This is a genomic window from Mucilaginibacter aurantiaciroseus (assembly GCF_024055595.1).
GTDB classification, from domain to species: domain Bacteria; phylum Bacteroidota; class Bacteroidia; order Sphingobacteriales; family Sphingobacteriaceae; genus Mucilaginibacter; species Mucilaginibacter aurantiaciroseus.
In genome coordinates this window covers 1,612,850-1,726,970 of record NZ_JAMXOF010000001.1, presented here as the reverse complement: position 1 = coordinate 1,726,970, position 114,121 = coordinate 1,612,850, and the positions used below count along the sequence as shown (strand labels likewise).

121 protein-coding genes and 2 pseudogenes (1 of these 123 only partly in view) are annotated in these 114,121 nt (G+C 43.3%); 67 read left to right on the top strand and 56 right to left on the bottom strand.

Annotated features, from left to right (window positions below; all coding sequences use genetic code 11):
* Positions 1–21: 21 nt before the first annotated feature.
* From NAF17_RS07925 to NAF17_RS07905, 5 genes are all read right to left on the bottom strand, one after another.
* Positions 22–1,158, bottom strand: a complete 1,137-nt coding sequence (locus NAF17_RS07925; protein WP_252757445.1) for an efflux RND transporter periplasmic adaptor subunit — start codon at positions 1,156–1,158, stop codon at positions 22–24.
* 300 nt (positions 1,159–1,458) lie between these two features.
* Positions 1,459–2,076 (bottom strand): TetR/AcrR family transcriptional regulator, encoded by a 618-nt coding sequence (locus tag NAF17_RS07920; RefSeq protein WP_252757444.1) that lies wholly within the window; start codon positions 2,074–2,076, stop codon positions 1,459–1,461.
* 106 nt (positions 2,077–2,182) lie between these two features.
* On the bottom strand, positions 2,183–2,659 hold the full coding sequence (locus tag NAF17_RS07915; RefSeq protein WP_252757443.1) for a MarR family winged helix-turn-helix transcriptional regulator: 477 nt from the start codon (positions 2,657–2,659) through the stop codon (positions 2,183–2,185).
* A 47-nt stretch (positions 2,660–2,706) separates the two neighbouring features.
* Entirely contained in the window at positions 2,707–5,280 is a 2,574-nt protein-coding gene (locus NAF17_RS07910; protein WP_252757442.1) for a DUF5686 and carboxypeptidase-like regulatory domain-containing protein, read from the bottom strand.
* The gene (locus tag NAF17_RS07905; RefSeq protein WP_252757441.1) at positions 5,280–5,591 is read right to left on the bottom strand and encodes a hypothetical protein; all 312 of its coding nucleotides are present in this window, start codon (positions 5,589–5,591) and stop codon (positions 5,280–5,282) included. The genes NAF17_RS07910 and NAF17_RS07905 overlap by 1 nt, the downstream gene beginning before the upstream one ends.
* Positions 5,592–5,756: 165 nt before the next feature.
* Here NAF17_RS07905 and NAF17_RS07900 point away from each other — a divergent pair, with 165 nt between their 5' ends.
* From NAF17_RS07900 to NAF17_RS07880, 5 genes are all read left to right on the top strand, one after another.
* Positions 5,757–5,993 (top strand): hypothetical protein, encoded by a 237-nt coding sequence (locus NAF17_RS07900; protein WP_252757440.1) that lies wholly within the window; start codon positions 5,757–5,759, stop codon positions 5,991–5,993.
* A 3-nt stretch (positions 5,994–5,996) separates the two neighbouring features.
* Positions 5,997–6,173, top strand: coding sequence for a TonB-dependent receptor plug domain-containing protein (locus tag NAF17_RS07895; protein ID WP_252757439.1), 177 nt, complete (start codon positions 5,997–5,999; stop codon positions 6,171–6,173).
* 18 nt (positions 6,174–6,191) lie between these two features.
* On the top strand, positions 6,192–6,377 hold the full coding sequence (locus NAF17_RS07890) for a hypothetical protein (RefSeq protein ID WP_252757438.1): 186 nt from the start codon (positions 6,192–6,194) through the stop codon (positions 6,375–6,377).
* Positions 6,378–7,131: 754 nt separating this feature from the next.
* On the top strand, positions 7,132–9,561 hold the full coding sequence (locus NAF17_RS07885) for a PAS domain-containing protein (RefSeq protein ID WP_252757437.1): 2,430 nt from the start codon (positions 7,132–7,134) through the stop codon (positions 9,559–9,561).
* Between the two features lie 79 nt (positions 9,562–9,640).
* Positions 9,641–10,897, top strand: coding sequence for a sensor histidine kinase (locus NAF17_RS07880; RefSeq protein WP_252757436.1), 1,257 nt, complete (start codon positions 9,641–9,643; stop codon positions 10,895–10,897).
* Here NAF17_RS07880 and NAF17_RS07875 read toward each other — a convergent pair.
* Positions 10,875–11,753: an alpha/beta fold hydrolase gene (locus NAF17_RS07875; protein ID WP_252757435.1), complete on the bottom strand. Its 879-nt coding sequence runs from the start codon at positions 11,751–11,753 to the stop codon at positions 10,875–10,877. The genes NAF17_RS07880 and NAF17_RS07875 overlap by 23 nt on opposite strands.
* 83 nt (positions 11,754–11,836) lie before the next feature.
* A complete protein-coding gene (locus NAF17_RS07870) occupies positions 11,837–12,061 on the bottom strand; it encodes a hypothetical protein (protein ID WP_252757434.1) in 225 nt (74 codons plus the stop codon).
* Between the two features lie 35 nt (positions 12,062–12,096).
* Here NAF17_RS07870 and NAF17_RS07865 point away from each other — a divergent pair, with 35 nt between their 5' ends.
* From NAF17_RS07865 to NAF17_RS07850, 4 genes are all read left to right on the top strand, one after another.
* Positions 12,097–12,732: an alpha-ketoglutarate-dependent dioxygenase AlkB family protein gene (locus NAF17_RS07865; protein ID WP_252757433.1), complete on the top strand. Its 636-nt coding sequence runs from the start codon at positions 12,097–12,099 to the stop codon at positions 12,730–12,732.
* 293 nt (positions 12,733–13,025) lie between these two features.
* The gene (locus NAF17_RS07860) at positions 13,026–13,496 is read left to right on the top strand and encodes a DUF4920 domain-containing protein (RefSeq protein ID WP_252757432.1); all 471 of its coding nucleotides are present in this window, start codon (positions 13,026–13,028) and stop codon (positions 13,494–13,496) included.
* Between the two features lie 118 nt (positions 13,497–13,614).
* The gene (locus tag NAF17_RS07855) at positions 13,615–14,274 is read left to right on the top strand and encodes a bifunctional 4-hydroxy-2-oxoglutarate aldolase/2-dehydro-3-deoxy-phosphogluconate aldolase (RefSeq protein ID WP_252757431.1); all 660 of its coding nucleotides are present in this window, start codon (positions 13,615–13,617) and stop codon (positions 14,272–14,274) included.
* Between the two features lie 20 nt (positions 14,275–14,294).
* Positions 14,295–14,522, top strand: a complete 228-nt coding sequence (locus NAF17_RS07850; protein WP_252757430.1) for a VF530 family protein — start codon at positions 14,295–14,297, stop codon at positions 14,520–14,522.
* 177 nt (positions 14,523–14,699) lie between these two features.
* Here the strand turns inward: NAF17_RS07850 and NAF17_RS07845 are convergent, their stop codons facing one another.
* Positions 14,700–16,019: a DEAD/DEAH box helicase gene (locus NAF17_RS07845; protein ID WP_252757429.1), complete on the bottom strand. Its 1,320-nt coding sequence runs from the start codon at positions 16,017–16,019 to the stop codon at positions 14,700–14,702.
* A gap of 334 nt (positions 16,020–16,353) precedes the next feature.
* Here NAF17_RS07845 and NAF17_RS07840 point away from each other — a divergent pair, with 334 nt between their 5' ends.
* Positions 16,354–16,626: a DUF2961 domain-containing protein gene (locus tag NAF17_RS07840; protein ID WP_252757428.1), complete on the top strand. Its 273-nt coding sequence runs from the start codon at positions 16,354–16,356 to the stop codon at positions 16,624–16,626.
* A gap of 42 nt (positions 16,627–16,668) precedes the next feature.
* The gene (gene fucP / locus NAF17_RS07835) at positions 16,669–17,946 is read left to right on the top strand and encodes an L-fucose:H+ symporter permease (RefSeq protein ID WP_252757427.1); all 1,278 of its coding nucleotides are present in this window, start codon (positions 16,669–16,671) and stop codon (positions 17,944–17,946) included.
* A 144-nt stretch (positions 17,947–18,090) separates the two neighbouring features.
* Here the strand turns inward: fucP and NAF17_RS07830 are convergent, their stop codons facing one another.
* Genes NAF17_RS07830 through NAF17_RS07820 form a run of 3 tightly spaced genes read right to left on the bottom strand, consistent with a single transcriptional unit; the run spans position 18,091 to position 22,026 of the window.
* The gene (locus NAF17_RS07830; RefSeq protein ID WP_252757426.1) at positions 18,091–18,768 is read right to left on the bottom strand and encodes an arylesterase; all 678 of its coding nucleotides are present in this window, start codon (positions 18,766–18,768) and stop codon (positions 18,091–18,093) included.
* A gap of 8 nt (positions 18,769–18,776) precedes the next feature.
* Positions 18,777–21,359: an ABC transporter permease gene (locus tag NAF17_RS07825; RefSeq protein ID WP_252757425.1), complete on the bottom strand. Its 2,583-nt coding sequence runs from the start codon at positions 21,357–21,359 to the stop codon at positions 18,777–18,779.
* Complete coding sequence (locus tag NAF17_RS07820) at positions 21,337–22,026, bottom strand: ABC transporter ATP-binding protein (RefSeq protein ID WP_252757424.1); 690 nt, start codon at positions 22,024–22,026, stop codon at positions 21,337–21,339. Before NAF17_RS07820 ends, NAF17_RS07825 begins: the two co-directional genes overlap by 23 nt.
* A gap of 148 nt (positions 22,027–22,174) precedes the next feature.
* Here NAF17_RS07820 and NAF17_RS07815 point away from each other — a divergent pair, with 148 nt between their 5' ends.
* The 4 genes and pseudogenes from NAF17_RS07815 to NAF17_RS07795 all read left to right on the top strand — a co-directional run bounded on the left by NAF17_RS07815 (position 22,175) and on the right by NAF17_RS07795 (position 27,240).
* Positions 22,175–22,879 carry an NUDIX hydrolase gene (locus NAF17_RS07815; protein ID WP_252757423.1) on the top strand — a complete coding sequence of 235 codons (705 nt, stop codon included), beginning with the start codon at positions 22,175–22,177 and terminating at the stop codon, positions 22,877–22,879.
* Positions 22,880–23,011: 132 nt separating this feature from the next.
* Positions 23,012–25,741, top strand: a complete 2,730-nt coding sequence (locus tag NAF17_RS07810; RefSeq protein ID WP_252757422.1) for a gliding motility-associated C-terminal domain-containing protein — start codon at positions 23,012–23,014, stop codon at positions 25,739–25,741.
* A complete protein-coding gene (locus NAF17_RS07805) occupies positions 25,741–26,757 on the top strand; it encodes a PorP/SprF family type IX secretion system membrane protein (RefSeq protein WP_252757421.1) in 1,017 nt (338 codons plus the stop codon). Before NAF17_RS07810 ends, NAF17_RS07805 begins: the two co-directional genes overlap by 1 nt.
* A 191-nt stretch (positions 26,758–26,948) precedes the next feature.
* Positions 26,949–27,240 (top strand): annotated as a pseudogene (locus tag NAF17_RS07795) (four helix bundle protein).
* A gap of 1 nt (position 27,241) precedes the next feature.
* On the opposite strand, the gene rpoN reads toward NAF17_RS07795, so the two are convergent.
* Positions 27,242–28,714 carry an RNA polymerase factor sigma-54 gene (gene rpoN / locus NAF17_RS07790; RefSeq protein ID WP_252757419.1) on the bottom strand — a complete coding sequence of 491 codons (1,473 nt, stop codon included), beginning with the start codon at positions 28,712–28,714 and terminating at the stop codon, positions 27,242–27,244.
* A gap of 155 nt (positions 28,715–28,869) precedes the next feature.
* Here rpoN and mscL point away from each other — a divergent pair, with 155 nt between their 5' ends.
* Together mscL and NAF17_RS07780 are read left to right on the top strand one after the other, a co-directional pair.
* On the top strand, positions 28,870–29,259 hold the full coding sequence (gene mscL / locus NAF17_RS07785; protein ID WP_252757418.1) for a large conductance mechanosensitive channel protein MscL: 390 nt from the start codon (positions 28,870–28,872) through the stop codon (positions 29,257–29,259).
* A 29-nt stretch (positions 29,260–29,288) separates the two neighbouring features.
* Positions 29,289–29,630 carry an MmcQ/YjbR family DNA-binding protein gene (locus tag NAF17_RS07780; protein WP_252757417.1) on the top strand — a complete coding sequence of 114 codons (342 nt, stop codon included), beginning with the start codon at positions 29,289–29,291 and terminating at the stop codon, positions 29,628–29,630.
* Positions 29,631–30,086: 456 nt separating this feature from the next.
* Here NAF17_RS07780 and NAF17_RS07775 read toward each other — a convergent pair whose 3' ends face one another.
* On the bottom strand, positions 30,087–30,980 hold the full coding sequence (locus tag NAF17_RS07775) for a ChaN family lipoprotein (protein ID WP_252757416.1): 894 nt from the start codon (positions 30,978–30,980) through the stop codon (positions 30,087–30,089).
* 123 nt (positions 30,981–31,103) lie between these two features.
* Between NAF17_RS07775 and rpmH the strand changes: the two genes are divergently transcribed.
* The 4 genes from rpmH to tsaB all read left to right on the top strand — a co-directional run bounded on the left by rpmH (position 31,104) and on the right by tsaB (position 32,729).
* The gene (gene rpmH / locus NAF17_RS07770; protein WP_252757415.1) at positions 31,104–31,262 is read left to right on the top strand and encodes a 50S ribosomal protein L34; all 159 of its coding nucleotides are present in this window, start codon (positions 31,104–31,106) and stop codon (positions 31,260–31,262) included.
* Between the two features lie 73 nt (positions 31,263–31,335).
* Positions 31,336–31,719: a ribonuclease P protein component gene (locus NAF17_RS07765; RefSeq protein WP_252757414.1), complete on the top strand. Its 384-nt coding sequence runs from the start codon at positions 31,336–31,338 to the stop codon at positions 31,717–31,719.
* A complete protein-coding gene (gene yidD / locus NAF17_RS07760) occupies positions 31,716–31,961 on the top strand; it encodes a membrane protein insertion efficiency factor YidD (RefSeq protein WP_252757413.1) in 246 nt (81 codons plus the stop codon). The genes NAF17_RS07765 and yidD overlap by 4 nt, the downstream gene beginning before the upstream one ends.
* An 84-nt stretch (positions 31,962–32,045) precedes the next feature.
* Complete coding sequence (tsaB, locus tag NAF17_RS07755) at positions 32,046–32,729, top strand: tRNA (adenosine(37)-N6)-threonylcarbamoyltransferase complex dimerization subunit type 1 TsaB (RefSeq protein WP_252757412.1); 684 nt, start codon at positions 32,046–32,048, stop codon at positions 32,727–32,729.
* Here tsaB and NAF17_RS07750 read toward each other — a convergent pair.
* Both NAF17_RS07750 and NAF17_RS07745 read right to left on the bottom strand, forming a co-directional pair.
* Complete coding sequence (locus NAF17_RS07750) at positions 32,726–34,174, bottom strand: DUF5723 family protein (protein WP_252757411.1); 1,449 nt, start codon at positions 34,172–34,174, stop codon at positions 32,726–32,728. The genes tsaB and NAF17_RS07750 overlap by 4 nt on opposite strands.
* Positions 34,175–34,279: 105 nt before the next feature.
* Entirely contained in the window at positions 34,280–35,878 is a 1,599-nt protein-coding gene (locus NAF17_RS07745; RefSeq protein WP_252757410.1) for a hypothetical protein, read from the bottom strand.
* Positions 35,879–36,235: 357 nt separating this feature from the next.
* On the opposite strand from NAF17_RS07745, the gene NAF17_RS07740 reads away from it, so the two are divergent.
* The 8 genes from NAF17_RS07740 to NAF17_RS07705 all read left to right on the top strand — a co-directional run bounded on the left by NAF17_RS07740 (position 36,236) and on the right by NAF17_RS07705 (position 44,848).
* Positions 36,236–36,622, top strand: coding sequence for a DUF423 domain-containing protein (locus tag NAF17_RS07740; protein WP_252757409.1), 387 nt, complete (start codon positions 36,236–36,238; stop codon positions 36,620–36,622).
* 6 nt (positions 36,623–36,628) lie between these two features.
* A complete protein-coding gene (priA, locus tag NAF17_RS07735; protein WP_252757408.1) occupies positions 36,629–39,118 on the top strand; it encodes a replication restart helicase PriA in 2,490 nt (829 codons plus the stop codon).
* A gap of 601 nt (positions 39,119–39,719) precedes the next feature.
* Complete coding sequence (locus tag NAF17_RS07730; protein WP_252757407.1) at positions 39,720–41,087, top strand: hypothetical protein; 1,368 nt, start codon at positions 39,720–39,722, stop codon at positions 41,085–41,087.
* A 19-nt stretch (positions 41,088–41,106) separates the two neighbouring features.
* The gene (locus tag NAF17_RS07725; RefSeq protein WP_252757406.1) at positions 41,107–41,628 is read left to right on the top strand and encodes a hypothetical protein; all 522 of its coding nucleotides are present in this window, start codon (positions 41,107–41,109) and stop codon (positions 41,626–41,628) included.
* Between the two features lie 10 nt (positions 41,629–41,638).
* Entirely contained in the window at positions 41,639–42,121 is a 483-nt protein-coding gene (locus NAF17_RS07720; protein ID WP_252757405.1) for a hypothetical protein, read from the top strand.
* Positions 42,122–42,139: 18 nt separating this feature from the next.
* Entirely contained in the window at positions 42,140–43,099 is a 960-nt protein-coding gene (locus NAF17_RS07715) for a DUF6175 family protein (RefSeq protein WP_252757404.1), read from the top strand.
* Between the two features lie 18 nt (positions 43,100–43,117).
* Positions 43,118–44,068, top strand: a complete 951-nt coding sequence (locus NAF17_RS07710) for a hypothetical protein (protein ID WP_252757403.1) — start codon at positions 43,118–43,120, stop codon at positions 44,066–44,068.
* Between the two features lie 123 nt (positions 44,069–44,191).
* Positions 44,192–44,848 (top strand): protein-L-isoaspartate(D-aspartate) O-methyltransferase, encoded by a 657-nt coding sequence (locus NAF17_RS07705; protein ID WP_252757402.1) that lies wholly within the window; start codon positions 44,192–44,194, stop codon positions 44,846–44,848.
* A 68-nt stretch (positions 44,849–44,916) separates the two neighbouring features.
* On the opposite strand, the gene NAF17_RS07700 is transcribed toward NAF17_RS07705, so the two are convergent.
* From NAF17_RS07700 to NAF17_RS07685, 4 genes are all read right to left on the bottom strand, one after another.
* Entirely contained in the window at positions 44,917–45,327 is a 411-nt protein-coding gene (locus tag NAF17_RS07700; RefSeq protein ID WP_252757401.1) for an ester cyclase, read from the bottom strand.
* Between the two features lie 121 nt (positions 45,328–45,448).
* A complete protein-coding gene (gene smpB / locus NAF17_RS07695; RefSeq protein ID WP_252757400.1) occupies positions 45,449–45,898 on the bottom strand; it encodes an SsrA-binding protein SmpB in 450 nt (149 codons plus the stop codon).
* Positions 45,899–45,990: 92 nt separating this feature from the next.
* Positions 45,991–47,895 (bottom strand): Nramp family divalent metal transporter, encoded by a 1,905-nt coding sequence (locus NAF17_RS07690; RefSeq protein WP_252757399.1) that lies wholly within the window; start codon positions 47,893–47,895, stop codon positions 45,991–45,993.
* Positions 47,892–48,542: a metal-dependent transcriptional regulator gene (locus NAF17_RS07685; protein ID WP_252757398.1), complete on the bottom strand. Its 651-nt coding sequence runs from the start codon at positions 48,540–48,542 to the stop codon at positions 47,892–47,894. The genes NAF17_RS07690 and NAF17_RS07685 overlap by 4 nt, the downstream gene beginning before the upstream one ends.
* Before the next feature lie 129 nt (positions 48,543–48,671).
* Between NAF17_RS07685 and NAF17_RS07680 the strand changes: the two genes are divergently transcribed.
* Positions 48,672–49,142, top strand: coding sequence for an Lrp/AsnC family transcriptional regulator (locus NAF17_RS07680; protein WP_121247950.1), 471 nt, complete (start codon positions 48,672–48,674; stop codon positions 49,140–49,142).
* A 260-nt stretch (positions 49,143–49,402) separates the two neighbouring features.
* Positions 49,403–49,582 (top strand): annotated as a pseudogene (locus NAF17_RS18280) (DUF2306 domain-containing protein); the annotation flags it as partial.
* A gap of 53 nt (positions 49,583–49,635) precedes the next feature.
* On the opposite strand, the gene ung reads toward NAF17_RS18280, so the two are convergent.
* Positions 49,636–50,316 carry a uracil-DNA glycosylase gene (ung, locus tag NAF17_RS07675; protein ID WP_252757397.1) on the bottom strand — a complete coding sequence of 227 codons (681 nt, stop codon included), beginning with the start codon at positions 50,314–50,316 and terminating at the stop codon, positions 49,636–49,638.
* A 75-nt stretch (positions 50,317–50,391) separates the two neighbouring features.
* On the opposite strand from ung, the gene NAF17_RS07670 reads away from it, so the two are divergent.
* On the top strand, positions 50,392–50,946 hold the full coding sequence (locus tag NAF17_RS07670; RefSeq protein ID WP_252757396.1) for a DUF2892 domain-containing protein: 555 nt from the start codon (positions 50,392–50,394) through the stop codon (positions 50,944–50,946).
* 19 nt (positions 50,947–50,965) lie between these two features.
* On the opposite strand, the gene NAF17_RS07665 is transcribed toward NAF17_RS07670, so the two are convergent.
* Both NAF17_RS07665 and lysS read right to left on the bottom strand, forming a co-directional pair.
* Positions 50,966–51,205: a hypothetical protein gene (locus tag NAF17_RS07665; protein WP_252757395.1), complete on the bottom strand. Its 240-nt coding sequence runs from the start codon at positions 51,203–51,205 to the stop codon at positions 50,966–50,968.
* A gap of 275 nt (positions 51,206–51,480) precedes the next feature.
* Positions 51,481–53,202: a lysine--tRNA ligase gene (gene lysS / locus NAF17_RS07660; RefSeq protein ID WP_252757394.1), complete on the bottom strand. Its 1,722-nt coding sequence runs from the start codon at positions 53,200–53,202 to the stop codon at positions 51,481–51,483.
* Between the two features lie 217 nt (positions 53,203–53,419).
* On the opposite strand from lysS, the gene NAF17_RS07655 reads away from it, so the two are divergent.
* From NAF17_RS07655 to NAF17_RS07645, 3 genes are all read left to right on the top strand, one after another.
* Entirely contained in the window at positions 53,420–54,103 is a 684-nt protein-coding gene (locus tag NAF17_RS07655) for an HAD family hydrolase (protein ID WP_252757393.1), read from the top strand.
* Positions 54,104–54,109: 6 nt separating this feature from the next.
* A complete protein-coding gene (locus tag NAF17_RS07650) occupies positions 54,110–54,730 on the top strand; it encodes a chloramphenicol acetyltransferase (RefSeq protein ID WP_252757392.1) in 621 nt (206 codons plus the stop codon).
* 81 nt (positions 54,731–54,811) lie between these two features.
* Positions 54,812–55,822 (top strand): Kelch repeat-containing protein, encoded by a 1,011-nt coding sequence (locus NAF17_RS07645; protein ID WP_252757391.1) that lies wholly within the window; start codon positions 54,812–54,814, stop codon positions 55,820–55,822.
* A gap of 303 nt (positions 55,823–56,125) precedes the next feature.
* On the opposite strand, the gene NAF17_RS07640 is transcribed toward NAF17_RS07645, so the two are convergent.
* From NAF17_RS07640 to NAF17_RS07620, 5 genes are all read right to left on the bottom strand, one after another.
* Positions 56,126–58,039 carry an AMP-dependent synthetase/ligase gene (locus NAF17_RS07640; protein ID WP_252757390.1) on the bottom strand — a complete coding sequence of 638 codons (1,914 nt, stop codon included), beginning with the start codon at positions 58,037–58,039 and terminating at the stop codon, positions 56,126–56,128.
* Positions 58,040–58,463: 424 nt separating this feature from the next.
* Positions 58,464–58,916, bottom strand: coding sequence for a flavodoxin family protein (locus NAF17_RS07635; protein WP_252757389.1), 453 nt, complete (start codon positions 58,914–58,916; stop codon positions 58,464–58,466).
* Between the two features lie 133 nt (positions 58,917–59,049).
* Positions 59,050–59,376 (bottom strand): HesB/IscA family protein, encoded by a 327-nt coding sequence (locus NAF17_RS07630; RefSeq protein ID WP_252757388.1) that lies wholly within the window; start codon positions 59,374–59,376, stop codon positions 59,050–59,052.
* Between the two features lie 80 nt (positions 59,377–59,456).
* Positions 59,457–59,870: a Fe-S cluster assembly scaffold IscU gene (gene iscU, locus NAF17_RS07625; protein WP_128533183.1), complete on the bottom strand. Its 414-nt coding sequence runs from the start codon at positions 59,868–59,870 to the stop codon at positions 59,457–59,459.
* 125 nt (positions 59,871–59,995) lie between these two features.
* Positions 59,996–61,207, bottom strand: coding sequence for an IscS subfamily cysteine desulfurase (locus NAF17_RS07620; protein WP_252757387.1), 1,212 nt, complete (start codon positions 61,205–61,207; stop codon positions 59,996–59,998).
* A 223-nt stretch (positions 61,208–61,430) separates the two neighbouring features.
* On the opposite strand from NAF17_RS07620, the gene mce reads away from it, so the two are divergent.
* The 10 genes from mce (at position 61,431) to NAF17_RS07570 (ending at position 70,404) form a co-directional block, all read left to right on the top strand.
* Entirely contained in the window at positions 61,431–61,874 is a 444-nt protein-coding gene (mce, locus tag NAF17_RS07615) for a methylmalonyl-CoA epimerase (RefSeq protein ID WP_252757386.1), read from the top strand.
* Positions 61,871–62,323, top strand: a complete 453-nt coding sequence (locus NAF17_RS07610; RefSeq protein WP_252757385.1) for a hypothetical protein — start codon at positions 61,871–61,873, stop codon at positions 62,321–62,323. The genes mce and NAF17_RS07610 overlap by 4 nt, the downstream gene beginning before the upstream one ends.
* A gap of 151 nt (positions 62,324–62,474) precedes the next feature.
* Entirely contained in the window at positions 62,475–63,872 is a 1,398-nt protein-coding gene (locus NAF17_RS07605; RefSeq protein ID WP_252757384.1) for a right-handed parallel beta-helix repeat-containing protein, read from the top strand.
* A gap of 168 nt (positions 63,873–64,040) precedes the next feature.
* Positions 64,041–64,286 carry a type B 50S ribosomal protein L31 gene (locus NAF17_RS07600; RefSeq protein WP_252757383.1) on the top strand — a complete coding sequence of 82 codons (246 nt, stop codon included), beginning with the start codon at positions 64,041–64,043 and terminating at the stop codon, positions 64,284–64,286.
* A 64-nt stretch (positions 64,287–64,350) separates the two neighbouring features.
* Positions 64,351–65,532, top strand: coding sequence for a putative sugar nucleotidyl transferase (locus tag NAF17_RS07595; RefSeq protein WP_252757382.1), 1,182 nt, complete (start codon positions 64,351–64,353; stop codon positions 65,530–65,532).
* A gap of 96 nt (positions 65,533–65,628) precedes the next feature.
* Positions 65,629–66,393 (top strand): triose-phosphate isomerase, encoded by a 765-nt coding sequence (gene tpiA / locus NAF17_RS07590; protein ID WP_252757381.1) that lies wholly within the window; start codon positions 65,629–65,631, stop codon positions 66,391–66,393.
* A 92-nt stretch (positions 66,394–66,485) separates the two neighbouring features.
* Positions 66,486–67,322: a 50S ribosomal protein L11 methyltransferase gene (prmA, locus tag NAF17_RS07585; RefSeq protein ID WP_252757380.1), complete on the top strand. Its 837-nt coding sequence runs from the start codon at positions 66,486–66,488 to the stop codon at positions 67,320–67,322.
* A 366-nt stretch (positions 67,323–67,688) separates the two neighbouring features.
* A complete protein-coding gene (locus NAF17_RS07580; protein ID WP_252757379.1) occupies positions 67,689–68,543 on the top strand; it encodes a universal stress protein in 855 nt (284 codons plus the stop codon).
* A gap of 81 nt (positions 68,544–68,624) precedes the next feature.
* Positions 68,625–69,980, top strand: a complete 1,356-nt coding sequence (locus NAF17_RS07575; RefSeq protein ID WP_252757378.1) for a UDP-N-acetylmuramate--L-alanine ligase — start codon at positions 68,625–68,627, stop codon at positions 69,978–69,980.
* A 79-nt stretch (positions 69,981–70,059) separates the two neighbouring features.
* Complete coding sequence (locus NAF17_RS07570) at positions 70,060–70,404, top strand: helix-turn-helix domain-containing protein (RefSeq protein ID WP_252757377.1); 345 nt, start codon at positions 70,060–70,062, stop codon at positions 70,402–70,404.
* Positions 70,405–70,432: 28 nt separating this feature from the next.
* On the opposite strand, the gene NAF17_RS07565 is transcribed toward NAF17_RS07570, so the two are convergent.
* From NAF17_RS07565 to NAF17_RS07545, 5 genes are all read right to left on the bottom strand, one after another.
* The gene (locus tag NAF17_RS07565) at positions 70,433–71,563 is read right to left on the bottom strand and encodes a GNAT family N-acetyltransferase (protein WP_252757376.1); all 1,131 of its coding nucleotides are present in this window, start codon (positions 71,561–71,563) and stop codon (positions 70,433–70,435) included.
* Between the two features lie 92 nt (positions 71,564–71,655).
* Positions 71,656–71,859: a hypothetical protein gene (locus NAF17_RS07560; protein WP_252757375.1), complete on the bottom strand. Its 204-nt coding sequence runs from the start codon at positions 71,857–71,859 to the stop codon at positions 71,656–71,658.
* A gap of 134 nt (positions 71,860–71,993) precedes the next feature.
* Positions 71,994–72,554, bottom strand: a complete 561-nt coding sequence (scpB, locus tag NAF17_RS07555; RefSeq protein WP_252757374.1) for an SMC-Scp complex subunit ScpB — start codon at positions 72,552–72,554, stop codon at positions 71,994–71,996.
* A gap of 247 nt (positions 72,555–72,801) precedes the next feature.
* Positions 72,802–73,926 (bottom strand): cyclic dehypoxanthinyl futalosine synthase, encoded by a 1,125-nt coding sequence (mqnC, locus tag NAF17_RS07550; RefSeq protein ID WP_252757373.1) that lies wholly within the window; start codon positions 73,924–73,926, stop codon positions 72,802–72,804.
* Positions 73,927–74,016: 90 nt separating this feature from the next.
* Complete coding sequence (locus tag NAF17_RS07545) at positions 74,017–75,522, bottom strand: ATP-binding cassette domain-containing protein (RefSeq protein ID WP_252757372.1); 1,506 nt, start codon at positions 75,520–75,522, stop codon at positions 74,017–74,019.
* Between the two features lie 227 nt (positions 75,523–75,749).
* Between NAF17_RS07545 and NAF17_RS07540 the strand changes: the two genes are divergently transcribed.
* Both NAF17_RS07540 and NAF17_RS07535 read left to right on the top strand, forming a co-directional pair.
* Entirely contained in the window at positions 75,750–75,887 is a 138-nt protein-coding gene (locus tag NAF17_RS07540; protein WP_252757371.1) for a hypothetical protein, read from the top strand.
* A 61-nt stretch (positions 75,888–75,948) separates the two neighbouring features.
* Positions 75,949–76,113, top strand: coding sequence for a hypothetical protein (locus tag NAF17_RS07535; RefSeq protein WP_252757370.1), 165 nt, complete (start codon positions 75,949–75,951; stop codon positions 76,111–76,113).
* An 86-nt stretch (positions 76,114–76,199) separates the two neighbouring features.
* On the opposite strand, the gene NAF17_RS07530 is transcribed toward NAF17_RS07535, so the two are convergent.
* The 4 genes from NAF17_RS07530 to NAF17_RS07515 form a co-directional block, all read right to left on the bottom strand.
* Positions 76,200–76,637, bottom strand: coding sequence for a hypothetical protein (locus NAF17_RS07530; RefSeq protein WP_252757369.1), 438 nt, complete (start codon positions 76,635–76,637; stop codon positions 76,200–76,202).
* A 115-nt stretch (positions 76,638–76,752) separates the two neighbouring features.
* Complete coding sequence (locus NAF17_RS07525) at positions 76,753–76,962, bottom strand: hypothetical protein (RefSeq protein ID WP_252757368.1); 210 nt, start codon at positions 76,960–76,962, stop codon at positions 76,753–76,755.
* Positions 76,963–77,127: 165 nt separating this feature from the next.
* Entirely contained in the window at positions 77,128–77,316 is a 189-nt protein-coding gene (locus tag NAF17_RS07520) for a hypothetical protein (RefSeq protein ID WP_252757367.1), read from the bottom strand.
* A complete protein-coding gene (locus NAF17_RS07515) occupies positions 77,313–77,591 on the bottom strand; it encodes a hypothetical protein (protein ID WP_252757366.1) in 279 nt (92 codons plus the stop codon). Before NAF17_RS07515 ends, NAF17_RS07520 begins: the two co-directional genes overlap by 4 nt.
* Positions 77,592–77,954: 363 nt before the next feature.
* On the opposite strand from NAF17_RS07515, the gene NAF17_RS07510 reads away from it, so the two are divergent.
* Together NAF17_RS07510 and NAF17_RS07505 are read left to right on the top strand one after the other, a co-directional pair.
* Entirely contained in the window at positions 77,955–78,497 is a 543-nt protein-coding gene (locus NAF17_RS07510; RefSeq protein ID WP_256474472.1) for an RNA polymerase sigma factor, read from the top strand.
* A gap of 20 nt (positions 78,498–78,517) precedes the next feature.
* Positions 78,518–79,618, top strand: coding sequence for a S1C family serine protease (locus tag NAF17_RS07505; protein ID WP_252757364.1), 1,101 nt, complete (start codon positions 78,518–78,520; stop codon positions 79,616–79,618).
* 275 nt (positions 79,619–79,893) lie between these two features.
* On the opposite strand, the gene NAF17_RS07500 is transcribed toward NAF17_RS07505, so the two are convergent.
* From NAF17_RS07500 to pdxH, 3 genes are all read right to left on the bottom strand, one after another.
* Positions 79,894–81,120, bottom strand: a complete 1,227-nt coding sequence (locus tag NAF17_RS07500; RefSeq protein ID WP_252757363.1) for an NADH-quinone oxidoreductase subunit D — start codon at positions 81,118–81,120, stop codon at positions 79,894–79,896.
* Positions 81,121–81,236: 116 nt separating this feature from the next.
* A complete protein-coding gene (locus tag NAF17_RS07495; protein ID WP_252757362.1) occupies positions 81,237–81,734 on the bottom strand; it encodes an NADH-quinone oxidoreductase subunit C in 498 nt (165 codons plus the stop codon).
* On the bottom strand, positions 81,731–82,378 hold the full coding sequence (gene pdxH / locus NAF17_RS07490) for a pyridoxamine 5'-phosphate oxidase (RefSeq protein ID WP_252757361.1): 648 nt from the start codon (positions 82,376–82,378) through the stop codon (positions 81,731–81,733). Before pdxH ends, NAF17_RS07495 begins: the two co-directional genes overlap by 4 nt.
* Before the next feature lie 110 nt (positions 82,379–82,488).
* On the opposite strand from pdxH, the gene NAF17_RS07485 reads away from it, so the two are divergent.
* Positions 82,489–83,052 carry a YqgE/AlgH family protein gene (locus NAF17_RS07485; protein WP_252757360.1) on the top strand — a complete coding sequence of 188 codons (564 nt, stop codon included), beginning with the start codon at positions 82,489–82,491 and terminating at the stop codon, positions 83,050–83,052.
* A gap of 71 nt (positions 83,053–83,123) precedes the next feature.
* Here the strand turns inward: NAF17_RS07485 and tatA are convergent, their stop codons facing one another.
* The 3 genes from tatA to NAF17_RS07470 form a co-directional block, all read right to left on the bottom strand.
* Entirely contained in the window at positions 83,124–83,279 is a 156-nt protein-coding gene (gene tatA, locus NAF17_RS07480) for a twin-arginine translocase TatA/TatE family subunit (protein WP_252757359.1), read from the bottom strand.
* A 75-nt stretch (positions 83,280–83,354) separates the two neighbouring features.
* Positions 83,355–83,849 carry a 5-(carboxyamino)imidazole ribonucleotide mutase gene (purE, locus tag NAF17_RS07475; RefSeq protein WP_252757358.1) on the bottom strand — a complete coding sequence of 165 codons (495 nt, stop codon included), beginning with the start codon at positions 83,847–83,849 and terminating at the stop codon, positions 83,355–83,357.
* A gap of 169 nt (positions 83,850–84,018) precedes the next feature.
* Positions 84,019–85,158, bottom strand: coding sequence for a 5-(carboxyamino)imidazole ribonucleotide synthase (locus NAF17_RS07470; RefSeq protein WP_252757357.1), 1,140 nt, complete (start codon positions 85,156–85,158; stop codon positions 84,019–84,021).
* 193 nt (positions 85,159–85,351) lie between these two features.
* Here NAF17_RS07470 and NAF17_RS07465 point away from each other — a divergent pair, with 193 nt between their 5' ends.
* On the top strand, positions 85,352–86,809 hold the full coding sequence (locus NAF17_RS07465; RefSeq protein WP_252757356.1) for an NADP-dependent isocitrate dehydrogenase: 1,458 nt from the start codon (positions 85,352–85,354) through the stop codon (positions 86,807–86,809).
* Positions 86,810–86,876: 67 nt separating this feature from the next.
* On the opposite strand, the gene NAF17_RS07460 is transcribed toward NAF17_RS07465, so the two are convergent.
* From NAF17_RS07460 to NAF17_RS07445, 4 genes are all read right to left on the bottom strand, one after another.
* Positions 86,877–87,959: an AI-2E family transporter gene (locus NAF17_RS07460; RefSeq protein ID WP_252757355.1), complete on the bottom strand. Its 1,083-nt coding sequence runs from the start codon at positions 87,957–87,959 to the stop codon at positions 86,877–86,879.
* A gap of 76 nt (positions 87,960–88,035) precedes the next feature.
* Positions 88,036–88,740, bottom strand: coding sequence for a hypothetical protein (locus NAF17_RS07455; RefSeq protein WP_252757354.1), 705 nt, complete (start codon positions 88,738–88,740; stop codon positions 88,036–88,038).
* The gene (locus NAF17_RS07450) at positions 88,730–89,377 is read right to left on the bottom strand and encodes a hypothetical protein (RefSeq protein WP_252757353.1); all 648 of its coding nucleotides are present in this window, start codon (positions 89,375–89,377) and stop codon (positions 88,730–88,732) included. Before NAF17_RS07450 ends, NAF17_RS07455 begins: the two co-directional genes overlap by 11 nt.
* Positions 89,378–89,380: 3 nt before the next feature.
* A complete protein-coding gene (locus NAF17_RS07445) occupies positions 89,381–90,034 on the bottom strand; it encodes a hypothetical protein (protein WP_252757352.1) in 654 nt (217 codons plus the stop codon).
* Positions 90,035–90,077: 43 nt separating this feature from the next.
* On the opposite strand from NAF17_RS07445, the gene NAF17_RS07440 reads away from it, so the two are divergent.
* From NAF17_RS07440 to NAF17_RS07430, 3 genes are all read left to right on the top strand, one after another.
* Positions 90,078–91,091 (top strand): threonine aldolase family protein, encoded by a 1,014-nt coding sequence (locus tag NAF17_RS07440; RefSeq protein ID WP_256474439.1) that lies wholly within the window; start codon positions 90,078–90,080, stop codon positions 91,089–91,091.
* A gap of 115 nt (positions 91,092–91,206) precedes the next feature.
* Positions 91,207–92,298: a DNA topoisomerase IB gene (locus NAF17_RS07435; RefSeq protein WP_252757351.1), complete on the top strand. Its 1,092-nt coding sequence runs from the start codon at positions 91,207–91,209 to the stop codon at positions 92,296–92,298.
* Between the two features lie 202 nt (positions 92,299–92,500).
* Entirely contained in the window at positions 92,501–92,644 is a 144-nt protein-coding gene (locus NAF17_RS07430; protein WP_252757350.1) for a hypothetical protein, read from the top strand.
* A 125-nt stretch (positions 92,645–92,769) separates the two neighbouring features.
* Here the strand turns inward: NAF17_RS07430 and NAF17_RS07425 are convergent, their stop codons facing one another.
* Both NAF17_RS07425 and NAF17_RS07420 read right to left on the bottom strand, forming a co-directional pair.
* Positions 92,770–92,934: a hypothetical protein gene (locus tag NAF17_RS07425; protein ID WP_252757349.1), complete on the bottom strand. Its 165-nt coding sequence runs from the start codon at positions 92,932–92,934 to the stop codon at positions 92,770–92,772.
* 156 nt (positions 92,935–93,090) lie between these two features.
* A complete protein-coding gene (locus tag NAF17_RS07420) occupies positions 93,091–93,243 on the bottom strand; it encodes a hypothetical protein (protein WP_252757348.1) in 153 nt (50 codons plus the stop codon).
* Positions 93,244–93,463: 220 nt separating this feature from the next.
* Here NAF17_RS07420 and NAF17_RS07415 point away from each other — a divergent pair, with 220 nt between their 5' ends.
* Both NAF17_RS07415 and NAF17_RS07410 read left to right on the top strand, forming a co-directional pair.
* The gene (locus tag NAF17_RS07415) at positions 93,464–94,309 is read left to right on the top strand and encodes an SDR family oxidoreductase (RefSeq protein ID WP_252757347.1); all 846 of its coding nucleotides are present in this window, start codon (positions 93,464–93,466) and stop codon (positions 94,307–94,309) included.
* Positions 94,310–94,389: 80 nt separating this feature from the next.
* Positions 94,390–94,917 (top strand): c-type cytochrome, encoded by a 528-nt coding sequence (locus NAF17_RS07410; protein WP_252757346.1) that lies wholly within the window; start codon positions 94,390–94,392, stop codon positions 94,915–94,917.
* Positions 94,918–95,602: 685 nt separating this feature from the next.
* Here NAF17_RS07410 and NAF17_RS07405 read toward each other — a convergent pair.
* Positions 95,603–96,817, bottom strand: a complete 1,215-nt coding sequence (locus NAF17_RS07405; protein ID WP_252757345.1) for a BaiN/RdsA family NAD(P)/FAD-dependent oxidoreductase — start codon at positions 96,815–96,817, stop codon at positions 95,603–95,605.
* Between NAF17_RS07405 and NAF17_RS07400 the strand changes: the two genes are divergently transcribed.
* The 3 genes from NAF17_RS07400 (at position 96,816) to accC (ending at position 99,794) form a co-directional block, all read left to right on the top strand.
* Complete coding sequence (locus NAF17_RS07400; RefSeq protein WP_252757344.1) at positions 96,816–97,421, top strand: NADH-quinone oxidoreductase subunit A; 606 nt, start codon at positions 96,816–96,818, stop codon at positions 97,419–97,421. The genes NAF17_RS07405 and NAF17_RS07400 overlap by 2 nt on opposite strands.
* Complete coding sequence (locus tag NAF17_RS07395) at positions 97,411–97,905, top strand: NADH-quinone oxidoreductase subunit B (RefSeq protein WP_252757343.1); 495 nt, start codon at positions 97,411–97,413, stop codon at positions 97,903–97,905. Before NAF17_RS07400 ends, NAF17_RS07395 begins: the two co-directional genes overlap by 11 nt.
* A gap of 407 nt (positions 97,906–98,312) precedes the next feature.
* Positions 98,313–99,794 (top strand): acetyl-CoA carboxylase biotin carboxylase subunit, encoded by a 1,482-nt coding sequence (gene accC, locus NAF17_RS07390; RefSeq protein ID WP_252757342.1) that lies wholly within the window; start codon positions 98,313–98,315, stop codon positions 99,792–99,794.
* A gap of 36 nt (positions 99,795–99,830) precedes the next feature.
* On the opposite strand, the gene NAF17_RS07385 is transcribed toward accC, so the two are convergent.
* Positions 99,831–100,292, bottom strand: coding sequence for an NUDIX hydrolase (locus tag NAF17_RS07385; RefSeq protein WP_252757341.1), 462 nt, complete (start codon positions 100,290–100,292; stop codon positions 99,831–99,833).
* 89 nt (positions 100,293–100,381) lie between these two features.
* Between NAF17_RS07385 and NAF17_RS07380 the strand changes: the two genes are divergently transcribed.
* The 3 genes from NAF17_RS07380 (at position 100,382) to NAF17_RS07375 (ending at position 101,851) form a co-directional block, all read left to right on the top strand.
* Positions 100,382–100,879 (top strand): SRPBCC family protein, encoded by a 498-nt coding sequence (locus NAF17_RS07380; RefSeq protein WP_252757340.1) that lies wholly within the window; start codon positions 100,382–100,384, stop codon positions 100,877–100,879.
* A 154-nt stretch (positions 100,880–101,033) separates the two neighbouring features.
* Positions 101,034–101,159 (top strand): hypothetical protein, encoded by a 126-nt coding sequence (locus NAF17_RS18085; protein WP_256474438.1) that lies wholly within the window; start codon positions 101,034–101,036, stop codon positions 101,157–101,159.
* A 107-nt stretch (positions 101,160–101,266) separates the two neighbouring features.
* A complete protein-coding gene (locus tag NAF17_RS07375) occupies positions 101,267–101,851 on the top strand; it encodes a riboflavin synthase (RefSeq protein ID WP_252757339.1) in 585 nt (194 codons plus the stop codon).
* A gap of 74 nt (positions 101,852–101,925) precedes the next feature.
* Here NAF17_RS07375 and NAF17_RS07370 read toward each other — a convergent pair whose 3' ends face one another.
* A complete protein-coding gene (locus tag NAF17_RS07370) occupies positions 101,926–103,074 on the bottom strand; it encodes a tetratricopeptide repeat protein (RefSeq protein WP_252757338.1) in 1,149 nt (382 codons plus the stop codon).
* Between the two features lie 94 nt (positions 103,075–103,168).
* On the opposite strand from NAF17_RS07370, the gene NAF17_RS07365 reads away from it, so the two are divergent.
* Positions 103,169–103,459, top strand: a complete 291-nt coding sequence (locus NAF17_RS07365) for a hypothetical protein (protein ID WP_252757337.1) — start codon at positions 103,169–103,171, stop codon at positions 103,457–103,459.
* Positions 103,460–103,520: 61 nt separating this feature from the next.
* On the opposite strand, the gene NAF17_RS07360 is transcribed toward NAF17_RS07365, so the two are convergent.
* Both NAF17_RS07360 and hscA read right to left on the bottom strand, forming a co-directional pair.
* Positions 103,521–104,507 carry a hypothetical protein gene (locus NAF17_RS07360; RefSeq protein WP_252757336.1) on the bottom strand — a complete coding sequence of 329 codons (987 nt, stop codon included), beginning with the start codon at positions 104,505–104,507 and terminating at the stop codon, positions 103,521–103,523.
* 167 nt (positions 104,508–104,674) lie between these two features.
* Positions 104,675–106,531, bottom strand: a complete 1,857-nt coding sequence (hscA, locus tag NAF17_RS07355; protein WP_252757335.1) for a Fe-S protein assembly chaperone HscA — start codon at positions 106,529–106,531, stop codon at positions 104,675–104,677.
* Between the two features lie 190 nt (positions 106,532–106,721).
* On the opposite strand from hscA, the gene NAF17_RS07350 reads away from it, so the two are divergent.
* Complete coding sequence (locus NAF17_RS07350) at positions 106,722–109,538, top strand: TolB family protein (RefSeq protein ID WP_252757334.1); 2,817 nt, start codon at positions 106,722–106,724, stop codon at positions 109,536–109,538.
* A gap of 174 nt (positions 109,539–109,712) precedes the next feature.
* Here the strand turns inward: NAF17_RS07350 and NAF17_RS07345 are convergent, their stop codons facing one another.
* The 3 genes from NAF17_RS07345 to NAF17_RS07335 form a co-directional block, all read right to left on the bottom strand.
* A complete protein-coding gene (locus NAF17_RS07345) occupies positions 109,713–110,474 on the bottom strand; it encodes a copper homeostasis protein CutC (protein ID WP_252757333.1) in 762 nt (253 codons plus the stop codon).
* 66 nt (positions 110,475–110,540) lie between these two features.
* Entirely contained in the window at positions 110,541–111,566 is a 1,026-nt protein-coding gene (locus NAF17_RS07340; protein ID WP_252757332.1) for a glycosylasparaginase, read from the bottom strand.
* Between the two features lie 159 nt (positions 111,567–111,725).
* Positions 111,726–112,166 (bottom strand): putative signal transducing protein, encoded by a 441-nt coding sequence (locus tag NAF17_RS07335; protein ID WP_252757331.1) that lies wholly within the window; start codon positions 112,164–112,166, stop codon positions 111,726–111,728.
* Positions 112,167–112,217: 51 nt separating this feature from the next.
* Between NAF17_RS07335 and NAF17_RS07330 the strand changes: the two genes are divergently transcribed.
* From NAF17_RS07330 to NAF17_RS07320, 3 genes are all read left to right on the top strand, one after another.
* On the top strand, positions 112,218–113,177 hold the full coding sequence (locus NAF17_RS07330) for a helix-turn-helix transcriptional regulator (protein ID WP_252757330.1): 960 nt from the start codon (positions 112,218–112,220) through the stop codon (positions 113,175–113,177).
* Positions 113,178–113,346: 169 nt separating this feature from the next.
* Positions 113,347–113,772, top strand: a complete 426-nt coding sequence (locus NAF17_RS07325) for an SRPBCC family protein (protein WP_252757329.1) — start codon at positions 113,347–113,349, stop codon at positions 113,770–113,772.
* 17 nt (positions 113,773–113,789) lie between these two features.
* Positions 113,790–114,121, top strand: partial view of a GyrI-like domain-containing protein gene (locus tag NAF17_RS07320; protein ID WP_252757328.1) — the 5' portion only. It continues 130 nt past the right edge of the window; the window shows 332 of its 462 coding nt (coding positions 1–332); its start codon is at positions 113,790–113,792; the stop codon falls past the right edge of the window.

The window sequence follows — 114,121 nt, the reverse complement described above, 5'->3', positions numbered from 1 at the left end:
ATTCTTGTGTCTATTCTCAGATTAATTTTTAGCTACAGCTGATGCTTTAACTACAGATTTTTGCGGGGCTATAACCATACCTTCCTGTAATTTGTCGATACCGCTTAGTACGATCTGGTCGCCGGCTTTAACGCCATCTTTAACCAGGTAGTTCTCGCCGCTTGTACCTTCAATGGTGATAGGTAATTTTTTAACCTTATTACTATCTGCCAAGGCAAAAACAAAAATCTTGTCCTGCATTTCGATAGTAGCTGATTGCGGTATTATCAACGTATTTGGATGCGGAAGGCTTAAGCGAATTTTACCGGTATTGCCCGAGCGTAATAAGCCCTGCGGATTAGCAAAGGTTGCCCTTAAGGTGATAGCGCCGGTAGTTTTATCAAACTGGCCGTTAATCACATCTATTTTACCTGCTTTAGTATATTCGCTGCCGTCGGCTAATAATAATGCTACTGATGGTAAGTGTTTAAGCTTATCACCTATGGTGTTGCCTGCGTATTGTTCTTTAAAGCTTACAAAATCTTTTTCGCCAAGGGCGAAGTAAACGTGTACCTCGTGCACGTCAGATAATTGTGTTAAGGCTTCAACATCCTGGGGGGTAACTAAACTGCCTTGTTTTTTTAACAGGCGGCCTATGTAACCACTAACCGGTGCTTTTATTAAGGTGTAACCTAAGTTGATCTGCGCGGTTGCCACATTGGCCATAGCCGATTCGATATTGGCTTTTGCTACCTGGAAAGTTGCTTTAGCCGCTTTTAACTGGTAGTCTGATACTACTTTGTTGGCAACAAGCGGGGTTAATTTGTCAACTTCTATCAGCGCGTTGCCTTGTGCTGCTTCTGCGGCGTGTAAACTTGCTAACGCGTTGTTTAATGCTGCGCGGTATGGCTGCTCGTTTATTTTAAATATCGGCTGGCCCGTGTTTACAAAAGCGCCTTCGTCAATAAATACTTTATCTAATGAACCGCTTACCTGCGGGCGAACTTCTACATTCACGGTACCTTCTATAGATGCAGGGTATTCCTGGTAAGTGGTTTGGTTACCTGTTGTTACTGCTGCTACCGGTAATGCCGGTGGGGGTGGTGCCTGTGGCGCCTGCTGCTTTGGCCCGCAACTAAATATGGAGATGGCGATGATCGCTGCTAAGATGATTTTCATGATGATTAATTTTGATGGTGAGTTAATAGGAGTGAGTGCAGCCCTTATGCTGTTAATATATATTGTTTTGGTTGTTTTTGTTGTATTGTGCATGCTTGTAAGTATTGTTGTAATCGATAATATATTGAGGTTTTGTAGCTGATTATCACCATAGCTAACGACAACAATTAGAGGTAATTAACATTGGTAAATTATTTAACACTGTTAAATAATGGAATGCATAAGGGACTATAGTTTTCATGAGCTATGAATTTTAACGATTAATGAACTTTTAGAAATGCCGGTATTTACGATCAGTACTTAGATGTGTTGCAAATTAGGGGTGATGGAAATTATTATGCCTGTGATGGCATCCCTTAATACTTGCCTGTTTATTTTATCAGAGTCGCCGCGGTTTAACAGGTTGATAGAAACCAACCCGTGTACAACCGACCAAAAAGTATAGTACTTGGTACAAATAACTTCCGATTCCATATCCTGTATATTCATCAATTCGCCAATAGAGGCAGAAATGATGTTCCACGGTAATTTGGCTTCAGGTAATTTGTTTACCATTTCGCAGGCGCAGGTAGTTGTGATGCCAAACATACCCTGGTAAAGCTCTTTGTTAGCAAAAGCGAAATTCCAGTAGGTTAACCACATTACTTCCAGCTGATTGGCCGGCGAGGTGTATTTATCTTTTGCTTCCTGTAATTGCTTTGCCAGCTTTAAATAACCCTGGCGGTTAAGTTCTAAAAGTATTGCTTCTTTGTTGGCAAAGTACTCATATATCATAGGGGCGGTATATTCAATAACCTCCGCTATTTTACGCATACTCAATGCCTGCCATCCTTCTGCTTTAACAATTTGCAAAGCGGCCTCCAGTATGTTTACCCTGGTTTCCTCTTTCAATCGTAAAATCCTATCCTTGCTGGCCATTGTATTTAGTACTATTAGATTATTTAACAGTGTTAAGCAAATGTACAACGGTAAATAATAAACCGTTTCATCCTAATGTCATTTGCTCAATATAATTTAAACTATTTTATGATTTTTGCCCGGTGCAGTTATTTTCTTCATGAAACTTTACAAGTTTCAGCATCACTTCAATAGCAATTTCGTAATTTTTGGTTCCTGCAACTTTTTTGTACTCATTCTCCAGGTCGGCAACCTGGCTTTTAAGGTTGTAATAAAAAGCTTCGCCTTCTGTTGTAAAGTATAACATTACTACACGGGCATCGTCGGCACTTTTCTCGCTGCGTACCATGTTAATGGCCTCCAGTTCTTTCACTATTTTACTGGTGGCCTGCTTGCTAACATTCATTTTAGCAGCCAGCTCGTTGTTAGATATCCCGGTTTTGCCTATACTCATAAACAACGGCAAATGCGCGCTGTTAAAGCCAGGCTGGTCTATTCTGCAAAGTTTTTTGCTCATCCACTCATCCAAAAGGCGCTTAAGCAGGTACACCAGCTTTGGGGCAACCTTTTTGGTTTCTTCGGTCAATACACAAGTTTTTGCCATAATAGTATCAATAACAATTCAATGTAAACCAAGTTTACGAATATATATTAAAAATCGAATTTCACAAAAAACCTTACACCGTACTCAGGCGCGCCCGGGTTGTTCAGGTAAGTAAATCTCTTTACAAAATCTACACGTAGCAATTTAAAAATGTTACCAACACCAATGCTACCTTCAACATAAGGGGTGCTGCCTAAGGCATAAGTGCCCGCGACACCGTTTAATCCTCCGGGGAAACGTAGTAATGACGGGTCGTTATTCGGGTTATTCTCGGTACGTACACCGCCCCAAAGGCTTTTTACGTCTATTATCTCTCGCAGTTTCAGTTTCTTTAAGAATGGGATGCGGTTAAACAAAAAGCCATTAAAGTTATGGTCAATAGCGATGCTGGCGTAGTGGTCGCTCACAAACTCCTGGAAGTTCATTAAGTTATACGATTGCAACTGGAACGCATACGTCTGGTTGGCGTGGTGGATATCCAATAATGGAAAAGGCACTTTGCCAAACACCATCCCACCCTCGGTACTAACATCGGTAAAACCTAATTGCGAAAGGTAAAAACGTTTGTTGATGTTACCCATCACATTCTGGTAATTGTATTCGCCGCCAAATACACCTTTAATACCCTGTGTATAGTTAAGGGTGAAGACAGGGTACTTGTCTGGTATTGGGGTGCGGTATAGTTTACCCTGGTAAAATTTCTCGTGCGGTGCCCAGCGGATTTGTGCCGAAAGTTCGGTGGTTTGGATCAGGTTAACGTTGTTTAAAGCGCCGCTTGGCAATATGTTTTGATATTGTAAAGCACCTGCAGGGGTTTGGTTCCATTTTTTGAAACCTAACGTGTACGACAAGTGGTTGGTAAACTCGTGCACATAATCAAACCTCAGGATGTCGTTATACAACCATATGTCATTCGCACCACGTTTAAATGATAGCAGGAAGTTGCTTTCCTGTACAAACTGCAGTTCCTGGCCCGGTATTTTGGTATCGTGCTGGAAACTTGCTCTGACGTAGTTTTGCGGGAACGAATAGATGGATTTATTATTAAGCGAGTACGTGCTGCTTAAAAAGTATTTAAATTTTTCATCGCGTACACCGTAAGCTCCGTAAGTTTCAAAGTAAACACGTTTGCTAAGGGTAGGGGTGGTGCGGCCGCCTAAACGAACACGGAAACCTTCTACCGGGTTAAAGCTATAAAATGTGTTGGCAGGGCCAACTTCAAACGCGCCATAGTTTTTATAACCGGCTAAAACCAGTGTAGCAATATCCATTGTTTTTTTGAACGATGGGATGGTTTGCAAACTATCGATATTTTTATAGATGCTTGCAGACGCCGCGTCCAAACTATCGGGGCGGGTCATTTGCCAGTAGGTATCGTCTTTATCTTCGGCATTAAGGGCTATAACCTGTGCAGGGCCTTTGTAGATTTCGTCGGTACGGGCATTGTTAATTACAAAGTTGTTAACGCTAACCAAACGCTCGCCGTAAATACCAGTACCTTTATTTTTGTTGATCCCAAACTCGATTTTTAGGTCGCTTTGGTTAAGGTGATAACGGCCGTCGTTGTTTTTCTCGAACGAGAGGTCGGCCTGCATTTGCCTTACAAAGTTAAGGTTGATGTTTTTGTTGACAGTTAAATGCGCGTTCTGAACGGCATAGTTGCCATCCATGGTAATGTAAATCTTGCCTTCAAATAAAAGGTTGTTGGTGTTGCGCGGAGTAAAACTTAACTCGATAAGGTTTGGCTGTACATCCTTAAGCGTATCGGTAATAAAGAATTTATAAAACTCTGGCGAACTGTTAGATATAGGGCTTAACAACTGGTTGCTTAACAGCGATACGTTGTTATCATAAATGTTAATATCCTGGTACATACGGTTAAAGTATGCGGTAAGGCCCTGATTATCTACAAAGTTTTCGTCGTATTTTACCTGCTTGTTGGCAGTTACAATCTGTTTTTTAGCATATGGAGCCTTGCGGAAATAATTATCAGATGTTTTTTCTTCCTGGTACATTGGCAGCAAAGTTTTGCCACCAATCGCAGTTGAATCCTGTTTGCGGAACAGGAACTGGTAATTTTTAAAGATTTTTTTACTGCGAAATTTATCGCTCAGGTTACTTAACGAGAAATTCATACGCTCGTACTGTTTGTACTCGGCATAATTATAATTCTCCACCTGGTTTTGTGCTTTATGGGCAATTACCTGGCGAATCAGCTCAACAGCAGGGTTGTTTTTGTTGGTGTATTTTTTCTTTTTGCCCGATTTGATCACCACTTCGCTTAACGAGTGGTTGTCTTCGGTTAATGCGATGTTGATGGTTTGGTATTGGCCCGGGGAAATAGTACGTGTTACCGAACGGTAGCCCACAAATGATACCCGGATCTGGTTGATGCCGGCATCGTTAGTGGAAATACTATAGTGGCCCTGGCCGTTTGTGCCCGCTGCGCCTTGTGTTGTACCGGCAAATGTTACCGTTACGTAACTCATAGGCTGCTTTGTTTTGGCATCTGTTACCACACCGCGCACAATGGTTTGTGCATAAAGCGCCGTAACCGTCGAAAGCAGTACTAACAGCAGCACCGCGATTTTATTTATGATTTGAGTAAAAAGTGTTTTCATTAAATGTGAATTACGGTTTGGTTGATGTTTTGTTGTTTGGCAGGTTTATCCACTATTTTGCGAAGTGCTTTAACGGTTGATGTTGCATAGTTGCGAACAGTAAGCGTTAAAAACTCCATATTGATATCGGCACCTAAAAAGTTTTGTTTAAACCCTTCACCCAAAGCACTGATGATGTACTCGCTTGCAGACATGTCTTTTTTGCTGCCTAAAGTTGAGGCAGATACGGTATTTTGTGAAGCAGCGCTATGGTTTGTGTTTCTTTTGAAATGAGCGCTTAAATTTTGCTGAGGTAGTGTTAACGTTTTCATGGTAATCCTTAATAACACAACAAAGGTAAACCAAGTTGACGATATTAGTCAACCAAATTTACTATTTAACTTTTTGATGACAAAAGTCAGGGATGTGGATAGTTGTATGACAGTCAGGATTATTTTACCATCAATTTAACTTTCCCAATTAATAAGCAAGAGTCGATGCTGGTTTTGTTGCAAGCCGAAGAAAACGAATTAAACGAGGTAACAGTTTCTGCCACTCGCAGCCGCCGCACCATTGCCAATATTCCCACAAGGGTTGAGGTGATCTCCGGCGAGGAGCTGGATGAGAAAAGTAATATGAAACCCGGCGATATCCGCATGGTACTTGCCGAAAGCACGGGTATCCAAACCCAGCAAACATCGGCTACCAGTGGTAAATCCAGTATCCGCATTTAGGGGTTGGATGGTAAATACACGCAGATCATCCGCAATGGCTTTCCGGGTGGCCTGGGCTTGTTGCAGGTTGCCCCATTGAATTTGAAACAGGTAGAGGTGATCAAAGGGTCTTCATCAACTCTGTATGGTGGCGGGGCTATTGCAGGTCTGGTTAACCTGGTATCTAAAATACCAACATAAGAACGACAATTAAACTTATTGCTAAACGGTACATCGGCTTTAGGGTTAGATGCCAGCATTTTTTACGTGCAAAAGTTTAAAAAGATTGGCGCTAAGGTGTATGCGGGCTATAATCATGGTACGGCTTACGATCCGTCAGATCTTGATTTAACGGCTATCCCCAAGTACAATCGCTATACGCTTAATCCCAAACTTTTATTTTAATGATAAATCCACGCTTACTGCCGGCATCAACGCCACGGTAGAGAACCGCATAGGGGGCGATCTGCATTATATTGAGGATGATAATGACCCCCGCACATTCCTACTTCGAAGAAAATAAAACCGGCCGCTAAAGTATCCAGGCCGAATTAGTGCATAAGCTTAGCACATCAAAGATACCCGCCAGACTAAGTTTAATGCTATTTATACAGGCAGCATCAGCAATCCGGTGTTTAGGGATATTTGTGCGCCGCTGGATGGCTTTGTGGTTAATGGCGGTATAAAGCTGAAAACTTAAATTTTTTAAGGCGAAACAATGTTTAAACTTCTATAGTTTGTAATTTATTCAAATTTTCAGATAGCCGTAAGTTTACCCTAAAAATGAGGTAAAATATGTGCCAAACTCGCTCGAAATCTATTTGATAGCAGCCAAAGAAGACAACATGGCCAAATATCTGTAAAGGATAATGGCCCGGGGATAAATACTCAGAGCCGATCATTCAGGTATCCAGTACTCCGGCCTTGGGCTAAACATCTGTTCAGAAATTGTGCGCAAGCATAAGGGCAAATAGGCGCCCAAAGCGAATTAGGCAAGTAGAGTGCCTTTTGATTTACTGTAATACTTTAATTATATAAAACTTATAGCTCCATATAAATATATGACATACATTTGTTAAAATTTTTGTTCCATATTTTTCAATGTTATCAGTTCCTTAAAAATATTAATACGTTAAACATTTTTACGCCACTATAATTAATGACTACTTATCCGAGCCAATTTAGCTGCCAGCAACTGCTGGAGATATTGACCCAGGCAAAAACCGCAACCGCTATACACAGTACCGATGAAATGATCATCGAGACCGCTAACGATGCTATGATTGCCATTTGGGGTAAAGACAGAACTGTAATAGGCAAACCCCTTGAAGATGCCCTGCCAGAATTAAAAGGTCAGCCATTTTTAGGTTTATTGCAAAGCGTGTTACACACAGGTAAAACGATTTCAGGGAGCGAAACCCGCGCCGATCTTGTAGTGAACGGCGTGTTACAACCCTTTTACTTCGATTTTGAATATAAAGCCATTACCAATGCGGCAGGCGCAACAATATGTGTGTTAAATACAGCAATTAATGTTACCGACCGTTACCTGAGCAGCCAGCGCGAAATGCAACTGGAGGTTGACTTGCAGGCCGCAAATGAAGAATTGGCGTCAACTAACGAAGAACTTGCCGCATCAAACGAAGAATTAGGCGCATCAAACGAGGAGCTGGCTTCAACCATTGAAGAATTGACGGTTACCAATGAGGAACTGGCAGAATCGCAGGAGATACTGCAAACCATGAATTATACCCTGGCCGAGAGCGAATCGAGGTTTAGAAGTATGATAAAGCAGGCACCTGTAGGTATTTGCATTATCCGCGCCGGCGATCTGATGATACAGGAGGTAAATGATGCCTACCTGGAACTGGTAGGCAGGCATCGTAGTGCTATGGAAAACCGCACCATTTGGGAGGCAGTACCGGAGTCTGCATCAACTTATGCCCCTATTATGAACGAGGTGATAAGTACAGACATAGCATTCCATGCAAACGAACACGAATTTACCTTTAATCGTAACGGTATAACTGAGCAAGTTTTTATAAATTTTGTTTACGAACCCTTTACCTATGCCGAAGGCTTTATGAAAGCAATTATGGTAATTGCCTTTGAAGTTACTGACCAGGTTTTAGCACGCCAAAAAATAGAGCAAAGCCAAAACAGGCTTAACAGCATGGTAATGACCGTACCAATAGGTATGACTGTGTTACGCGGGCGCGATTTAGTGATAGAGGTTGCAAACGACCCGATGTACGAGATATGGAGCCGTACGCCCTACCAAACTATTGGTAAAAAGTTGATGGATGTTTTTCCCGAACTTATTGATCAGCCCTTCCCCCAATTATTGCAAAATGTATTTAATACAGGCGAACGTTTAGCCATCCCTGAAATAGATATAAGAATAGCAACACCAATGGGTGAAGTAAATTATGTAATTGATTTTGCCTATGACCCGTTGTTTGATCTTGAAGGAAATGTTGAAGCCGTATTAACAACGGTATCAAATATAACCGAGCAGGTAAAGGCTCGTGAAGAATTGCAAAAGGCGAGGGATACCCTAAAACAAGCTATTGAATCGGCAGAGATGGGGACATGGTCGGTAATGTTAAGTACCGATGCCCTTACAGTATCTGAACAGGGTAAGAAAATGCACGGTTTGGCATATAATGCTAAATTAACACTTAAGGATATCTTAAAGCTTATTACTCCTGCTTATGTTGATAAGGTTAAAAATGCGATACAGCAGTCGATAGAAACAAACCAGAGTTTTGATGTAGAGTATATCATCAATCCGGCAGATGGAAGCAAGCCAAGGTGGCTAAAATCAACCGGTAAGGCTTATTATGATGACGACAATAAGCCCAAAAGTGTTGCTGGTATCATGATAGATATTACCGAAAGCAAGGCTTACGACCAGCAAAAGGATGATTTTATAAGCATTGCCAGTCACGAACTTAAAACCCCGGTTACCAGCCTTAAAGCTGCCCTGCAGTTGATGGACAGGATGAAAGAAAAGGATAGCCTTTCACCCCAAATGATGGCAAAGCTGATAGAGCAAAGTAACCGTAGTATGGATAAGATAAGCAACCTCATTGAAGACCTGCTTAACCTTAGCCGAATGAACGAAGGGCAGTTGAGTCTGGAGAAGTCGACTTTCACGATAGCTGACCTGCTGAACCAATGCTGCAACCATGTGCGTGTTGCCGGCAAGCACGAACTGATAACCCGGGGCGATGAAAAATTAAAAGTAAACGCTGATGAACACCGTATTGACCAGGTGATCGTTAACATGGTAAACAACGCGGTTAAGTACGCGCCAAACTCAAAACTAATTATACTTGCTACAGAGAAACAAGGTAAAATGGCTAAAATATCTGTAAAAGATACTGGCCCGGGCATAGCCCCAGAAAAACTTTCTCGCCTGTTTGAGCGTTACTACCGTACCGATGCATCGGGCTACCAAAACTCCGGTTTGGGGTTAGGCCTTTACATTAGTGCCGAAATTGTACGCAAACACGGAGGCGAAATAGGGGTAGATAGTGAGCTGGGTAAAGGCAGCACATTTTGGTTTACATTACCTTTAAAATAGCAAAAAGTTGTAGGATATGACCGTCAAAATATCGTTAGGGTATTTTTAATGTTTATTTTTACCATCTAACTAAGAGCTATTGAATAACCCATCCTATCCGGTCCCTGAGAACGAAAGTGAGCGTTTAGCTTCCTTAGCGTCTTATAATATACTTGATACCACTCTCGAAGTAGACTTTGAGGAGCTTACCATACTTGCATCAGAAATTTGCCAGACACCAATTGCGCTTATTAGCTTAATTGACGACAGGCGCCAGTGGTTTAAATCAAAATATGGTATTAAAGTAAGCGAAAGCCCTAAAGAGTTCGCTTTTTGCGCGCATACTATCGTCAATAAAAATGAGGTAATGGTAGTGCCTGATGCGCGAGAAGATAGTCGTTTTGCCACTAACCCGTTGGTTACCGGCGATGAAAAAATTGTTTTTTATGCAGGTGTTCCATTGCTTAACGAGGATGGGCACGCGCTTGGATCGTTGTGCGTTATTGACCACGAACCAAAAAAACTTACTGAGAAGCAATTAAATGCCTTACGGGTACTTGCCAAGCAGGTTTTAAACCAAATGGAACTGCGCCGTAAAATAGCCAGGCTGCAAAAAAGTAACGACGATCTGCTGGAGGCAAATATGTTTATACAAAAGTTTGCTTCTACTGCTGCGCACGATATAAAAAACCCGCTAAGCAGCATATTGCTTACATCGCAGGCACTGCAAATGCGCCTGCAAAACACCGGCGATCATAAAAGCCGCAGCCTTGCAGGGCTAACCATCAACGCGTCAAAACGTTTGTTGGCACTGGTTGATAACATGCTGGATTACTCTACACAGCCATCCAGTTTATTATCAAACCAGGAAACTTTAAACCTCAATGTGCTTTTAAAGAATGTAATTGAATTAGTAGATGTCCCGGCCAGCATCACTATAAATATGCCCCGTAACAATCATGAATTGGTATGTTCATCAGTTGGGTTAGAACAGATCTTCTTAAACCTGCTTACCAATGCTGTTAGGTATAACGATAAAGAAAAAGGTATTGTAAACATACTTTTTAAAGAGGATGGAGATAGCTATCACTTTAAAGTTACTGACAACGGTATGGGCATCGCCGAGAAAAACCTGGCTAAGATCTTCGAAAAAGAGGTAACGCTTAACACCTTAGATCGCTTTAATAAAAAGGGTAAAGGCCTTGGCTTATACACGGTTAAACTATTGGTAGAAAAACTTGATGGTATCATCCACGCGGAATCCCGCATAGGTGATGGCGCGGTGTTTGTGTTTTCCATCAAAAAGAATATTTTGGTTGATATGGGCGATACCGTTAGTATCTCAAATCGGCAATGACTTCGTCCAATAGCTTATTAAACTCTTCTGATTTCTCCACCATCGGGAAGTGCCCGGTATCGTGTACGATCAATAATTTATAAGGGATCTTCTTTGCTATCAGGCCTGTAGTATCAGTTGGCTGGTAATCGCTGTTGATGAGGTACAACTTCTTTTTAGCTTTTAAAAGCGCCGCTACATCATTAAAGTCATCCCGTTCCTGTGTGGCGATAGCAACGGTAGAATCGGTGTGTGCAACATCATTCAAGATTCTTTCTTTTATGGCTTTGCTGGTGGTTTTATAAAACAAACCCTGGTTAAACCATTCGAAGGCTACGGCTTTAAAATTTTTCTTCATGGCAGCGATGGCCTTAGCATATTCTTGCTTATCCTTTACGCTATCTGCTGATGCGATGCCTACCGATTTAAAATTGTCCACCCCAACCAGCGCTATCACATTCCCGGGCGCGTCAATTGCGCCTTGCAACACGATGCTGCCGGCCATAGAATGGCCAATTAGTATCACATTTTTAAGGCTGAGTTGGCTAATTGCGTTTTTAATATCCTGGCCGTAGGCAGCAGTATTCCATTTGGCCCTGTTTTTATCAGATTTACCAAAGCCCGGCAAGTCTATAGTAACAACCCGGTATCTCTTGCCAAAGTAAGCTACCTGATTGGCCCAATAAGTTTTATTAATGGCCCAGCCGTGCACAAACAGGAGTGTAGTATCACCTTTACCGGTATCGGTATAATCTATCCTGACATTATTACTTATCAGGCTAACTTTTGAAGTTAGGTTTAATTTCTTTTGAGGCGAATTGCAGGCAAAAATAAAAGACCACAGTAATGCTACCAGTAAAAAGCGTAATGTTTTCATAGTGTAGGTGTTAAGTAATACAACGTTAAAGCAAAAAAATATTAATGACTAATTTACTTCTACCGTTTAACTTATTTTAACAATTAATCCCACACAATGTACCATTTGCTCTCGTTGTTTTTGATGTAACTAAGGCTGTCGCTCATTTGGTAAACGTTGCGGCCCTCTGTGGCATTGTAATAATTCTTACGTTCATAGATCCTCATGCCGCCATTTTCTTGTTGTAGAAACACCAGCAGGGCGTTCATAGACGGGTCTATCTCGTGCAGCCACCGGGTTTCGCCCTTTTTTACAAATGCTGAACTCATAATTTAATTATTTTTAATTAATTGTGACACTTTCCATGCCGAAAACTTGTTATTTGGTGGAGATGGAACAGCTAAATATTTTTGATGGGGGAGGGCAGGCCCCCAAACTTCCTGCGGAATTAATGGATTATCGCCCAAACTGCTTCACTCGCGAGGAAAGTATCCACCTGATGCAGGCGTTAAAAACCACCATCCAGTGGAAACAGGAAACCATTCAAATGTATGGCAAGCTGCTAAATATACCCCGGCTTACCGCATGGTATGGCGATAATAATAAAACTTATGCCTACAGCGGTAAAAAGTATGATCCCTATCAATGGACACCAGAACTGCTGTTCATCAAACAACGGGTTGACGAAGCCACCGGAATAACGTTTAACAGCGTTCTGCTGAACGATTACCGCAACGGCAATGATTCTGTAGCCTGGCATGCCGATGATGAGCCTGAGCTAGGATTAAACCCTGTAATAGCCTCGGTAAGCTTTGGGCAGGTCCGCCGGTTTGATCTAAGGCATAAACAGGACCATAAGTTGAAGTATTCGGTAGAGTTGGAAAACGGCTCCCTACTCATCATGAAGGGCGATCTGCAACACAACTGGGAACACCAGGTGCCAAAATCTTCCAAAGCTTTTAGGGAGCGGATCAATTTAACTTTTAGGGTGATCAGTTAATTTTTTTTCAATTTGTATGGGCAACGATAGCGAAGGATTTGTTCTGCATCATGGTCTTTAATAAATTAGAAAATCATCCACCTGACAAAATTACATTGGTCAAATTAACATTAAAACCTTGTTTAACTATTAAGAAATATATATACTTATCTATTTTATAATCAAACATTAATGTGGTTTATATGAACTTAATATTCAATCAACTTAACTTCTTTAAACCCATTTAAAATGGTTAGAGGCAAATTGAAATAAAGTGTTATTTTTGTAAAGAGAGACATCATAAAAGCCTTTATATGAAGAAATTTATCCTGTTAGCAATGTGCCTTGGCTTTAGCGCTAATACATTTGCACAAAGCACTATTAAGTTAGCCGATGCCGGCGTAACTTACGGGAAAACAGTTACAGCAGATAACGCAGTGAGCACCGAAGCGCTGAACACCCTGAGCAGCGATAGCGTGTACAATGGAAAGATCACCGGTACCGTAATTGAAGTTTGCAAAAAAAAAGGCTGCTTTATGAAATTACAGCAAGCTAACGGCACACCCATTATGGTGCAGTTTACAGATTACGCTTACTTTATGCCACAAAACATTGTAGGCAAAATTGTAGTGGTAGAGGGTAAAGCCAAAGTGAAAGAAACTTCTGTTGAGCGCTTAAAACACTATGCCGCCGATGCCGGAAAAACCAAAGAAGAAATAGCCATGATCAACACTACTAAGAAAGTCATTTCTATTATGGCTGATGGTGTTTTGGTAGTGAAATAGTATCACACACATTTCAATATTCCAAAGCCTGTAAGAAATTACAGGCTTTTTGGTTTACGGTCTATAATTTATAATTTCAGCCAACGCAACTAAGCGTACCTGCCCAAGGCGACAAAGCATGAGTAAAAAAGAAAAAGTATTGGATACCATTTTATCACAAGGCATGTTGCCCTTGTTTTTTTATGAGGATGCCGACGTAAGCTTTGAGATCATTCGCGCTATGTACAACGCAGGTGTTAGGGTAATAGAATATACCAACCGGGGTAAAGAGGCCCTAAGCAACCTTTATAACATTAAACAAAGGGTATCTAAAGAAATGTCCGACCTGTACCTGGGTATCGGTACCATTAAAACCGGGTTGGAGGCAGAGGCTTTTGTAGATGCCGGTGCAGATTTCATCGTGTCGCCCATCGTAGATAGCGAGGTTGCTATGGTAGCCAACAACTACGATCTGCTTTACATCCCCGGGTGTATGACTCCTTCCGAGATCCATGTGGCGCAGCAATACCACGCAAAGCTTATCAAGATCTTCCCGGCTAATATCCTTGGTCCGGCGTTTATTGCTTCCATCAGGGATTTGTTCCCGGGACAGTTGTTTATACCGACAGGCGGTGTAGAGATTGAAGCAGGTAATATTGCCGGGTGGTTTCGTTCCGGGGTATGCGCGGTAGGGATGGGCAGTAAGCTTATTAGCCGTAATGTATTGGATAAGAGGCTTTACAGCCAGTTATATAATGATACGCTTAAAGCATTGGAATTGGTTCAGCTTAGTAAATAATAAATTATCTTTACGGCCATATGGAGCAACAATCAAAAGACCCGCTGCACGGCAAAACATTAGAGGCTATCCTGAAAGCTTTAGTAGCACACCTGGGCTGGGCCGAAATGGGTTACCGCATCCGCATCAACTGTTTTTTGGATAACCCCAGCGTAAACTCCAGCCTCAAATTCCTCCGCAAAACGCCATGGGCACGTGCTAAAGTTGAGGATTTATATATCGAGTTTTACAAGGAAATAGAGAGGTAGACTACTTTATTATTTAACACAAAAAGCAGCATTTTTTTCGCTTTTTAAACGCCTTTTTTCGCCTGTAAAACGGCAATAAATGTGCATAATATTTCTCTTTGACAATACTTTATCGTACTTCACTGACATAATCCTGTCACTCGTGCCCATCCCGCAAAAAAGCGGAATTTAAAAACACTACCCGTGCTTTTTCTTCATGTTCATTTTGGCCTTGGTGCCCGAGCTGTAGTTGTATGTTTTGGAGTTCTCCGGTTTCTTCTCGTGGAAGGCTTCGCCGGGTACATATTGGTTGGGGTCTGTTTTAGTATGCTTTTTAGTTTTATCTTTTTCTTCTTCCTTTTGCTTGCGGTCTTTCTCCATTACTAAATCTTCGGGCAGGTCGGCTTTTTGCATTTTTTGGCCGGTGGTCTGCTCAATTTTGCGCACCTGGTCAAGTTCCAGGTCGGTAGCAAAGGTTAAAGCTAAGGTTTCATCCGCGGCATCAATATCATGGTTTTCAATATGCTGTATATAAATCTCTTTTTCGGCTGGCAGGTCCAGGTGAATGATGAACGGTATACCCGTAACATCAATGTGCTCCGTGCCTTCATTTGCCACAATCAGCACCCGCAGACTGCTATCTGCTTTAAATTCCGCAATATCGTTCACCTTGTTATACTCAAACGACATAGGGTTTATGGTAGTAACCGAGGTACGGAGGCGGTTATGCAGGCTCTTGTAAATAGTTTCGGCAGTAAGGCGGGTATTGGTGAACACAACCGTTTTGGTGAACATTTCCTCGTCATACAAAAATAGGTTCAGCAGGTTTACCTTGGTGCCAAAGTTGGGTACATGGTAAAGGATCTGCGGATGCACGGGCAACAACTCCTCGGGCATTTCTTCCACCTCAATAGTCGCGGGTTGCAGCATGAACGGTGCTATCATTTTCTCTAGTTTGGCGTGCATTACCTCGGTAAATACCAGGCGCTGCGCGCGGCCAATACTGTTAGCCAGTTCTACAACAGGGAGTTGCAAGCCTTTCTTAACTATCAACTGCGCATCATCCACTGCAAAGAAATCAACCTTGTTCAGGTTCAATCCAAGCTTTAGGTAGATAGCACGTGCCCTGTCGGGAGTGGCAACCACAATGTCAGATCCATCTGCAAGGTCGTCCATATTCTGCTCCGTAGTTTGTCCGGGGTGCAGGCTCACAATACGGATGGTTTTGTTTCTGTTCAGCCTGTCGAACTGGGCCAGTATTTCAAACACCTTTTCCTGGTCGGGAGCAAGCACAAGCGCTTTAGGCACGCCATCGGCGCTGTGTTTAAATCGGTTCAGCGTAGCCAACACAAGCACGGTAGTTTTACCGCATCCCTCGGGGCCAATAGCAACCACATCCTGCCCGCCAATAATGCGGTTAAGCGTTTTTAACTGTATTTCTTTAGGGTTATTAAACCCAGCTTCTGTTACCGATTTTATTAATTGCTTATTTAGCTTAAATTTCTCTGCCCACGCCATTTCAAAAAATATAAAGAGTGCAAAGATACCAAAACCATCCCGCTTTTAAGAAACCGGGTAATTATCCGTAAATCGGCTTGGCTAATCTTTCATAATATTGTGCTCAGTATGCCGGCTATTTGGTCTCACCCGGTCTTCGCTTCGCCCACCCACCCTCTTTGCGAAGCAGAGAGGGTCGCGCACGAAGTGTAGCGGGGTGAGTAAACTAAAAAGCGGTAAATATTGCTAATCACCACATCACAAACCTCAAAGATCTTAATTAGAAAACCATCAGAGTTAAATGGTATCATAAATGGATATTTACTACATTAGTTTATTAAACCTGCTCTAATTTATGAAAAAGCTTTTACTGTTGGCAGTGGTGCTATGCGCCATTACCCACGCACAACAAAAATTTAACGGACTGGACGCCGGCATGGGCAACATCTACCGCACATCAGACGCGGTTAGCCGCTCCATTAGTCCCGAAAATTTTAACGGCGAAGGTGCTATACAACATATATGGATGACGCCTACCGGCAACTGGCGCAACTCCATTATCCGCTTTTATTGGGATGATGAGGCTACACCTTCGGTAGAATCGCCGCTAAGAATGAGCTGGAAGTAAATTAAAAGATATATATTCAGCTCACCAATTTAACACCTTACAATGTCAAAAGATAAAAGTTTAGTTGCTGTTGCCCTTATAACCTCCCTGTTTTTTATCTGGGGATTTGCCCTTAATCTTAATCCCATCCTTATCCCGCACTTAAAAAAAGCCTGCCAGCTAACAGATTTTCAATCTTCGCTGATAGACTCCGCATCCTACGTTGCATATTTTTTGCTGCCTATCCCGGCGGCGCAGTTCATGAAAAAGTATGGCTATAAAGGCGGCATTATTTTGGGGTTATTGCTATTTTCGGTAGGGGCAATGTTGTTTTACCCGGCAGCCGCGGTGCGCAACTACGCGTTCTTTTTAGGGGCTTTGTTTGTGGTATTCTCCGGGATGGCGTTTTTAGAAACCGCCGCCAACCCGCTCATTACCTTAATTGGCGACCCAAAAAGCTCTACCATCCGCATCAACCTGGCGCAAACCTTTAATGGAATGGCCGCCGCCTTTGCGCCGTACATAGGCGGCACGTTCATTTTATCGGGCACGGTATTAACGGCCGCGCAGGAGAAAGCCATGCCACCGGCAGAACTGGAATCTTACTTAAACAACGAAGCTTCATCTGTTCAGTTGCCATTCGTTATCATCAGCATCTTAGTGTTATTAGTTGCCATATTGGTTTGGCGTACCACGTTCCCGGTTCTTAAAGAGGAATCGCCGGAGGTAAACGCCATCGAAAACAAACCCTTGTTTGGCAGGATAGCAGCCCTTACCAAGAACAAGCATTTAATGTCGGGCGTGTTAGCCGAGTTCTTTTACGTAGGCGGGCAAGCCTGTGTAACCAGCTTCTTTATCCGCTATAGCGAACATGTGGCCGGCTTTGGCGAGCATCGCGCAGCAACATTGTTAAGCATCGCCTTGTTGCTGTTTATGCTGGGCAGGTTATCGGGCACGGCATTAATGCTGGTATTTAACCCGGTAAAGCTTTTGGTAACTTATGCCATTATCAATATTGGACTTATTGCGGCAGCGGTAACCTTACATGGCGCGGGTGTTGTTTATGTGCTGATGGCGGTGCTGTTTTTTATGTCTATCATGTTCCCAACCATATTTTCGTTAACCATAAAAGACTTAGGCCCACAAACAAAGCTGGGTTCATCTTTAGTAATTATGGGGATAGTAGGCGGCGCGGTATTGCCCCCAATAATGGGCCGCATCTCTGATGCCTCAAACATCCAGTTCGCTTACATCGTACCCGGTATTTGTTTCGTCATGATCCTTTGGTTCGCGCTGCGGAATTTAAAGCTGAAGACGGTAGAAATGGGAACCGGGCATTAAAATAAAAAAGCGTCATTGCGATGAGCGATAGCGACGTGGCAATGGTCGATAAACTTGTCTGCGGCTCTGTAAGTAGGGGATTGCCGCGCTACGCTCGCAATGACGCGGGAAGAGAGGGGCGCCGTTATTAATAAGGATTATATCCTATAACACCCCCTTCATCACTTCCCAAACATTATTGGCCAATATCTTAGCACCTGCAGCAGTAGGGTGAATGCCATCCTTTTGATTTAGGCTGCGTACACCGCCAACGCCCTGCAGCAGGAAGGGTACCAGCGTCATGTTGTTTTTGGTAGCCAGCTTGGGGAACATTTCTTTAAAATCTTTCACGTAGGTGGCGCCCATATTTGGCGGTACCTGCATGCCCAGCATTACCAGTTTGGCTTTTGGGTATATTGTTTTAACACGGTCAATAATGGTTTGCAGGTTTTTTTCGGTTTCCGTTACCGGGATTCCGCGCAGGCCGTCGTTGGCGCCAAGCTCAAGCACAAATACGTCAATGTGTTGTTTTAGGATCCAGTCGATGCGGCCCTTGCCACCGGCAGATGTTTCGCCGCTGAGGCCGCCGTTGATGATGGTGTAAGGTAGCTTTGCCAAATCTATTTTGGTTTGCAAAACACTTGGGTAGGCTTCGGATGGGTCATCAAGGCCGTAGCCCGCGGTTAAGCTATCGCCAAATACCAAAATGTTTTTGGTTGATGCACTGGCGGCTATTTTGGTAGTATCGGTGGGTGTGGTTTCGGTTGATGCAGGTTTGCTGCCACAGCCCGCAATGGTGATGGTTAGCGCAAGGGCAGAAGCTATTTTGAGTTTATTTAGCATAATTATTTTTATGAGTTTGACCGCAAAATTTCCAGCGGCGGTTTCTTTAAAATACCGCGACTGTTTAGCAGGCCTATAATAACCGTTAACAAGGTAATGATTAAAAAGAGGGCTATCACCGGTAAAAAGTTAACGGCGTAAGGCATATCAAAGGTGTATTTAGCCAAGAGCCAGCTGCCGCCAATGGCGATAACAATACCCGTTAGGGCAGATAATGCGCCAAGGAACAGGTATTCTAAAGCTGTTATCGCAAGGATCTGTTTACGGCTGCCACCAAGGGTGCGCAGTAAAACACTCTCCTGGATGCGCTGGTATTTGCTGATACGGACAGACGAGATTAATACGATAATACCCGTAATAATGCTAAACCCACTCATGAATTTGATAACATAGCCAATTTTGCCAAGCAATTCATCCAGCACGTTTAAGATCAAGCCAAGGTCGATAATAGAAACGTTGGGAAACTGCTTCACTACTGCCTGCTGGTATTTGGCAGATACGATATTGTTTGGCACATGGGTAAGCAACACGTGAATCTGCGGTGCATTCTCCAAAACCCCGGTTGGGAATACTACCTGGAAGTTTGTGGAAACTTTGTTCCAGTTTACCTTGCGGATGCTGCTGATGTAGGTATTCATCATTACGCCCTGAACATTAAAAACCAGTTTATCGCCAACCTTGGCATTAATGCGCTGCGCGAAACGTTCTTCGGCAGAAACCGGGATGTCTTTGCCGGGTTGGGCTTTGCCAGCCCATTTGCCGCTGGTTATTTTTTCTGAATAGGTGATGGAATCGCGATAAGTAACGCGGTATTCGTAGGTATAGGCCCGTTCGGCAATGCGCAGGGTGCTGTCCTTTTTGGCGTCAGCGGCGGTTTTGCCGTTCACTTTTTCCAGTCGCATGGTGATGATAGGCACCTGTGATAAAACCGGCAAGCCTTGTTTCCGGGTAAGATCGGCAACGGCTTTTTGCTGCGCGGTTTGGATATCAAACAAGATCATGTTTGACTGGTTATCACCCGCTGAAAGGGTTACCTGGCCGATAAGTAATTGCTGGATGAGGAACAGCGTAGCGATAAATGCCGTGCTTAAACCGATGGAAACCGTTAAAATGATGGTTTGATTATTTGGACGATACAAATTGGCAAAGCCCTGCCGCCAAATATAACTCCAACTGCTCATCACCAAAACCCTTGTAAACCGGATGAGCAGCCAGGCAATGGCCGTAAGTATTAAAAATGCCACTGCAATACCGATGGTAAAGAATGCCGCGCTCATCCAGTTGCCAATTTGCAGGTAGGCGAACGAGGTGATGAACAGCACCACCAAAATATAAACCAACCAGCGCAACGGATCGCGGATGGTGGTGGTATCATCAAATGAAAGCCTTAATGTGTTTAGCGGTGAGATATTGCGGATAGAGATTAGCGGCAGCAAGGCGAACAGGATGGAGATAATGAGCCCCAACAAAATGCCCTGCCCGATAGCCAGCCAGGAAATACCTACCGATATGGTGATTGGCAGGAAATCTTTTAACACCAGTGGCAGCAGATGCTGAATGGCTGTACCTAAAATAGCCCCGGCCACAGAGCCTATTAGCCCAATGCCTGTTATTTGGATGAGGTAGATCAAAAATGCCTCCGAAGCTTTTACACCCATACAGCGCATAATGGCAATGGAACGGATCTTCTCGCGGATGTAGATATTAATAGCACTTGCCACGCCCACACAGCCCAGTAGCAAGGCAATAAAGCCTACCAACGATAAGAACCTCGACAGATCGGCAAACGAGCGGCTGGTGCCTTCTTTTTTACCTTCAACGGTATCGTAATTAAAGCCGGCCTTGTTCAGTTGGCTTTCTATGCCTTTGGCCAGTTTTTCTACATCGGTTTTATTACCGAACTTGTAATAATAGCTGTAATTGATGCGACTGCCAACGGTGATCAGGCCTGTTTTATTTAAATATTGCATCGGGATATAAACCAGCGGAGCAACACTTGCCGCGATGCCTGTTTGCCCCGGCGCTTTGTTCAGCACACCTGCAATGGCAAAAGTTTCGTTACCCACTTTTACCGAATCGCCTACTTTGGCGTTAAACTGCAACATCAGCGTTTTATCAACCAAAGCGTACTTGCCGGTTTTGAATGAACGGCCTGCCTGCACTGGCGTGGTTTCCAGATCGCCATAATAGGGGAATTTACCCGCCAAAGCCTTTACCTGTACCAGCCTGGTCGAAAATGTTTTGGGGAACAGCACCATCGAGGGGAAACTGCGTTCCTGCGAGCGGTTGTCACCAAGTTTGTCTAATACCTTTTGCAGCTTATCGTCGGGTTCCTTATTGCCGCTGATGGTAAGGTCGGCACCGATTAAAGTAGCCGCCTGCTCATTAATATCATTCTGGATATTATACCTGAACGAGTAGATAGCCACCAAAGCCGCTATCCCAAACACTATCGATGAGATAAACAGCAGCAGGCGCGAGCGGTTGCGGCGGCTATCGCGCAGGGCCATTTTAAACAGCCAGGCAAAGTTTATCTTCCTTTTAAAATTAAAATTGTCCATGGGTGCGTTATTCATTACCGGTTTTGTCATCGGCAACCAATTTGCCACCCTTAATTTTGATGATGCGCTGCGTTTTTGCCGCCAGTTCCAGATCGTGGGTTACCAAAACAAGCGTTGTGCCCGCCTCGCGGTTAAGATCGAAGATGAGCTTTACCACCTTATCGCTGGTTTCGGCATCCAAATTCCCGGTAGGCTCATCAGCAAACAGGATCTTTGGCGAATTAGAGAATGCCCTTGCCAGCGATACCCTTTGCTGCTCGCCGCCCGATAACTGGGCAGGGTAGTGGTGCCCGCGGTCGGCAAGGCCAACTTTATCAAGCAGGTCAAGTGAACGTGCTTTAATGTTCTTCTCGCCGCGCAGTTCCAAGGGAACCATCACGTTTTCCAAAGCTGTTAAGGTAGGCAGCAATTGAAAATTCTGGAAAATGAAACCTACGTACTGGTTACGTACCTGCGCGCGTTTGTCCTCGCTCAGGTTTGTAAAGCTGATGCCGCTGAGTTTAACAATGCCGCTGGTGGCGCTGTCTAACCCGGCGCAAAGGCCAAGCAGGGTGGTTTTACCGCTGCCCGAGGGGCCTACAATGGCGTTGGTAGAGCCTGCGCCGATGCTGAAATTTATATTATCTAAAACTGTTAATTCGCGCCCCGCGCTCTTATAAGTTTTGTTTAGGTTTGATATGTTTAATATGGTTTCCAAAATGGGTGCTGTATTTATATAAAGGATCAAATAACAAAGAATAATTTATAACGGCAGTTTGTAAAGTGTTTACTTACACAAGCATTACATTAGTTTAGTTTTTTTAAAATGCCGAATATTTTTTACAATTGTAGAATAACGTATGCACATGCAAGAATATCCCGGGCAACAACGCATTTTAGTTGCTGTCGACTGTATTATATTTGGTTTTGATGGCTGGAACATTAAATTGTTACTGGTAGAACGTGATATCGCCCCCGAAAAAGGAAAATGGAGCCTCATGGGCGGTTTCATGAACCCATCCGAGAGCCCCGAAGACGCTGCCAACCGTGTATTAGAAGAACGTACCGGGTTAAAAAATGTGTACATGGAGCAGTTTCACGTATTTGGCAAACCCGACCGCGACCCGGTGGAGCGTACACTGTCTGTAGCTTACTTTGCGCTAATAGATATCCAGAAATACGAAAAACAACTTACCAACGCCAACCACCCCGAGTGGTTCCTGCTCAACGAAATGCCCGACCTTGTGTTTGACCATGTAGAAATGGTGGCCATTGCCAAAAAGCAATTACGCTACAAAGCCGCGCTGCACCCCATACTTTTTCAATTACTGCCAGAGCGGTTTACCATCCCGCAATTACAGGCCTTGTACGAGGGCGTTTACCAAACCGAGTTTGACGACCGCAACTTTAGCCGCAAGCTACTATCAACAGGCCTGCTGGTTAAACTTGCCGAAAAAGATAAGCAATCATCAAAAAAAGGGGCGTTTTATTACCAGCTGGATCAATCTAACTACGAGAAAAAGTTTGAAAAGTTCCTGAACCTGGTGCCAAACCCCGATAAATTCTTTTAAGATTAATAAACTACCCAGCCTTTTTACAAAACATAACAGGCAGATTTATTTAGGTTTACAATAAAACTGCTTACATTTAATGCACTTGTTTGCGTACCACGCAGGCATGGCTAATTATAACCGGTTATTAAAGTGAATAGGGTAAAGGCATTTGGTGTTTTAATAACATTGTTTTTTGTTTGCTGCAGTTTTTTAGGCTTTGCCCAAGGCACCTCAAGCCAGGGGAGAGAATTCTGGACGGCTTATATGTCGCACTCGGAAGATAACGGGCCAAGTAAAATGGCGCTTTACGTTACGGCCGACGAAGCAACGACAGTTACGGTTGAGATTGCGAACGGTAGTTTCCCGGCCATTATTAGGGATGTTTTACCAAATCAGGTAACCGAAATAGAAGTTCCCCGCAATGAAGCATTTATTCAAAATCAGGGCAAAAGCGCTAAGGGTATCCACATCACATCGGCAAAAAAAATAGCTGTTTTTGCTCATATATATTCTGATGCCGTATCTGGTGCCACGCTATTGTTGCCGGTTGCCGTGTTGGGTAAAAGTTATTACTCATTAAATTACACCCAGCGTTCAAACGCCCAGTCAAACACGTTTTCTACCTTTACGGTAATAGGTACCGAAGATAACACCACTGTAGAAATTACACCGTCGGCCAAGCTGGTGGATGGCCAGGTTGCCGGTGTGCCATTTACGATAACATTAAATAAAGGCGAGGTATACCAGGGATTGTCTTTTACTGATCTCACGAACACGAAAATTGCCAGCATAAGCTCGGGCACGCAGGGGTGTAAAAAGATAGCTGTATTCTCGGGCAGTACAAAAATATTTATAGGTTGCGATGACAACAACAAAACATCCGATAACCTTTTCCAGCAGGTTTATCCAACAGCTTCGTGGGGTAAAAATTATATAACCGTTCCGCTTAAAAGCCGCAACTACGATATATTCCGGGTGGTGCTGAGCGATCCAAATACTACGGTCACAGTTAACGGGAACCCAATCCCGCCGGGGAGTTTACAAAGCAACAATGTTTACGAATTTTCATCCAATATTACCAATATTATTAAGGCCGATAAACCTGTTCAGGTAATACAATATGCTGTTACACAAGGTAAAACGCTGGCGCCAGGCTGCCAGTTTGATCCCCGGGATGTAGGCGACCCTGAGATGATCTACCTAAACCCTGTGGAGCAAACCATCAGTCATGTTACCCTTTACTCAACAGGGCATTACGCGATACAAAAGCATTTTATAAACGTTGTGATGCGGTCTGATAAAACGTCAACCTTTAAGCTCGATGGCCAGCCATATACTGCTTTTGTGAATGTCACGAGCGGAACGGGCTATGCTTACGCGCAAATTCCGGTTGGCGAAGGCACACACACCCTTGCTGCCGAAGATGGTTTTAATGCCATTGCTTATGGGTTTGGAAACAAAGAATCTTATGGATATTCGGCAGGTACAAACCTCAAAAATCTTAATGAATACATTGAGTTGGATAACCCACAAACTAATAACGGGCAGGTAAATGGGTGTACGGGAGTGGTATATAATTTACAGATGGTATTACCCTATATAAGTACAAGCATAACCTGGAATTTTAATGACGGATCTTCGCCGAAAATTACAACTAACCCCGCGTTTACCACTTTTGTAAAGGATGGAACAACACTTTACCGGTACCAATACCGGGGCGTGCTGCCACCTTTTACTAAAGGGAATTATAACTACACCGCCACGGTTGTTAACCCCGTTGCGCTTGACGATTGCGGTACAACAAAGGACATTGAATTTGATTTTAATATTGCCGATTTTTCACAAACCGACTTTAAACCCAGTGATAACCGATGTAGCGCCACAGATATAACCGTACACGATCAATCGGTTGTTGACCCCGCGAGCGTAACACAAATAAAACTATGGTGGGATTATATCAACCATCCCGAAATATTTGAATTGTATACCCCTGCCAATATCCCCGCGGATAAAAACTATCATCATACTTATGATTACTCGGTAACATCAACTAACTACACCATTAAGATGATCGTTTACACTGGCGAAGGATCAGTTTGTGAGAACGGTAAAGAAAGGCCGATCACCATTTTAGGTAGCCCTTCAGTTGAAATGACCCCGGTACCCCCTATGTGCCGGGATGCCGGTAAGGTACAGATAATTAAAAATGATAAGGGTTTTGCAGGCAAGGGCACGTTTAGCGGGCCGGGCGTAACCAACGCCGATAAAGGGGTGTTCGACCCGGCAGTGTCCGGGGCCGGTACCTTTACCATAGCCTACCATTTTGTAGCCACGAATGGTTGCGATGTAACCGTTACGCAGGATATTGTGGTTTACCCTTTACCAACTGTAAACGCGGGCGATTTTATCCCCTTGCTTGAGGGCGAAAGTGTTGTGATCAAGCCCGTAGTAACCGGCGAAGAGTTATTCTACCAATGGGCACCGTCGGCAGGGTTAGATAATGTCAACATTTTAAACCCATTATGTTCTGCTATAGATAATACTACTTATACACTTACTGTTACAACAGCCAAAGGCTGTGTTGCATATGATGATGTATTTGTAAAAGTGCTTAAAAAGCCTGTGATCGTATCCGCATTTTCACCCAACGGCGATGGTATAAACGATACCTGGGGAATTAAATATTTAGATACTTACCCCGGAAATACAGTTGATGTGTACAACAGACAAGGAGAAAAGGTATATTCGTCTGTTGGTTATGCATCGCCCTGGGACGGAAGGTTCCGCGGTTCGGCATTGCCAACCGGTACTTACTATTATATCATAAACCCTAAAAACGGCCGTAACGTTGTTTCCGGCAGTGTCACAATTATTAAATAATGTTAAAGAGAACTTTATTTTTTACAGGTGTAATATTATGCATGGGCATATTTGCCTATGCGCAGCAAAAACCTCAGTATACCCAATATATTTTTAATAACTATTTGCTTAACCCCGCGGTTGCCGGTATTGAAAATTACACCGATGTAAAGTTAGGATACCGCAGCCAGTGGACAGGCCTGCAGGGTGCGCCTACCACAGCATACTTTACTGTAAACGCTCCATTGGGCAGCGATTTTACCCGGGGCGACGCGGCGTCATTTCCGTCGGGCGGCGATAGCCCTTACAGCAGGTTGTATACTTCGGAGTATCGCGCGGCCGAACCGCACCACGGTATCGGTTTTTCGTTAATTACCGATAAGGCCGGGCCAATTGACCAAACCAACATCATGGCAACTTATGCCTACCACTTAGGGATCACCGAAAAATTGAACTTAGCGGTAGGGGTGTCTGCCGGTGCTAATCACCTGCACCTAAACACATCCGAACTTACTTTCGAAAACCCCGACGACCCTGTTTTAAGGAACCTGGAAAATAATAAGTGGAAACCCGATGCTGCCATAGGTATCTGGGCGTATTCGTCAAACTATTTCTTTGGTATATCGGCACAACAGATCTTGCCACAAAACCAATATATATCTACCAATAACGGGCAAAATCTAAGCAAAACCGTGCCGCATTATTTTGCAACTGCCGGCTATAAGTTTTATTTGTCTGATGATGTAAGCTTTTTACCATCGGCACTCATTAAATTTATACAGCCTGCACCAACCACGTTTGATATAAATGCCAAACTCTCCTTTCGCGATAGGTTTTGGTTTGGTGGCTCGTACCGTAAGGATGATTCTTTTGGGATCCTGGCGGGTTTTAACCTCAACTCGCTCATCAACGTAAGTTACTCCTACGATGCAACAACATCGGCCTTGCGCACCGTAAGTAATGGCTCGCATGAAATTGTTATAGGCCTTATGCTGAACAATATATACAAGTTAACCAGCCCGCAGCACGGTTGGTAGGGTTTAGTTAATGGCTGATGATTTACAGATAATAGTTAAAAATGAAATTAAATGGCATTTAGGTTTGAGGATTTGCAAGTTTGGCAGAGGGGCTTAGATCTCTCTGTGAGCAGATAAATCAGCTTACTAAATTATTTCCCAAATAGGAAATTTACATTATTACTTCGCAAATTAAAAGGGCTGCAGTTTCTGTGGTATTAAATATTGCCGAAGTGTACAGGGAAAAGTAAAGCGGTATTTAAAGTATTTATTGGATACTCCTTAAGATCAGCGATTGAGGTTGTAAGTTGCTTGTTCATTATTAAAAAAAGAGGACACATCTCTGCTGATGATTTTGGAAAGCTTTATACAGATTACGAAAGTTTGGTAAAAATGATAACTGTTTTAAGAAATTCCCTTAAATATGGCAGTTACCAAAAACCATATACTGTTATATTAAGTGAGGCAACTACTATGAATCATGAACTTTCAACCATGAACTAATCTACAGTTCTTTCCTCAATCTTGCTACCGGGATGTTCATTTGTTCGCGGTATTTGGCAACGGTGCGGCGGGCAATGTTGTAGCCGGCTTCTTTTAGTATGTCGGTCAGTTTTTCATCGGCCAGCGGGTGGCGTTTGTCTTCCCTGCCTATGTGCTCTTCCAATATCTTCTTAACCTCTTTGTTTGATACTTCTTCACCGCTTTCGGTTTGGATGGCCTCGCTGAAGAACGATTTTAGCAGGAACGTGCCAAACTCGGTTTGTACGTATTTAGAGTTAGCCACGCGCGATACGGTAGATATATCCATGCCAATACGGTCGGCAATATCTTTCAGGATCATCGGTTTCAGGTTCTTGTCATCACCGGTCAAAAAGAAATCGTACTGGTACTGCATAATGGCGTTCATGGTTTTCAGCAGGGTTTGCTGGCGCTGCTTAATAGCATCTATAAACCACTTTGCCGAATCGAGCTTTTGCTTTACAAACTGTACAGCCTCTTTCAGTTTTTTATCTTTTTGCGATGCCTTGTCGTAATGCTGAAACATCTCCTGGTAAGAGCGGCTCACCTTCAGTTCGGGCGCGTTCTTAGAGTTTAGGGTCAGGATCAGGGCACCATCATTGTTCTTGATATGAAAATCGGGTATCACCTGCATTTGCTTGGTGCTTACCTCATTACTATCGCCCGGTTTTGGGTTAAGCTTTAGTATCTCGTTCACCACACCACGCAGCTCAATAGAGTTCATGTTTAATGATTTCTCCAGTTTATCGTAATGCTTGCGGGTAAACTCGTCCAGGTAGTTCTCAACCACCAGCATCGCTTTGCGGATGATAGGGTCGTTAGGGTCTTTTTTCCGGAGTTGGATCAGCAGGCATTCCTGCAAACTGCGCGCACCAACACCGGCGGGGTCAAAACTTTGGATCACTTTAAGCATGTCCTCCACTTCTTCATCCTCGGCAATAACGTTCTGCGAAAAAGCCAGGTCGTCGGTTAACGACATAATCGGCCTGCGCAGGTAACCGTCGTCATCCAAACTGCCTATAATTTGCTTGCCTATGCTAAAGTCTTTATCAGATACGGGCAGTAGATCAAGCTGTGCCTGCAGGCTCTCAAAAAAGGAACTTTGCACGGCAATAGGGATCTCTTTACGCTCATCCTCATCATCACCATTTTGATCGTATCGGCTGCCGTAATCGTTTACGTTATCGTCTTGCAGGTAATCGTCTATATTAAACTCATCCATCGGGCCCTGGTCCTCTTCGCCGTTGTAGGTTTCTTCGTCAGGGTCGCGGTCAGGGTATTGTTCTTCGGGTTCGCTAATGGTTAAACTAAGGTCTTCAAGGGCAGGGTTCTCTTCCAGTTCTTCTTTAATACGGGTATCTAAAGACACGGTAGGCACCTGCAACAATTTTATAAATTGTATTTGCTGCGGCGAGAGTTTTTGTAAGAGCTTCTGTTGAAGATTTTGTTTAAGCATAGTGGATATACGAGCACAAAAATACACCAATTACCTTAAAGTTTAAAAATTACTTGTAACGGGCGTATTTACGTTCTAAAAATGCATTTGCGGGAATTTTGTTTGGACGTACATTAGTTTTTTTGCTAACTTTAATTACACAACAACTAAAAATTATGGGATTTGTAAAAGAGTTTAAGGAATTTGCCGTAAAAGGTAACGTATTGGATTTGGCTGTAGCGGTAGTAATAGGTGCGGCATTTAGCGCGATTGTTAAATCGTTGGTAGAGGATATTATTACCCCCGCGGTATTAACACCTGCCTTAAAAGCAGCCAACTTATCTAATTTAAGCCAGCTGGTAATACCGGGTACGGCTATAAAGTACGGTAATTTTTTGTCTCAGGTTATCTCTTTTATTATCATAGCCCTTTCGATGTTCATTATTATAACGGCCATAAACAGGTTCAAGAAAAAAGAAGAAGTTGCACCAACGGTAGAACCTGTACCATCTAAAGAAGAAGTTTTACTTGGAGAGATTAGGGATATTTTAGCTAAGAAAGCATAAAAAATAGACTTAAGGTAGCGAAAGAGCTTATGAACGTTGTAGAAAAACTGCGCCAGATAGCCCTTTCGTTACCTGAGGTTACCGAAGACCCGCACTTCGAGAAAACTTCCTTCCGTGTATACAAAAAGATCTTTGCAACGGCGGTACCCGGGCATAGTAGGGCGACTGTAAAGCTATCCTCTGCAGAGCAGGATATCTTCTGCACGTTTGATAGTGGTGTTATATACCCCGTACCCAACAAATGGGGCAAACAAGGGTGGACGCATATCAGCCTTGATACCGTAAAAGAAGAAATGCTTACCGAAATCTTGAAAGCAGCCTACTGTGAAATAGCCCCCAAGCATTTAGCCACGCTGGTGAGTTTTGAATAAATGATTGAAAAAAATCAGCCACAAATCAACTTTTTAATGATCCTACAGCCATAAATTTATTATTTATTATGAAGGCAATTGGACTGAATGATGTTATAACTGTTTCAATTCCGAATAATTGGAAAATGGTTGATGACGGCACAATAATTTTTTTTTTCAGAAAAAAATGGCATTGGTGCTTTGCAAATAACTTTATATACTGTAACTCTCGATCAAGAAGTTGATCTTGTGGAAATGTTATTTGATTTATTAGAAGATAAGTTTAAAACAATTAACGTTAAATTAATTGATAAACAAGCGTTTACAGAACTCACAGATTAGAGTGGCGTCCATTGGCAACACTGGCTATCAAAAATTGACAAGTATGTTATTCATGTAACGTACAATTGCAAAGTAGCAGATATCCGAATTAAAAAAAAAATTGTTGATAGCATAATCAAATCTATAGCCGGATAGTTAAAAACTCTTCGGAAGTTTTGGATCGGTAAGTATAATAAAGTCACCTAATTTGGCGAACTTCGTCCAGTCGGGGTTATCAAAGCTGTCATCGGCATAAGCTTGTATATTTAATATTTTAACTTTAGGCAAATACTTTTTTAACTGTGCTGCCGTGCCCAGTTTTTCCTCGCTATGGAAACCGCCATTCACTTGGAATACTTTATACCCATTGTGTGCTTTCAGGAACTGGGCGATGTTCCAGCCCATGGTGGCATCCCAAACGTTTTGCGATTGGTAGATCTTTAAATTGCCCATAGCGCTATGTCCGCCCATAATGTTTGCAAATTTTTCATAATAAGGGCCTGTAGCGGTATCGATAGGTAAAGGGGCTAACCAACCCTTAGCTGTGGCACTAAGCTTATCTAAACTGCTTAAACCGCCGCGGGTAACCATATTGGTGTAGCGGGTGGGGGCGTTGGCCGCAACCACAGGGATATGGCCCGCTTTGGCCGTTTCTATCATTGGGCGATAATCTTTATAGTTTTGCCAGGCACGGCCTTCGGTAATTAAATTTTTCTCGCGGATCAGGTCTGCCAGGTATTCGTTAAGCACCGTTTGGCAATCCGTTTGGAACATTTCCATAGATAAAGCTGCCTTGCCGGGATATTTATCAGCTATTTTTTTAAAAAGCAGGCTTTCGAGATAATGCCCTGTAGAGTCATTGTGCTCTTCACCAAAGAATAGTACGTCGGCTTTGTCGAGGTCGGTAATGATTTCGTCGGCGGTTGCTAAGCGCTGTTTAGCTGTATTATATATTTTGTAATTTTGCGCCATAGGGTCCTGGCAAAAGGCAATTGCTGGGATAAATAGCAGGAGTAGAGCGGCTGTAAATTTCATAGCGTAGTTAGGCATGTTAATAAGTTGATAAATATCGAGAATCAAAATACAACATTACTATTTGAAAAAACTAAAAAAAAGGCTACATTTGCACTCTTGTTTTTAAAAAGGACGATAAGAATAATAGAATAATATATCATGAAAAGAACGTTTCAGCCCTCACAAAGGAAAAGAAGAAATAAACACGGTTTCCGTGAGCGTATGTCAACTGCTAACGGCAGAAGGATATTGGCAGCAAGAAGAGCAAAAGGCAGAAAAAAATTATCTGTTTCTGACGAGCGCAGCCACAAAGCATAATTTTGTTGTTTACTCCTTGTAAAAGGGACTGACCCGCTTGTGTAAACATATTTTCGGTTCAGCATCAGCAACTATGTATACTTTTAAAAAAGAAGAACGGTTATGTAATAAAAAGCTTATTGACGGGCTTTTTCATAACGGTTCTTCTTTTTTATGTTATCCTTTCAGAGCTTCATGGGGGCTTACCGATGGTGAGCAGCTGTTCCCTGTGCAGATAGTGTTTTCTGTAGCCAAGAAGCGTTATAAACGCGCAGTAGACCGTAACCTGGTTAAACGCCGCATGCGCGAGGCTTATCGCCTCAGCAAACAATCTCTGCTTTACGATGTGTTAGACGATGCCGGTAAAAAGCTTGTGCTTTCCATCAGCTATATTGGTAAAGAAATTTCCCCATACGATCTTTTTGAGAAAAAAATGATCAAGCTATTGAATCAGCTTGCAGGGGAGGCTATTAAATGAAATTTTTGTGGAATATCAATAAGCGCATCATAGGCGGCTTATTTTTATTGCTGATCAAAATCTACCAATATCTTATATCGCCCATTTTGCCTAATGCCTGCCGGTATACACCTACATGTTCGCAATACGGTATCCAAGCAATTAAAAAGCATGGGCCGTTTAAAGGCGGATGGTTAACCCTAAAACGTATAGCCAGCTGCAACCCATGGGGTGGCCACGGGCACGACCCGGTACCTGATTAATAAGTTAAAATTCAAAAGTAATAAGTCGAAAATTATGATTTGCTGCTTTTTTTAATTTTGACTTTTTAATTTTGAATTTACAAAATGATATTACAGATAGAAACAGCGACAACATCATGCTCGGTAGCTTTGGCCAACCGGGGGCAGGTATTGACTTTTAAGGAGATAGACCAGCGTAACATCCACGCAGAGGTTATTACGGTTTATATTAATGAGATACTGGCGCAAAGCAACGTTGCTTACGCCAACCTGGATGCTATTGCCGTAAGCTGTGGCCCGGGTTCTTATACAGGCTTGCGTATTGGTGTATCTACCGCTAAAGGCCTGTGCTTTGCATTAGATAAGCCGTTGATATCGGTAGAAACTTTGGCTGCTATGGCCACGGGAGTAGTAGCAGATAATGCTATTGAAAGCGATGTGCTGTTATGCCCTATGATTGATGCCCGCCGTATGGAAGTTTATACCGCTATATTTAATCAAGCGGGAAGAATTGTAAAATCGACCGCTGCCGAGATCATTGATGCGAACAGCTTTGCAAATGTTTTGTCAGAAAATAAAGTATTGTTTTTTGGCGATGGTGCCGATAAGTGTAAAGAGGCTTTGGGCGATAACCCTAACGCACGGTTCCTGCCAAATTTTGCAAACTCGGCAAAGCATCTTACCCAAATTGCTTTAGCCAAATTTAACCTTGCCAATTTTGTGGATGTGGCTTACTTTGAGCCTTATTATCTGAAAGATTTTATTGCCGGTAAAAAAGCCGGGGCTTAGGTTCCGTCATTGTCGTTACGGTGGAATACACTGTTCCACATGCGTTTAAATAGCCCGGGTTTTTCGCCCATCGGGATAAAGTTGGCATTTGTTGGGTGTTCTATCACATTGCCAAATTTAAGCGAGAAGCCCAAAAAGAAATCGGCACCGGTAAACGCCGAACTTTTATTGATCTGTGAATCGCTTTTGCCAACCCCCGCCCGGAATAAATTGGCGGTTTCTATCACCCTATCGCTACCTATATAAAACTCTACATTAGGCGTTTTTACCATAAACTGCAAGCCCGCATTAAACAAACCATAGTTATTAACCGATGTAGTTAAGGTACCCACCAGGTTATTATACTGGAAAGGGTTAACTAAAGCGGCGGTGTAGCCATCGTAAAATATCTCCTTTTGCAGGATCAGGGTGGGCGAGTATTTTAATTTGCGGTCGTAATTAAACCAGTACGATTTGTTGGCACTTAACTCAATTTTACCATTGGTGGGTGTAACATACGAGCCCTGTTTATCACCGGAACGAATGATGGAAAATGTGTTGGCATATAAATTATCTTCCCTGCGCTCGCCGCTTATGTTTTGAATGGTACGGGTTGTGTTGAAGTTGCTGGTAGTCGACTTACTATACCAGTGGATAAAACCAAGGTCCTTTACGTTAAACTGAATGTTGAAATTATCCCGCGTGCGGATGGTTGAACCAAGGCTGATAGATGCGCCAGGGTTTCTAAAGGATGGCAAAAGATCGCGTGCAACAAATTGGCCTGAGGTAAAATTAATGCGATATTTACCTTGTAAGGTCAAGTCTGCAGCGTCATTAGCCCTGTCGAAAGTGATTTTCGAGTGGTCTATTTGTAATTGTTGGTACTGGATTCCCAGTAAAGCGCTCAGCTTAATACCAAATGAGAAGTTCTTGCTCACCTTTTCACGATAGGTGGCACTAAACTGGTGGTATGTTTGATAAGTATAGCTGTTGTTAAAAAGGTCGTTAAAAGGTGGGTTGGTAAAGCGCTCGGCGCTGTTTAGCAATAGCAAGCTTTCGTCGGTGAAAATGCCGCGGCCATCTGCCTTTGTTTGTACCGAAAAGCCAATCTCCTGGTCGCCATTCAAACTCCTGAATGATCTAAACATTAGCGAGTAAACGTTTGCGCTGATGTTGGCCCTGCTAAACTTCCCTTCGCCAAGTATTAAGCCTGTACCCGTGTATTTACCTGTAAAGGCACGGTTTTTTAAGGGAACCTGTCCGTTGCCGGTTAAATAAAGATTACTGTTAAAGTTGGGGATAAAAAAGTTAAAGGCAAATTGCCTGCTGCTATCCGGTATAAAAGATGCCTGCGAAGGGTTTTCGAACGCATCATACAAAGTACCTGTATTGTACTGCGAAAATTGCTGGCCAAAAGATGCAAGTGATATAAAAAGGAAACAAAAAGCCAGTAAAATATTCTTCATACACAGTCGCAATGCCAGGGGTTGTATTTGCTTTTTTTTATTGCCTGTTTAACCCTTGGCTAATATTAAGGTATATAACGTAAATATGGCGTTTTGGGTTGTGTTTTAGTTGCTTTTTTTACTAACAGTACTATCCGGTTGGTTTTGTAACAAACAAAAATTGGTATAGAAGTTTTTGTCGGTTGCGGCAAATTGGTACGATGCGCCGTAAAAATTCTTTATGGATAATGAATTGTTTTTGTAAGCAAGATAAAACTCATCTTTTAAACCATCCTTTAATATTTGCTGCGCGTTTTTAAAGTGAATAAAAAAAGCAACGTTACTTTTTTCGGCTAATAAATTATCAAATTTTACGTATCGCTCCGTTTTGTTCAAAAACTTGCGGTTAAGGTAGGTGTCGTTATAACTCTCCAGATCTTTGGTGCTGTTAGCCAGTATCAGGTAATTATCAATAATACGGAAGTATGGTTTTTTGAAAGCGTTAAAAGCATCGCCCAATAAAAAAAATGGTAGTTTGTTATAGTTAAACTGCCCCACATCGTCGCCCGTCATAGTGCTTATGTTAGTCATAAATGGCCTCAGTTTAGAGCCGTTTTTTACCGTTACTATAGCTAACTTTTCTTGGTAGCGGGTGGTTGCTACGGCAAACTCGTTACCCAGCAGTTTTGCAAACTCGGCATTAAGGTTAATACCTGTCTCGGCTTTTATCTTGCTGAATAGCGCGTCTTTCTCTTTTTGTAAACCTGCTTTATTTTGGAAATCGGATAGGTCGGTAGCAAACCTTGCCGGATCAGACACGGCAAAATTTGTGGCGTATGCCGTTGTGTATGGGTAAAGTTCTTTCAGTTCGTTTACCACCGGTTGCTGGTTGGTAAATACGTTTAAGTAAGTGCCGGGCCTTTGGGTCTCAATATTAGTATAGCCGCTAAACATCACGGCATCATTCTTAAAATTAAGGTTTAGCGCGGCCAGTGCAGGTAACAGCCTGAAGGGTTTAAAAATATCGGTATTGCTATTTTGAAAAAGCTGATTAAAAAGCGGGCCAAGGTGCTCGTAATTGATATACAGGTTAGCCAGCGAGTTTGAGTTTTGCTGATCTGGCAGCAGCATAAAGGCGTGTTCATCCCTGTCGGGTTTATAGTTTGCCGTTTGTGTGATCAGATCTTTAGAAAAACTCCCCGAGTAGATATTAGCGTATATATTAATAATATAGAACCGTTTTTTAAGCGAGTTGAAGTAGATATTATATCCGCGTTTCTCACCAATTTTAAGGGGCGTTATCAGCATCCCTGTTTTTTGCTGTTTAGCCAGTTTGTCAAATTCGTTAAGGTCAATATCTTTCGCTGTAGATGCCGTTAGCAGCAGGTCTACCTGTGTGCTTTGCGATGGATGTACCGATGCAAATACGTTGCGCCCGGTAAAAAATGAACTAAGTGCCGCGTTGTTGAAAAGTACATTGCGCACGGTATCCAGCTCGTTCATTTTATCCTCGCCCATTAGGTTATGCAACAGCGTATTGCCGTTGTAGATATCGTAAAAGCTTTTCTCGTTGGTAAATTCAAACACCAGGGCTGCGCCATCAGGAATGGTGCGCATAATGTTGCCGGTATGCATACCCGATGTGTTTAAGTTTTTAAAATACTTAACGGTTATATATGCTGTTGCGGCAATTAAAATTAAAGTAATAACTATCAGTCGTTTCATTCCGTATTTGCGTGTGCAAGGTAGGAGTTATTAATTATTTATTGTCCCGATAGTTATCGGGATATTGATTTAGCGATCAAGCAGTAGGAAATTGCTTTTAAAAAATCTACGAATATTTTTTGACTAAAGCCTTGTTTTCCTCCTCCCAATTTAACCGTTGGCTGAAGCCCAATGGCAATGATTGATGGTTAAGCCAGCTTAAAAAGCTGAATATTGATTGCCGCCGCATTTATGGGGCGGTAGGTAAGGTACAAAAGGCGCTTTAGCACCAATTTACTATGTAGTTATTTTAAAAGCGATTTCCCTGCACCTTTCGCCTTTCATCTCATTTAGTTAACTTAGCCTTTTATATCTTCCATGAACAAACAAATAATAATTACAGCATCGCTACTGGGTGCATTGGCCGTAATTGCCGGTGCTTTTGGTGCCCACGCTTTAAAAGCCTCGTTATCAGCCCAGCGGCTGGAAGTTTGGCAAACCGCCGTACAATACCAGTTTTACCATGTATTTGCATTGCTGTTCTTATCAACCTTTACCCGCTTTAAAAACAAGGTAATTGTGAGTGCTTATTACCTGTTTACCTTTGGTATCGTATTTTTCTCGGGCTCGTTATATTTATTAGCCTGTCGCGATCTGTTGAATATGCCGGGCCTCTCAGTATTAGGCCCCATTACCCCAATTGGTGGTTTGCTATTCATTATAGGATGGATCTTTTTAGCTTTCGCTGCTTTCAGAAACAAATAATAGCCCATGTTAGAATTTGCCGATGGTTTACAAGCTAATCGTAAAACCCTTTTTGTGGAGGTGGTTTTACCTTTGGCCATAAGCCGCAACTACACTTACCGAGTACCTTACGAGCTTAACAACGCCATTGTTGTTGGCAAGAGGGTGGTGGTGCAGTTTGGTAAAAGCAAATTATACACCGCGGTTGTAGCCAATATAACGGAACACGCGCCCGAAAAGTACGAAGCCAAATACATTATTGATATACTGGACGACCAGCCCGTGGTTACCCCGCGTCAGCTACAATTCTGGAACTGGATAGGCGAATACTACATGTGCAACGAAGGTGAGGTGATGAACGCCGCCCTGCCATCGGCATTAAAATTGGCCAGCGAAACTAAAATTATGCTCAATAAAGATTTTGAGTATGATAAAGCAACGCTTAACGATAAAGAGTACCTGATCACCGAGGCGCTGGACATCCAACCCGAGCTAACCATAAGCGATATTGCCAAGCTGCTGGGGCAAAAAACAGTGATGCCTATCCTAAAAACTCTGTTCGAGAAAAACATCATCACTATATCTGAGGAAGTGAGCGAACGGTACAAACCCCGCAAACGTACTTACTTAACCCTTAACCCGGCCTACCATAACCAGGACGCGCTGAAAGAACTCTTTGGTGTTCTGGAGAAACGCGCCCCAAAACAGGCGGATGCGGTACTTGCCTTTATTAAATTATCGCGCCAGCAAAAGGCTATATCTAAAAGCGAACTGATAGAGGCAAGCGGCAGCGGCGATTCCAGTATTAAATCGCTAATAGAAAAAGATATTTTTATTGCCGAAGATAAAACCGTAAGCAGGTTGGGGTATGATGAGGATGAAGACCAGCTAAGCAATTTTATATTAAGCCCTGCGCAAGAAATTGCTCTCGCCCAAACGCAGGAGCAGTTTTTAGAAAAAGATGTAGTGCTGCTGCATGGCGTAACCTCTTCAGGCAAAACGCAGATCTACATCAAACTGATCGAGGAGATGGTAGCCGGGGGCAGGCAGGTGCTTTACCTGTTGCCAGAAATAGCCTTGACCACCCACATTATAGAACGCCTGCGGGTTTACTTTGGTGGTACAATTGGTGTTTACCACTCCCGTTTTAATGATAACGAACGGGTAGAGGTTTGGCAGAAAGTATTAAACGGCGATTACAAAGTTGTGCTAGGCGCACGTTCATCGGTATTCCTTCCGTTTAACGATCTGGGGTTAATTATTGTGGATGAGGAACACGAAACTTCCTACAAACAATACGACCCGGCACCACGCTATAACGCCCGCGACGCCGCCATTTACCTGGCCAATATATATAAGGGCAAGGTGCTGTTAGGTTCGGCTACGCCATCGTTCGAGACCTATTATAACGCCCGTGTGCATAAATATGGTTTGGTGGAGTTGATGGAGCGATACGGCGGTGTGGAGTTGCCGCTAATAGAGGTGGTAAGCATCTCTGAAGAAACCAAACGCAAAACCATGCAGTCGCACTTTAGTAGCGTGCTGATGCAGGATATGCAACTGGCCTTAGATAATAAGGAGCAGGTGATATTGTTCCAAAACCGCCGTGGATATGCGCCGGTGCTGATGTGTAAGGTTTGCGCATACACGCCAAAATGTATTAACTGTGATGTTAGTCTAACCTACCACAAACATACCCATAAGCTACATTGCCACTATTGCGGCTATAAAGAAAATACCCCAACCATTTGCCCGGCGTGTGGCTCTACCCATTTAGAATATAAGGGTTTTGGTACCGAAAAGGTGGAGGACGAGCTATCTGTATTGATGCCAAACGTTCGCCTGGCACGGATGGACCTGGATACCACCCGGTCGCGCAACTCCCTGCAAATCATCCTGAATAACCTGGAGGAGAAAAAGATAGATATACTGATAGGCACCCAAATGGTTGCCAAGGGTTTGGATTTTGCCGATGTTACGGTTATCGGTATCATTAATGCCGATAGCTTACTTAAATATCCCGATTACCGCGCTAACGAGCGCAGCTACCAAATGCTTGCGCAGGTAAGTGGCAGGGCAGGGCGTAGGGGTAAACAGGGCAAGGTAGTGATTCAAACTTATGACCCTAATCACCGGGTAATAAAGCAGGTGATAGAGAACGATTATAACGACCTGTACTTTACCGAAATGGAAGAGCGGAAAAGCTTTAAATACCCGCCGTACTTCCGTATCATCAACATGGATCTGAAGCATAAAAACCCCGAGATACTTTACAACCAGGCCGAGTACATGGCCAATGAACTGCGCAAGCATTTTGGCGATAGGGTGATTGGTCCCGAGGCTCCGCTCATCAACCGCATCCGCAATTATTATATCAAATCTATCATGCTCAAATTCGAGCGCGACACCATTTCTATTGTAAAGGCAAAAGCCATCATCAGGGATGTAATTACACAGTTCCAAACCACCAAACTGAGCAAAGGCAGCGTTATCCAGCCGGATGTTGACCCTTATTAAGGATACTTAAAGTTTATTTGATTTTTTTGATAAAAAACGATTTAAGTATGGTTTATTTATTAATGACAGGTATGAAATATATTATCTAAAAAAAATATATGAAATAATAAAAGGTTTACGAAATTTATTTTGTGATAACCGCACCCGATAGAAGGCTGATTTATCTACCTGCTATTGGGTTTTTTTATGCGTTAGTTTGTGCACCTATTATTCACACTACTAAATGATTTTATATTTATCAAAGGTTAAAACCTTAAATATAAAACTATTACTACGCCGATTGTTCTTCGCCTTATTTCCCCCGGGGCAAAATATCAGTATGTTAAAATAAACCGCGTAAGTGGTAATCCGTATTTTTCTAAAAAGACAGGTTAAACAATTATTGAAATTTCAGCAGGGTATTATTATATAATATATGAATAAATATTGGCTGAATTTTTAATATCCTATCGGGTTAAAACACCCTAAATAAACGGGGTTATAACTCGGGACAAAAAAACCAATTGCATCTACTTTTAAGCTTAATAATTCACCGGTTATTAATAACCGAACTATTGAAAATTTGCTCACAAGATATTTAACGTACACTCACAAACCAATCATGAAACCTACAATTAAACTTGCACTTGTATTAAACCTGTTTTTGGGTTTAAACCTTGCGGCAAATGCTCAAACACCGGCTGCTGCTACCCAATCGACCGAATTAAAGTACCGCAGAAGTTCGCTGCACCTTATCCTGCTGGAGTCGGAAGATTTCCCGCGTAAAGATGTGGTGATAAAAGCCTATCACGAGGCGCCATTTCCCGATAAATATAACAACCACGAAATTGCTGTTAAGGGCGTAAACCCAACATCGTACCTGCTAACCGATGCCGAAAAAGTAACCGCCGGTACCAAAAAGACAGGTATGTCGGCACTTGGTGCAAACTTGTTATCGGGCGCTACCGCCGGTATAGTTGATAAGGATGCCGGCGATATGCCGATAGTGACCGATAAAATTGTTAAAGATAAAAAAGTAGCTAATCAGCTTGTTGCCAAATGGTTTAACAGGCAGGCAGATGGTTCATTTGATATGAAACTGGTAGGCGAGCGTGGCTCTTACGACGCTACCGAAATGCAGGCCAACATAGCCAAAGGCAGCGCGAGGGGCACGTCGTCGCTATCTGATGCCGGTGAAGAATTGATAGGCAACACCTTTGTGGTGTTAACCAAACTTAAATTTATTAGTAATGAGCCTATTGCGGCAGCAATACGTGAAGTGGCTAAATTAAAAGCAGGTAGTTTGCCTGCCATGTTCCAGCCAGCCGCCTACAAACTGCTTGACATGGCTTATAACAAAGCAAAAGAGGGTTACTCGGTTTGGACAACCTCTTACCTGTACAAGCTTAAATGGAACGACTCTACCGCCGCTATTTTTTATAATGATATGTGGATAGATAAAGGTGCCAAAATAGATAAAAAACGTATTGCCGCTTTTGATAATAGCAACCTGTTCCAGATGCAGTACATCGGCAGCGAAAAATCAAGCAGTTTGGTAACCTTTTCTTTAAAAGAAACCCGCACCGAAGACCAGGTAGTAGAATTGGCTACCGTGCGTAATGTAGAGCACGTTTTTGCCAAACTGCAAAAAACGTACGAGGTATTTAAACCAAAAACGCCAATCTACTCGGGCGAGCCGGTTACCGCCAAAATTGGTATGAAGGAAGGGCTTGAAGGCGGGGAGAAATTTGAGGTGCTTGAGCAAACCGTAGATCCTAAGACCAGGCTTACCGCTTACGTCAAAAAAGGTACCGTTACGGTAGATAAAAAACAGATCTGGGATAACCGTTTCAACGCAGGTGAAGAGGTATCAACAGGCGATAATAAGGACAAGGATAAAAAGGATAAAGACAAACCGGTTATTGACCGTACCTACTTTAAGGGTGGCGGTAAATTTTACGCGGGCATGCTTTTAAGACAAATAAAATAAACACTAAACTATATAAATAATGAAAAAACATAGTACAATTTGGGTGATGTTAGTGCTGCTGATAACGGGCTTTTCGACCAACGTTAACGCGCAAACAGACAAAAAGGCTAACGCTGCTACAGATGCCTGGCGTTACGAACTGGAAGTAGCGGGCACAGGCGTGCAGGGTACTTATTTATTAAAGGTGTGGTCGTACTCAAAAAAGCCTAATGTGGCTATTGAGCAGGCCAAAAAGAATGCCGTACATGGCATAATATTTAAAGGCTTCGCCGGCGAGCAGGGGATTTTGGGCAAACCACCGTTAACCACTAATTCAAATTTAGAGCAGGAGAAAGACGAATGGTTCAATGCGTTCTTTGCTGATGGTGGCAAATACCAAAAGTTTGTTTCGCTATCAAGCGATGGCGCTATTGCTGCCGAAGACCGCATGAAAGTAGGCAAACAATATAAAATAGGTGTGCTGGTATCTGTAAACGTGGCCCTGCTACGTAAAGATCTGGAGGATGCCGGCATCATTAGATCATTAAGTGCAGGCTTTTAAAGTAACAATTATGAAGAAAAATTTACTATACATAAGCCTTGCCGCCTTGCTTGCATTAAGCAGTTGCGCCGAGCAAAAAATGCTGAACAGTAGCTACACATACAAAACTAAATGCCTTGGCGTTGGCTTTGACGGCTCGCAACAGGTGCTGGCTTTTTCGGGCATGCGTAATAAACAGGATGCTATTGAAGAAGCCAAAAAAGCAGCCATTCGCGAAGTGCTGTTCAACGGTTTGCGCGAGGGGAAACCCGATTGCGATGTGAAACCTATCCTGAATGAACCGAACGTGCAGGCAAACAATGAGGCGTACTTCAACAACTTCTTTACGTCGTCTTACAAAACCTTCGCGCTTTACATAGAGGAGCGCGCAGGTCAAAAAGCAAAAAACCAGCAAAAAGTTAAAGATGTAGCGCAAAGCACGGGTTATGTGATCAAGATCAGCAGGCCTGCGCTTAAAGAGAAAATGATCGCCGACGGCATTTTGAGAAATTAATATTCATATCCCTAATAAATGAAACGACAGATAATTAAAATAGCCCTTTTATTAATAATGATATTGGGCGCAGCAACCGCAGGGTTTGCGCAGGCCAAAAAGCCAACCATTATGGTTGTGCCAAGTGATGTTTGGTGTAATACAAATGGGTACATGACCACCTATGATGACCAGGGCACCAAAGTAAAGATCCCTGATTACAAGCGTGCATTCCAGGAAAGTAACGACCTGCTGGCCGTGATCAGCAAAATAAACGGCATGATGGCCGACCGTGGGTTCCCGTTGAAGAACATGGAATCGGTTGTTAAAACACTTGAATCTGAACGTGCGGAAAATGCCGTGCTTACCTCAAAAAGCGGTGCAGGTGTATCTGAAAGCCCGATGGATAAACTGAAAAAGGTAGCCAAAGCAGATATTATTATTCAACTGACTTGGGACGTGTTGAAGACCGGCCCTAAAAAATCAGTACGCTTTACTTTACAGGGAATTGATGCTTACAGCGATAAGGAAGTTGCAACTGCCGGTGGCACGGGTAACCCGTCGTTCTCGGCAGAAACCGCTGTATTGCTTGAGGAAGCTGTTGCCGATAAGATAGACAATTTTAACGTAGGCTTGCAACGCCATTTTGATGATCTGTTTGCCAATGGCCGCGAGATCATCATCCGCATCAAAAAATTCGATTCGTGGAAAAACGATCTTGAAACCGACTATGGTGGCAAAGAGCTTAACGTAGTTATTGAGGATTGGGTACGTGCCAACTCGCTTAAAGGCCGCTTTAGCAATACCGACGCGACTGAGAACACGATGTTGTTTGAGCAGGTGCGCATCCCTTTATATGATGCAAATGGCAGCGCCATTGATGCCCGTGGGTTTACCCGCGGCCTGCAAAAAATGCTGGCTGCCGCGCCATATTCCATTGTGAATAAGCTTACGGCTAAAGGCCTGGGGCAGGCGGTAATTGTACTTGGTGAAAAATAAAATTCAAAAGAAACAACCATGAAAAAATTTATAATAACCTGCATATCGCTTCTTATTGTTATGGGGAGCTATGCGCAAAAAAGGCCTGCACCATCTAACGACCGCGGCAAAGTAACTCTTGCGGCTTACATACCCGACCAGGTTGACGGCCTGCCGGATGCTGCACGCAATATGCTTGGCAACAAACTAAACCAGATCATTAGCCAAAACGGGTTTGGAGGCGACGAAGGCCAGCGTTTTATCATCACCGCCAATATTGTGTTGGCAAGTAAAGACATGCTATCTACCGCGCCACCGATGACCGCTTTAGTGCTTGATGTTAACCTGTACATTGGTGATGGTTACGAGGGCACAAAATTTGCCAGCACGGTAGTGTCAGTAAAAGGTGTTGGCGAGAATGAGGCCAAGGCTTATATCAACGCTTTTAAAAACATTAGCCTGGATAACCCAAAACTGCAGGCTTTTGTAGAAAAAGGTAAAGAGAAGATCATTGCCTACTACAATACCCATTGCGATGTGATCATCAAACAAGCGCAAACGCTTGCCAATACCGGCCGTATGGAAGAGGCTATTTATAACCTTACTTCTGTACCACAGGCATGCACCAACTGCTATATCCGTTCCATGGCGCAGGTTACACCTATCTATAAAAAGCAAATAGAGAAGGATTGTTCGGTGAAATTAGCGCAGGCTAAAACGGTGTTCACCGCTAACCAGGATGTGAATGGCACGAATGCTGCAGGCGATATTTTGCAACAAATTGACCCGTCAGCAATTTGCTATAAAGAAGTAAAAGTTTTTGTTGCGCAGATGGGCAAACGCGTAAAGGAAATTGATAACCGCGAGTGGAGCTTTAAACTGCAGGAGCAAAAGAACGAAAGGAGCATTATCAGCGCAGCGCGCGATGTGGCTGTTGCTTATGCCGCGCAATCACGTATAACCACTTACAACGTGCATGGTTGGTGGTAGAACCACGCTTTACGAATGTTAAAAACCTTAATGGTTAACTGCCAAAGCTTTATTGCGGGGTGGTAGCATATTGCACAGGGAGCCGGCCAATTTGCCGGCTTTTTATATAACTTTGCCTTTGCAATGGCGTACAAATTTATTGATAATTACCGCGAACAAGGGGCAAGGAAACGACTGGTTGAGATACTCAGCAAAAAGGGTATCGAGGACGAAAGGGTGTTGTATGCCATTGGTAAAGTGCCCCGCCATTACTTTTTCGATGAAACTTTCTGGAACCAGGCTTACAAGGATATTGCCTTCCCGATAGGGGCCGGGCAAACCATTTCGCAGCCCTATACGGTAGCTTATCAAACCGAACTGTTACACATTCAAAAAGGCGATAAAGTGCTGGAGATAGGTACAGGTTGCGGCTACCAAACTTGCGTACTGATGGAAGTTGGCGCCAAAGTCTTCACCATAGAGCGCCAGGAAAAATTATATGAACGCACCATACAGGTGTTGCCTTACATGGGCTATAAACCAAAGTTCTTTTTGGGCGATGGATCAATAGGTATTGCCGAAGATGCTCCTTACGACAAGATCATTGTAACCGCGGGTGCACCAACCGTTCCCGAAATATTATTAAAACAACTCAAAATAGGCGGCATTCTTGTTATTCCGGTGGGCGACGAAAAATCTCAAAAGATGGTAACCGTCCTAAAAACCGCCGAGCATGATTATGAAAGGCATGTGCTGGATACGTTTAGGTTTGTGCCTTTGGTTGGGGACCGGGCCTGGTAAGGTTAGTTGGCAGTTATAAGTTGGCAGTTTGCACTTAAAAGGCCTACTAACAGCTCACTATAGCCTTTCTAAATCTTTTTACCTAATTGCTTTAAAATTCCTAATTCGTTTGAGCTTCCCCAGCGCTCGGTCATTTTGCCGTTATCGAATTTGCTTATTTGCATACCACGTGCCTTAATGGCTTTTCCGGTAGGCGCAATACCCATAAAATCACCATTGTGTGTGCCGGTAACTTCATAAGCAAAACTTACATTTTCATCATCAGCTACTAAATGCTTTACTTCAATTTTCAGATTGGGGAAGGCGGTGCGTAACTCAGTAAAAAAATCAATGTAACCCTGTGGGCCTGCAACTTGTCCGTCTGTCGGGTCATGGTCTACGGAACCTTCGGCAACAACATCTTTTAATGCTTCGAGGTTCCCGTTGTTTACGGCTTCGCCAAATTTTTTCTGTGCTTCTATATTTGCTTCTTTACTCATGATATGATATTTCAACATATCATACAATAGTGAAGCCAAGAACCGGGTTTTTGAAATAATACCCACGCCATTTAGGAATAAACGGCCTTCTGTTTAAATCTTATTGTTTTAAGTTCTTAACCTACCGTTTCATCGCCCTGTCCATCTCAATCTTGGTGTCGCGCTCTTTCATGGTTTCGCGTTTGTCGAAAGTCTTTTTACCCTGGGCGAGGCCTATTTCCAGTTTAGCAAAACCGCGTTCGCTGATGAATAGGGCAAGCGGGACAATGGTTAAGCCTTTTTCTTCGCCACGGGTTAGCAATTTTTTTAATTCTTTTTTGTTGAGTAGCAGGATGCGGTCGCGTTTGGCTTCGTGGTTATAGAACGAACCCATCGAATATTCGGAAATATGCAAATTACGTACATAAAGCTGGTTGCCAATAAAAGTGCAAAAGGCATCGTTCACGTTGGCCTTACCTTCGCGGATCGATTTAATTTCGGTACCTAAAAGCTGTATGCCGGCCGTGTACTTATCCAGTATATGGTATTCAAAGTATGCCTTTTTATTCTTGATGTATAAGTTTTGCTCCATTACGCTGCAAATATGCAATATTTATAGGACTCAAGAGTAGTTCAGAAAATGCCGAGTTATTGGCAATCTCCATTTTGTCTTGATTCTTTACTCTAAATGTCTTTTCTCTTCTGTTGAGGTTTCACAACCAGCACCGGTACATTCACCTTATGCCTTACCGAATCAACAGTAGTGCCAAATATCAGGTCTTTTAGAGCCTTGTGCCCGTGCGAACCCATCACCACAAAGTCTATCTCAGTCTCTTTAACAATTTGTGCTATGGATGATGCAGCGCTGCCAAAGCCGATCTTAGCCTCGGCTTTGTAACCCAATTTAATTAAGGTATCAACATATTTCTCCAAATTGTCTACATCACTTTGGGTTTCACTATCCATTACTTGTTTGCCGTAATATCGTGCCCCGGCGGTTTCTACCACGTGGATGAGGTTGTAGTGCGCCTTTTTACCACCCTGCATCAAAGCGTGGCGTATAGTATTTTGGTCGTTCTTCGAAAAATCGATGGTGACACCTATCTGGTTATAATTCACCGCTTCCAGATTATCCAGTGCTGCCGCGATGCCGTGTGGTACATAAACAGGATGATCGGTATGCTTGTAAAGCAACGGGCGCAGGAACACATATACTAACAGCAAACCGACCCCCACTGCGATGGGCGATATCACAAAATGCACCAAATTAGCCGAGCCGGGGCTACCCGCCGCCCATGTTTCTATCTCTTGTATCACCAGCTTTACGTTTAACCCTACTATCAGCGTAGCGAAAACCCAGGCCAGTATTTTTAAAGAAACACTGGTGGCAAATTTGCCCATGCGCTTCTTATCCGATGTAAAGTGGATGAGCGGGATAATGGCGAAACCTAATTGTAAGCTAAGCACCACCTGGCTTAGTATCAACAGCTTGCCTAAGCCTTCTTCCCCAAAATGGAGTATGGTAAAAAATGCCGGAATTATAGCAAGCAATCGCGTTAGCAAGCGGCGCAGCCAAGGGGCTATCCGTAGGTTCAAGTGGCCTTCCATGATGATCTGGCCTGCAAGCGTGCCTGTAACTGTAGAACTTTGCCCGGCGGCTATTAGCGCTATAGCAAACAACGCAGGGGCCAGCTTGCCGAAGATGTTGGTCAGCAACTTATGTGCATCCTGGATCTCGGCAACTTCATGGAAACCACGCCCAAAAAACGCGCTTGCAGCTAATATCAATATAGCGGCATTTACAAAAAAAGCAAGGTTAAGCGCGATGGTGGTATCCCAAAAGTTATAGCGTATGGCGGTTTTAATGCCTTCCTCGCTGCGGTCTATCTTGCGGGTTTGCACCAGTGAGGAATGCAGGTACAGGTTATGCGGCATCACCGTAGCACCAATAATCCCAATAGCCAAATATAGCGATGTACTGTTCAGCTTGGTTGGCATAAAGCCTTTGGCAATATCGATAACGTTTGGCTGCACAATAAACATCTGCAATAAAAACGCGAAGCCCACTATAAATATAAGGGAGATAATAAAGCCCTCCAACTTGCGCATGCCTTTGTTAAGCAGGAACAGTAAAAGTAAGGTATCTAATAAAGTTATGGATACCCCCCAAATCAGCGGTAAGCCAAAAAGTAGATTTAAACCTATTGCCATACCAATTATCTCGGCCAAATCGCAGGCTATGATGGCTATTTGCGCCAGTATATACAGGCAAAAGTTTACAAACCGGGGGTAAGTTTGTTTAGACGCCTGGGCAAGGTCCAATCCTCTTACAATTCCTAACCTTACTGCAAGGTTTTGCAGCAGCAGGGCTATTAGGTTGGAGAGTAATAACACCCAGATCAGTTTATAGCCAAACTGGCTGCCGGCGGCAAGGTCGGTAGCCCAGTTGCCCGGGTCCATGTAGCCAACGCTTACTAAATAAGCGGGGCCTAAAAAGGAGAACAGCTTGCGCCAGCCTGTTTTACCTTCGGTGGTTACGGTATTGTGTACGTTGCCTAACGAATGCCTATCGTGCTGTTGACTGGTCATAAGGCTATTAGCAGGTTGTTGGCCACATCGCGGCTTATTTGTAAATCTTTATTGTCCATTTGTAGTATTACCGTGTTGTCATAAGTGATGATCTCTTTCACCGTTATTTTTTTGCCTATGGTGAGTTGTTTCTTTTCCAGGTACTGTAAAAACGCTGAGGAATGGTCCCTAACGCCGGATATGATCCCGCATGCATTAATATCAACTGCCGAAATTGGTTTAAGATCATTCTGTTTAAAATTGCCCTGGCTATCAGGTATTGGGTCGCCATGCGGGTCGCGGGTGGGGAAGCCCATAAATTCATCTAGCCGGTCAATTAGTTCGGTAGAGGAAATATGTTCCATTTCTTCGGCCATTTCATGCACCTCGTCCCATTTAAAGTTCAGTTTCTCCACCAAAAAATATTCCCAAAGGCGGTGCCTGCGAATGATGTTCACCGCCACCTTTTCTCCGGTTTGGGTTAAGCTAACGCCCTGGTAACGGGTATAATTGATCAAAAGCTTCTCGGCAAGCTTCCTCAGCATGTCCGTTACCGACGATGCCTTGGTTGCCAGCTCGGCCGCGATTTGGTTAGTGCTCACATTCTTGGCTACCATGGATAGCTTGTAAATGGCCTTTAAATAGTTTTCTTCGGCTAAAGTGTACATTTAAGCAAATCTAATTAAATTTTTAGGCTTGTCTAAAAATATAAATAAATATATAATATGTTTTGTTAAAATAGTTTTTTAAAAAATTATATTTTGTGGGATACAGAATGCTTTATATTTGCACATACCATGGCTCAAGAATTAGATAAAATAGACCTACAGATACTTAAGATTTTACAGGAAAATGGCCGCATCACTAACTTGCAGCTATCGAATGAAATAGGCTTATCGCCCGCGCCAACTTTAGAGCGTGTGCGCAAACTGGAAAACGCGCAGTTCATAAAAAGCTACCATGCCCTTGTCGACGAAGAAAAACTCGGCTTAGGCATCAAAACTTTTATACAGATCTCGCTTGATTTCCACCAAAAGAACACCATCCAAACATTTTTGGACGAGATCCAAAGCATTAAAGAAGTTACCGAGTGCCACCACGTTACCGGCCAGTGCGATTTTTTGCTGAAAGTTTACGTGCGCGACATTAAGTCGTACGAACAACTCATTATGGAGAAGATCAGCCGCATCACCGTGGTTAAAACCTTCCAAACCATGATGATCATGAGCACCAGCAAAAAAGAGCCGATAGTGCCTTTGGAATACTAAGGAGAAAGGCAAGACATTTAGAGCCAGGAATCAAGAATGAATTTTCTTTTGATCCCTGGCTTTTTTTTATTTGTAACCATGGTCTCACACGGCTATAGGTTAACACTTTTGGAATAATTGTATTTTAGATAGAAAAAAAGAGTTGGGCTTTAGCTCGTTAGCCACCATCTGGTTAATTAGCGATGTAAAGGCGTACAGCACTATGAGGCAGGGCCATATACTCCAGCATCAAAAATGGATGATGCTGTAATTATGCGCTCACTTTTGCAGCTGTCACCTTGCGTATTTGGTTGCCTTTGCTATCAGCCTTTGTGTTTCATGATTTTATCCCGGCTTATCGTATCGTTTCCTGGCTATGCCGGGTTCCTAATTTTATAGTGGCACTTATCATTATAAATAAAAGGAATTATACACCTGCCTTGACAAATCGGCAGGTGTAAAGCAGATAAACATTATATCTTGATTCTTGCTTCTTGTTGTCTTGACTCTCTTCCTATATTTGCCAATCAATTTCCGCTTTACCCTCTTTCTCTAAAAAAGCATTCGTTTTAGAGAACGGTTTCGACCCAAAGAACCCGCCGTGGCTTACCGCCAGTGGCGATGGGTGGGTTGATTTGATGACCAAATGGTTATTATTAAGGTTGATGAGCGCCGCTTTTGATTGCGCGTAGGCTCCCCAAAGGATAAATACGATACCTTTTTTTTCATCAGACAAAGTTTTTATCGCTGCATCTGTAAATTTCTCCCAACCCTTTTTTTGGTGCGAGCCCGCTGTGGCTGCCCTTACGGTTAGGGTGGCATTTAATAATAATACCCCTTGTTCAGCCCATTTGGTAAGGTTGCCGGTTTGGGAGATGGTAAAGCCGGGAATATCTGTAGATAGTTCCTTATAAATATTTTTTAACGATGGTGGTACAGCCACACCCTTTTGTACCGAGAACGATAGCCCATGCGCCTGGTTGGGGCCGTGGTAAGGGTCTTGGCCCAGTATCACCACCTTAACATCATCAAAAGGGGTGATGTTAAAAGCGTTGAATATATCGGCGTTGCGAGGGTAGGTAACATGGCCTGCATTCTTCTCCGCTTTGAGGAAGGTTCTAAGATCATGCATGTATGGTTTTTCCAATTCTGCGCTTAAATGGTTTTTCCACGATGGTTCTAATTCTCCGGCCATAAATATTAAATACTGATGTTTTATTTAGCTTACAAATAACGATATTTGCACACTGTTTTTATACTAATACAAATTATGTCGAATATAGTTAGGTTAATTATTGCTTGTGTTATAATGGGTGCGGGTGTTACACTATGCGCCTTTGGCTTTTGGGGCTGGGGAATTACCCTGTTTTTATTAGGTGGCATCGCTTTGCTTACCTTCTTTTTTAACGAGAATATGCTGCTTGCGCAATTTTACCTGCGTAAAGAGAATTCTGCTAAAGCAGAACTTGCCCTTGCAAAGATCACCGATTACGAAAAACAACTTTACAAAAGCCAGCATGGTTATTACAACCTGCTTATTGGCTTAATAGAATCGCGCACTGCGCCGTTAAAGTCAGAAAAATACTTCAAGAAAGCCCTGCAATTGGGTATGGGCATGTCGCATAATATCGCATTAGCTAAACTGAGCCTGGCGGGTATAGCAATGGCTAAACGAAACAAGCGAGAAGCCGAAATTTACCTGAAAGAAGCAGCTAAGGAAGACAAGAACAAATTGCTTGCCGACCAGATAAAGATGATGAAAGGCCAGATGGCACAGATGGATAAGCAGCAGGTAGTACGCGGCGGTTTCCGTCAGAAGTTCTAAAGAAGAATTATAAGGAAGCTTATTTCTCGTCGAGGTTGCTGTAATAATCAGGCTCAGACGAGTGACCTTCTGATGGCTCGATGTGCCTGTCGACAATGTGGTTATAAAAACCGCTGTCGGCATCGTTCAATTTAGCTTTCGCAGGTTTAGATACCTCAACCATTTTAAGCAGGCTGCGGATAAATGAAAGGTCAAAATTACTCCTGTTAAGTTTTATCAGGTATTCGCTGTCGGTTATTTCAAGGATAGAATTTGTCATGGTATTCAATTATAGTGTGTCCGCTATAAAATTCAACAACTACTATTAATTGAAAGTTTCATTCCCTTTATCTTTTTGTTAAGAGACGTGGGTATTGGGTTAATTTACGCCCCGTCATTGCTGCGAGGCAAGAAGCAATCTTCGATAGATCGGTCTGCGGCTTTGTAAGTAGAGGTTTGTTACGTCGCTATCGCTCCTCGCAATAACTTGCGGATAGGGTAAACAGAAAAGGACGCTGATTTCAGCGTCCTTTTCTGTTATATCGGGTTTTATTTCTATTCAAACCAAGCCATCACCGCTTCTTTTGCAGGCATAGCTATTTCCAGTTTCATTTTTTTGCGCATGCCGCCAAGGTCGTTAAATACTTTGTTGGGGTTGCCTGCTTTTAATTCTTCAACGGTGTTGAAGCCCATTTTGTTAAGTACAGGAACCCATTCGGCAGGTACGCCTGCGTTTACAAAATCATCAGATGATGCTACTTTAGCTTTGTATTCGGCACGCATTTGCGGGAAGAACAATACTTCCTGGATAGTGCTTTGGTTGGTCATCAGCATCACCAAACGGTCGATACCAATACCAAGGCCTGATGTTGGCGGCATACCGTATTCCAATGAACGCAAAAAGTCGTCGTCCATCGCCATGGCCTCATCATCGCCACGGCCGGCTAATATCAACTGCTCTTCCAAACGCTCGCGCTGGTCAATAGGGTCATTTAATTCCGAATAGGCATTAGCGATCTCTTTACCATTCACAAACAGTTCGAAACGCTCTACCAAACCGTCTTTTGTACGGTGCTTTTTAGCAAGCGGCGTCATCTCGATAGGGTAATCGGTGATGTATGTCGGCTGGATCAGGTTGTGCTCAACTTTGGTGCTAAAAATCTCGTCTATCAGTTTGCCTTTACCCATACTGGCATTTACTTCAATAGCCAACTCAGTACAAACCTTACGCAAGCCTTCTTCGTTCATGGCGGATACATCAATGCCGGTATATTTCAGGATAGAATCGTACATCGATAATTTCTCGTAAGGGCCTGCAAAGTTTATCTCATTTTGGCCAACCTGCACCACCGGAATGCCGTGTACAGCTTTAGCAACAGTCTCTAAACACTCCTCCACCATAGCCATCATCCAGATATAGTCTTTATAAGCTACATAGATCTCCATGGCGGTAAACTCCGGGTTGTGGGTACGGTCCATACCCTCGTTACGGAACATCTTGCCAAACTCGTATACGCCATCAAAACCCGCTACAATAAGGCGTTTTAGGTAAAGCTCATTAGCAATACGCAAAAATAGTGGCATATCCAGCGTGTTGTGGTGCGTGGTGAACGGGCGGGCAGCAGCGCCACCGTGGATAGGTTGCAGGATAGGCGTTTCTACCTCCATCCAACCCTGGCCGTTAAAGTAATTACGCATAGCGGTGATCACCTTAGAGCGGTTGATGAATATGTTCTTGTATTCGGGGTTAACGGTCAAATCCACATAACGCTGGCGGTAACGCATTTCGGGGTCGGTAAAACCATCGTGGATGGTACCATCTTCCTCGCGTTTTACAACAGGCAGTGGTTTAAGTGCTTTGGAAAGCACGGTAAGCTCCTGGGTATGTACCGAGATCTCGCCCGTTTGGGTTAAAAAAACGTAGCCTTTAATGCCCACGTAATCGCCAATATCTAAAAGCTTTTTAAATACAATATTGTAAAGGGTTTTATCTTCATCGGGGCAAATATCATCGCGTTTGATGTAGATCTGCACGCGGCCGGTACTATCCTGTACTTCAAAAAAGGAAGCGTTGCCCATAATACGGCGCGTCATGATGCGGCCGGCTATGGTAACCTGTTTATACCTATCCGGGGTAGCTTCAAAATTGTCATTAATGTCCTGTGCCCACGCGGTCACATCATAAGCTTCGGCAGGATAGGGGTTTATGCCCAGTTCGCGTAATTTTTGTAAAGATTCGCGACGTATAATTTCCTGTTCGGATAGTGCAATACTCATATTGTAAAAGGGTATTTATTAAGGCTGCAAAAATAGGATTTTTAGGTGAGATATGTATGGGATTTGAGATGTTAGATATGAGAATTGACACAGAGTGAAATGCAACATACAAATAGGTGTGTTAGTCTAAGCCTGTAGAAGACTTAAGCGCTTTGTAAATGGTTCTACAAGCTCACTATGACACGTAATTTTACACTAATTCCTTAACTTCGCACCCATGAACATAAAAGTTATCGCGTTTGATGCCGATGATACCCTTTGGGTGAACGAGCCCTATTTTAGGCAAACCGAAGAGCAGTTTTGCATCCTGTTGCAGCAATACGCATCAGAGCATGAGTTACAGCGCGAACTTTTAAAGATAGAAATTAATAATCTTGGCCTTTACGGTTACGGCATAAAAGGCTTCATCCTTTCGATGTTAGAAGCCGCCATGAACATCACCCAAAACACACTGAGCATTGCGATAGTGAACCAGATCATAGACTTGGGCAAGCAGATGCTAAACCAACCTATCGAGTTATTGGATGGTGTGGAGGAAGTGCTCGAAAAACTAAAAGGCAAATACCGCCTGGTAGTAGCTACCAAAGGCGACCTGCTGGACCAGGAGCGCAAACTTAAAAAATCGGGACTAAGCCCTTACTTTCACCATATCGAGATCATGAGCGAGAAGGATGATGCCAATTATTTGAAGCTGATCAAACACCTGGATATCCGGCCCGATGAATTGTTGATGGTAGGCAATTCGCTCAAAAGCGATATTATGCCGGTGCTGAATATTGGCGGCCACGCCGTGCATGTGCCTTACCACATTACCTGGGCGCACGAGCAAATTGAAGACAGTATAGATAACGAGCGTTTTAAAAGCGCAGTTACCATTAAAGACATTTTAGCGTATCTATAATTTAGTATGAAAACAAAGATAGACCTGGATACCTGGTACCGTAAAGCTCATTTTGAATTTTTTAACAGTTTCGAAGAACCCCTTTTTGGCGCTACCGTAAATGTAGATGTCACCATTGCTTACAAAATGGCGAAGGAGCAGGGCGTATCTTTCTTCCTGTATTACCTACATGCTATTTTAGAGGCCGGCAATACCATCGAAGCGTTTAAATATCGTGTGGAGGATGGCGAGATCTTTCTGTACGATACCATCAACTGCTCAACTACAGTGGCTAAGCCCGACACGACTTTCGGCTTCTCATATGTAGATTACAAGCCCAACTTCAGCGAATTTGTTGCCGATGCGCAAAAGGAACTGGAGCGCGTTAAAGCTAACCCTGGGCTTGAGTTACGTATGGTTTACAACGTGCTGCATGTATCAGCCATCCCTTGGGTAAATTTTACGGGCTTAACCCATGCCCGCAGTTTTTCTTTTAAGGATAGCATGCCCAAGGTATCGTTAGGTAAAGTGACCGAGGTAGATGGCAAAAAGCTGATGCCCGTATCCGTAACGGTGCATCATGGGTTGGCTGATGGCCGCCACGTGGGCAAGTTTATTGATCTGTTCCAGGATCTGCTTAATAAATAGCACAAGCAACTGAATATCATTCTTTAGCGTATATATTGATGTGTAAAATGTAAATGTTATATTTACATAGTCACCATTTATATGTTTAAAAAAGCCTGCATATTACTTTTAGTAGTATCAACATTAATTTCCTGCAAAAAAGATAAACCCTTTGTGCCGAACTCTGCAAATGGGTTGCCCGGTTACTGGACAAGGCTGGGCGATTTTGCCGGAATGGGCCGGGTGCGCTCGTTTGGGTTTACCATAGGAGGTAAAGGATATATATTGGGTGGAAACGCGGCGAGTGGTTTTAATTCGCAATTGATTGACGATTTTTGGGAATACGACCCCAAAACAGATAAATGGACACAAAAAGCCGATTACCCGGGCCAGGCTGCTGAGTATATCAGGGGATTTGCAATTAACGGCAAAGGCTATGTAGGTACCGGCTACGGCCAGCGACTTGCAACCCCGGGCGATGAAATTCCCCAAAACAATGATTTTTGGGAATATGACCCTGCTACCGATAAATGGACCCGCAAAGCAGATTTTGCAGGCGGCGAGCGCGAGAATGTTATCGCTTTTGAAATAAACGGCACCGGCTACATGGGCCTGGGTACCGATAACGCTTACAATACAAATTTTAAAGATTTTTGGAAATACAATGCGAGTACAGACAAATGGACACGCGTTACAGATTACCCCGGCACAGGTAGTTTTGGCGTGGCGGCATTTGCAATTGGTGGCAAGGGATATGCCGGCACAGGCGGTACTTCCCCGGAAATAGCAGCAAAAGACTTTTGGCAATACGACCCGGCTACAGATAAGTGGACAAAGAAAGCCGATTTTACTGGCAAAGGGCGGGCGTTTTCAGGTCAGTTTGCTATAGATAATTATGGCTACATAGGTTTTGGATCGACCGTTGACGCCACTGCCGACGATTGGTTCAGGTATGATACCGACAATGATAGATGGGCCAAAATAACCGTTTTCCCCGGCGAAAGCCGTTACGATATGGTGAGTTTTGCCATTGATGACATTGGTTACGTGGGCACAGGCAACCCCGGTGTTTTAAAAGATTTTTGGAAGTTTACACCGAGAAAAGTTAATTAGCTATTCATTTGAAATCTTTTTAGTTTTTGATTTTATCAAATTCAAGTTTTTATATTCGGGGAAAAGATTAGAAACATTTTCTGGAGCAATCAAACTTGGATGTATTGCAGTGCCCTTGCTAATTAGTTTTAACATATTATCTATAGAAAGCTTATAACGTTCAATCCTTTCTTTGTCATTGTCATTGTCAAATTCCTTAGCTATCGCTTCAGCTTTAGTTTAAATCAACAAGTCAATCTGTCTTTTCGCAAGCTTGCTTATTTCCTCAAGATGTTCGTTATTGATTTTTAAACCAACCTCATTTTATTCTTTTTCTTCTTCTTCTAAATATAATTCATCTATCGCTTCCGCGTATTTCTTCTCAATCACCTTGCGTTTTGCTTTAAGGGTAGGGGTTATCTCGCCCGCTTCCATGCTAAAAGGTGTGCGTTTTACCTTGAAATTTTTGATGCGTTCGAATTTTGCCAGCTCGTTAGAGAATTTTTTTACATCCTGGTTTATCCAGTCTACAATTTCTTTGTCTTTAATAAATACGTCAGATTTTTCAAAGAAATCATCGCCCATTTTAAAGGTTTCCTGCAGGGTTTCGCGGCTCGGCACCAATATGGCGGTAATGTATTCGCGCTTATCGCCAATTAAAAATACCTGTTCAATTTTTGGGCTTTTCAGGTAAGTGTTCTCTACCGGGGTAGGGTAAACGTTTTTACCATAAGCATTTACCAGCATGTTCTTCAGCCTGTCGGTAATTTGCAGGTTCCCTCTAAAGAAGCGGCCAATGTCACCGGTATGGAACCAGCCATCAGCATCAATAACCGCGGCGGTTTCTTCGGGCTTTTTCCAGTAACCTTTCATCACACAATGCCCGCGCACGATGATCTCGCCCTCTTCTGTTTCTAAATTCGGGTTAAAGTTATCATAGGTTTGTTTGGTGTAGATCTTTTTGGTATCCACATTCTGGATGCCTACCTCAATGCCCGGGATGATGCGGCCTACGGTACCGTAAATGATGCGCTTATGCTCCGTGATGGACATGATTGGTGAGGTTTCGGTCAATCCAAAACCCTCCAGTAATTTAATATCAATATTGCCAAAAAACTCACCCACGTTTTTAGGTAACGCGCCACCACCGGATAGTAATACCTTTAAGCGGCCGCCCGTTTTCTCCTTAATTTTACTGAATACCAGTTTGTTAGCCAGCTTTTGCTCGGCACTTAGAATGATGCCCGGTTTTTTGCCGGCTTCATTCGCCAACCTATACTCCTGGCCAATTTTTAGCGCCCAGTTAAAGATCTTAGTCTTCATACCGCCGGCTGCCAGGCCATTCTTCATGGCGCGGTCGTGGATGCGCTCCAGTAAGCGCGGTACGCAGCACATTACGGTTGGCTTAACCTCGGCCATATTCTTAGCTAAAAGCTCCAGGCTTTGCGCGAAGGCGATGGTAGAACCCTTGTTCATACAAATATAGTATGTTGCTGTACGCTCAAACACGTGCGATAGCGGCAGGAAAGACAGGAACATATCGTCTTTATCAATAATAGGGATCTGGTACAGGCTAACCCTGCAATTTTCGGTTAGGTTATGGTGGGTAAGCATCACACCCTTTGGCGTGCCTGTGGTGCCCGATGTATAGATCAAACAAGAGAGATCGGTAGGCAGGATAGCTTCGCGGGCGGCGTTTATAGCCGAACGTTTGCCGTTAACCATGGTCAAGCCTTCTTCAATAACCTGTTTAAAGCCAACCACACCCGCATTCAGTTGCACAGCATCGCTAAACTTTTCGAAACCTTCAAAGGCAGGAATGATACGGATAAGCGATTTGCAGTTATTGGCGATCTTTAACACCTTACGGAACAGGAAGGGGTTACCGACAAGTATGATGCGCGCTTCCGAATCGTTTAGGATGTATTCGATTTCGGCCTCGGACAGGGTGGGATAAATGGATGTATTTACCGCACCAAGTTGCTGCAGGGCCTGGTCGTAATAAATGTAATCGGGGCCGTTCTCGATGATTAGTGCAAGCCTGTCGTCTTTTTGGATGCCGATGTTGATGAACCAGGCAGATATGGCGTCGATCTTCTCGAGCGCTTGTTTGTAGGAAATTTCTACCCAGGTATCTTTTACCTTGTGGATCAGAAACGTATGGCTTTCGGGATGTATGTTCGCAACAATATTACGGATCAGTTCCGGTATGGTGGATTGCTCAGCAACAATATTCATTAAGTTTATATATAAGGTTTATACCTAACAAAGCTAATTATTTTACATTTAATTAAAAACAGCAGAATCAGCCGTAATTAGACAAATCTGTTGTCCCTGTCCCACTAAACAATACATAACGTATGGGAAATAGTTAATGAATTGATATTTAATTTTTTGCAAAAACTTTTTGTCTAATTTTAGTAGATATTACTTTAGCTAATTAAGTATAAATAATTATAATTAGATGCTTAAATAAAATAAGCAGGGTGTCTCAGTATTTACTAAATGGGACACGACATTTTTTCGACTTAAAATCGACCGCCCAAAGCATTATTTAATATGCAAGGCATCATAGGGATCACGATGTGAGATACCGTGGTTACAAAAATTACTGAGCTTTATTCTTCGCACCTCGCAATGAAAGACTGGAGATATTTAATATCTACGCCTTCGTCGCATAATAATTACACCCTTTATACTGTATGCCTAAATAAGCGGCGGTATGTTTAAAAGGAATCTCAAAACCATCGGGGATAGCAGGATCTACACCAACGGCTATCATGGAGGCCGATTTGCCCTTTAGGTCGTGTCCAAGGTCTTTTTTAATGGTAATAAGGTCGGTAAGGCGGTCAAAAAAGACCTTCATTACACCGCTCATGCTGTACCAGTAAACCGGGGTGGCAAAAATGATGTTGCTGTAAGGCAGTGCTTTGCTGATGATGGCCTCAAATTCATCATCGGCGGGGTAGTGGCCGTCGTAGTTGTAGTGGGCAATTTTATGGTCGAGCAGGTCGATCATATCGAAGTCGGTTTGGCCTAAGGCTTTCCGGGTTATCTGCTCGGTGAGGCTGTTTTTGCGGTTACTGCCCAGTATGACAAGTGATCTGTTTTCCATAGCCTAAAAACAAAAAAGGTTGATTACCTAAATGTAATCAACCTTTTTAATATATCTGTTAATAAACGATTAACTTTTGCCTAATCCCAATTTTTCTTTTCTTCCTCTCCTTCAGAAAGGGCCGGGGAGAAGTCTAAACCGAGAAACTTTCGCCGCAACCGCATGTGCGTGTGGCATTTGGGTTGTGGAAGTTAAAGCCTTTACCGTTCAGTCCGTCGCTAAAATCAAGCTCGGTACCAGCCAGGTATAAAAACGATTTCATATCCAGCGCGAAGCGTACGCCTCGGTCTTCAAAAAACTGGTCGCCCTTTTTCTCTTCGTTATCAAAATCGAGGTTGTATGATAAACCAGAGCAGCCGCCGCCCTGTACAGAAACCCGCAGAAAGTACGAGGCATCAAGCCCGCTACCCTGCATCAAGTTATCTATTTTAGCTTTAGCTTTATCAGTTACAGTTACCATGGTAGTAGTATCAAGTAGCAAGTATCAAGTAGTTAATATCAAAGTCTTGATACTAACCACTTGATACTTGCTACTATAAATTAGTGGTGTGATTTTTCAAGAACGATTGGTTCCATGCCGTTTTTAACGCGGAAATCGTTGATGGCTGCTTTAATAGCATCTTCTGCTAAAACCGAGCAGTGAATTTTAACCGGCGGCAGGGCAAGCTCTTCTACAATATCCATGTTGTCGATCTTCATGGCATCGTCAACACTTTTACCTTTAAGCCACTCTGTAGCTAAAGATGAAGAAGCGATTGCCGAACCGCAACCAAAGGTTTTAAATTTAGCATCGGTTATGATGTTGTTCTCATCCACCTGGATCTGCAAACGCATAACGTCGCCACACTCAGGTGCACCAACAAGGCCGGTACCAACCTTGTGGCTGCTTTTATCTAACGTGCCCACATTGCGGGGGTTAGTATAATGGTCAATTACTTTATCTGAATAAGCCATAGCTTTATTTATTTGATGAATTTAAAAATTTGATGATTTGAAATTGCTTTCAAATCAAATTTAAAACATTGTTTGATGATGCAGGTAATTTTCAAATCTTCAAATTACCACATCTTCAAATTAAATTAGTGTTCTGCCCACTCAATCGAGTCAAGGTCAATGCCTTCTTTAAACATTTCCCAAAGTGGCGACATGTTGCGTAGGTTGGTAACCGCATTCTTAGTCACTTCTACAGCGTAATCAACTTCCTCTTCGGTAGTGAAACGGCCAAGGCCAAAACGGATTGACGAGTGTGCAAGGTCATCAGATAATCCTAAGCTTTTTAAAACGTAAGATGGCTCTAATGAAGCCGATGTACAAGCCGAACCTGATGATACCGCAAGGTCTTTCATAGCCATCATCAAACCTTCGCCCTCAACATATTTGAAAGAGATATTGGCAACATGCGGTAAGCGGTGTTCCACGTTACCATTCACATAGCTTTCTTCCAGTACTGTTAATGCTTTTTCTAATTTATCGCGTAAGCCGGATAAACGGATAGCTTCGCTTTCCATTTCTAAGCCTGCAATTTCGCAAGCTTTACCCAAACCTACAATACCCGGTACGTTTAGGGTACCGGAACGCATGCCGCGCTCATGGCCGCCACCATCCATTTGGGCTGTTACTTTAACACGCGGGCCTTTACGGCGTACGTATAATGCACCAACACCCTTAGGGCCGTACATTTTATGTGCAGATAAAGCCAACAGGTCGATGCCGTCTTCAATAACATTAACTGGGATCTTACCTACTGCCTGTACAGCATCGGTCATAAACAAGGCGCCATATTTGTGTGCGATTGCCGCAATTTCTTTAACAGGTTGTATAACACCTATCTCGTTGTTACCGTACATGATAGATACCAGAATGGTTTCTGCCGTCATGGCTGCTTCTAACACATCAAGGTCAACAAGTCCGTCTTCTTTAACCGGCAGGTAAGTAACCTTACCACCCAATTTTTCAACGTGTTTACAGGCATCTAACACTGCTTTATGTTCGGTAACCGTGGTGATGATGTGGTTGCCTTTTTCCTTATACATTTCAAACACACCTTTGATAGCCAGGTTGTCAGATTCGGTAGCGCCCGATGTAAAGATGATCTCTTTTTCGGTAGCACCAATAAGTTTTGCAACCTGCTCGCGTGCATAATCTACGCCTTCTTCAGCTACCCAGCCAAACGGATGGTTACGACTTGCCGCGTTACCAAACTTTTCGTTAAAGTAGGGCAACATAGCCTCAAGCACCCTTGGATCCATGGGTGTTGTAGCGTTATTATCTAGATAAATTGGGATATTCATGATTAAAATTTAACAATACAAATATACGCAAAGTTTTACTTTTACACCTGTTTACCGCTATATATTGCATTTACCTGCCATTTATTTACAATATTTGGACATGATAGGAAGCCTCGCCTTAAACCCCTTTCAGGGGGAGAGGGGTTTTCTAAAAAGCCTCGCCTGTCGGGGGGGATTGAGAGGAGCTTAAAAAGCTACTGTTTATAACTAACTAAATCAATAAATGAACAAGATAGAGCACATTGGCATTGCGGTTAATAGTGTTAATTTGGCCGGTAATATCTACGAAAAGTTGCTTAACACAACCGTTTATAAAACAGAGGATGTGGCAAGCGAAGGCGTTAAAACCGCCTTTTTGCAGGCGGGGCCCAACAAAATAGAATTACTGGAAGCCACCAACCCTGATAGCTCCATAGCCAAATTTATAGCAAAACGGGGCGAAGGCATCCACCATATTGCTTTTGACGTAACCGACATTATTGCCGAGATGGCTCGATTAAAAGCCGAAGGTTTTGTTTTGTTAAATGATGTACCCAAGCAAGGCGCGGATAATAAACTGGTTTGCTTTGTGCACCCCAAAGGGGCGAACGGAGTTTTGATTGAGTTGTGCCAGGAGGCCCCCCAACTCATTGAAGGGGGAGCAGTTGCTGAATTGAGAACAAGATGAAATTTATAAGACTGATCTTATTTACAATCATTTTTAGCAGTTGTAAAACGCATTATTTAATTACTCCACAGGCCGAGCTAAAAGATAGCCCTTGTAAAACATCACAAACAGGGGTTAATGTACGAATAAAAAATATAGGCAAAATAGCATTTACTAAAATAGCAGTTATCTATGATGATAAAGAAATTACATTTTCTGGTTTAAATTCAGGGGATTCCACATGCTATAAAAACCTACCATCATTATGGGCTAATAATTCGGTTATAGTGTTTTTCTCAAAGCAGCCCGAATTTTACATTAAACTAATGGGTATGGCAATTGATCACGTAAGTGAAAAGCAAATTATAAACGGTTACGCAACTATTAACATTAAAATCACAGAAGCTAAGGGGCAGTTAAGTTTTAATGAGAACGTAACCTTGGATAAAGAGCTGCTGATACAGCGGTAGCCAAAGAAATACTTTTATTCAAGGGCGATTCGAATTATCGCATTCTGCGCTTTCAGCCTTCTACATTATAGGCAAAAACTCAATTTTTAATCTTCACTTCACCATAACATTATTAAAAAACCAACGTATAATACACCCAATTGATTAGAGCATGAAAAGATACTTAGTGAGATGGATGGCAGGTGTAATGGTAGTACTATCTTTTGTGATGTGCTCAAAAGATATTGCAAAAATTGTAAAACCGGCTGATACCACCCCGGTAGCAACGGCAATAGGCCCTACCCCAAATACAGGTAACCCAACACACACAAAACCCGCAAGTAGCGTCACCTGCTCCTACACTGTAAAAGCTTCCGACTGGTCGCTTGACGGGGCTACTTTCGGTCCCGGTTCGGTGATCTGTATCCCGGCAGGTACACGTGGCGCGCTATTGCTTAAAAATTTTAAGGGGACAGCCGCAAGCCCTATAACTATCATAAACAAAGGGGGGAGGGTTACTTTCACTGCTGCAATTACGGCTTCGTACGCTTTTAAAACGCAAAATTGCCAGTATATTAAAATACTGGGCAATGGCACTGCCGGCGTTAAATATGGGTTTGATGTAAACGGCGGCAACATCGGCATAACGATGGATGACCTGAGCAGCGACTTTGAAATTGCCAATGTGGAGGTGCGTAATAGCGGTTTCGCTGGCATTATGGCCAAAACAGATCCATCGTGCGATGTGGCCACGCAGCGCGGGCATTTTACCATGCGCAATGTGTCGCTACATGATAATTATGTTCACAAAACAGGCGGTGAGGGGCTTTACATAGGTAATTCGTTTTATGCCGATGGTGTATCAATTGCCTGCGGTAAGGTTTTGCCGCACGATGTGGTAAATGTTAAGGTATACAATAACCAGCTTGATTCTACAGGTTGCGAGGGCATCCAGGTGGGCAGCGCCGTTTCGGATTGCGAGATCTACAGTAATACCATTAAATCGCCGGGATTAAAACCTTTTGCAAGCGGCCAGGATAACGGCATCCAAATAGGGGAAGGTACCGGTGGTAAATGTTATGGTAACCTTATTAAAGATGCGCCCGGTAACGGTATTATTGTTTTGGGGCTTGGCGATAACGTAGTATTTAACAACTATATCCTTAATGCAAGGACGCACGGCATCTTTGCCGACTCCAGGTATACACCGGGCCCGGGTTTTGTGTTTATTAACAATACCATTGTTGCGCCTGCCCAAAACGGGATAAAACTAAACTCGGAAACTGTCCTCATGAACACGGTTATCAATAACGTAATTATCAACCCGGGAGCAGGTGTCGCGATAGCTAAAAAAAGCACCGGTGTTAAACTAACGGCTTTAAACAATTATGGCAGTACTGATATTAACACCTGCAAATTTGTAAACTATGGCGGCGGAGATTTCCATTTGCTATTAACATCGCCGCTAATAAATGCCGGAGCAAACACAGCTGGGTACGGCGTTACTACCGATTATTTTGGCAAAGCGCGCCCGTTTGGTGCCTATGCCATTGGTGCAACAGAGTATTGATAATTATGGCGCAGACAAGGGGTTAGTTTACGCTTTAAAGTAACTATTAAACTATCAAACAGTACCTATCAACACAGTGTTAAAAACTTTTCATCAACCTATTTTTACTTTTAAAAACTATTTGTATATTTGCACCTCTTTTATAAGAAAGAAAAGTATACAATAGCAATGAAAAAAGATCTGCACCCATCAAACTATAGGTTAGTTGTTTTCAAAGACATGTCAAACGACTACTCTTTCATAACCAAATCATGTATCGAAAGCCGCGAAACCGTTAAATGGGAAGATGGCAACGAATACCCATTGATCAAATTAGAAATTTCACACACTTCACACCCGTTCTACACAGGTAAAATGAAGTTAGTTGATACCGCCGGCCGTATAGATAAGTTCCGTACACGTTACAACAGGTAATCAATATTTTAATAAATATTTATAAGTTCCCCGCAAAACGGGGGACTTTTTTTATTTTTGGGCCATGGCAATCATCCTTTTTGACGACGACGCTCGTAATACCCTTCTTCCGTTAACCTACACCCGCCCGGTTGCCGATCTGCGAATAGGGATCCTTACAATCGCTGAAAAATGGGCTAAATATTTAAACTCCGACTTTTCTTTCCGTACCGAAGCATACCTGCAAGGCAAGTTTCCATTGAATATCCACGATGATAATATTTTTATCAATGGCGCTGTTTGCCCGGATGAAGCTGTGGTTGCAGCTATAAATAACTTAAAAAGTGGAGAGGCTTTGAGATACGAGGATAAATTGGTTGCCGTTAAGCTGAAAGATGTTTACGCCGACAACTTTGACCCGTATGGTAAATATTCTAACGAAACAGTTTATACCGGGGAGTTAGTAATAATAACCCATCCCGAAGACATTTTCCGTAATAACGATACCGAGATCCGTAAGGATTTTAAACTGCTTACCAAAGGCCGAAAAAGCGCCAAACTGAGCAATACCAACACCATTATTGGCGATGATTTCTTCGCCGAAGAAGGCGCGCAAGCCGAATGCTGTACCTTCAGCACCATAAACGGCCCTATATACTTAGCCGCCAATACCGAGGTTTGGGAAGGCACTAACATTAGAGGCCCGTTTGCTTTGTGCGAATACTCGCAAATAAAAATGGGAACCAAAATTTATGGCGCTACTACCATTGGCCCTTACTGCCGCATAGGTGGCGAGGTTAACAACGCCGTGATTTGGGGATACTCCTCAAAAGGGCACGAGGGGTACCTTGGCAACGCCGTGATAGGGGAGTGGTGCAACCTTGGTGCCGATACCAACAACTCTAACCTTAAAAATAATTACAGCGAAGTAAAACTTTGGGATTACCCAACGCAAAGTATGCGCCCAACTGGACTGCAGTTTTGCGGCCTCATCATGGCAGACCACGCCAAAAGCGGCATCAACACCATGTTTAATACGGGTACTGTTGTAGGTGTAAATGCGAACGTTTTTGGTGGAGGATACCCGCCAAACTATATTCCCGATTTTTCCTGGGGTGGGGCTGATGGCTTTGTAGAATACGGTTTTGAAAAGATGATGGAAACCACCGGCCGTGTAATAGCCCGCCGCCCGCACCGCAAGTTTGATGATGCCGAAAAGGCGATACTTACCGAGGTGTACGAATTAACAAGGCCTTTAAGGCGGTGAGTGGAGAATGGTTCCTATCGATCAAAAAAATATAAAATAAACTTTAAACAATACTATGGACTATCGACGATGGCCCATAGACTAAACAAAACCAAAATGAGAAAAAAAATTGTAGCCGGAAACTGGAAAATGAACCTTGATTACAGCGAAGGCTTAGCGCTATTTTCTGAAGTGACTAACATGGTTAAGGATGAAGCAACCGGCAACCAGCAGGTTGTAGTTTGCAGCCCCTTTATTCACCTGCACAGTTTGGCTCAGTTAACCAAAGGCTACAATAATGTAACTGTTGGCGCACAAAACGCACACCAGGCCGAAAGCGGCGCTTACACAGGCGAAGTTTCTGCACGCCAGGTAAAGTCTACCGGTGCCCAGTACGTTATTCTTGGCCACTCGGAACGCCGCCAGTATTTTGGCGAAAGCAACGAGCTTTTAGCTAAAAAAACCGATACCGCTTTAGCAAACGGTTTAAAACCTATCTTTTGTATTGGCGAAACTTTACAGCAGCGCGAAGCTAAAGAGCATTTTAATATTATTAAAAGCCAGTTGGTAGAAGGTATTTTCCATTTAGATGCCGATAAATTTGGCCAGGTAGTATTGGCTTACGAGCCGGTTTGGGCAATTGGTACAGGTGTTACCGCAACGTCTGACCAGGCGCAGGAGATCCACGCGTTTATCCGTGCGGAACTTGCCACAAAATACGGTCAGCAGGTTGCTGATGACACTACTATCCTTTACGGTGGAAGCTGTAACCCTAAAAACGCTGCAGAGCTTTTCGCTTGCGCGGATATAGATGGCGGCCTTATCGGCGGCGCATCCTTAAAATCACGCGACTTTACAGATATTGTAAAAGCATTCAACTAATTTAGATTTGAGATGTTAGATATGAGATTTGAGACAAGCTGCGTAGGTTGTTAAGTCTCATATCTCACATCTCAATACTTATATCTACAATAATGAATTACTACGAATTACTCTTCACCACCATCACTACCGAAGATTACCAGCAGGACTTGCTGATAAATGCTTTGGGGGATATCGGTTTCGATACTTTTGAGGAACTCGACCTTGGCTTTAAGGCCTATATCCCGGTAGATAATTTTAATCAGGAGCTGTTGGATAATACGCTGGAGATCTACCGCGAATCGTTCACATTTAGTTACGATATCACACTTATCCCGCAAAAAAACTGGAACGAAGTATGGGAAAGTAATTTTGAGCCTATCCAGATAGGCGACCAGGTTTTTGTGCGTGCCACTTTCCATGATGGAAATACGGATATCCCTCACGAGATCATCATCGACCCTAAAATGGCATTTGGCACCGGCCACCACCAAACCACGGCCATGATCATGGGGCTGATGCTGGAGAATGATTTTGTAGACAAAAAGGTGTTGGATATGGGCTGTGGAACAGGCATCCTGGCTATCCTTGCTGCCAAACTTGGCGCTAAAGATATCACCGCTATAGATTATGACGATATTTGCTTTGACAGTACTATCGAAAACTCGGCACTGAACAAAATTAGTAACATAAAAGCCCTTTGCGGATCAAAAGAAGCTATCCCAGATGAGCAATACGATATTATTCTGGCCAATATCAACCGTAACATCCTTTTAGACCAGATGGAGCGTTATGCCGAGGTTCTGAAACCCGGCGGCGAGATCTATTTCAGTGGTTTTTACGAAGACCCCGACCTCGAGATCATCACCGACGAAGCCCGCAAGTATAACCTCAAATACATCACCCACAAAAAAGATAAAGAGTGGGTAGCGGCTAAATTTATATTGTAGGCTGCACCTATTATTTTTTTGATTTTAATGATTACACCGATTGTAAATCAAAATCGGTGTAATCATTAAAATCTGTTTAATCCCGGTAATTAGTAGCCCAGGGTGAAGCGTTGTTTCACAAACTGATTATTTTCCAACTCGTTACTTCGCCCGAATCGCAAAGTAACTTCATCATGTGCATAGCTATTGCGAACCGTTCGTTCATTGTAATGATATTTATTACAGTATAACTGTATTGTGAATTTTTATTAGACCAAGCAGGATAATTATTATGAAACGATGGTAACAATGCAACAATATTAACCGCCTAAATTTGTTTATAATAAACTTTAAACCATCCCGGTCAAAGTATTTAAACTCGTCAATATGAAAACCTACCTCGTACCTGTCGATTTTTCTGACGCTGCTTTCAACGCCGCTAATTTCGCCGCCCAACTAAGTCACCAAAGTGATGTAAGTACCATAATCCTGATGAACGCCTATTACATATCGCCTTACGAAACTATGCTGCCTAACCCGGATATGGTGATGCTACGCGAGGAAGAGGTAGAAGAAGAGGCAAAAGGCCGCATTGCGCAGTTAAACAAACTGAAGCATAAACTAAGCAAAATAGTGCGAGAAGGAGTTGAGATTATAACCCGCCTAAATCGCTCGCACTTGTTGCGTGCTGTGGTGGATGTGATTGAGGAGCAAGATGCCGACCTGGTAATATTAGGCAGCATTGGTAATAGCACCCTTAGAGAGGGGCGCCCGGGTATTGGCAACCACGTGATCAAAATATCTAAGCTAAGCCCGGCGCCGGTAATTGTTGTCCCGCCTGCCTATACCTACCATTTAATAAAAGAAGCCGTTATAGCCTGCGATTTTAAAAAGGTTAAAGAAAATATCCCGATGGCGTTTTTGCACAAGCTTTTAGGTAAACAAGCTATTAAACTGCTGGTATTAAATGTTGATACCGAAGGTAAACATGCGGGTAAGGACCCGGAGCAACTTGCCGAAGAAAGTGCCCTGCACGATATGCTTAAGGCATTTAAACCAAAATATTTTTACGAGAACCATGCCGATGTACTTACGGGGATACTTGATTTTGCCAAAGAACAGAAAGCGCAAATGATAATTGCGCTACCGCATAATTATAGCTTTTTACGGTCGATATTGCACAGCAGTATATCGCAGCAATTGGCCAAAAATTCAACCATACCGGTAATGCTGTTAAAATAATGCTTTATATTTAGATAATTGTTGCCGCTACAGCTGTTTTTACGTTTATTTGTCGCATAATTGCTACACTAATAATTATTGATGAGGGTACATTTTATAGCGATAGGGGGAAGCGCCATGCACAACCTTGCCATCGCTTTGCATAAAAAAGGATTTAACGTAACCGGTTCTGATGATGTACTGTTCGAGCCCTCGGCTTCGCGCCTGGGTAAGTACGGGATCCTGCCGGCGCAGGAAGGGTGGGATGCTGAAAAGATAACTGCTGACCTCGACGCAGTTATCCTTGGGATGCATGCCCGTATCGATAACCCCGAACTGCTAAAAGCGCAGGAACTGGGCATCAGGATCTATTCGTACCCGGATTATATTTACGAGCAATCAAAAGATAAAATCCGTGTGGTGATTGGCGGCAGCCATGGCAAAACCACCATTACCAGCATGATATTGCACGTGTTGCAGCAAGCCGGTAAAAAGTTTGATTACCTGGTAGGCGCACAGCTGGAAGGGTTTGAAACCATGGTTGGCTTAACGCATGATGCCCCGGTGATGATCATCGAGGGTGACGAGTATCTGGCTTCGCCGATAGACAGGAGGCCGAAATTCCACATCTATAATGCGGATATCGGCGTAATAAGTGGTATTGCCTGGGATCATATCAACGTATTCCCAACGTTTGATAACTATATCAACCAGTTTAAGATCTTCGCTGAAACAATCCAGCCAAACGGTAAGCTTATCTACAGTGAAACTGATGAAGTGCTGTACACGATGGTGTCGAAGCTAAATGTAGACGTCGAAAAACTACCTTATAGCTTACCCGAATACACGATAGATAACGGCATAACCAGTATTATCGCCGATGGCAAAACCTACGAATTGGAAGTATTTGGGCAGCATAACCTGCTGAATATGCAGGCAGCCCGTTTGGTATGTGAGGCATTAGATATTAGCAGCGCCGATTTTTATCAGCACATCACCACTTTTAAGGGCGCTGCCCGCAGGCTGGAAGTGGTTGGTAAGAATGATAACTCGACCATCTTTAAAGATTTTGCGCACTCGCCATCAAAATTAACGGCTACAATTGACGCAGTTAAGGCACAATTTCCTGATAGGCAGTTGATTGCATGTATAGAATTACATACCTTTAGTAGCTTGAACAAAGATTTTTTGAACGAATATGCCGGTACGATGGACAAGGCCGATAAGGCAATTGTGTTTATAGACCGCAAAATATTTGAACAGAAAAAGATAGAACCATACCCGGCGGAGGCGGTAAAAAAGGCCTTTGCGAATGCTGATCTGCTGTTTTTTAACCAGCCGGCAGAATTACTGAAATACCTGGAAGGCCTAAACATTGCCAAGAGCAATTTTCTGATGATGAGTTCTGGCAATTTTGGAGGTATAAATTTAGTAGAACTTAAAAATAATTTACTATAAATTTGCTGATTGTTAGTTTGTTATTAGAAAAAACTGTAACTTTATTAACTGTTGAGAAACCTTACCTAATTAAACTCATATGAAGACACTTGGAAAAAAAATCCGGTTACTACGCCACCAAAAAGGGTGGAGCCAGGAAGAAGTTGCTAAACGCTTAAGTATTTCTATTCCCGCATTCTCAAAAATTGAAACCGGTATCACCGACATTAACCTTTCTCGCCTTGAGCAGATCGCCGTTTTGTTTGAAATGACTGTAGTTCAGTTGCTTACTTATAACGAAGTAGGGCATGATAAACAAATTGCCAGCGAGCTGGAAAACGTTAGCAAAAAGTTGATGGACCGCGAAACTGAGGTGATAGACTTGCAGAAAAAGGTTATTGAGCTTTTTGAGGAACTACGCCATAAAAAAGTAGCTACCGCCTAAAAATATCATATTAATAAACCCGGGTAATTTATTCGGGCTTATTAAATATATGGCGCATTGTTAAATGTTTTTTGCCAAATGTTGCACCCACAGCGGTGTGTATGGCAATCATTTTGTCGTTAAAATCGCCCACCCACGATAATTCCAGCTCATCGTATTGTTTTAGGGGCAACACATATTCCTTTAGTTTGATGAACAGGCACGATTCCAGCCCATGCTTTTGATACTTTTGTTTAGTGCCCATTACAATAGCCCGCATGCGCGATACACCTTTCAACTTGCGGTATAAAAAGGTGAGTTTTCCCCTTAAATTTAGTTTGCCGTTTAATGGTTTTATCATTTGATTGGCATCGGGCAGTATCACTATAAATGATGCCGGTTCACCGTTAACATAGGCAAACCATATTAGTTTCTCGTCCATAATGGCTTTCATTTTCTCAAAGCTTTCCAGGATGGTGCCATAGGTTATCGGCACAAAATTCTCAAAATCCTGCCAGGCATCGTTATAGATCTCAATGAAATCCGCCGCGAATTTTGCTATTTGGGATGATTTGAAATGCTCAAATGTATAGCCGGGCTTATTCATTACCCAGGTAGCAATTTTAGTGAACCGCTCCGAAAAGGGCTTATTTACATCCAAATGGTTAGTGATCTGCTCGTATTGCGTTTTAAACCCGTAATCCTCAAAAAAAACTTTGTAATAGGGCGGGTTATAATTCATCCCGTAGGATGGCGGCGTAAAGCCTTCAACCAGTAAGCCCCAAAAGTTATCGTTCTCGCCAAAGTTGATGGGGCCATCCATGGCTTGCATCCCGTTTTGCTGCAGCCAGTTTTTGGTGGTATCAAACAGTAAATAAGCGGCCTGCTTATCATCCACACATTCAAAAAAACCACAGCCACCGGTAGGCTGCTCGTACTGATAAGCTTTTTCGTTATTAATAAATGCCGCTATCCGGCCAATTAGCTGCCCGTCATCGTCCCGCAAAACCCAGCGGGTTGCAACACCATGGGTATGGAAATTGTTCTTAGCCGGGTCGAAAACCGCCTCAATATCATTATCCAGCGGGCAAACCCAGTTCACATCATCTGTGTAGATAATGCGCGCGACATCCAGGAATGCGGTTTTATCAGCCTTGCTTTTAACTTCGGTGAGCTTCATCCGGGGTGGGGTAGATTGTGGGTTTAGCAACTATAAAAAAAGCATCCAGCGTTTGCTGAATGCTTTGAAGATATATTATTATCGACTATAAATTAGTCGTCGTCTTCATCATCGTAAGGGTCGTAACCGGTGTCAAAACCAACCAGGTCATCATCCAGGGGAGTGTCTTCGTCAAAGTCGTCATCGTCGTCTTCTACCTTTTTACCCGGTTTTGGATCTTCGTCATCAAAGTCATCATCCTCGTCGTCGTTGGTCTTTTTTGTAGAGGTGCTCAAAGGTTTTTTTGGAGTTGCCATTTTAATAAATGTTTATTCGTTAAAACTGATATCGGTTAACCTATTTGTTTTGTCCGTTTTTCGATGTGCTATATTCAGCATTATTTATGAGTAAAAATAGTCAAAATCATTTTTAATTAAAACCATTTTTCAATTTATTCGGTTTGCTCGCCAATAGCCGAGCTGTTATCGGTAATTTCCTTAAGCTGTGGCAGTTCGGTAATATCGTTTATGCCAAAGTAATCCATAAATAAACCGCTGGTACCATAAAGGATAGGTTTACCCACACTTTCGGCCTTCCCGGTGATGGCGATAAGTTCTTTTTCCAGCAGTTTTTGGATCGAGTAATCGCAGTTTACCCCGCGAATCTGCTCCACATCTGTTTTGGTTACCGGCTGTTTGTAAGCGATAATGGCGAGGGTTTCTAAAGCGGCCTGGCTCAGTTTCTTTTTAGACCGCTGCATTTGCAACAGGCTGATAGCCGCGTGGTATTTCTTTTTGGTAAGGAACTGATACCCGTTGTTGATCTTCACCACCTCAATGGCAAGGGCATCATTTAGATATTTTTGGGTAATGATGTCTATTTGTTGGTTGACTTCATCGGCAGTGTAATCGTGCTCAAAAGAAGCCTGCAGGCAATAAATGATCTCCTCGGTACGGATGCCCTGTTCAGATGCAAAAATTAGCGCCTCAATATATTGCTCAATATTATCCATGAGGTGCAAATATATTATAAAGGAGGAAAATTTAAAGGTTTAGGATAAAAACCATAATTACCTGTTGGGTTGTTGGTGACAACACCAAAAAGGGCGAAACAATTTTTAAGATGATTTATGAGTGGTGGCCGGGCGTACTTTACATCACAATAAAACGCAAATCAGGGTCGAAAAAAGGTGAACGAAAGTCGAAAAAAAGTTATCTAAAACTGCCCCATTTCCTGCTTTTTTAACAAATATTCTTCCCTTAATAATCTATCACCTGCTCTTCAATCTCGGCAGGTACATCGCGCCAATCGTATTTTTGGGTGCGAAGTTGTGGTTCAAAACCGGCTTCTTTAATAGAATCCTGGATACCTTTGGCAGTAAAGCGGTGTGGTGCGCCTGCTGCAGATACCACGTTCTCTTCAATCATTATCGACCCAAAATCGTTAGCGCCGGCATGCAGGCAAAGCTGTGCCACCTGTTTACCAACCGTTAACCATGATGCCTGTATGTTTTTTACATTCGGCAGCATAATACGGCTCAGGGCAATCATACGGATGTATTCGTCGCCGGTAACATTGTTAGTGATACCGCGCACTTTACGTAATAATGTGCCATCATCCTGGAAAGGCCATGGAATAAAGGCCACAAAACCGTGATGACCTTCGGGCTTCTCCGACTGTACGTCGCGGATCCAAACCAAATGCTCAAAACGCTCTTCGATAGTTTCGATATGGCCGAACATCATGGTGGCAGATGTAGGCAGGTTAAGTTGATGGGCCGCGCGCATTACATCAAGCCATTCCTGGCCACCACATTTACCTTTCGAGATCAGGCGGCGTACGCGGTCGTTCAGGATCTCGGCACCTGCACCAGGCAGCGAATCTAAGCCTGATTCTTTCATTGCCTTCAACACGTCGTAATGGCTCATATTCTCCAGTTTGGCAACGTGGGCAATCTCGGGTGGGCCTAAAGAGTGTAATTTTAATTTTGGATAAAGCTGTTTAAGTTCGCGGAACAGGTCGGTATAAAATTGAAGGCCCAAATCAGGGTGATGGCCGCCTTGCAATAAAAGCTGGTCGCCGCCAAAACGGAAGGTTTCTTCAATCTTCTTTTTATAGGTCTCTATATCAGTAATATAAGCATCCTCATGCCCCGGTCGACGGAAGAAATTACAGAACTTACAGTTAGCGATACAAACGTTGGTGGTGTTCACGTTACGGTCTATCTGCCAGGTAACTTTGCCATGCGGCACTTGGATTTTACGCAGCTCGTTGGCTACGTACATCAGGTCGGCCGTAGAGGCATTATTGTAAAGGTAAACCCCTTCATCAATGCTCAAAAAATCAAAAGCTAAAGCACGCTGTAACAGTTCGGCTGTATTCATGTACAAATATACGTAGTGGGAGGGTAAAGGCGAAAGGTTAAAGGTGAAAGGTGTTGTTGGGTTGACAATAGTTTTGTCCACTGCCTACTTTTAACTGCCAACCACTTCCCCCTTATCCAATCTCAAAACCTTATCCACGCTATTAGGTATCTCATGTTGATAGTGGGTAACATATATCAGGGTTACGTTACTGATGCTGCAAATGGAATCAACCACGGCTTTAAAATGCTGCTGCTGGTGGTCGTCCAGTCCCTGGCAGGGTTCATCAAATATAAGCAGGGCGGGGTTTTTGATCAGCCCCCGGGCAAGCAGGCAAAGGCGCTGCGCGCTTGCGGGGATGTTTTTGAGTAGCTGACGGGCATATTTATCTATCTCTAAAGCCTTCATCCATCTGAGCGCAAGGTCGGTGCGTGATTTTAAACTTGGTCGGAAAAGGCCCAGCGTATCATAAAAGCCACTTTCTATCACCTGCAGACAGGAATTATCCGTAGGAAAGTATTGGTATAGCTCGGGCGATACAAAGCCTATTTTACTTTTAACGTCCCAGATACTTTCGCCCGTGCCGCGCTTTTTATCAAATAATATAATGTTGTTGGCGTAAGCCTGCGGGTTATCTCCGTTTATTAAACTTAGCAGGATGGATTTACCCGCGCCATTAGGCCCAAGCAGTGCCCAGCGCTCGCCGCGATTTATTTGCCAGTTAATTTTATTAAGAATGGTTTTATCGCCATATTGGATGTGCACATCGTTCATGCTAACGATTTGGTTGTAGTTATGGCTGTCGGCAGATGTATTCAGTAGTGTTTTAAGTGCATCTGCATCAACAACCATTTTATTTACTGTTTGATGTTCACTTGCTTCAAATTCTTGTTTGCTGAGGCTTCGGGTTACAGCACCACTATCTAAAATAACCACATTAGTTATACAATCCGTAATCTCAAACGCCGATGTTGCCATTATAATGCTGATGCCAGACGCAGACACCTCGTTCAGTAATTCATTGAATGATTTGCGGGTATCTACATCCATCCCCGTCATGGGATTATCCAACAATAATATTAGGGGGTTTTTGAGCAAAGCGGCAGCTATCATCAATCGTTTGGTTTCGCCGTTAGATAGTTTGATGGTTTGCTTATCGCACAGGTCGGTTAAGTTTAACGCTGCTATGGTTTTGTCGAATGTCCAGTAAGCAGGGTTATGTTGATTAACCTTTACGGTTTGCAGGTATTGGTTTACGGTTAAGGTATCTTCCGAATCAGATGAGTTGTAGCGTTGTTGGTAATAAAAGTCGGATGTATTAGACAGCGTTTTAAAATGATGCTTTGCACCAACGGATGCTATAAAGCGATGGAAGGTTACCAATTCTTCGCTTTGCATTGTTTTGTGTACATCATCCATAAAATGATGCGTAATAACACCGCAATTGATACCCATGTTGCCCGCAATGGTTTGCAGTAAAACACTCTTGCCTGATCCGCTTTTACCAACCAATGCCCAGTTTTCGCCTTGGTTAAGTGTGAAAGTTAAATTTTGGAACAACGGAAGGTTGTTAAACTTAACATATATTTCTTTGAGGATAATTAGTGGCTTTATCATTACGCGGTGAATTTACAAATCCCCGTTAAGATATTTCGTTGAATATTAAATATACCACCCTATAAGGGCGGATTTTAACGATGGAATGATTTTATTAACTTATTAACATTTATTGGTTTAATTAAAAAACAATTTTTAGTTTAGTGAACCTTATGAAAGATTGCGAATTTGAGCAAGTGAAGAATTAAATTTTTTAGTATTAATTATTACCCCCCAAATAATTTGCTATGGACCTATTATTAGTTGCTGTTGAAGCCCTTGTACCGATGAGCCTATTGGCTATTTTTATTGTATTGATTGCAGTACAATTTTTGCCAACCGACAACACAGAGGCAGAGGAATCTGACTCAAATATCTTGTTGTAACAAACGGTTTGATTATTGTATAAAGATTTTTTATCATAAAATCTTTATACAATAATCTACCATGAAAAAACTCAACTCATTATTACTCGCATTAGCAATGGTTGCTTTTAGCGGATGCTCAGTTATCGGCGGTATTTTTAAAGTCGGCGCAGCTGTGGGTATCATCGCTGTCATTGTTGTTATATTACTTATTATTTGGCTTATATCGGCTTTTAGAGGAAGATAGTAAGCCGGATTGCTACTGCCTGATTATTAAAAAATAAAACAGGCCCTAATAAAAAAAAGAAAAGGCGCCAAAAACGGGCCCCTTTTCTATTTGGTTATTTTAACGTCTTCGAGTTTCCAGCTTTTACGATCGGCCCAGTCTCCGCCGGTATAAGATAATTTTACCTGCCAGGTCGATTTTACAATATGCCCGGTGCTATCCTGCGCATCAACGGTTGATGATATGTTGTAATTGTTATTAGCCGTATCAATATCTGCTACAAAAACATTTTTGGGGAAGTTTGCCGTGCCGGGTTGTTTAAGCTCGTCGTTAACAAAAACCTTTGCAATGGCAAAAGCTTCTTTTCGGTTTGGCTTACGGTTTACATGTACCCTGCGGTTTTGCAGTACCCGTAGCATAAATACAATAAACACCAAGGCAAATAAAATACTGAAGATGGTAGCAATGCGGATGCGGGGGTGATGCTTCCAGTGAGTGTTCTTTTTATCGTCATCGCTCAGGTTATTCCATTCCGAGTATTTCATCTATAGGGTGTTTTACCATTAAACAATTATATGGGCGAATGTTTTGTGAGGAGAAAAATCAGGCACAAAAAAACGCCCTACATTAAAGCAGGGCGTTTCTTTTAAAAAAAAGAGATTACATTTTTTTAGTAGTATCTTTTTTAGTTGTGTCCTTTTTAGCTGTAGTATCCATTTTAGCAGTTGAATCAGGAGTTGCAGCAGAATCCATTTTAGCTGAATCCATTTTAGCTGAATCTGCAGCAGCAGAAGAACCTTTACCTTTACAAGCAGCAGCAGAAACTGCGATAGCCAAAGCTAAGAAAGCGATTTTGAAAGAATTTTTCATCGTTTTGTTTTTTTAAGTGATTTAATAGTTTTTCGGTAGTTAATACCTAAAACAAAAAAAGGTAACCCTGATTTTTCGAAAAAAATTAGGGTTACCCATAAAAAAACTTAAAAAACTTAAAAAATTATTGCGTAACTCTCTAATTTTTAACCCGGTTAGGTTAAATTATTTTTTAGTAGTATCTTTTTTAGTTGTGTCAACTACAACAGTAGTATCCTTTTTGGTTGTGTCAACTACAACAGTAGTATCTTTTTTGGTTGAATCAGCAGCAGATGCAGAACCTTTACCTTTACAAGCAGCAGCAGAAACAGCGATAGCTAAAGCTAAAAATGCGATTTTGAATGAATTTTTCATGTTTTGTGATTTGTTAATGTAAGTATTTTATTATTGTTGGTTGTTAATACCGCTTCCTGAAAAAGGTAACCCAACAATTTTATTTTTTTTGTGGTATCAACTTTAACAGTGTCGGTACCTTTAACAATAGTATCTTTTGTTAAGGTTGAATTAAGTTTAAGAACAGTATCTTTTTTTGAAGTGTCGCCGGCGTCAGCAGGTTTTTTGCTTTCGCAAGATGCAACAGTAAACGCAATAGCTAAAGCTACGAAGGTGGTTTTGATCGGATTTTTCATTTTATTGAGTTTAATGTTTTGTGATAGTTAATATCCAAAACAAGAGGAGGTAAATTAACGGAAAATTAATTTTGTTCATTTTAAGGGGGCAGGGCCTACTTTTAAACGCTTAATTCGATCCTTATTTTTATGAGAATTATACAAGTATTAGAATTATTTTATTTTAATACTTGTATGGTTTTTGTTCGTTTATTATCAAACTCGAAATTAATGCCGCGTTATTCTATTATTTATTTACCGATATTGCGGTTTGTCTTAATCAGGTTGTGCTGCAGCGGCATGGCATCAAAAAATAAATCAAATTATTGGGTTACAATTCAATATAAAAAGTATTAAGTAGTGAATAATCAGTTAAATGTGGAAATGCCGACGGATAGTGAAGTGATCATTGGGATCTTAAACAACTCCGACAGTGTTTTGAAAAAGTTATATCTGGCTTATTTCCCTATGGTTTTACAGCTCGTCATCAATAATAATGGTAACGAGGATGAGGCCAAGGATATTTACCAGGAGGCTATAATAGTTCTTTACAATAAGGTTAAGCGTGGCGATTTTGAGCTAAGCAGCAAGCTTAAAACCTACATATATTCGATATGCCGGCGATTATGGCTAAAACGGCTTAAACAGTTAAATAAGTACGGTGGGGATATTAAAGATTTCCAGGAGTATTTGGCGGTTGAGGATGAAGTAGAGAAGCACGAGGAACGCGATATGCAGCTTAATAAAATGGGCGATGCATTAAAGTTACTTGGCGAACCCTGCAAAACCATTATGGAAGATTTTTATATGCACAACCGCAGCATGCAGGATATATGCGAACGGTTTGGCTACACAAATGCCGATAACGCGAAAACGCAGAAATACAAATGCCTGCAAAGGCTGAAGAAATTATTTTTTCAGCAATAATTAGAGAAAGGGTAAAGAGAATGAAAGATAACCAACTTTTAGAAATGATTGAGCGCTACCTAAGCAGCGAAATGCCTGCTGATGAACGTGCCCAATTTGATGCATTGCGTAAAAAGGATGCTACTATAGATGCTAAAATTGCCGAGCATATAGAGTTTACATCTTTATTAAAGCAATATAACGACCGTTTAAGTCTACAAAGCAGGTTAGACGAGATACACGATGAGATTGATGTACACACGCTTAAGGATGACCTGATGGCGCATCCATCATGGGTGGTGCAAATGTGGCGTAACCACCATTCTAAAATCTCGGTAGCGGCTTCAGTAGCTATTTTCGCTGTACTTACTATACTGTATTTTACAGGTGACTTAAGCAACCGCGACCCTCGTTTTCAACAATTGAAACAGGAGGTTGACCGCGTAAAAAGAGAACAGTCTAAATTGGGTGCTAAAACCGACAATATTATTAAAGCCAATAAAACAGGTCCTGCTATTTCCGCAAAATTTAGCGGTACAGGTTTTGCGCTTACCGGTAACGGTTATATTGTTACTAACTATCATGTAATTAGCGGTGCCGATTCTGTGTATGTGCAAAATGCACAGGGCGAATCCTTCCATACCAAGGTTGTTTACACCGAACCACAGTATGATGTAGCTATCCTGCAAATAATCGACCCTGCCTTTAAAAACCTTGGTACAGTGCCATATAGCTTCAAAAAGAGTAAAAGTGATTTAGGTGAGGCCGTGTATACATTGGGTTACCCCGGCGACGATCTTAAGTTTGGCCCGGGCGCTTTAACCGCAAGCACAGGTTTCCATGGTGATACCACCGAATATGAATTGTATATCCCGGTTAATCCCGGTAACAGTGGTGGCCCTTTAATGGATGATAAAGGAAACGTTATTGCTATTATTAACGGTAAACAAACCCAAACACAAGGTGTAGCATACGCGGTAAAATCAAACTACCTGCTTAAAGCCATCCAAAGCATCCCTGCCGATTCTTTAAATAAATCGCTTAAGCTAAGTACAAAAAATACTTTAACCAACTTAAGCCGTACCCAGCAAATAAAAAAATTGCGCAACTACGTATTCTCGGTAAAGGTTTACAATCAGTAAAAAAATCAACAATTAATATATCCGAAAAGGGAGGCAAGAAATTGCCTCCCTTTTTTTGTTTTCAACAAATATCAGTCCCACTTTGTCGAATACTTATGCCCGCTACGAATGGTTCGACAGGTTCACCATGACAAAAGTATATTGATTTATTATAAAAGGTTTTTTTTAGTCCCGGCTTGTCAAAGACTTATACCCGCTATTAACGGTTCGACAGGCTCACCAGACAAAATGAGGAGAAGCTTTCGCACCTATTGACTCTAACCGTCTTAACTATCTTACCTATCCACTTCCCCCAACACAAAGTCGAGCGAGCCGATTATGGCTATCAGGTCGGCTATCATCACGTTTTTGCCTAATTCGGGCAGTACGGATAGGTTGTTAAAACTCGGCCCGCGCACCTTACCACGGAAGGGGATCTCGGAGCGTTCGTTGTTATGTACAAAGTAAAAACCCAATTCGCCTTTGGCACCTTCGCAACGGGCGTAGTAATCCTGCACTTTTGGGGTGAGTTTACGTGGAAGTTTCGCACGAGGGTCAAACTCGGGTGTGCGTTTTAATTCGTTTTGCAGACGGTTAAGACACTGCTCAATGATTTTCAAGGATTCCTGAATTTCATCTACACGTACCTTGTATCGGTCCCAGCAATCGCCAACGGTGCCCATCAGGCCTTTACCTACCGGGATATCAAAATCCAACTCGGAGTAAACGGAATAATTATCAATCCGGCGCAAATCATACTTTAGCCCCGACCCACGCAGCACCGGGCCGCTGCAACCGAAGTTAATGGCTACATCCATCGGCAAAACGCCCACGTTGGCGGTTCTGCTAATAAAAATTTGGTTATCGGTAAGTAGCTGGTTAAGTTCAACCATTTTGGGTTTAAAGTAATCTACAAACTCGCGGCAGCGTTCTTCAAAGCCAACGGGTAAGTCGTAAAATAAACCACCCACCCATATATAGTTATACAGCATGCGCGAGCCAGAAGCCCATTCCAGCATGCCCATAATATGTTCGCGGTCGCGGAAACACCACAGGAAAGGCGTAAAGGCGCCAATATCGATGCCGTAGGTACCAATAGCTATGAGGTGCGATGCAACGCGGTTAAGTTCGCAAACCAGTACGCGGATGTATTCTATTCGTTTGGGGATATCTTTATCGATGCCCAGCATTTTCTCCACGCCCATTACCCAGGCATGGCTGTTATTCATAGATGCCAGGTAATCCAGCCTGTCTGTAAAAGGTATAGTTTGCTGATAAGTAAGCGATTCGGCATGTTTTTCAAAACAACGGTGCAGGTAACCAATGTGGGGGATAACCTCTTTGACTATCTCGCCATCGGTAATTAACTCCAGCCGCAAAACCCCGTGCGTAGACGGATGCTGCGGCCCCATATTGAGTACCATATCCTCCACCGCCGCATCAGCGATCTTTTGCTGGTAGCGGTAAAGTGCTTCGTTATATTTTGAAACTTCTACGTTCAATTTCTTATTTCTGAGCGTCATTGCGAGCGTAGGGCGGCAATCTTCTATAGGTATGTCGCCGACTATTCTATCGAAGATTGCTATGTCGCTATCGCTTTTCGCAATGACGTTATTTATGTATGTTTTTTAATCCGAAATCAATCAACCTTTATCCCCTTATAATACTCCGCTGCTTTATAATCTTTCCGCAACGGATAGCCTTCCCAATCATCAGGCAATAAAATTCTGCGCAGATCCGGGTGGCCTTCAAAGAAGATTCCTACCAGGTCGTATGCTTCGCGCTCATGCCAATCTGCAGTCCGGTAAACGGATACAATGCTTGGGAATGATGGTAAATTATCTTCGCTGCGGTCGTTCTCCCGGCTGATTTTCAACGTTAGCTGTAAATGATAAGGGATAGACGACAGGTGATATACTACCCCCAAACGGCCGGCTTCCACACCATAATCCATGCCGGTAAGGCAGGATAGGAAGTCGAAATAAGTTTTGGGATTATTGCGTAGCTCCAAACAAACCTCAACTATGCGGTTTGGGTTTATGAGTAGGGCGGGTTGCAGGCCGGTACGTTCTTCTCCGGTAATTACATCGTCGCCAAACTTTTGGGTAAGCAATAATTTAATATCGTCAAAACTCATGGCGCAAGGCGAACAATTTTCCAGTTTTTATTATCGGTCTTCTTATAAACAATCCTATCGTGAAGGCGGCTGCGGCGGCCCTGCCAAAATTCAATAAGGCGCGGCTTAAGCACGTAGCCACCCCAGTAAGATGGTTTTGGAACTTCGCTATCGGCATACTCTAATTCTAAAGCGGCCATTTTTTGTTCCAGCTCCTCGCGGCTGTTAATTTCCTGGCTTTGCGGCGATGCTGCTGCACCAATCTGGCTCTTCTTTGGGCGCGAGTGGAAATATTTTTCAGAATAATTCTTATCCAGCTTTTCTATATTACCTTCAATACGAATCTGGCGTTCCATATCTCCCCAGTAGAAAATAAGGGCGCCAAGCGGATTTTTAGCTATCTCTTTACCTTTGCGGCTCAGGTAGTTGGTGTAAAACTTAAAGCCATCATCGCTAAAGCCTTTTAATAAAACTATTCGGGCGCTTGGGCGGCCATCCAGCGTAGCGGTAGCCAGCGTCATGGCGTTTGGCTCGTGCACTTTGTAATTAATGGCTTCGTTAAACCATTTATCAAACTGGCGGATGGGGTCGGCATTAACGTCGGTTTCGGTTAACGAAGCCGCGGCGTAGTCCTGCCTTAAATTTTCTATATCTTTCTGATCCATTATCGCAAACTTACAAATTAATTATACCGTACATACAAGTACACTGTTCATTTTATTTACCTAATGAACATATTTTTACATTAAGTGTTATTTATTTAAATTTATAACCTATGCTAAGTCCCATCGCGGCGGCTGCGGGCCGTTTATTAATATCCGAACCATTTATGCCCGACCCTAATTTTAAGCGGTCGGTTATCCTGCTTACCGAATACTCGGAGGCCGGTGCCATGGGTTTTATCCTTAACCATCAAACCGAAATGATGCTGGGCGATATTTTGCCCGACGTTTCCTATTCGAAGATCCCGGTGTACATGGGTGGGCCTGTTGCCGAAAATACCCTGCATTATATTCACCGCTGCCCCGATAAGGTCGATGGCGGTATCGAAATTTGGGATGGTATTTTTTGGGGAGGAGACTTTGAGCAGATCAAAGAATTGATCACTAATTATCAGTTAACAGAAGACGAGATCAAATTCTTTACAGGATACTCCGGCTGGACACAAGGCCAGTTAGACGATGAACTGCGCGAGGATGCCTGGATTGTAGCAAACAAGTTTGAAACCGACGCCATCTTCAGCAATAGTGAGCACAACCTTTGGAAAGAAGCAGTGATAAGCCTTGGGCAACGTTACGCGCATATCGCCAACTTCCCCGAGAACCCTACGTTAAATTAACACCGCGACATACATAACAAAAAGCCTGTAACTAAATTAGCTACAGGCTTTTTTGCATAATGTTGTCACGACTATTCTTTAGTCGCTGTCGTAGTTTCCGCATCGCCTTTGGCATCTTTAAAAGATTTCATGCCTTCGCCTAAACCGCGCATTAACTGAGGTATTTTTTTACCTCCAAACAATAGCAGTATTGCTATGATAATGAGGATTATTTCTGGTGCTCCCATGATTTTTTATTTAATATTTTGGTTGTTATTTAAAGATACGCTGTATTGATGTAAAAGGTTTTGATTTAAAGAGGTTTATTTACCTTCCATCTCTGCAGCCGAAGCTTCTACCACTTGTTTTAATTTTTCTTTAAAGGCGATAAGGTTAGCAACAAGGTACTCATCTGCAGTAGATAAGATCTGCGCGGCTAAGATCCCTGCGTTTTTTGCAGCGTTTAAAGCTACTGTTGCTACCGGGATACCGTTAGGCATTTGTAAAATGGATAAGATAGAATCCCAGCCATCGATAGAATTGCTCGATTTTACCGGAACGCCAATTACCGGCAAGTGCGTTAATGATGCCACCATACCCGGTAAATGCGCTGCACCACCTGCACCGGCTATAATCACCTTTATGCCACGATCTGCAGCGGCACGGGCGTAGCTAAACATCCTATCCGGCGTGCGGTGTGCCGATACAACAGTTATTTCGTACTCAACACCCAGCTCTTTTAAAACATCTGCAGCATCCTGCATAACGTGTAAATCGGACTTGCTGCCCATAATGATGGCTACTTTTATTTGGCTCATATTTGTATTATTTCAAACCGTCATTGCGAGGTACGAAGCAATCTCTTTAGCCTCACCCTGCCCTCTCCAAAGGAGAGGGTTCTGATGCGCTTTTTAAAAATCCTCTCCTTTGGAGAGGATTTAGGTGAGGCCTCTTCCTCGCAATGACGCGCGGGTTTCTAACTAATTACTACGCTATAACTTTCAGCGTTTGCTGTACATATCTTGCTTTCTCTATTGCTTTCTCTCTATCACTATCAATTATAGTAACATGCCCCATCTTGCGGAAAGGTTTTGTTAAGGCTTTACCGTATAGGTGCACATATACCCCTGCACATTTTAAGATCTTTTCTATGCCTTGGTAAACTGCAGGGCCTTCATATCCGGCTTCGCCTAAAATGTTTACCATTATGGCGTTGCTAAGGCAGGCGGTATCACCCAGTGGCTGATCGAAGATAGCGCGCAGATGCTGCTCAAATTGCGACACTACGTTACCTTCAATACTTTGATGGCCGCTGTTGTGCGGGCGCGGGGCAAGTTCGTTCACCAATATCTTACCGTCTTTGGTCAGGAACATTTCAACGGCAAGGATGCCTACGATGTTTAACGTTTCAGCGATGCGTTTGGCAATGTTTTCGGCTTCCATCTGCACCTCAAACGGTAGGGTAGAAGGTGAGATTAAAAACTCTACAAGGTTAGCTTCCGGATTAAACTCCATTTCTACCAGCGGGAAGGTTTTTACTTCGCCGCTTTCGTTACGGGCTACTATTACGCCTATCTCTTTTTCAAAATCGACAAGGCGCTCAATCAAACTGGGTTCAGTAAAGGCTTTGGCTAACGAGCTTTCGTTGTTAACGCGGTAAACACCTTTGCCGTCGTAACCATCGCGGCGCAACTTCTGAATATATGGGAACGGGATATGGCTTGACCTCAATTGCTCAGGCGATGAGATCACCTGGAATTCGGCCGTAGGGATGTTGTTCTCTTTAAAGAACTGCTTTTGCAAGCCTTTATCCTGTATCAGTCTAATAATGCGCGACTGCGGGTAAACTACAACGCCTTCTTTTTCCAGTTGCTCCAGCGCGTCAACGTTTACTTTTTCAATCTCGATGGTAAGCAGGTCAACCTTTTTACCGAAGTTGTAAACGGTTTCGTAATCGCTAAGCGAACCCACAACAAACTCGTTGCAAAGCCGGCGGCAGGGTGCCTCGCGGTCGGGGTCGAGTACCTTAACGGTAACGTTATAATTTATTGCCTGTTGTATCAGCATGCGCCCAAGTTGGCCGCCGCCTAATATCCCTAATCGTAAGTCGCCGTAAAATGCTTTCATGTGTAGGCTGCAAATTTACCTAAATCTTTTAAATAGCGGTCTAAGAATTATTTCTTAGATATATGCTGTAAAAAAACCCTGTCAAAAGCACATTTTATCGTCACAATTCCACCACAATAACAGTTAAAGCCTTTACAGATAGGCCTAAAAAGCCTACCTTTGCAGCGTTTTTACACACCACATAATATCATCCATGAAAACCAAAATAGCAGTAGCAAAAGGTGACGGTATAGGCCCGGAAATTATGGCCGCCGTGCTCCGCATATTTGAAGCCGCAAACGTACAGCTCGACTACGAGTACGTAGAAATGGGCAAGTCTTACTTTGATGCAGGCCACTCCACCGGGATGACCGCACAGGCAAAAGAAACCATTGAGCGTTTAGGCCTGCTTTTTAAAGGCCCTATGGAAACCCCGAAAGGTAAAGGCGTAAAAAGCATCAACGTTACAGCCCGCAAAGTGTGGAACACTTATGCTAACCAACGCGATTTCCGTTCATTAAATGGTGTTGATACCGTGTTCTCTAAAGCAGGTATCCCGATCAACTTAACTATCGTTCGCGAAAACATTGAAGATACTTACGGAGGTATCGAGCACTTGCTGACTAACGACGTTGCCGTTGGCCGCCGTATCATTACCCGCCCGGGCAGTGCCCAGGTTATCCGTTATGCTTTTGAAATGGCCCGCCGTAAAGGTTATACCAAACTGGCTTGCGGCCACAAGGCAAATATTATGAAGCTGACTGATGGTTTATTCCTGGAAACTTTCTACGAGATAGCCCGCGAATACCCTGATATCGAATCATCTGATATTATTGTGGATGATTTATGTATGAAACTGGTTTCCCGCCCCGAGATCTTCCAGGCTATTGTATTAACTAACCTACAAGGCGATATCGTATCCGACCTGTGTGCCGGTTTAGTTGGTGGGCTTGGTTTTGCGCCATCTGCAAACATTGGCGATAATATCTCTATTTTTGAAGCTGTACACGGTACCGCGCCGGATATTGCCGGCCGTGGTATTGCAAACCCAACAGCCTTGTTGCTATCTGGTATTTTGATGCTGCGTTACTTAGGTTTTACCACCGCTGCCGCTGATATAGAAAACTCATTATTATACACGCTTGAGCAAGGCGTACATACAGGAGACTTTGGTGATAAAGCAACCGAAGCTGCCAATACAGAAACTTTTGCTGATGCGGTAATTGCTAACCTTGGCCACATCCCGGCGAAAGGCGCGGTTATAGGCCAGCCGGATATGGAAGTGAAAGCAAACCACGATCATCCCCTAAAAAATAAACTGACCGTTACCAAAGCTGCCACCACCGAAGAAATGGTTGGTGTGGATGTTTTCGTAGAATCGAGCAAACAACCAAACGAATTAGCTGAATTAGCCAAGCGAAATGAAACCGATAATTTCCAGTTGGTGATGATCTCTAACCGTGGTACGCAGGTATGGCCTACAGGTTCTATCTTTACCGAGTTGGTGAATGAGTACCGCATCCGTTTCGAAAAGAAAGACGGTACTGAGATCACCCAAAAAGAGATCTTGCTGATTGCTGCCGACCTTTCTGATGATTTTAAAGTGTGCTCTGTAGAGTTCCTGATGAAGTTTGACGGTAAGATAGGTTACACCCTTGCGCAGGGGCAGTAAACTTAAATTTTAAATACAGTTCATTTCGAGGGAAGCGCAGCGAGGAGAAATGAACTGTGTTTAAAACTTAATCGCTGTCAACCGTTCGCCGGCCAACCTTGTCATCAGCTTCGTTGTTTATTTTTTTTATGTAGATCTCATCTACCAATATAATTATAATGGACAGTAGTGGCACCGCCAATATAATGCCTAACACGCCCGATAATACCCCCATGAGCACCTGGCTAATGATGGTTAAGGCAGGCGGAATGTTGATCATCTTTTTTTGGATAAGCGGTGTTACAATATTGCTTACAATGGTTTGCGATACAATGTAAAGCAGCGCTACAATAATAGCGGTATTAAGGTCTTTAGTTAATGCGAGCAATACGCCGGGTATCATTGCCGCCAGCGAGCCAAAGTTTGGTATTAACTTTAATAACCCTGTAAGTAATGCAAGTACAAGTGCTACCGGTATGCCAATGATAGAGAGGCCGGTACTTATCAGGATAAAAATCAGCACCATAGAAAGCATCATGCCCTTTAGCCATCCTTTTAAAGCCTGGCTGGTACGGTCGATAACCTTCTTGGCCATCGGTTTATTCTGCTCGGGAAATAGCTTTATGATACCATTTTTGTAAAGCGACGGATGGGTGGAAAAGAAGATCCCCAGGAAGATGATGATATAAATATTGCCTAATATACCAAAGCTGGTATTAAAAAAGCTTTGCGCGGTGGCAAAAACTTTGTCAGTATTATCGCTACCAAAGTATTGCAATATTTTGGCGCCTATAGGGCCTTGGCCAAGTTTCGCCTTAAGGTTGTTGATGGTTTCGGGCAGGCTTTCGCTCAAAGTAGCTATCTGGCCTTGTATGGTGGTGCCCATTATCCAAAGTAACCCGCCCAGTATCAGGAACGTACCTGCTACCGATATGGTCATAGATACTTTGCGGCTCCATTTGGTTTTGCGTTCTATCAGGTCGCCCAGGCCATGAAAGTAAACCGATATTAGCGACCCCGCCAATATCATTAATAACACGTTAAAGGCTACGCGGGCTATTAGTATGGATACTACCAGCAGGGCTACAATGGCAACTGTATGCCATACTTTTTCAATATAGGTAAGTTCTTTACCGGAAGCTTTTTCAGGTTTTGGCTTTCTATCGGGCATTATGTGTATTTGGTGTGTCCTCCTAAGGACACATAACACTCCTAAAAGTTTTAACGAATGTAAAAGGAGGATTTTTTTACTGGTGCAATGCCTTAATCTTATTAAAGTAAACGATGAGTTTTTCGATGTTGCCGATGCCAAAATGGTTGCCTTTTATCTGCTCTACCACCTCAGGTTCATCGGCCATCACTTCGCTCATAATGTCTTTAAAGTTTTCTTTGGTGAGGTGCTGCATACTGGCCGTACTGCTGCCATAATAATAGGATAATTTTCCACTATTACCACCGCCGTTACCACCTATGCTGATGCCTATGCCACCACCGTATGATGTACCGTAGGTGCCGGTACCAAAGCCAACAGCAGGCGCAACCTGCACCTTTTTGCCGCCACCGCCACTGCCCGCGCCACGGGTTGCATAAATTTTAATGGGTTCGTCAACAGCTACGCGTACAAAATCAAACTCTCTTTTAGCCCAGGTTTCGTTACCGGGGGCGTGGGCTACCACAAAGCTATCCCTGCCTGCCACAAAAGATTGCAGGTCTCTGGCGCTTAAATAGTATGGTGTAGAATGTTCCTCATCTTTAAATTCAATAAAACCTTCATCGGCGAAAGGCCCGCGGCCGCCCGGGTTGGGGTGGATATAACCGTTAATTTTTACATCCTTAACATCAACAAAATTGCCGGGGAGCCATTTTTGCGCGCTGGCTTTTTGGCAGGATAGTAATATAAACAGCGCCATAAATGCTGCCGAAAATAAATGGTTTTTATACTTAGTTGTCATATGATTTTTTTGGCATCTGGCCGGTTAGGTAATAGGTCACCAGGTTGTTTATATCACCATAACGAAAAGTTTTGTCTTTAATTTTAGCAACTACTTCAGGTTTATCCTCCATCAGGTCGCTCATTACTTCAATAAATTGTTTCTTCTCTAACTTTGTTACATTATCGGGCGTTTTGCCATAGTAATAAGTGGTTTTTACACCACCGCCTATAGAAGTACCCACACCTACGCCCATCCCGAAACCACCGCTAAAACCACCCGAGTTAATCATTAGCGGGATGCCGTTCTTCATTGCCCTGTTGGTGTACAATTTGGTCGGGTTATCAAGCACCACGGTCATAAACGGACTGTTTTTGAACAGCACATTGTGCGATACCACAATGCTGTCATCGCCCATAATAAACGCGTTTACTTTGTAGTATGGAACGGGCAAAGTTTCGGCCATTTCATCCCGGCGGTAAAGCACGATGTCGCCGTCTTCATACTCGCCTTTGTGTGGGGGCGTCCAGGAGATCAGGCCATTGAATACCTCGCCATTGGTATGGTAAAGCCGGCCCTCAAACCACTTGCGGTTTTGGCTCTGCGCATCGGCGGTGAACGAACCTGCAAGGAGGAGTATGAATAGGATTTTGCGCATTTTCTAATTATTATTACGATGCATCGATGCCGGGTAATTATCTGTTCGATAGAAGTACATCAGCTCGTTTATCTTGCCTAACTTAAATGTTTTATCCTGCACCCTTTTTACCACATATGGCTTGCTGGTAAGCGCCTTACTCATTACCTCAATAAAATTCTTTTTATCAAGGCGGGTGGTATGGTCAGTGTCTGTGCCATAGTAATACTTGGTATCGTTGTTTGAAAAGCCCGGCGTAAATATCATAACACCGCCCGCGCCCGGCATCATACCGCCACCACTGGATGATATCATCGTGAAACCGTATATCTTAACGTAGTTATCAAACAAAACGTGCAAGAAAGGAGCTTTCACAAAATCTTTATTTGTAGCTACGGTAAAGCTATCCATACGGGCGCTGTCATTCTTTATCCCGAATGATCTTATTTCCGTGTTTTTTAGTTTTACCTGTTCGGCTTTCTTATCTGTTTTGTAATAGATATGGTCGCCTTTATTACCAAATATTGATTTTGCCGGCGGTGACCACGAGATAAGCCCGGTATGTTTTACTCCAACAGAATCATAATAAAAGCCTTCGTCATAGTGCTTACCAAACAATTGCGCTTTAGTAGAGAATGTAATACTTAAAATACAAAGGAGTAAGAAGATTTTCTTCATAAAATGGTTTAGATTTGAAACCAAATATAAAAGAATTTTCGACATGATAACAGTAGATCTGCGCAGCGATACCGTAACAAAACCAACACCGGGGATGCTTGAAGCCATGTGGGGCGCCAAAGTAGGCGATGATGTTTTTGGCGAGGACGAAACCGTGAACGCTTTGGAGCAAAAGGCAGCAGCAATGTTCGGGATGGAAGCTGCCATCTTCTGCCCGTCTGGCACCATGACCAACCAAATAGCCATTAAATGTTTTACACAGCCGCTGGATGAATTAATTGCCGACCAAACCGCGCACGTTTACCGTTACGAGGGTGGTGGGATTGCATTTAACTCGGGTGTATCTACCAGGTTATTGAACGGTTATCGCGGCATAATAACCGCCGAGATGATTGCCCCCGAAATTAATAACGAGAATATCCATTACCCGCATACCAGCCTGGTGGTGTTGGAAAACACAGTAAACAAAGGTGGTGGTAGTTGCTATACGCTGGATCATATTAAACCAATTGCGGAGCTATGCAAGCAGCGGGGCTTAAAAATCCATTTGGATGGTGCCCGCATCTTTAATGCCCTTGCCCATACCGGCGATAAAGCGGTTAATTATGGCACTTATTTCGATGGGATTTCCGTATGCCTTTCAAAAGGTTTAGGCGCGCCTGTAGGTTCAGTTTTACTGGCCGATAAAGCGACAATCAAATATGCCCGCCGCATCCGTAAAGTTTTAGGCGGAGGCATGCGCCAGGCAGGCTTCCTTGCCGCGGCCGGGATTTACGCTTTAGACCACCACATAGAACGTTTGAAGATAGACCACGCCCATGCCCGCATCTTAGGCGAAGAGCTGGTTAAGCGCCCTTGGGTAACCAATGTAGTACCTGTAGAAACCAACATCGTTTTGTTTGATACCACCGAACCTGCAGCCGCTATATTGGCCAAACTTGCTGAAAAAGGCATCAAAGCAAGTAGCACCGATACGCACCGCATCCGTTTTGTTACCCATTTGGATGTACATGCCGAGGAGGTGGAGTATGTAGTGGATGTGGTGAAAGGGCTGTAGCCCCACCCAAACCCTCCCCGGTAGGGGCTTAAAGAACAAAAAAGTCTCCCCTTCCGGGGGAGATTTAGAGGGTGCATTTAAAACTTATCCCTCAATATCATGTTCTATCCTACACATGAGCCGCCTCGTACAAATACTCGAAAAAATTGGCCGCGACCCCAAGATAACTGCTAAAACGGTAGGCCTTCGCTATGTTGCAGATTCTACCCCCGGCTATACCCGCAAAAAAAGCGGCAAGGGTTGGACGTACCTGGATGCCGGTGGCAAAACCGTTAAAGATAAAGAGCTTGTACAGCGGTTCAACAAACTGGTGATCCCGCCGGCGTATAACAATGTATGGATCTCACCTTATGATAACGGCCACCTGCAATTTACAGGTACAGATGCAGCGGGGCGCAAACAATACCGCTATCATACACATTGGAACAAGATTCGTAACCAATCCAAATACCACCGCCTGCAAACTTTTGCGGCGCATTTGCCTGCCATCCGCCACCAGGTGAATAAAGACCTTGCCCGCCAAAAACTCGACCACGAAAAAGTAGTTGCCCTGGTGGTGCGCATAATGGAACTTACCAGCATCCGAGTAGGTAACGAATCATACAAAAAGCTTTACGGCTCTTTCGGTTTAACCACGCTGATGGATAAGCACGTGAAGATTGACGGCAGCATGATAAATTTTGAGTTTAAGGGCAAAAAAGGGGTAATGCATAAAACTGCCCTGCAAAGTAAAAAGCTTGCCAGGTTAGTTAAGCAATGCCGCGACATCCCCGGGAAAGAACTGTTCCAATATTATAACGACGACAACACCCGATGTGCCATAGGCTCGGGCGATATCAATACCTACCTGAAAGAGATTACCGGCGAGGATTTCACCGCCAAAGATTTTCGTACCTGGGCTGGTAGCGTAAGCGCTTTGTATGCCTTTAAGGAAGCCGGGGAGTTTGATACGGTATCAGAATGTAAAAAGAAGATCTTAAGCGTACTGGATGAGGTAGCTATTAACCTGGGGAATACCCGCACGGTTTGCAAAAAATATTACGTACACCCAACCGTTATCAAAAGTTACGAGGAAGGCACAATCTTTAAATACATCAAAAAACTGGACGAAGATGAGGACAAGGATGTGAAAAGCGCGGAGCTTAACATCGCAGAGAAAGCTTTGTTGGATATTTTAGAGCACGAGAAGCTTGCGGAAGCGAGTTAAGATTAAACATATAGCAAAAGTTTGTCATGCTGAACGATAGTGAAGCATATGACTATACGAACTGTAAACGATTGCACAGTTCAATAATAGATGCACTCCGTTGGCTAACAAATCACGATGACAAAAAATATACATAAAAAAGGATGACCAGAATTGCCCCGGTCAACCTTAAAATAGGGTTAACAGCTAACTGATCTTATTATTGTTTCCCTTTTTTGGTGTAGATATAAACCACACCCTATTTGGCTTTGCCGCCGTATTTCGTAACGATAAGGATAGTTGTGGCATTACCGTAAGCTACCATCCTAACATCTTTTACTGTGCCTTTAATAACGGCAGTTACTAATGCCTTTTCCTTAAGGGTAAGGTTTTGCGGATCTTTATTTACGCCGTTTATCCTGATATTGGTTAAATGGCGCCTGTTGCCCGGTTTTTCAGTAATCGCTTTACCTTCGTCAGTATCTTTTATGGTTATGAAATAACATAACTGTCGTTATTAAAGGGGTATACGCTTTTGTCAATTGATAACTTTTTCAGTTCTTCGGGCCTTGCAATGTTGATAGATTGGATAGTGCCCGGGTCAACTTTAGAGAAGATCATATTGTCTGCCTTTTTGCCATTCAGCACCACATTCATCAAATCGATAGAGTGGCTATTGTCTAAATTGATAGAAAGTGCTTGTCTTTTACCGGTATCCGATTTAGTATGGTAAGCCGCTCATGAAACCTTTTTTGTATTTTTCTTACACAATGGCAGGGGTGTAGCTGAAAGAGTTGCCCAGCTTTTCGCCGGTTACAAATCCTTTGCGTTCAGGTTTTTTATGGTCGATACCAGGGTGATATAGGGTGGTTTAGGTTCGGTTATTTGATCTAAAAAAACCTTAAATAACCTGGTGCTAACCTCCCATACGGCCTGCATGGCTTCTTCTTGCGATAATTTCTCCATTGCCACCTACGATTATTTCTTACAAGATGCGACTGTTTCGTAATAATGCAAATGTTTTAACAAATGTTTTAACAAAAACATTTATGCGGGTTTCCCGGGTATGCATACGCTTTATTTAAAGCTATCATTTTAATAACCAATAGTTTAAGGTTGTATGCCTTTGCCATTGCATAAAATGTGCTAAATTTGGTTACTAATTAAACGCGTTTAAATTATTAATATGCCCATTACCACCACTGTAATAACCGGGGCTACATCCGGCATCGGTAGAGAAACAGCCATGGCGCTGGCCCGTAAAGACCATGCGCTGTACCTTTTGGTGCGTGATACCGAACGGGGCGAAGCTTTGAAGCGTGACATTACATCGGGCACAAAAAATAAAAATATTTATGTCGTGCAATGCGACCTTGCCGATCTGGAGAGCGTGCGCAACGCCGCCGGTATTTTAAAAAGAAGCCTGCTATCTATCAATATATTAATAAATAACGCAGGCGGGATATTTGCCGGGCGCGAGGAAAGTAAAGACGGTTTTGAAATGACCTTCGCGGTAAACCACCTTGGCCATTTTTTATTAGTGCAATGCCTTTTGCCTTTGTTGGAAAAAGGGCAGGCGCGCATCATCAACGTAAGTTCCGAAGCGCACCGTATGGCCAAACCAAACTTTAACGATCTGCAATGGATAAAGCGCCCATACTCCGCCTGGAAGGCTTACGGTACAGCCAAGCTTTTTAATATATACTTTACACGGTCGCTGGCTATAAAATATGGTAAAAAAGGTATTAACGCTTTTGCATTGCACCCGGGTTTGGTTAACACCGGCTTTGGCACCAAACTTAGCGGTTTTAGTAAATTGCTTATGGCGCTGGCGAGGCCGTTCATGATATCGGCCGAGAATGGCGCGCAGACCACCATTTATTTAGCATTAGCAACCCGTATAGATGCTAAAAGTGGCAAGTATTTTAAGAGCCGCCAACCTGCAGATTCATCAGTCGCGGCAACCAATGAGTTAGGGCGCGACAGACTTTGGGACTTGAGTATGGAACTGATTGAACCCTTCTTAAATTAATTGGGTAATATTTTTGTGGCATATTGTAGGGGTGGATTAATTGCTTTAAATTAGAAATTGAAATATACGCTTACACAATTATGACAATCAACAAAAAATTACTTGCGACTATAGGTCTTTTAGGTGCCGTTGTATTTATGGCAATGGTACCCGCGGTTAAAAAACCTGCCGAAGAAAAATTTAAAAACTTAAAGGTTTTACCCAAAGACATCACGGGCGAGGAAATGCACAAAGTGATGGATGAGTGGGAGCATGCCCTGGGTGCACGCTGTAGCTTTTGCCACGTACGTAACGAGGATACCCAAAAAATGGACTTTGCCGCTGATGGCAAACCGGAGAAAGATATGGCCCGCGAAATGTATAAAATGACGCAGGACATCAACAAAAAATATTTCCAAGCGGAGAAAGACAGCACAGGTGTAATTATGGAAAGTAGCGTTAACTGCTATAGCTGCCACCGTGGTGTATCGCACCCCGAAGTTGTTAGGGCATCAGACTTACCACAACAGCCAAGCCCAGCACCGGCACCTGGCCAACCGGGATGGGCGCCAGGCGCATCGCCAGCTCCTGGCACACCGCCACCACCACCTGTTGAAAAAAAACAATAGTTTTTTTTCAACACAGAGAATACAAAGTTTTTCATAAAGGCCACAGAGATTATTCTTTGTGGCCTTTGTGCTTTTAAACTCTTTAACACGTCATTGCGATAGTGTAGCAACCTTCGATAGATTAGCAGTTTTTCTTAAGAGAGGGTTAGGGGGTGTTAAGCAGGGGCTGTAGTTTTACGTTTTTGCTTTGCTTTCATTAACGTCAGCCCGCTCATTGCCGCGGAGGCTACTCCTTTTGATACAATAGGAAGCAAAAAATCAAGACAAAAAAATTATTCTCCGCACGAGCCTTTACCCATCGGCCGCGGTTTTTTGTCGGCCCACCGCTCTTCTACACCTAATCTTAACCAATTCTAAAAATTCTATAAATTCGGGTTTAGAAAAACTGCAGATGCATGGTACCTATTAGAAGCTTCAAACGTTCAGCATAACAAGGGAAAAGAAATTCATTTTAATTCTAAAATTCTGTCAATTCCGGTTCGGAAAATTGCGTTAAGGATAGAAGCGGATACCAGCCTTGCGGCTAAGGCCCGTGCAGTATGAGCGTATAGCCTGCCCGTAGGGAACGCCCAAAACGCCTTTCGCACTACCTACCCCATACCCAATTCAAGAGGGAAAGAATGCACTTTACAGTTCTTTATGTCGCTGTGATTTCTCTCCGTGCCCGCTGTGATTAAATCTACACCTACAAATTCTGCGCTATCACAAACCCGCTTGCCCATGCCCATTGAAAGTTATAACCACCCAGCCAGCCGGTAACATCCACACATTCGCCGCCGAAGAAAAGGCCCGGTACTTTTTTGCTTTCGAGGGTTTTGGATGATAGTTCGTTCGTATCTACGCCGCCGGTCATTACCTCGGCTTTGTCGTAGCCTTTGGTGCCGGCGGGTTTTACTTTAAACTCGTGCAGCAGTATGCTGATGTCTTCAAGCTCAGTTTTGGTGAGGGATGCCAGGTTTTTATCCGCGGGTATATAATTTACCAATGCCTCGGTAAATTTGCGGGTGAACAGGTTGGATAGGTAGGCCAGCAGCATTTTTTTGCCGTTTTGCTCGCGTTCCTGTAGTATCAGCTCGATAATATCTTTGCCGGGCAGCAGGTCGATGTAAATATGCTCTCCGGGTTTCCAGTAGGAAGAGATCTGCAAAATTGCAGGGCCACTTAAGCCCCAATGCGTAAACAGGATGTTTTCTTCAAAACTTGCTCTGTCATTCCACACACGGCAAAATATACTGTTGCCCGATAGCTGCTCGTACCATGGTTGATCTTTACCGGTAATGGTAAGCGGCACCAGGGCAGGGGAGGTTTCGGTAATGGCCATCTCAAATTTGCGGGCCACACGCAGGCCAAAATCAGTAGCTCCCATTTTTTGGATAGGCAGGCCGCCACTGGCGATAACCACTTTCGGGGCAAACAGAATCTGCTGTTTATCGTTCCGCATGATGGTAACATTAAATCCATCTTCGGTTTGTTCAACAGCTGTAACCTCGGTATCGCACCAAATCTCCTGGCCAAGGTCGTTACACAGGTTTGTAAAAACATTCACTACATCTTTTGCCTTGTCGCTCACCGGGAAAAGCTGCCCAAGTGTTTTTTCTTTGCCTTCAATGCCGTAGGTTTCAAAAAAGGTTACTGTATCATCAACCCTCCATTGCGCCAGGGCCGACCGGCTAAAATGCTCGTTGTTAGAGATGAATTGTTTATGTGTGGCGTAAAGGTTAGTGTAATTACACCTTCCGCCGCCGCTGATCAGGATCTTGGCGCCTACTTTATCGTTCTTTTCTAATACCAAAGTTTGCTTGCCTAAAAAGCCGGCCTGTACCGCGCACATAAGTCCGCAGGCGCCGCCGCCAATAATTATAGCGTCAAAAGTTGATTGTTTTGTTAAATTTGCTGTCATGGATGATGTTGCGCAAATATCAGAATTTGGAAAGATACTTATCTTTTTAATTACGGGTATCGTGTTTATTGGAGGATTGTTTTTTTTGAACCGCCTTTTAGCACCCCGTAACCCTAATTATGAAAAGCTAACCACGTACGAATGTGGCGAAGAACCAACCGGTAATGCCTGGTTGCCTTTCAACTCGCGCTTTTATGTTATCGCATTGGTTTTCTTGCTATTTGATGTAGAGATGGTGTTCGTTTTCCCCTGGGCTACGGTATTTGGCAACCGCGAAATTATAGCAACTGATTCCCGCTGGGGATGGTTCTCACTGATAGAAATGTTCATCTTTTTAGGGATACTGATCTTGGGCCTGGCCTACGTTTGGGTAAAAGGCGACCTCGACTGGATAAAACCCAAAGTAGCCCTGCCGCAAACAGATGCCCGCATCCCGCAAAACTTATACGATGACCTGAACGCCCGGCAAGGCAATTTTAAAGTAAAAGAGTTTAGCCTGGAGCTAGCGCAACCGGCTACTGCTACAGCCACTGCAACTCCTGCCGCTGAACCAAGGAAGCCAATGTTTAAACCATCATTTAAAAAACCAGCTAATGACGCCTGATTTGACCAACGAAGCCGGTGGCATTGTGATCACTAAAATGGATGATCTGCTCAACTGGGCGAGGCTGTCATCATTATGGCCGCTAAGTTTTGGAATTGCCTGCTGCGCGATAGAAATGATGGGAGCGTTGGCTTCTACGTACGATCTGGACCGTTTTGGGGTGTTCCCAAGGCCGTCTGCACGGCAATCAGATGTAATCATCATAGCCGGTACGGTTACCTTTAAAATGGCCGAGCGTATCAAACGCCTTTACGAACAAATGCCCGATCCTAAATATGTGATCTCTATGGGCTCATGCTCTAACTGCGGCGGCCCATACTGGCAGCATGGCTACCACGTAGTAAAAGGCGTTGACAGGGTAATCCCGGTTGATGTTTACGTACAAGGCTGCCCGCCAAGGCCGGAAGCGTTGATAGGCGCTATATTGGAGTTGCAGAAGAAGATAGAGAAAGAACATATTGTAGCGGGGGAGCAACCGGCTTAAACCACCTTTGTCATTTCGAGGGAAGCGCAGCGATGAGAAATCTTGTTCTTTATAACAAGTAGTCGATTTCTTATCTAACAAGATTTATCTACGATGGGCTCCCTAAGGTCGGTTCTCCTCGTACCTCGTTCGAAATAGCAATTTTCTTTTATTACTCGTTTCTAGTTTTTCTGCCCTTGTTGGTATTGTTACCAACAAGCCGCCATGCTTGTAACAACTGCTTTAAATTTTTAAATGAATCATATGGTGGCACTACATTGTCAGTAATCTAATTTATAAAAATCTGATTATTAGTTAATTGCAATTAGTTGCGTGTGTTCACAAACGTGAACGTGAACATTTGGGCTGTTTTGAGCTCTTCGAAATGGCATTTCTTTTTTACAGTTAATCCGTTACATTTGTTTCCTATGCAAAAAATATTGGTAGCTAACCGGGGCGAGATCGCTTTACGTGTAATGCGTTCGGCCCGCGAAATGGGGATTAAAACAGTAGCCGTTTATTCTGAAGCCGACCGTAACGCCCTGCACGTGCGTTACGCCGACGAAGCCGTTTTTATCGGTGCAGCACCATCTAATCAATCATATCTTGTTGGCGATAAAATAATTGCCGCCTGTAAACAAACAGGTGCCCAAGGCATCCATCCCGGTTATGGGTTCTTAAGTGAAAACGCCAATTTTGCAAGGCAAGTACGCGAGGCTGGGCTTATACTAATAGGCCCATCGCCTGAAGCCATGGAAGTGATGGGTAACAAGCTATCTGCCAAAGCCGCAGCCTCAAAATATAACATCCCCATGGTACCCGGCACTGAGGAAGCCATAACCGATGTGCCCGAGGCCAAGCTCCGCGCAGTTGAGGTTGGTTTCCCCATCCTGATCAAAGCTGCTGCCGGTGGTGGTGGCAAAGGCATGCGCATAGTAGACACCCCTGAAGATTTTGAAGAACAAATGGGCCTTGCCGTTTCCGAAGCTATTTCGGCCTTTGGCGATGGCGCTGTATTTATAGAACGTTATGTTTCATCGCCAAGGCACATCGAGATCCAGGTTTTGGGCGATACGCATGGCAATATTGTGCACCTTTTCGAGCGGGATTGCTCGGTACAGCGCCGCCATCAAAAGGTGGTAGAAGAAGCGCCATCGTATATATTGACGCCCGAGATTCGAGCAGCGATGGGTAAATGCGCGGTTGATGTTGCACGCTCGGTTAATTACACCGGCGCGGGCACAGTTGAGTTTATTATGGACGAGAAACTGGACTTCTTTTTTCTGGAGATGAACACCCGCCTGCAGGTGGAGCACCCCGTTACCGAACTGATCACCGGCATCGACCTGGTGAAAGAACAGATCCGTATTGCCCGCGGCGAAGCCATCAGCTTTAAGCAAGACGACCTGAAGATCCAGGGTCACGCCATAGAACTGCGCGTGTATGCCGAAGACCCTGCTAATAATTTCCTGCCGGATATTGGTACGCTGCAAACTTACGTTACCCCAAAAGGCCCGGGCGTAAGGGTGGATGACGGCTTTGAACAAGGCATGGAGATCCCGATTTATTACGACCCGATGATTGCCAAGCTGATCACCTACGGTAAGGACCGTACAGAGGCTATAGAACGTATGATAAGGGCTATTGACGAGTATATTATTACCGGCATCACCACAACCTTACCGTTTGGCAAGTTTGTAATGCAGCATGATGCTTTCACCTCGGGCAACTTTGATACCCACTTCGTCAAAAAATATTTCACCGCCGAGTCGCTGGAAACAGGCAACGAAAAGGAAGCGCTTATCGCTACCTTGGTAATGGAGAAGTTACTGGCCGTAAAGAAATTGGTGGTTGCAGAAACCGTTGGTGCTGAAGAGAGTAATTGGGTTAGGAATAGAAGCCCCCTCTAAATCTCCCCCGGTAGGGAAGACTTTTTTGTTAATCTGCTAAATCCCGGTAATTCCTTCCAACTCCTCAATCAACCCCACTTGCCCGGGGATGATCTTTACTTTCGCTTCATCAATAGTAAACCAACTTGCCCTGTCAATTTCTGGGAAGCTGGCGTGTTTGCCGGATTTTGGCGGCCATTCTATTTCGAAGGTATTACTGGCAATATTGGCATGGTCGATGTCGCCTTCTACGGCCCAGGCATGTACTACTTTACCGCTTTTTTGTTTAGCGGGTTGTAGCTTTATAAAATTACCGGCGATCGGTTTGCCAACTTCTTCCTTAAATTCGCGTTGAGCGGCGGCAAGCGGATCTTCGTCATCAAGAAATTCGCCTTTGGGGATAGACCAGGCGCCATCATCTTTTTTGCGAAAGTATGGCCCACCGGGATGCGCCAGAAAAATCTGTAATAATCCGTTTGCTAACTTATATAATAAGATCCCCGCGCTTTGCTTTGGCATATAATAGTTTTAATGGCAAATTATCAAAACACAAAGTATTATGGTTTGTTTTATGCTAATACATTCCTTATAAGTAAACTTTTTTTGATATGGAAGATACCCGCTGGACGAAATTTAAGCTTTGTGGAGACTATAATATGGATCTGCGCAGCCTTTACCTGGCCTGGAGCACGCCCGCAGGGCTGGAAAAATGGTTTTTGCGCAAAGCGGATTTTTTTACGGTTCCGCAGAGACTGCGTGGTAATAATGAGCAAATTTTAAAGGAGGATACCTATACCTGGTACTGGCATGGCTACCATAACGATGTAATGCAACAGGGTAGTGTGCTGGAAGCCAACGGGCAAGATCAGATCAAATTTAGTTTTGCCGGTGACAGTATAGTTACCGTAAACTTTAGCACGCGGAATGGCCTGACAATTATCGAACTGGAACAAACCAACATCCCGCAGGAAAGCGACCCCGAAAAAAACCTGATGATACAATGCCAGGTAGGGTGGACTTTTTACCTCGCCAATCTAAAATCGGTTATGGAGAATGGAAAGGATTTGCGCAACAAACGGGTAGATTTGTATAGTTGTTTTAAGTAATGAGAAACTTTTTTAATTTTAGAAATATTTTTAACCTAAAACGGGTACGCTGATTTTTAAATCGCCTTACAAGCGAAAGTGAAAATAAAGTTGCATAAATATTTACTATTGAATTGCTTTAGTTATAACTAAGTACCCATTATCACAACGTATTATGACCACCTCAAAGGGTACTCATGCAGGCAAAGATTTTAGCTTTACAGGTAATATCGAGTTTTTTGATAGCCACAAAGCAAAACTATCTTTCAACGGGCAAGTATTTGATATAACTATACAATAGTATAAACCATAAGCATTTAATAGCGGCTAACCCAAAAGGTTATCCGCTTTTTTTATGATGTTGGGATAACATACTGCACACCTAAAATTCTGTATTTTTACAGCACTATGTTTACAGGAATTATAGAAACTTTAGGTAAGGTAACCGATCTGCGCCACGACCATGGCAACCTGCATATCACCGTACAATCGGGTATTGTTAATGAGTTAAAGATCGATCAATCGGTTGCACATAACGGCGTTTGTTTAACTGTGGTAGGATTGACTGATGATACTCACACCGTTACCGCTATTGAAGAGACCCTGAACAAAACCAGCATAGGCTACCTAAAAGTTGGCGAACCTGTAAACCTGGAGCGCTGTATGCAAATGAATGCCCGTTTGGATGGGCATATTGTACAGGGCCATGTAGACCAAACCGCCACCTGTACCAAATTTACCGAGCTCGACGGCAGTTGGGAATACACTTTTGAGTATGATTCATCGGTAGGTAATGTAACGGTAGAGAAAGGCTCTATCTGCGTAAACGGCATTAGCCTAACCGTTGTAAATTCGGGCCCTAACTACTTTTCGGTAGCCATTATACCATACACTTACGAGCATACCAACCTGCACAACGTAAGCGAAGGCTCGGTTGTAAATCTGGAGTTTGATATTATTGGAAAATACGTGGCAAGGTTGATGAATAGGTAAAGCGAAATGTCAGTCTGAGCTTGTCGAAGACTTATATAAGCGACGAATGGTTCGACAGGCTCACCATGACAAGCCTATTTACTCAAAACCGCCACCCTGCTTTTCGAATAATCAATAAAACCTTTTTGTTTATCTACCGGAGGTTTACTGGCAAGATATTTCTTGTAGTATTTAACGGCGCTTTTTTTATCCTTTAAATTCGTATCATAAACGTTTGCCAGCGAGTAGTAGATCATAGGTGTTTCATCAAATTCCAAACTTTTTTGATAAGCTGTTATGGCTTTTTTAAACTTGTGCAGTTTCTCGTTACTATCTGCCACCTCGCCGTAATACGCGCCTGTGTTTGGGGAGATGCCTTCAATAATGGCTTTTTGCAGGTAAAATATCGCCATGTTTTGATCTTTAACGGCCTTGTAGCCTAAGCCAGTATAATAATAACTGGTTTCGTTGCGGGCAATCTTATCCATACTTACAAAGGTAGAAATGCTGCAATCATAATTTTGGGTGTTGTAATAAGCTACACCAAGCTTGGTAAGCACCTGTCCCGACCCATTACCATAATTTACCAGTTTAAGACAGGTGCCCACAGTTTCCGGCCATTTCATTTGGGCGTATTGCAGCTTCATGAGGCTATTGAGTAGGACGATATTTTCCGGGTCGGCGGTTATGGCGGCGTTCAGTACTTTTTCGGCCTGCGCGGTAAATTTCATACTGATGTACACCTCGCTCAGGTCAGATGCCACATCCGGTTCGGCAGGATTTAATTTATTGGCCTTTTGCAGATAAACGATGTAGGAGGTAAGGTCGTTTTTATCGTGGCTGATGGTAGCCAATTGCTTATACACCATAAAGTTTGTAATATCGCGCGTTAAGATGCGCTTGTAATATACTTCGGCCTTGTCATTGTTACCGCGGCGCAGGTTTAAACTCCCCAGGCTATACAATACCGGCGTATTGGTAGAATCTATATTATAGATGCGTTGGTAGTACCCCTCTGCATCTGCCAAACGCCCTGCCATGTTTAATGTATAGGCCAGTTGCCCCAGCGCTTTTGTACTATTTATTGGTTCGCTATAGGTTTTCTTCAGGTAATCGGCAGCTTCTGCAAAACGCTGATTTTGATAATAGTCCAACAATAAAGCGTCATCAACTTTAGTTGTTTCCTGCGCGAAACATCTTATAGATAAGATGGAAAGGAGTAATAGGCAATAGATGGATTTCATATAACTAAGTTATTAGTTATATGTGGTAAATCCAAATTAAATCTACTTTGGCACTGTTATGGCTATATGTAGTTTATAAAAAATTAAGATACCTATGGATAAGATCAGAAAATTTGAATTGATGGAAAAAATCGTCCATGAATTAGAGGATTTAAAAAACAGTAACCAGGCGTTGATACAAAAGATCGCGAAAATCGAAGTAGACAACATTGACCTTGGCAATAAAAGAATAGAAAAAGACTTGCCAGACATGCACCAGCGTATAGCGGATAATCTTGACACTATCGCCAGCATATTAGAAGATTTTGCAAGCCAGACAGATGAGTACAGCAACAAAAACAATATCACTGCACTAAAAGAGCAGGAAGAAATAAGCAAACTGTAATTAGTTTGGCTAAAATAAAAGAAGCCCGTATTGATGCGGGCTTCTTTGTGTCACAATATTTCTACTGGTACTGTATATAAATAGGAGCGGGCTTCAAACTTAAAACCTCCTTAGGTGTCAACATCCGCTTAGGGGCGTTCTTAATATCATTCTTATAAAATAATTTGAAACCCGTAAACTGCACCGGTTCGCCGGCTGCGTAATATTTGTAGGTTCCTTTCTTAAGTTCGGGCGGCCCCCATCCATCCATATCCATCACAAATTGTACGTTGCTGTTAAGTTTAATATCCCGATAATTGGTAACCATGCGTTTGGTGAAACGATGCACCACAAATATCTTTGGCGGCAGGTTATATTTTTTACAAAGGCTGCTGAGGTAATTGCTCACATAGTTAATGTCCTTAGCATCAAATGTGCCGATACGCTTGCCGGGTACGCTGCCTTCTTTCATAGAAAATTCCGGGTCGATGCCAAAATGTACGTTTGGCATCTTTAGGTATTTCTCTAACAACGGCAGTTCGGTTTCAACCGTACTAAAGCCCACCTGAATGTCTAAGAATACCAGGGCATTGATAGGTTTAGCCATCTCAATAGCTTTATCTATCTGGCTGAACGGCATCCTCTGGTTATGTAAACCATTTCGGCCTGCATCCGCCTGGGCAGTAACGCATATATAATGTAAAGCTGGTTTTACAGGCGTTGTAGGATCAGCGGCTTCCCAACTTTTCACCTCGGCTAATAGCTTACTACGCATTACCGATGGCTCATATTCGCCAAGTACGCCCATGTTTTTGGAGTACATATTGCCGTAATAAGCCACCACACGATAGAAAGGCAGTATGGCCCCGGCTTTTGGGTAAGGCGCTTTTTTAACAGGCCATTTGCCTGTTTTATCGCCATTGGCTAAACGGATCATTAAAGAATCGTAGCGGGCGCTATCAAGGGTAGCCGGTTTTAAGGTGCTGTCCTGTTTAACGGTTTGCGCGGATGCGGAGAAAGTTGATGCGGCAAAGGTGACCAGTGCCGCGATGCGTAGAATGTTTTTCAAGTGCTATTTAGTTAGATTGCATAAATAACGCATTTTATGGTTATGAGTTTGGAATAAATAAAAACTATGTCATTGCGAAACGTAGTGATGTGGCAATCTCAAAGGACAAGCGGATATGATGAGATTACCACGCTATCGCTCGTAATTGACATTTTTTTTTGAGAGCATTACTCTATACTCTTCCCCTTCATTGCGGTAGCAATGGCTACATCCATTACACGTTCGGCAAAGGGGCGGGTAAAGTCGTTTAAGATGTCAATTTTGTTGTGGATCAGGTCTTTATCGCCGGTGCTTAGGGCGGCTTTAAGGGCTTCTAACTGGATATGAGTTTCAGTAACTTCATCAGCGTTTAAAAGCTGACCATTCTTTTTAAGGAAATTCTCGACCACGTAAACCATTTGCTCAGCCTCGGTCTTGACTTCTATCAGCATGCGGGCGTTTACATCATCTTTGGCGTGGGTGATGCTGTCCATCAGCATTTGTTCCACCAGGTCGTCGGTAATGCCATAGGCTGGTTTCACCTCTACCTCCTGCTTAACGCCGCTGCGCAATTCAATAGCCTGGATCTTTAGGATCCCATCGGCATTCAGTATAAAGTTGATATCTACCTTAGGGAAACCTGCAGGCATAGCGGGGATGCCCTTTAGCTCAAACTCGGCCAGTTTGCGGTTCTCGCTGATCAGGTCGCGCTCGCCCTGGTACACGGCAATCTTCATATTCACCTGTCCATCTTTTGAAGTGGTGTATTGTCGGCCTGCCTTGGTCGGGATTTTGGAGTTACGGGGAATAATGGTATCCATCAAACCACCCATAGTTTCGATACCTAAAGAAAGCGGGGTAACATCAAGCAGTAAAATATCGCTGCGGTTACCGGCCAAAACATCGGCCTGTATAGCGGCACCAAGTGCAACCACCTCATGGGGGTTAATGCCATCATGCACCGGGCGACCGAAAAATTCGGCAACCATCTTTTTAACTAAAGCCGTGCGGGTACTGCCGCCAACCATCACCACTTCATCAATATCAGCGGTAGTTAGTTTAGCGTCTTTCAAAGCATTTTGGCAGGCGGTTATGGTTTGCTGCACTTTGGGTAGTATCAGTTTCTCGAACGTATTACGGTCGATAGTGCACCAAATATCACTTATCTTTTCGTTGAAAATACTTTGGTGGGCAAATGCTTTCTTAGCTTCCTCGGCTTTCAGGCGAAGCTCTTGTGTCAACTCGCGGTTATTGGCCAGTTCGGCTTTGTCTATATTGTTTTTTTCTATCCAGTAATCGGCAATAACGCGGTCAAAATCATCACCTCCCAAAAAAGTATCGCCATTGGTAGAGAGTACTTCGAAGATGCCATTCTGAATTTGCAGGATGGATACATCAAACGTACCACCACCCAAATCATATACCGCAATGGTTTTGGTTTCTTCTGGATCGAGGCCAATGCCATAAGCAAGGCTTGCGGCTGTAGGCTCGTTAACAATACGCAAAACATCCAACCCGGCAAGTTTACCTGCATCGCGTGTTGCCTGGCGCTGCGAATCGTTAAAATAGGCAGGCACGGTTATTACCGCGCGGCTTACCGGGGTTTTAAGGGCATGCTCGGCACGTTCCTTAAGTTCTTTCAGGATGAGTCCGGACAGTTCGATGGGGTTGTAAAATTTATCGCCAACCTTAATTTTTACCAGATTCTCGCTGTCGTCATCAATGATCTTGTAAGAGAAAAAATCCTGGTAGTTTTTTACATCAGCATAAGATCGGCCCAGCAAACGCTTAACCGAAAACACGGTATTTTGCGGATCGGTGATCAAATATTCTTTAGCTTCGTTACCTACGGTGATATCACCTGCGGTACCAAAGTGCACAATAGAAGGCACTAAAACGCCTTTACCGGTATCATTGATCACCTTCGGGTTTTTGTCGGGGTCGATAAAGGCCACCAATGAATTGGTTGTACCCAGGTCGATGCCTACAATAATATCCTCTTTTTGTATTGAACCCGTTGCCAGGTTGATAGAAACTTTAGCCATAGTAGTATATCACAAAGCGCAAATGTAGTTAGTTTTAAGGGACGGAGTGTCATTTGGATTTCGGATTTATGACCGTCTGAACTCGAATTATAAAAATTAACGAATTTCCGGAACTTAAAGGCTTCAAATTCTGTTAATTCACCAAATTCATTTAATTCGAGTTCAGACATTTTAACTACTTTCACCTTCGATGAAACGACTGTTATTGCCTGTATTACTTTTAACCGCAACGCTTGTAAAGGCGCAGCAATTTGGGGGCAACCCGCCATCTATTAAGTGGAAACAGGTGAAGTCGCCGGTAGCAAGGGTTATCTATTCGCAGGGGATGGATTCGGTAGCGCAGCGTGTGGCCCAAACCATCGCGCAGATGAACCGCAGCATCCAGCCTACCATTGGCTTTAAGCAAAGGCGGGTAAGCATTGTTTTACAAAACCAAACCATCATATCAAATGCTTACGTTGGCCTGGCGCCGTTTCGCAGCGAATTTTACCTTACTCCAAGTCAGAATAGCTTTGATGTAGGCAGCCTGCCGTGGCCCCAACAACTGGCCATCCACGAGTTTAGGCATGTGCAGCAATACAATAATTTCAACGTAGGCCTGTCGCGCGGATTAAGCTTTGTTTTTGGTGAAGGCGGACAAGCTTTAGCCAATGCCCTCAGTGTGCCCGACTGGTTTTTTGAAGGCGACGCCGTATATAACGAAACATTGGTAAGCCGGCAGGGCAGGGGAAGGTTGCCATACTTTTTTAATGGTTTCCGTGGGTTGTGGGCTGCCGGTAAGGATTACAGCTTTATGAAACTGCGCAATGGCTCATACCTCGACTATACGCCAAACCATTACCCATTAGGTTACATGATGGTGGCTTATGGTCGCGAGAAATACGGCAATGATTTTTGGAAGGGCGTAACACATGATGCCGCCGCATTCAACACAGGCTTTTATCCGTTACAAGGTGCTATTAAAAGGCATGCGGGTGTAGATTATATCACTTTTAGGGATGCTGCTTTCAATCACTTTAAGCAGGTATATAAGGATGATGCCAAAGATAACAGCCCCAAAGTCAAACGACAGCATTTTATAGCGGATGAAGAGTTTCCGGCATATGTGAATGATACTACCATCATCTACCTCAGAACCACCTACAATCACATCCCTAAGTTTGTTATCCGCACGGGTATTAAAGAAAAAGTCATCGCTACCCAAAGCGTCAATACAGATAATTTTTTTAGTTACCACGATGGTAAAGTGATTTACGCCGCTTATCGCCCCGATCTGCGTTGGGGATATCGCAACTACAACGAACTAATGGTGCTTGATGTGCGAACAGGTAAAGAGCACCGTATCACTCGCAAAACAAAATATTTTTCGCCCGCTTTTAGTGTCGATGGCAAAACCATTGTAGCAGTGCAGGTGGCATCAACAGGTAGAAGCGAACTGCATTTGCTGGATGCCGTTGGTAAGCTATTAACCGTATTGCCAAATACCGCCGGTCTATTCTACACCTATCCCAAGTTTTATGGTGATGGCAAACTGATCTCGGCAGTACGCAACTTTAAGGGGGAGATGTCGCTGTCGCTAATCGATATAAAGTCGGGCGTTACAAAGTATCTTCTTCCATTCAGCTTTGAGCCGATAGCCTTCCCTCAAATACAAGGCGGCATGGTTTACTTTACCAAAACATTGGAATTAAACGATAAACTGTTCGCGCTCAACATCGGCACAAATCAATTATCTGAAGTGAAGGCTCCGGCCTTTGGGGGGGCTATAGGTTATTATCAATCCGCTATCAGTCAAAATAAAATAGCCTGGACGGGTTTTACTGCTGCCGGTTACCGGTTACAGCAGGTTAATCTTGCATACGCTCAGCTTTCACCGGTAATCAACGCCAAAGCGTTTTCGGCTTTGCCGGATATGAATATCAGCGCGCTTAAAAAGGATAGCGCCGCTAACTTTGTAGCATCGGTAAAACCAGATTCGCTGCCGGTGAGCAATTACAGCAAACTGCACGGGCTGTTCAACTTCCACAGCATTTTCCCAAGCCTTGCGGACCCAAACTACGCTATACAACTGGTAGGCAACAATGTGTTGAATACCTTCGATTCGCAGCTAACTTTCACCTATAACCGCGATGAGGGTTACAAACGCATTGGCTACGATGCCGCCTACGGCGCATTCTTCCCATACCTGCTTGCCGGTGCCGATTACAGTTTTGACCGGCGCGGCTTATACAAAGGCAACAATATTTACTATAACGAAACCGATATCCATGGCGGTTTACAGGTGCCGCTTAATTTTTCGGCGGGTAAAAACATCACTTCTTTATTGGTAAGCAGCAGTTATTATTACAGCCGTAATACATTCCAAGAGGCGTTCCACAGTATGTTTAGAGATAGTTATTATACATACCTGAACAATACGCTGCGCTTTAGCAACCAAACACAAAAAGCAAGGCAAAACATCAACCCGCACTTTGCGCAAAACTTGTATATCGGCTACAAAAAGTCTTTGTCGGGCCGCGAAGCTAACCAAATCCTGGCTACAGGCTCGTTGTATTTCCCTGGTTTATTAACCAATCACAGCCTTATTTTGAGCGGGGCCTACCAGCACCGCGCACAAAACAATGGCATCGGTTTCTCTAACGATTTTCCATTCTCGTATGGCTACAGCGCCGAAAACCTTGATGATATGAGCAAGTTTGCCGCAAGCTATCATTTCCCTATCGCTTATCCCGACGGTGGCTTTGCCAACCTGCTCTACATAATGCGTATGCGCGGGAACGTCTTTTACGAACAAACTCACGCTAAAGCTTTAAACTTCTACACTAACGGCGCAACTTTCAGGCAGGATTTCCGGTCGGTAGGTGGCGCGGTGTTCTTCGATACCAAATGGTTTAACCAGGGTGCGATATCATTTGGAATTCGCTACAGTCGATTGTTGGATAATGATTTTTTTGGCGGCAGCGGCAGGAATAGGGTAGAGCTGGTATTGCCGGTGAGTATATTTTAATTTGTTTGATTAAATCGATTTTAACGATTAATACGATTTTTCTTCCTAGTCATGCTGAACGATTTGAAGCATCTATTCGCCGACATGTATGATGTACGTTAAATCCTGAGCGATAGCGAAGGATTACAAATAAGTAATTAGCCAACCAAAATTACTAATTCAGTCATTCACTAATTAATTGTTCGCCGCCACCAATATCGCTTTCACTTTATCAGCACTCGTTACATCAAGGCTGTATTCATCGGTGATGCCGCCGTTTAGCAGGATGTGGTCATTTTTATATTGCATGCCGCCATGGTAATTGATACGGGCAGATGAATGTACCTCCGTTGCGCCGGTGAAGTGCACCAGGTCGGCAACGTTGTTTTTGGTAATGCCGCTGCCGGGCATAATATTAATACGGCCCGCAGCCTTTTCTATTAGGTGTAAAATAACATTTGAACCTTCCATAGCAGTACTTTTGCCACCCGATGTCAGGATGCGTTCGCAACCCATTTCGATGATCTGCTCAAGCGCCTGAAAAAGGTCGGCACACATATCAAACGCTCGGTGAAAGGTTACCCCAAGGCCCCATTGGCGGGCAAGGCGCACCAATTCGGTACAGCGTTCTACATCTATACTGCCATCGGCTTTGAGTATGCCGATCACTACACCATCACAACCAGCCTCGATGCAGTTGCGAATATCAGCCTGCATCACTTCAAATTCCAGATCACTGTACAGGAAATCTCCGCAACGCGGGCGGATCAATACGTAAAGTTTAATGTGAAGATGCTTGCGGGCCAATAACATTTGGCCGTATGACGGGGTGGTACCACCTTCGGCAAGGTTCTCACAAAGTTCAACCCTTATGGCGCCGCCTTCCTGCGCGGCAATAGCCGAGGTTACCGAATTGGCACAAACTTCGAGTGTTACAGGTGAGGGCTTATGGCTCATATAGCATTGTAAGTTTATGTGTACGAAACCCCGTATTTACAAAATATGTTTTAGGCAATTTTACTTTTATTTATTTTTATCGTCTTTATAAAAACTCTTGCCGGGGATCAGCAGGTCTTGTTTGTTTTTATCGCATACGGCAAAGCTAAAACCTTCCTGTATCGCGTAAGCGCCGTATTCGCCTTTTTTGTTGATGGCCAAAAAGCCCACCTGGATCTCTTTTGCGGTTTCCGGTTTCTTTTTAATGATGCGATGCACAGCCTCTTTACAAGCATCTTCGGGCGAGTAGCCCTGGCGCATCAGTTCGACCACTAAAAAGCTGCCCACGTTACGGATCACCTCTTCGCCCACACCGGTAGAGGTAGCGCCGCCAATTTCATTATCCACAAATAAACCTGCGCCAATAATTGGACTATCGCCCACGCGGCCATGCAGTTTAAATGCCATGCCGCTGGTAGTACAGGCACCGCTGATATTGCCTTTAGCATCAATGGCCAGCATACCTATGGTATCGTGGTTGTATTTGCTGCCCGGGCGGTGCTGCTCATTCTCTATATTCATCTTAGGGGAGTACTTGGCTGTTACCAGCCATTTTTTCCAGGCCTTTTCAGATTCGGGAGTAAGGAGTTTTTCTTTTTTGATGCCCTGCTCAACGGCAAATTGGGTGGCGCCATCACCAACCAGCATTACGTGCGGAGTTTTTTCCATCACCAAACGGGCAACGGCAATTGGGTGGGCAATATTTTCCATAGCGGCAACCGAGCCGCAATTGCCAAACTCGTCCATAATACAGGCATCAAGCGTAACGCGGCCATCACGATCAGGATACCCGGCGCGGCCAACAGTATGGTTCTTCATATCCGCTTCGGGTATCTTCACACCAGCCTCAACAGCATCAAGGGCACGGCCGCCTTTTTCAAGCGTTTTCCAAGCTTCTTTATTGGCTGCAATACCAAAATCCCAGGTAGATATTACTATGGGCAGCCTGTCGCCGGGTGCGCTGGTAATCGTTTTCGCGGTTGCATATTTTGATAGGGTGGCTAAAGATGCCGTTACGGCGGTTAGCTTAATAAATTTGCGACGATCGTACATGAGGATAATTATAATGATAGGGTAATAATAAGCATAAATATATCAGCTTTGATACAAAGCCTCACCTAAACGGCGAAGCCCTCATGAAATAATTTTCTCCAAAGGAGAGGACTTGATAGTTTTAACTTCCCCTCATTTGGAGAGGACTTGGGCGAGGTTCTATTCAAAATCCCTTTGGCAATTAAAGCAATGCCAGGCCTTGCGAGCGTAAAATGGCAGTACCGCCAGCAAAGCCGATACTAAAGCAACCAGCCAATGCGCCTTACGCTCGGTAGCAGGGCCAAAACGCACGTTGCTCGATCCGCAATAGGGGCATATAACGGGCGAGTGTGTTTCTTCATCTATCTCAAAATGGTCCTGCTCATGCAGGTCGCCATCCTGGGCTAAAACTTCGCGGCTGCGTTCCAGGTCGCGTTCAAATATTTTTAGTTTGATGCCACCAACCGCGTTATTAAACACCGGGTTGGCCGATATGATGTTATCATCGGCAATAAAACACGGGATGCCGTTATCCTCCAGTTTGGTGCGCATAATGTGTGCCAGCATAGGGTCATAATATTGTTCGAGGGTGATGATCTTATCTTCGGGTTCTGCCGCCATTTTTATATAACATTTATGCTAAGGTACTTTGTTTTTGCTTATTTTGTGGTAATGAACCGAATCGACCGTATCTCAGCCATATTAATACAACTGCAAACCCGCCGTATTGTTAAGGCCAGCGATATTGCCGCGCGGTTTGATATTAGCCTGCGTACGGTTTACCGCGATGTGCGGTCATTAGAAGAAGCGGGTGTACCTATCATAGGCGAAGCCGGGGTAGGCTACTCATTGGTAGATGGTTATCGCCTGCCGCCCATTATGTTCACCAAAGAAGAAGCAACAGCTTTTTTAACCGCCGAAAAGTTTGTAGAGAAGATGACCGATGCCTCTACCACCGCCCAACACCGCTCGGCAATGGATAAGATAAGGGCGATATTAAAGACCACAGAAAAAGACCTGCTGGAAAGCATGGATGGCAGCATCGAGGTGCTTAAAAGTCAAACCCAGCGCCGCGTAAACAATAACAACCATATCCAAACTATATTGAATGGTATTGCAGCCAAAAAGGTGCTTTGTATCGATTATACGGCGGGCTACACGCAAACTAAAACCAACCGCCACATCGAGCCCATCGGGATCTTTTACCTGGACAGCTATTGGCATCTGATTGCCTACTGCCGTATGCGCAACGATTACCGCGATTTCCGGCTCGACCGTATCCACGAGATCCAGGAAACCGAACTTACCTTTAAAGGTAACCATCCAACGCTTAAATCTTACATTGCGCAAACTGCATCCGAACATCATCTCGAAACTATTGTGATCAAGGTAAACAGCAGCATCACCAATTTTATAAACGAACAGCGTTTTTACCACGGTTTTGTATCTGAAAAGCGTACAATCAACAATATCGAAATGACCTTCCTGACCATGTCTGTAGAAGGGTTTGTACGTTGGTTTATGATGTTTGGCGACCATGCCGAGATCGTAAGTCCGCAGATGGTAAGAGATAAAGTTGTGGAAGTTGCTGAGGGGATTATGAAGCGGAATGCTTCTGAATTGTCAGTTTGAGCTTGTCGAAGACTTATTCGCCCTGCAATATTCGCTAATGGTTCGACAAGCTCGCCATGATATTTTTTAAAATCAATACACCCTGCTGCCATACTGTTGTCAATCTCACTCATTTCTTTGTGGCGACGTAATTGTCATTAATACATCACCACATCTAAATTTATATATCATGAGCAAATTAACCTTAACAACAAGAGTAATATTTAAAGCATCCTCCGCTGAGGTTTGGAAAGGCCTAACCGACCCGGAAGTGGTGAAGCAATACTTTTTTGGTACCATATTAAAATCCGACTGGAAGGAGGGTAGCCCCATAACGTTTAGCGGCGAATGGGATGGCAAAAGCTACGAGGATAAGGGCTTTATTAAAGAGATAGTCCCTGGCAAATATGTTAGGTACAGCTATTGGAGCATCATGGCCGGTACCGAAGATAAACCCGAAAATTATGCCGATGTTAGCTACGAATTGAACGAGAACGGCGATATTACCGTCCTAACCATTATTCAGGATAATATCAAGGATGAGGCATCTAAAGAGCACTCTGAGAATAACTGGCAAATGATGTTTAATGGTTTGAAGAAGCTGATCGAGAGATAAATTATAACCACTTATCTATGAATTACGAAACAGCAAACATGCCCATGTTTTACGTTGCGGGCTTAGCCGTACGCACTATCAATAAGGACGGGCAATCCGCGCAGGACATTGGCTCCCTTTGGCAGCAATTTACCGAAGGCAACCTTGCCGATAAACTGGAAGACAAAGAAGGCAGCGAACTATACTGTGTTTATACCGATTACGAAAGCGACCATAACGACTATTATACAGCCATTTTAGGCTGTAAAGCTACCTCGATTGAATACCTGCCCAAAGGTTTTACCGGCAAGGCTATCCCCGCTGCGAAATATCGCGTTTATGATCCCAAAGGTATATTTCCGGAGAGTAT

Coding starts and splice junctions, on each gene's coding strand:
- prmA (WP_252757380.1), top strand. CDS start 66,486: ATGAATTACTACGAATTACTCTTCACCACCATCACTACCGAAGATTAC.
- accC (WP_252757342.1), top strand. CDS start 98,313: ATGCAAAAAATATTGGTAGCTAACCGGGGCGAGATCGCTTTACGTGTA.
- tatA (WP_252757359.1), bottom strand. CDS start 83,279: ATGGGAGCACCAGAAATAATCCTCATTATCATAGCAATACTGCTATTG.
- NAF17_RS07335 (WP_252757331.1), bottom strand. CDS start 112,166: ATGGCGGCAGAACCCGAAGATAAGATCATCACCCTCGAACAATATTAT.
- NAF17_RS07340 (WP_252757332.1), bottom strand. CDS start 111,566: ATGTACGATCGTCGCAAATTTATTAAGCTAACCGCCGTAACGGCATCT.
- NAF17_RS07650 (WP_252757392.1), top strand. CDS start 54,110: ATGAAAACAAAGATAGACCTGGATACCTGGTACCGTAAAGCTCATTTT.
- NAF17_RS07640 (WP_252757390.1), bottom strand. CDS start 58,039: ATGAATATTGTTGCTGAGCAATCCACCATACCGGAACTGATCCGTAAT.
- NAF17_RS07825 (WP_252757425.1), bottom strand. CDS start 21,359: ATGACAAAACCGGTAATGAATAACGCACCCATGGACAATTTTAATTTT.
- NAF17_RS07745 (WP_252757410.1), bottom strand. CDS start 35,878: ATGAAACGACTGATAGTTATTACTTTAATTTTAATTGCCGCAACAGCA.
- tpiA (WP_252757381.1), top strand. CDS start 65,629: ATGAGAAAAAAAATTGTAGCCGGAAACTGGAAAATGAACCTTGATTAC.
- NAF17_RS07710 (WP_252757403.1), top strand. CDS start 43,118: ATGAAAAAATTTATAATAACCTGCATATCGCTTCTTATTGTTATGGGG.
- NAF17_RS07855 (WP_252757431.1), top strand. CDS start 13,615: ATGAGTAAAAAAGAAAAAGTATTGGATACCATTTTATCACAAGGCATG.
- priA (WP_252757408.1), top strand. CDS start 36,629: ATGTTAGAATTTGCCGATGGTTTACAAGCTAATCGTAAAACCCTTTTT.
- NAF17_RS07720 (WP_252757405.1), top strand. CDS start 41,639: ATGAAGAAAAATTTACTATACATAAGCCTTGCCGCCTTGCTTGCATTA.
- NAF17_RS07905 (WP_252757441.1), bottom strand. CDS start 5,591: ATGAAAACGTTAACACTACCTCAGCAAAATTTAAGCGCTCATTTCAAA.
- NAF17_RS07645 (WP_252757391.1), top strand. CDS start 54,812: ATGTTTAAAAAAGCCTGCATATTACTTTTAGTAGTATCAACATTAATT.
- iscU (WP_128533183.1), bottom strand. CDS start 59,870: ATGGCTTATTCAGATAAAGTAATTGACCATTATACTAACCCCCGCAAT.
- NAF17_RS07620 (WP_252757387.1), bottom strand. CDS start 61,207: ATGAATATCCCAATTTATCTAGATAATAACGCTACAACACCCATGGAT.
- NAF17_RS07715 (WP_252757404.1), top strand. CDS start 42,140: ATGAAACGACAGATAATTAAAATAGCCCTTTTATTAATAATGATATTG.
- NAF17_RS07765 (WP_252757414.1), top strand. CDS start 31,336: ATGTATACTTTTAAAAAAGAAGAACGGTTATGTAATAAAAAGCTTATT.
- pdxH (WP_252757361.1), bottom strand. CDS start 82,378: ATGGATCAGAAAGATATAGAAAATTTAAGGCAGGACTACGCCGCGGCT.
- NAF17_RS07425 (WP_252757349.1), bottom strand. CDS start 92,934: ATGAATGTGGTGCTGAATGGCAAAAAGGCAGACAATATGATCTTCTCT.
- NAF17_RS07740 (WP_252757409.1), top strand. CDS start 36,236: ATGAACAAACAAATAATAATTACAGCATCGCTACTGGGTGCATTGGCC.
- NAF17_RS07520 (WP_252757367.1), bottom strand. CDS start 77,316: ATGAAAAATTCATTCAAAATCGCATTTTTAGCTTTAGCTATCGCTGTT.
- hscA (WP_252757335.1), bottom strand. CDS start 106,531: ATGGCTAAAGTTTCTATCAACCTGGCAACGGGTTCAATACAAAAAGAG.
- NAF17_RS07665 (WP_252757395.1), bottom strand. CDS start 51,205: ATGACAAATTCTATCCTTGAAATAACCGACAGCGAATACCTGATAAAA.
- smpB (WP_252757400.1), bottom strand. CDS start 45,898: ATGGAGCAAAACTTATACATCAAGAATAAAAAGGCATACTTTGAATAC.
- NAF17_RS07565 (WP_252757376.1), bottom strand. CDS start 71,563: ATGAAGCTCACCGAAGTTAAAAGCAAGGCTGATAAAACCGCATTCCTG.
- NAF17_RS07845 (WP_252757429.1), bottom strand. CDS start 16,019: ATGGCGTGGGCAGAGAAATTTAAGCTAAATAAGCAATTAATAAAATCG.
- NAF17_RS07450 (WP_252757353.1), bottom strand. CDS start 89,377: ATGCGCAAAATCCTATTCATACTCCTCCTTGCAGGTTCGTTCACCGCC.
- fucP (WP_252757427.1), top strand. CDS start 16,669: ATGTCAAAAGATAAAAGTTTAGTTGCTGTTGCCCTTATAACCTCCCTG.
- scpB (WP_252757374.1), bottom strand. CDS start 72,554: ATGGATAATATTGAGCAATATATTGAGGCGCTAATTTTTGCATCTGAA.
- NAF17_RS07420 (WP_252757348.1), bottom strand. CDS start 93,243: ATGGAGAAATTATCGCAAGAAGAAGCCATGCAGGCCGTATGGGAGGTT.
- NAF17_RS07595 (WP_252757382.1), top strand. CDS start 64,351: ATGGCAATCATCCTTTTTGACGACGACGCTCGTAATACCCTTCTTCCG.
- NAF17_RS07925 (WP_252757445.1), bottom strand. CDS start 1,158: ATGAAAATCATCTTAGCAGCGATCATCGCCATCTCCATATTTAGTTGC.
- NAF17_RS07440 (WP_256474439.1), top strand. CDS start 90,078: ATGATAACAGTAGATCTGCGCAGCGATACCGTAACAAAACCAACACCG.
- NAF17_RS07610 (WP_252757385.1), top strand. CDS start 61,871: ATGAAATTTATAAGACTGATCTTATTTACAATCATTTTTAGCAGTTGT.
- yidD (WP_252757413.1), top strand. CDS start 31,716: ATGAAATTTTTGTGGAATATCAATAAGCGCATCATAGGCGGCTTATTT.
- NAF17_RS07365 (WP_252757337.1), top strand. CDS start 103,169: ATGGATAAGATCAGAAAATTTGAATTGATGGAAAAAATCGTCCATGAA.
- rpmH (WP_252757415.1), top strand. CDS start 31,104: ATGAAAAGAACGTTTCAGCCCTCACAAAGGAAAAGAAGAAATAAACAC.
- NAF17_RS18085 (WP_256474438.1), top strand. CDS start 101,034: ATGACCACCTCAAAGGGTACTCATGCAGGCAAAGATTTTAGCTTTACA.
- NAF17_RS07630 (WP_252757388.1), bottom strand. CDS start 59,376: ATGGTAACTGTAACTGATAAAGCTAAAGCTAAAATAGATAACTTGATG.
- NAF17_RS07375 (WP_252757339.1), top strand. CDS start 101,267: ATGTTTACAGGAATTATAGAAACTTTAGGTAAGGTAACCGATCTGCGC.
- NAF17_RS07485 (WP_252757360.1), top strand. CDS start 82,489: ATGCTAAGTCCCATCGCGGCGGCTGCGGGCCGTTTATTAATATCCGAA.
- NAF17_RS07435 (WP_252757351.1), top strand. CDS start 91,207: ATGAGCCGCCTCGTACAAATACTCGAAAAAATTGGCCGCGACCCCAAG.
- NAF17_RS07525 (WP_252757368.1), bottom strand. CDS start 76,962: ATGAAAAATTCTTTCAAAATCGCTTTCTTAGCTTTGGCTATCGCAGTT.
- NAF17_RS07850 (WP_252757430.1), top strand. CDS start 14,295: ATGGAGCAACAATCAAAAGACCCGCTGCACGGCAAAACATTAGAGGCT.
- NAF17_RS07875 (WP_252757435.1), bottom strand. CDS start 11,753: ATGAAAACATTACGCTTTTTACTGGTAGCATTACTGTGGTCTTTTATT.
- NAF17_RS07635 (WP_252757389.1), bottom strand. CDS start 58,916: ATGGAAAACAGATCACTTGTCATACTGGGCAGTAACCGCAAAAACAGC.
- NAF17_RS07530 (WP_252757369.1), bottom strand. CDS start 76,637: ATGAAATACTCGGAATGGAATAACCTGAGCGATGACGATAAAAAGAAC.
- NAF17_RS07885 (WP_252757437.1), top strand. CDS start 7,132: ATGACTACTTATCCGAGCCAATTTAGCTGCCAGCAACTGCTGGAGATA.
- NAF17_RS07600 (WP_252757383.1), top strand. CDS start 64,041: ATGAAAAAAGATCTGCACCCATCAAACTATAGGTTAGTTGTTTTCAAA.
- NAF17_RS07705 (WP_252757402.1), top strand. CDS start 44,192: ATGGCGTACAAATTTATTGATAATTACCGCGAACAAGGGGCAAGGAAA.
- NAF17_RS07325 (WP_252757329.1), top strand. CDS start 113,347: ATGAGCAAATTAACCTTAACAACAAGAGTAATATTTAAAGCATCCTCC.
- NAF17_RS07730 (WP_252757407.1), top strand. CDS start 39,720: ATGAAACCTACAATTAAACTTGCACTTGTATTAAACCTGTTTTTGGGT.
- NAF17_RS07540 (WP_252757371.1), top strand. CDS start 75,750: ATGGACCTATTATTAGTTGCTGTTGAAGCCCTTGTACCGATGAGCCTA.
- mscL (WP_252757418.1), top strand. CDS start 28,870: ATGGGATTTGTAAAAGAGTTTAAGGAATTTGCCGTAAAAGGTAACGTA.
- NAF17_RS07750 (WP_252757411.1), bottom strand. CDS start 34,174: ATGAAGAATATTTTACTGGCTTTTTGTTTCCTTTTTATATCACTTGCA.
- NAF17_RS07495 (WP_252757362.1), bottom strand. CDS start 81,734: ATGAGTTTTGACGATATTAAATTATTGCTTACCCAAAAGTTTGGCGAC.
- NAF17_RS07670 (WP_252757396.1), top strand. CDS start 50,392: ATGTCGAATATAGTTAGGTTAATTATTGCTTGTGTTATAATGGGTGCG.
- mqnC (WP_252757373.1), bottom strand. CDS start 73,926: ATGAATACAGCCGAACTGTTACAGCGTGCTTTAGCTTTTGATTTTTTG.
- NAF17_RS07580 (WP_252757379.1), top strand. CDS start 67,689: ATGAAAACCTACCTCGTACCTGTCGATTTTTCTGACGCTGCTTTCAAC.
- NAF17_RS07510 (WP_256474472.1), top strand. CDS start 77,955: ATGCCGACGGATAGTGAAGTGATCATTGGGATCTTAAACAACTCCGAC.
- NAF17_RS07445 (WP_252757352.1), bottom strand. CDS start 90,034: ATGAAGAAAATCTTCTTACTCCTTTGTATTTTAAGTATTACATTCTCT.
- NAF17_RS07775 (WP_252757416.1), bottom strand. CDS start 30,980: ATGCCTAACTACGCTATGAAATTTACAGCCGCTCTACTCCTGCTATTT.
- NAF17_RS07655 (WP_252757393.1), top strand. CDS start 53,420: ATGAACATAAAAGTTATCGCGTTTGATGCCGATGATACCCTTTGGGTG.
- NAF17_RS07575 (WP_252757378.1), top strand. CDS start 68,625: ATGAGGGTACATTTTATAGCGATAGGGGGAAGCGCCATGCACAACCTT.
- NAF17_RS07915 (WP_252757443.1), bottom strand. CDS start 2,659: ATGGCAAAAACTTGTGTATTGACCGAAGAAACCAAAAAGGTTGCCCCA.
- NAF17_RS07830 (WP_252757426.1), bottom strand. CDS start 18,768: ATGCTAAATAAACTCAAAATAGCTTCTGCCCTTGCGCTAACCATCACC.
- NAF17_RS07910 (WP_252757442.1), bottom strand. CDS start 5,280: ATGAAAACACTTTTTACTCAAATCATAAATAAAATCGCGGTGCTGCTG.
- NAF17_RS07370 (WP_252757338.1), bottom strand. CDS start 103,074: ATGAAATCCATCTATTGCCTATTACTCCTTTCCATCTTATCTATAAGA.
- NAF17_RS07560 (WP_252757375.1), bottom strand. CDS start 71,859: ATGGCAACTCCAAAAAAACCTTTGAGCACCTCTACAAAAAAGACCAAC.
- NAF17_RS07515 (WP_252757366.1), bottom strand. CDS start 77,591: ATGAAAAATCCGATCAAAACCACCTTCGTAGCTTTAGCTATTGCGTTT.
- tsaB (WP_252757412.1), top strand. CDS start 32,046: ATGATATTACAGATAGAAACAGCGACAACATCATGCTCGGTAGCTTTG.
- mce (WP_252757386.1), top strand. CDS start 61,431: ATGAACAAGATAGAGCACATTGGCATTGCGGTTAATAGTGTTAATTTG.
- NAF17_RS07505 (WP_252757364.1), top strand. CDS start 78,518: ATGAAAGATAACCAACTTTTAGAAATGATTGAGCGCTACCTAAGCAGC.
- NAF17_RS07690 (WP_252757399.1), bottom strand. CDS start 47,895: ATGACCAGTCAACAGCACGATAGGCATTCGTTAGGCAACGTACACAAT.
- NAF17_RS07700 (WP_252757401.1), bottom strand. CDS start 45,327: ATGAGTAAAGAAGCAAATATAGAAGCACAGAAAAAATTTGGCGAAGCC.
- NAF17_RS07570 (WP_252757377.1), top strand. CDS start 70,060: ATGAAGACACTTGGAAAAAAAATCCGGTTACTACGCCACCAAAAAGGG.
- NAF17_RS07405 (WP_252757345.1), bottom strand. CDS start 96,817: ATGACAGCAAATTTAACAAAACAATCAACTTTTGACGCTATAATTATT.
- NAF17_RS07330 (WP_252757330.1), top strand. CDS start 112,218: ATGAACCGAATCGACCGTATCTCAGCCATATTAATACAACTGCAAACC.
- ung (WP_252757397.1), bottom strand. CDS start 50,316: ATGGCCGGAGAATTAGAACCATCGTGGAAAAACCATTTAAGCGCAGAA.
- lysS (WP_252757394.1), bottom strand. CDS start 53,202: ATGAGTATTGCACTATCCGAACAGGAAATTATACGTCGCGAATCTTTA.
- NAF17_RS07815 (WP_252757423.1), top strand. CDS start 22,175: ATGCAAGAATATCCCGGGCAACAACGCATTTTAGTTGCTGTCGACTGT.
- NAF17_RS07865 (WP_252757433.1), top strand. CDS start 12,097: ATGCCGAAAACTTGTTATTTGGTGGAGATGGAACAGCTAAATATTTTT.
- NAF17_RS07395 (WP_252757343.1), top strand. CDS start 97,411: ATGACGCCTGATTTGACCAACGAAGCCGGTGGCATTGTGATCACTAAA.
- NAF17_RS07870 (WP_252757434.1), bottom strand. CDS start 12,061: ATGAGTTCAGCATTTGTAAAAAAGGGCGAAACCCGGTGGCTGCACGAG.
- NAF17_RS07345 (WP_252757333.1), bottom strand. CDS start 110,474: ATGAGCCATAAGCCCTCACCTGTAACACTCGAAGTTTGTGCCAATTCG.
- NAF17_RS07380 (WP_252757340.1), top strand. CDS start 100,382: ATGGAAGATACCCGCTGGACGAAATTTAAGCTTTGTGGAGACTATAAT.
- rpoN (WP_252757419.1), bottom strand. CDS start 28,714: ATGCTTAAACAAAATCTTCAACAGAAGCTCTTACAAAAACTCTCGCCG.
- NAF17_RS07780 (WP_252757417.1), top strand. CDS start 29,289: ATGAACGTTGTAGAAAAACTGCGCCAGATAGCCCTTTCGTTACCTGAG.
- NAF17_RS07400 (WP_252757344.1), top strand. CDS start 96,816: ATGGATGATGTTGCGCAAATATCAGAATTTGGAAAGATACTTATCTTT.
- NAF17_RS07460 (WP_252757355.1), bottom strand. CDS start 87,959: ATGCCCGATAGAAAGCCAAAACCTGAAAAAGCTTCCGGTAAAGAACTT.
- NAF17_RS07500 (WP_252757363.1), bottom strand. CDS start 81,120: ATGACGCTCAGAAATAAGAAATTGAACGTAGAAGTTTCAAAATATAAC.
- NAF17_RS07860 (WP_252757432.1), top strand. CDS start 13,026: ATGAAGAAATTTATCCTGTTAGCAATGTGCCTTGGCTTTAGCGCTAAT.
- NAF17_RS07415 (WP_252757347.1), top strand. CDS start 93,464: ATGCCCATTACCACCACTGTAATAACCGGGGCTACATCCGGCATCGGT.
- NAF17_RS07545 (WP_252757372.1), bottom strand. CDS start 75,522: ATGATAAAGCCACTAATTATCCTCAAAGAAATATATGTTAAGTTTAAC.
- NAF17_RS07470 (WP_252757357.1), bottom strand. CDS start 85,158: ATGAAAGCATTTTACGGCGACTTACGATTAGGGATATTAGGCGGCGGC.
- purE (WP_252757358.1), bottom strand. CDS start 83,849: ATGAGCCAAATAAAAGTAGCCATCATTATGGGCAGCAAGTCCGATTTA.
- NAF17_RS07920 (WP_252757444.1), bottom strand. CDS start 2,076: ATGGCCAGCAAGGATAGGATTTTACGATTGAAAGAGGAAACCAGGGTA.
- NAF17_RS07455 (WP_252757354.1), bottom strand. CDS start 88,740: ATGACAACTAAGTATAAAAACCATTTATTTTCGGCAGCATTTATGGCG.
- NAF17_RS07840 (WP_252757428.1), top strand. CDS start 16,354: ATGAAAAAGCTTTTACTGTTGGCAGTGGTGCTATGCGCCATTACCCAC.
- NAF17_RS07385 (WP_252757341.1), bottom strand. CDS start 100,292: ATGCCAAAGCAAAGCGCGGGGATCTTATTATATAAGTTAGCAAACGGA.
- NAF17_RS07805 (WP_252757421.1), top strand. CDS start 25,741: ATGTTAAAGAGAACTTTATTTTTTACAGGTGTAATATTATGCATGGGC.
- NAF17_RS07605 (WP_252757384.1), top strand. CDS start 62,475: ATGAAAAGATACTTAGTGAGATGGATGGCAGGTGTAATGGTAGTACTA.
- NAF17_RS07685 (WP_252757398.1), bottom strand. CDS start 48,542: ATGTACACTTTAGCCGAAGAAAACTATTTAAAGGCCATTTACAAGCTA.
- NAF17_RS07465 (WP_252757356.1), top strand. CDS start 85,352: ATGAAAACCAAAATAGCAGTAGCAAAAGGTGACGGTATAGGCCCGGAA.
- NAF17_RS07350 (WP_252757334.1), top strand. CDS start 106,722: ATGAAACGACTGTTATTGCCTGTATTACTTTTAACCGCAACGCTTGTA.
- NAF17_RS07725 (WP_252757406.1), top strand. CDS start 41,107: ATGAAAAAACATAGTACAATTTGGGTGATGTTAGTGCTGCTGATAACG.
- NAF17_RS07535 (WP_252757370.1), top strand. CDS start 75,949: ATGAAAAAACTCAACTCATTATTACTCGCATTAGCAATGGTTGCTTTT.
- NAF17_RS07410 (WP_252757346.1), top strand. CDS start 94,390: ATGACAATCAACAAAAAATTACTTGCGACTATAGGTCTTTTAGGTGCC.
- NAF17_RS07900 (WP_252757440.1), top strand. CDS start 5,757: ATGCTGGTTTTGTTGCAAGCCGAAGAAAACGAATTAAACGAGGTAACA.
- NAF17_RS07680 (WP_121247950.1), top strand. CDS start 48,672: ATGGCTCAAGAATTAGATAAAATAGACCTACAGATACTTAAGATTTTA.